This is a genomic window from Methylocella silvestris BL2, assembly GCF_000021745.1.
Taxonomy (GTDB): domain Bacteria; phylum Pseudomonadota; class Alphaproteobacteria; order Rhizobiales; family Beijerinckiaceae; genus Methylocapsa; species Methylocapsa silvestris.
This window is the reverse complement of the sequence record NC_011666.1, coordinates 4210883-4305430: the sequence shown is the minus strand read 5'-3', so window position 1 is coordinate 4305430 and position 94548 is coordinate 4210883. Positions and strand designations below refer to the sequence as shown.

Sequence of the window (94548 nt, the reverse complement as noted above, 5' to 3'; positions counted from 1 at the left end):
AAATACCACTATAAAGCATTCATCCAAATTTCCGCAAGACTATCCGGCGCCTAAACACGCACATACGTTAAACTAAACCGGAGATTGCAGAAGGGACCGCCTGGAAAGCCTTTTTGCTTCGCCATCCCGACAACCTAAAGACTTTAACATAGGCGAAGGCCGCCGCAAGGCGTCGCCCCCGAAAATTTCGACCCCGACCGGCCGCTTTGCCGCCGGGCTCGTTAGCTGCGTCGAAACAGTTCGACTAAACGCCTGATTCTGCGCGTCCCAGATGAGAGCGGCAAAGATGTCGCCGCCTTCGAAAAAAAGTCAAAAAACTGTCTTGAAAGTCGGGGAAAAATCGGCCGCGACGCGGCGTTTCGGCGAAAAGGGCGCCCTTTGGTTACAAGCCGTTGGAAAGCATGGAAAATAGATGTGCAGTACGTTTTTTCCCCATAATCCCGCCATCTCGCAAGCGCGTTCAAGCCAACGTGACCCCCAGACAAGAAAAGCCCGGCAATCGCCGGGCTTTTCATAAATAGAATTAGTAAGTTTTACAGCAGGATACTTAGCTTCCCAGCGAGCTTACTCGAGCGCTCAGCCGGGAGACTTTTCTGGAGGCAGTATTTTTATGCACAATGCCTTTTTGCGCTGCACGCATCACCAAGGGCTCGGCTGCGCGCAAGGCCTGCGTTGCGGCCTCCCGATCGCCGGAGGCGATCGCCTCCTCAACTTTACGGACGTAAGTCCGCATCTGGCTGCGCCGCGACTTGTTGACAGCGGTGCGACGCTCAATCTTACGGACGGCCTTTTTGGCCGACGGGGTATTCGCCATATCGAAATCTGTCCTGGACAAGGCCGTGGGCCGCGCCGCGTGAAGCGGACCGCATCCGACCGGGAGCCGTGCTTATAGTCATCAAGGCCGCCGCCGTCAACGATGTGTCGGCCTTCCCACGCAACTAAGATGCGGCGGGATTGCCGCCGGACCGCAAAACCGACGACGCGGCGACCAAGTCGGAGCCGGAACGACGCGATAAGCACTGAGCTGACGCGTTGATTATCCGCCACGCGATCAAAGCAGCCGCGCGGCGCGATCGAGGATCGCGTTCAGTCCCTTCGCCGCGACGTCGATCGTCTCGGCTGACGGATCCTCGCCGCTGATTTCCTCGAAAGCGGCAGCGAGCATATAGAGAATAAGAAGACGCCGCCTCGTGCCCTGATCGGCGATCGCCACGGCTCCGCCGCGCGTGGCGTTGAAATAGGCCTCGACGAAGATTTCAGAAAATTCCACAACCTGCTCGCTGAGCCGGGTCGCCGCCATGACGGGATCGGGCACAAGGGTCGCGATCGCCCGCTCGGCCGCAGCGGCCACTTGCGCAAAGGAGCGCAGCATGGTCGCGACATCGCGCAGCGGCGAATTTTTCTCGCGCGGATTCTTGGCCATCCGATCGGCGCCGCGAAACCCGACGATGATGACGTCATCCTTCACAACGAGCGCGCGGCGCAAGTCATAATCGCCGTGGATGCGGATCTTGATCGCCCCCTGCGGCTTCGCATCGAGCAGCGCGAACAGGCTTTCGCATTCCTCGCGCCGGTCGAGTAGCCGGTCGATCTCGGCGTTCGCCGCCTCCGCCTCGGCGGATTCCTCAAGGCGCTCGAAGCCGCGGGCGGCCGCCTCGCGCAGCAGAAGGACGCTATGGCGCACGTCGGCTTCGGCAAGCGGCTCGGACGCGATCGCCGGATCGTCGGTCGGCGTAGCCAGCGCCTGGTGCATTTGCGCGGTGCGCAGCCCAAGTCGCTGCATGTGAGGCGTATAGGTGGAAAAGCTGAGCGGCGCTGGAGGCTCGCCCTGATCGGTCGCGGCCGGCGCCATAGCGAGCGTTTCAAGGATGCGCTTCAACGCTTCGAGCGTCCAGGTCCAGGCGTCGCCCTGACAGCGCACGAACGTCTCGAATGTCGCGAGCGTCAAGCGCGCGCCGGCGGCGTCGCTGTAGTTAACCGCCCCGAGCAAGGCCGGCATGTTGGGAAAGCGGGCGACCTCGGTCAGAAAGCGCCTGACCTCGATGTCCGGCCGATCTCCGCTCTGGAGCCGGCGGAAGATTTTCAGGGTGATCTGCTTGTCGAGCACGAGCGTCGAATGGCTTGGCAAGGCGGCAAGCAGCTCGCACTCCAGAGCCTCGATCGCGAGGTCGGAACTGTCCGGCTCCGCCGGCAAGAAGATGACCTTGCCGCCTTTGGCGGCGCCGATCGCCGCGCCGCTCCGGAAGGCGTCGAGCATCGCAGCCCCGAAAGGCGCGCAGGCGTCGGCGTCATAGAGCAGGCCCATCTCCGCTCCGCGCCGCAATTTGGCGACCGCAGCGCTCGGCGGCGGCGTGAATTCACTCTCGCGCTCGGCGACGAAGGGCGCGAAATAGACGCCGGACGACGCATCCAACGCCTCGACTTCGAGCAGAGCCAGCACAAAGCGCCGCGTGTCGCCCGCCTCGCTGAGGAGCGCGAAATCCTTGACGGCGACGCGCGGCGGCGTCGATGTTGGCGCCTCGAACCAGCGCCGCGTCGCAAGATATTGCGGCGCGACATTTTGCTCGAAGGCGATCAACTCGCGGCCTGAAAAAATGGTCTCGAGCTTGCCCACCGCAACAAGCGTGAACAGCTCCGGCATGGAGTCGCGCAGCGGGCGCTCCTGCGGCAGAGGTTCGAGCCTGAACCAGAAGAAGCCGTAGGACGGCAGGGTGAGCACATAGGGCGCGGCGCCGATCGCCGGGAACTGACTCCCGGCGGTCATCTCGACCGGGGCCGATCCGCGAAATTCGCTGAGATCGAGTTCGACCGCCTGCGGCGCGCGCGAAACATTGACGACGCAGAGAATTGTTTCGGACGGGAGCTCGCGCAAATAGGCGAGCACCTTGCGATTGGCGGGATAGAGAAAGCGGAGCGCGCCGCGTCCGAACGCAAGCGTCGAGCGACGCACGGCGATCATTCGCCGCGTCCATGTCAAAAGACTCGACGGGCTGGCGAGCTGCGCTTCGACATTGACCGCGCTGAACCCGTAGATCGGGTCCTGAATCGCCGGCAGGAACAGCCTTGCCGGATCGGCGCGGCTGAAGCCGCCGCTGCGGTCGACCGACCATTGCATCGGCGTTCTGACGCCGTCGCGATCGCCAAGGTAGATATTGTCGCCCATGCCGATCTCGTCGCCGTAATAGACAACGGGCGCGCCAGGCATCGAGAACAACAGCGAATTCAACAATTCGATCTTGCGCCGGTCGTTCTCGAGCAGCGGCGCAAGGCGGCGCCGAATGCCGAGATTGATTCGCGCGCGCTGGTCGGCGGCATAGAAGGACCACAGATAATCGCGCTCCTTGTCGGTTACCATGGCGAGCGTCATCTCATCATGGTTGCGCAGGAAGATCGCCCATTGCGATCCCTCCGGCAGCTCCGGCGTCTGGCGCATAATGTCGGTGATCGGATGGCGGTCCTCCTGGGCCAGCGCCATGTAGATGCGCGGCATCAGCGGAAAATGAAACGCCATGTGGCATTCGTCGCCGTCGCCGAAATAGCCGGCCGCCTCCTCCGGCCAGACATTGGCCTCGGCCAGAAGCATGCGGTCGGGATAATCGGCGTCGACCGCAGCCCTGATCTTTTTGATGATCGCATGCGTCTCAGGCAGGTTTTCGCAAAGCGTTCCTTCGCGCTCGACCAGATAGGGAATGGCGTCGAGCCGCAGCCCGTCGACGCCCATGTCGAGCCAGAAACGCATGACGTCGAGCACCGCCTCGAGCACGCGCGGATTATCGTAATTGAGGTCCGGCTGATGCGCATAGAAGCGATGCCAGTAAAAGGCTTTGGCGGCCTCGTCATAGGTCCAGTTCGATTTCTCGATATCGAGAAAGATGATCGGCACGGCCTTGTAGGCTTTGTCATCGTCGGCCCAGACATAGAAATTTCGCGCGGCCGAGCCGGGCTTCGCAGCGCGGGCGCGTTGGAACCAGGGATGCTGATCGGAGGTGTGGTTGACGACGAGTTCGATGATGACCCGAAGGCCGCGGTCATGCGCTTCGCGAACGAACGTCTTGAAGTCGCGCAGCGACCCATAGGCTGGGTTGATGTCGCGATAATTGGAAATGTCGTAACCGTCGTCGCGCAGCGGCGAGGGGTAGAATGGCATCAGCCAGATCGCGGTCGCGCCAAGATCCTTCACATAGTCGAGTTTCTGCGTCACTCCCTTGAAATCGCCGATGCCGTCATTGTTGCAATCGAAGAAGGATTTGACGTGAAGCTGGTAAATGATGGCGTCGCGATACCAATGCACATCGCTGCGATCGATCATGAGAATACTCGTTCGAGACTGGGAAGCGGCGGCGGTCGAGCGCGCGCAACCGCGCGATCAAAATGGGACGACGAGATTAAATGATCATGGATATTTAAAAGATCATGTCGATCCGAAAAAATCTGCTGGTTCTCAGCATGACGCTCAACTCCTGGGCGATCCTTGCCCGCGAGCGCTTCAAGATTGCGCCCACGGCGCATAGTTTGAGCCTGAAGCGAAATGATTTTTCAAATCAAATCAAGATGATATCGCTCCGCGCCGTGGCTGCGCAGATAGAGCCTGTTTCGATAGCATGAACTCGAAACAGGCTCCTTTTCATTGTCTTAAAATAAATTTCGGGCGCAACCCGGCGGGCCAGATTTCTCTAGTGACGGACCGCCGACGGTGAAGGCTGGGCGCAAAGCCACGGCTCCGCGGCCGGGATCGCGCCGGAACGTATGATCGAGCCTGCCGGATGAAGCGAACTTTCGCCTTCCGCTTCAACCTCGCCGCTGATCGCCTGCAGGCATTTATTCGTCCAATGATCGATGCTATTGCCGCGCAGCGCAGACATCATGTCGCGCCAGCGGTCGATGCGCTCCTCGAGCGGCATCGCAACCGCGCGCGCGATAGCCGCCGCCGTCGCCTCAATATCATAGGGGTTGACGATCAGCGCGCTTTTGAGCTCTTGCGCGGCGCCAGCATATTGCGACAGCACGAGAACGCCGGGATCATTCGGATCCTGCGCCGCCACATATTCCTTGGCGACGAGATTCATGCCGTCGCGCAGCGGCGTCACCAATCCGACGCGGGCCAGCCGGTACAGACCCGCGAGCGCCGCCTGGCTCATGGGCTTGTTAATGTAGCGCAGCGGCGTCCAGTCGATATCGCCCAGCTTGCCATTGAGATGGCCAACCTCCTCGGCGACCTCCCTCTGGATGCGGGCATATTCCGGCACCTCCGAACGCGATTTCGGCGTGATCTGCAGCATGGTCACCCGCGCCTTCACGGCGTCCGGATTGTTCTCCAGGAACGCAGCGAAAGCTTCGAGCCGGTGCTTGATTCCCTTCGAATAGTCCAGCCGGTCGACGCCAATCACCATGGCGCGCCCTTCTAGGCTGACCCGCATCCGTTTCACGACGGCGTTGCGTTCAGCAAGACGCGCTTCAAGCGCGAAACTGTCCGGATCGATGCTGATCGGAAAGGCGTCGACGAGGAATTTTCGGCCATGAGCTTCGCAAACGCCGTCAGCCCCAACGCGTCCGGCAGCCGACTGGATGAGGCAATCGCGGAAATTATCCGCATCCGGAACGGTCTGGAAGCCGACGACGTCATAAGCGCTGAAGGATTCGAGAATGCGGTCGTAGCAGGGGAGCGCCGAGGCTGTGTCAGGCGAGGGCCAGGGAATATGATGGAAATAGCCGATGCGGTTCGCGGCCCCAAGCTCGCGCAAAAAACCGGCGAGCGGAATCATGTGGTAGTCATGAATCCAGATGATGTCATCCGGCCGCAGCAGCTTGACGAGGCGGCGCGCGAAAAACTCGTTGACGCGAAAATAACCGGCGGCGTCGCGCTCGGATATATTGGCAAGGTCGAGGCGGTAATGGCAGATCGGCCAGAGGGCGCGATTTGCGAAACCGTGATAATATTCCTCTATATCGCGGCGGGTAAGATCCGAGACCGCGAAAGTGATGGGGCCGAGGCTGCGCGTCTGCGGCTGCCTATCGGCGGCGTCCTGAGCGCTCTTTCCCGACCAGCCGAACCACACTCCGCCCCTGCTGCGCAAAGCCGCCTGCAAGGCGACGGCGAGACCACCTGCCGCGGGGGCGCCGGAGGCGTTCGGAACAGGCACACGGTTGGAGACAACGACCAGCCTGCCAATTGACCTCTCAGAGCTGTTGGCCACAGGTTTGTAAAGAAGGTCGAGGTTAACCATGGGCGGATACATCTCCTTAACTGGACCGATCTTCGCCTTGCCAACGCGTCATCGTCAGAATCGTTGCATGTTCTGGCGGAAAGCGTTCTTTTGACTTGGGTCAGTCTTGGAGCGCACAATGGCGAAGTTTAGGCTGGCCTTTGTTTAATCCGCGGCGCTGGCGCGACCATCTGCGGCAGACATGCGCGGCGACTAAACGGGAATCACGGACCCCTCTTCCGCCCGCATGTCGAAAGCGGCGGCGAACAGAGCGCGGGTATAGTCGCTCTTTGGATGCGCCAGCAGTTCGGCGGCGGGACCCGATTCGATCAGCTTGCCGCCGCGCATGACGATGATTTCGCTCGCCAGCGCGCGCACGACGCGCAGATCATGGCTGATGAACAAAAAGGCGAGGCCGCGGCGGCGCTGCAGATCGCGCAAAAGATCGACGATCTGCGCCTGAACCGACATGTCGAGCGCAGAGGTCGGCTCGTCGAGAACGATGAATTTCGGCTCAAGCACCATGGCGCGGGCGATGGCGATTCTCTGACGCTGGCCGCCTGAAAATTCATGCGGATAGCGGTCCATCGCCGCCGGATCGAGGCCGGTGTCGGCGAGCGCCCGGGCGACAATCTCTCGTTTTTGGCTGTAGCTGAGGCTCTTGTCCTGTACGCCGAGCCCTTCCGCGACGATATCGGCGACCGGCAGGCGCGGCGACAACGAGCCATAGGGATCCTGAAACACGATCTGCATGTCGCGCCGGATCGGCCGCAGCTCCTTGAAGCGCAACCCGTCAATGCGCTGGCCGAGGAAGACGATAGCGCCCTCCGAGCGGATCAGCCGCAGCAAGGCGAGGCCAAGCGTGGTCTTGCCCGAGCCCGATTCCCCAACGACGCCGACCGTCTCGCCTTCCCGCACGGTGACGCTGACCCCGTCGACCGCCTTAACGTAGCCGATGGTGCGGCGAAAAAAGCCGCGCTTGATCGGAAACCAGACTTTAATGTTGTCGGCGCTGACGATGGGCTGAGCCGCAGCGTTAAACGGCGGCGGCGCGCCTTTGGGCTCGGCGGCGAGCAGCGCGCAGGTATAGGGATGGCGCGGCGCGGAAAAAATCGTCGCGACCGGCCCCGTTTCGACGATGCGCCCCTTCTGCATGACGGCGACGTCGTCGGCGATTTTGCGCACGATATTCAGGTCATGGGTGATGAACAGCATCGCCATGCCATGGCGCGCCTGCAGCCGTTTCAAGAGGTCGAGGATCTGCGCCTGCACGGTCACGTCGAGCGCGGTCGTCGGCTCGTCGGCGATGAAGAGATCCGGGCGGTTGGCGAGCGCCATGGCGATCATGACGCGCTGGCGCTGGCCGCCCGACAGCTGATGCGGATAGGCGGCCAGCCGATCGGCGGGATCGGGGATGCCCACCTCGCCGAGAAGCTCGACGACCCGGGCGCGGATTTTTTCGGCGCCGCGGGCGCCGTGCAGCTCCAGAATTTCACCGATCTGCTTTTCGATGCTGTGCAGCGGATTAAGTGATGTCATCGGCTCCTGGAACACCATGGTGATCCGCGCGCCCCTGATGGCGCGAAGCCGCTCCTCGGACGCGGCCAGCAGGTCCTCGCCGTCGAACAGGGCGTTTCCCTGCGTTTCGGCGCCGGGCGCCAGCAGCCGCAGGATCGAGAGCGCAGTGACCGATTTGCCCGAGCCCGATTCGCCGACAAGCGCCAGCGTGCGGCCGCTCTCAAGCGCAAAAGAGACGCCGTCGACCGCGCGCGTCCGCGCCGCGCCGGCGCGGAAGGAGACGGAGAGATCGCGAATGTCGAGCAGGGGGGCGGCAGCCGGGATCATTTCCAATTTGTCTGTATGAGCTTGATCGTATCTGACGAGAGCACGAGCGGCGGCATGGCCGGGGTCGACTTTCCGAACGGCGTCAGGGTGTCGCCGCTCGGCGTCGAGCCGGGATTATCCTGTAGCGGATAGAAGAAAAGATCGGCGGCGGCAAAGCTTGTGTGATCGGTGTCATCCAGCCCGCAGGCATGAATGAGCTCGTGCGCCGCGAGCACAAGCTTGGCCGGATCTCCCATGATCCGTCGAAGACTGTTCGTCGGCGTGGCCGGAACGCAGATGAACGCCTTTGCGACCTTCATCGAGGACGCGTCGAAGCCCGACTTCACGACGCTGGTGTGACCCTGCAGCGCGGTACCTGCGAGCGTGTAGGAGAACTGGTGATCGAGACAAGTGAACTGGACGGCGCCGTTAATGGTCGAAAATTGCACGTCGGCTCCCCCGACGCCGCTTGGATCAGGCGCGCTGGAGCCGAGCGCGAAGGTGACGCCGAGAGAATTATTGGCGGAAAGCGTATTGAATTCGGCAATCGCCTTCGAAAAGACCTTGCCCCAAGGCCCGCTGGTCACGCTGGAGGTGGGGAAGATGGTTAAACGCTTGGTCGTCTTGACGTAATCGGGCCACGGCGTCGGCATAAGGCGATCCTTCCGGGTGCGAGATTTTCTCAGACCTCAAATCCGGGCTCGGAGCCGAAAACACAGGTATAGGAGCTCAACGCGACTTTTCGTCTTTGCTCAAGCTTTAGCATTTCATCGTCGAGCGCGGCGATCGTCATCTTGCCTACGATATCGTCGGCCTGACTCTGATAGGCGCGATTCACGATGTCGCGATCCTGCTTGAAGCTCAGCACGGCGGCGGCCGTAGAGGCGCCATACCGTTTGACGGTGAGTTCGCCGGCGTCGATCCGGGAGTCTGCGAGCTGCATGAGCGCGACCTGAATCCTTTGCACATAGTCTCCGGCGCAGCCGGGCGTCACATGCCAGCGGTCCTCAACAAGACAACCCTGAAGCCTCGCGTCGGCGCGGAATAATTGCGAGCGCAACGGCATCCTTTTAGTCTCCTTCGCCGCAAACTTTCGCATAAAGCCAAACGAACGGAAATCTCTTTAACGTTATTGCAGCGTCTTGCGCGGATCAAAAGCGTCGCGCACCGCCTCGCCGATGAAGACCAGCAGCGACAGCATCAAAGCGATGACGATGAAACCGGTCAATCCGAGCCAGGGGGCCTGAAGATTGGATTTGCCCTGCAACAGCAATTCGCCCAGCGAGGGCGAGCCGGGCGGCAGGCCGAAGCCGAGAAAATCCAGCGCCGTCAGCGTGGTGATCGAGCCGTTGAGGACGAAGGGCAAAAAGGTCAGCGTCGCGACCATGGCGTTCGGCAGCACATGCCGCCAGATGATCGCCGGATTGCTGAGGCCGAGCGCGCGCGCGGCGTTGACATATTCGAAATTGCGCGTGCGCAGACATTCCGCCCGCACAACATGGACCAGCGAGACCCAGGAAAACAAAAGCAATATGCCAAGCAGCACGAAAAAGCTCGGCGTAATGATCGAGGAGATGATGATCAAGAGATAGAGATGCGGCAGCGACGACCAGACCTCGATGAAGCGCTGAAATAAAAGATCGGTCCAGCCGCCATAATAGCCCTGCAGGGCTCCCGCGGCGACGCCGACGACCGACGAGACGATCGCAAGGGTGAGGCCGAACAACAGCGACAGGCGGAAACCATAGATCAGCCGCGCCAGCACGTCGCGTCCCTGATCGTCGGTGCCGAGCCAGTTCCATTCGATGACGCCGCAGCCGCCTCCGGGGTCCTGCTTATCGAAGCGTTCGGCGGCGGCGGCGCATTGCGCCTTGCTCAGCATCCACGTCGGCGGCGAGGGGGCCGGCGTCGGCAATTGCCGGTTGATGGTGCGGTAGGAAAAATGGACGGGCGGCCAGACCATGAAGCCATGCGCCTTGATCTCGTCGGCGATCACCGCGTCGCGATAGTCGGTCCGGGCGAGAAAGCCGCCGAATTTCTCTTCCGGATAGTCTTTGAAGACCGGAAACAACAGCTCGCCCTTGTAGACGACAAGGACCGGCCGGTCGTTGGCGATAAATTCGGCGAACAGCGAAAGGACGAACAGGACCATGAATATCCAGAACGACCAATAGCCGCGCCGATGCGCCTTGAACAACGCCAGCCGGCGCTGGTTGATGGGGCTGAGGCGCGCCCGCTGCAAAGGGGGCGCCCTTGTCGTCAAGGCCTCGATCGCGGGAGCGTCCAATCACACCTCCCGCGTCGAGAAATCAATCCGCGGATCGATCCAGGTATAGGTGAGATCCGACAGGAGATTAACCACGAGCCCGAGCAGCGACATGATGTAGAGATTGGCGAACACCACCGGATAATCGCGGTTGACGATGGATTCGAAGGACAGGAGCCCGAGCCCGTCCAGCGAGAAAATCGTCTCGATCAGCAGCGAGCCGCCGAGAAACGCGGCGAGAAAAGCGCCCGGAAAGCCGGCGACGACGATCATCATGGCGTTGCGGAAGACATGGCCATAAAGCACGCGCCGTTCGGAAAGACCCTTCATGCGGGCGGTGAGCACATATTGCTTGCGGATCTCGTCGAGGAAGGAGTTTTTGGTGAGAAAGGTCGAGGTCGCAAAGGCCCCGAGCGTCAGCGACGTCACCGGCAGAGCAATATGCCAGAGATAATCCTTCACCTTGCCGAACAGCGAGAGCTGGTCGAAGTTTTCCGAGGTGAGGCCCCGTAGCGGGAAGAGCTGCCAGAAGGAGCCGCCGCAAAAGAGGACGATCAGCAGAATGGCGAACAGAAAGCTCGGAATGGCGTAGCCGACGATCACCACCGCCGAGGTCCAGACGTCGAAGCGAGAGCCGTCGCAGACCGCCTTCCTGACGCCGAGCGGAATGGAGATCGCATAAGAGAGCAACGTCATCCACAGGCCGAGCGAGATCGAGACCGGCAGCTTTTCCTTGATCAGTTGCAGCACCGGCTCATCGCGGAAATAGGAGCGGCCGAAATCGAACAGAGCGTAATTCTTCAGCATCATGAAGAAACGCTCATAGGCCGGCTTGTCGAAGCCGAACTGCTTTTCGAGTTCGGCGATGAACTTCGGGTCGAGCCCCTGCGCGCCGCGATATTTGGATGAAAAATCGCCCGCATTGCCGGCGCCGATCTCGCCGCCCCCGCCGCCGAAATGGGCGGTGGCGCCGCTGTCAAGCCCCTGCAATTGCGCCAGAATGCGCTCGACCGGGCCGCCTGGCGCGAATTGCACGATGACGAACGAAATCGCCAGAATTCCGAAGATCGTCGGAATCATCAACAGAATGCGTCGAGCGATATAAGCGAACATTAAGCCCTGTCAGCGGCCGGCGAAATTAATGCGTTTGGCCTTCTCTTCATCATACCACCAGCTATTGAGCACGCCGATCTCGTAGCGCCCGCTGCGCTCGGGCCGGCTGAACAGATCCCAATAGGCGACGAGATGATTGGGCTTGTTCCACATCGGAACCCAGGGGTGCATGGCGCGCAGGATGCGGTCGATCGAGCGGCAGATGAAAGTCAGCTCCTCGCGCGTCTCGGCGACAAGCGCTTTTTCGATCAGCGCGTCGACTGCCTTGTTCTTGATGCCCGACACATTGCGCGAGCCGGCCATGTCGGCGGCTTCGGAACCGAAGGTCGCGCGCATGCCCTCCCCCGGCGTCAGGCCGAGCCCGAAGCGCGAGGTGACGATGTCATAATCGAAATCGTCGGTCCGGCGCTTGTATTGCGCCGCGTCGACGACGCGATAGCGCGCCTCGATTCCGAGCAGCTTGAGGTTCTTGATGAACGGCGCCGTATGCGGCTCGAGGGCGCCGTCGAAGTCGAGAAATTCAATCTCGAACGGCTTGCCGTCCGGCAGGATCAGGGCGGACCCCTGCCGTTTGCATCCGGCCGAAACGAAGAGATCATTGGCGCGGCGCAGGAGGGCGCGGTCCTGGCCCGAGCCGTCCGAGACGGGCGGGGTATAGACCTCGCCGAACACGTCTGGCGACAGTTCGCCGCGACAGGGTTCGAGCAAGGCCAGCTCCTCGGGGGAGGGCTTGCCCTGCGCCGCCATCGGCGAATTCTGGAAAAAGGAAACCGTGCGCGAATAGACCCCATACATGATGTTGCGGTTGGTCCATTCGAAGTCAAAGGCGAGGCCGATCGCCTCCCTGATCCGCGGATCCCTGAATTTGTCGCGGCGCATGTTGAGGAACCAGCCCTGCGTTCCCATCGGCGATTCGTCGGGAAGCGTCGCGCGCTGCACCCTGCCGTCCTTGACCGCGGCGAAATCATACCCCGTGGCCCAGACCGCCGAGGTGAATTCCTCGCGGAAGCTGAATACGCCCGCCTTGAAGGCCTCGAACGCGACCTTGCGATCGCCGAAATATTCGAAACGAACCCGGTCGAAATTGGACTGGCCGATATTGACCGGCAAATCCTTGCCCCAATAATCCGCGACGCGTTCGAAACTGATGAAATGGCCCTGATCGAACCGGCCGACCTTATAGCCGCCGGAGCCGAGCGGCGGCTCCAGCGTCGTCTGGTCAAAATCACGGGTCTTGTAATAAGCCGCGCTGAAAATCGGCTGGCCCGCGACGATCAAAGGCGCTTCGCGGCTGCGTTGGGACTTTAGCCGCACCATCACGATGTCGTCGGCCTCGTCCTCGGCGGCGTCGAGGTCCCGCAGCGCCTGACGAATAGAGGGATGACCCTTGGCCTTTAAGATGTTGAGGGAAAAGGCGACGTCCGCGGCGGTCAGCGGCGACCCATCGTGAAAACGGGCCTCCTTGCGCAACAGGAAGCGATAGACGCTGCGATCGGCCGAGACCCGCACCGCGCGAGCGACGAGGCCGTAAAGCGAATCCGGCTCGTCTGCATTGCCCGTCATCAACGAATCGAAGATGAGCCCCATGCCGGCGGCGCCGTCGCCCTTCAGGATATAAGCGTTCAGCGTATTGAAGGTCGTGAAATTCTGATTGCCAGAGGTTGAGCTCACCTGCAGCGAGATCTCGCCGCCCTTCGGAGCCTCTGGATTGACATAGGCGAAATGCGGAAAATCGGCAGGCAGCGCCAGATCGCCGAACACGGAGAGGCCGTGAACCTCGCGCTCTCCGGCGGCAAAGGCTTCGGCAGCAAAGGCCGGCGGCGTGAGAAACCGGGGCGCGATCAGGCCGCAGGCGGAATATTGCACGAAGGAACGGCGGGAGATGGCCAATGGATCGCGCAAGATTCGTCCTCGTCGGATGGAGGTTAATCGCGTGACGCCGGGTCTCGCGGGATCTCCGGCGCGGCCGCGCGCTCGCCCTCCCCGCGAAGCCATGCCGCGCGCCCAGTCACCACCCTATCTAGGTTTTGTGATGGCGCGCGCCAAGCGGCTTCACTTGCCAGGGGCTGGCAGCGGAACCGGACTATCCGACAAAGTGCGGAGATAAGCGATGATATCGGCCCGTTTTTGCGGATCGGGCTCTCCTGCGAAGCCCATTTTGGTGCCGCTGATGAAACCCTTGGGGCTGGCGATGAAATGATCGAGATCGTCGAAGGTCCAGGCGCCGCCCTTGGCCTTCATGGCGTCCGAATAGCCAAAGCCGGCGATCGAATCCTTGGGACGGCCGACCACGCCGAACAGCGGCGGCCCGACCTTCGCGGCCCCGCCCTTCTCAAAGCTGTGGCACGCCTGGCAGGCCTTGGTCAGCGACTCGCCCCTTTTGACGTCCGCCTTGGCGAGGCGTTCGGGTAAGGACGCGACCGCCTCGGCGGCCGGCGCGCCTCCGCTCTCGCCGCCTTCGGCCAGCGCCGGCAGATTGAAGCCGGGCGTCTTCAGGGCCGGATGCGAGAAGATCATTTGTCCGATGACGCCGAGGCCCATGGCCAGCAGAAGCGATCCCAGAATGGCGCCGGCGATCTTGTTGGTTTCGAAGGAAAACAAATGCGTCCTCCCGATTAAGGGGCAGTTGCCGATGATGCGGTCTGTCTCGTCAAAACCCTGCTCGCCGTAACCGAGCGGATCTAGCTGAGCTTGGGCGCTGCATAGCCTATCCGGATTAAGGCCGCCATCACAATAATGATTCCAGCCTGCGCGCAAATCCTTCTTTTTTCACCGGGCCCAGCGCTGCAAAAATTTCCCCCCGCAGCCGCCTCGCGCCCGACGCTTCCCTCGCAGGCAGTTGGCGTGCCATTAGATCGCCTTCCTGAGATTTTGAGATTTCCTCCGTCATGACCGTCCAGAAAATCGCCTATCAGGGCGAGCCCGGCGCCAATTCCGAGATCGCCTGCCGCACCGTCTATCCGGGCGCGACGCCGATTGCCTACGACACCTTCGAAGATGCGCTCAGCGCCATCGCCGAGGGCGAGGCCGAACTCGGCATGATTCCGATCGAGAATTCGATCGCCGGCCGCGTCGCCGATATTCACCATCTGCTGCCGCGCGCCAACCTTCATGTCATCGGCGAGCATTTCATGCCGATCGACTTTCAGCTGCTCGGCCTCAAGGGAGCCAAGCTTGGCGACGTCAAATCGGTCTACAGCCACGTTCACGCGCTGGGCCAATGCCGCAAGATCATTCGCGAATTGCGCCTTTTTCCGCATGTCGCCGCCGATACGGCAGGCTCGGCGCGCCAGGTCGCCGAATGGGCCGATCCCTCAAAGACCTCGATCGCCACCTCGCTCGCCGGCGAAATCTATGGCCTCGAGGTTCTGGCGCGGGACATCGGCGACGAGCCGAATAATACGACGCGCTTCGTGATCCTGTCGCGGACGCCCGCCTGGGCTGCGCCTTCCACCGCCGCGCCGACCGTCACGAGTTTTGTCTTCCGGGTCCGCAACGTGCCGGCCGCGCTTTACAAGGCGCTCGGCGGCTTCGCCACCAATGGCGTCAATATGACCAAGCTGGAAAGCTATATGGTCGGAGGGCATTTTACCGCGACGCAATTTCTGGCCGACGTCGACGGCCACCCCGAGGAGCCGGCGCTCGCCCGCGCGCTCGAGGAGCTGGCGTTTTTCTGCAAGGAGCTGAAGATTTTGGGGGTGTATCCGGCGCATCCGTTCCGGATCGAGAGCCGCGCCAATGGTTGGGACGGCTAGATCACGCTGGCGGCGCGAGAGCGAGGTTTTGCCTGCCAAAACTCTGCCCGGCGTGTTCGCGAGCCGCCCATTCGAGCGCGCCGCGCCCGGCCGCAGCGCCTGTCGCAAAGCAAGCCTGCATCAGATAGCCGCCGGTCGGCGCCTCCCAATCGAGCATCTCCCCCGCCACGAACGCGCCCGGCCGGCGGCGCAGCATGAAATTGCGATCGACCTCATCGAAGACGACCCCGCCCGCCGTTGAGATCGCCCGCGCGAGCGGCGCGACGCCGGTCAGCCGGATCGGAACCGCATTGACGAATCCGGCGAGCCGCGCGGGGCTCATCTCGCCGAGCGGCGCAAACGCCGCCCGGGCGCTCTCCTGCATGAGCCCGATGGCGGCCGGGGACAGCCGCAGCGATTTCCGCGCGAAGGTCGAAAAGGACTGTTTCGGATCCCGGCTGGCGATGCGGCTCTCGAGATCGGCCTCGGCCACATCCGGCCGCAGCGCGATGCGCAGGGCCGCCTCGCCGGAAGCGGCAATGGCGTCCCGCAGCGGCGCGGCAAGGGCGTAAAGGGCGCCGCCCTCGAGTCCTGCGCGGGTGATCGTCCCCTCGCCGCGCACGCGCTCACCCCCAAACGACGCGGCGATCCCCTTCAAGGGCTCGCCCGCGAACAGATCCTTGAAGTGGTCGGACCAGTTCGCCTGGAAGCCGCAATTGGCTGGCCGCAACGGAGCTGTGGCGATGGCTGCGCGCTGCAGCGCGCCGACCCAGCCGCCGTCGGAGCCGAGCCGCGGCCAGCTCGCTCCGCCGAGCGCAAGAATGGTCGCGTCGGCCTCGACCGCCGTTTCGCCGTCGGGACCGGCAAAAAGAAGCGCTCCCTTGGCGTCCCAGCCGCGCCACTCCTGACGCAGATGCATGGTGACGCCGAGCGAACCAAGCCGTTTCAGCCAGGCGCGCAGCAAAGGCGAGGCCTTGAAGGTCGCCGGGAAGACGCGCCCGCTCGTGCCGATAAAGGTCGCCTGCCCCATTCCCTCGCACCACGCGCGCAGCGCCTTGGGCGAAAAGACTTCAAGCGCCTCACGCAGCCGATCGCTCGCCGCGCCATAGCGTGAGAGAAGAATTTCGAAATCCTCACTATGGGTGAGATTGAGGCCGCCGCGCCCGGCCAGAAGAAATTTGCGGCCGGGCGCCGCCATGCGATCATAGATTGAAACGCGAACGCCCTTTGAGGCGACCGTTTCGGCGGCCATCAGCCCGGCTGGGCCAGCCCCGATGATAATCACATGCGGCCGCGCGGCGAGAGGCAAAGGCTTCTTCCCGTTTGGATCGCAGCAGGCGGCGAGGGCGCCCCGGCAACTGCGGCTCAGGTTTTTTCAGCTTGTTGTTTCGACGCTAGTTGTGGCCAAAAACCGGCCGCGTTCAAACTTTTTTTACCTTTAGATGGTTCCGAGCCTGGATCAATGGCCAAGCTGCAGCTCGGCGCGCGCCAGAAAAGCGGCGAGTGCTTCGTCGGAAATCGGCTTCTGAAGAAAGACGGCCTGGAGGTCCTGGGCGCGCATCCAGGCGTCGCCTTGCGAGGAGACGATGGCGATCGGCGTCGCGCGGCGGGTGCGCCGCATCAGGGCGGCAAGTTCGACGCCATCGGCGCCCGGCCGGCTGAAATCGATCAGAACGACGTCGATTCGCTGCATCGCCAAAGCGCCGAGCGCTTCGTCGGCGTTGCGCGCATTGATCAGTTCCGCGGCCGGACGCAGCCGTCGGACCGCCTCGGCAAGCATCGCGCGCCCCGGCGGCGCGTCGTCGGCGACAAGCAGCCTTTGGCGCGGCGGCCGCCGGTCGGATGATGGATCGCTCACAAAGCCTCTTTTTCGCCTGACTCAGTCTTGATCCAGCGCCGGCCGGCTGCGCTTTAACACGTCCTGAAGCGTCCGGCGCACGCCGTGAAGCTGGTCGATCAGATGCAAAATCACGCCGATCCCCTCGTCATTAACGCCGATATCGGTCTTGAGATCGCGGATCAGATGCGCCCGCGCGACATCGGCGTCGGAAAACTCTTCCGCGCCGGATTGGCGCCGGGGGATCACCCATTCCTCGGCGATGAAGACATCCAGCGTCGCCGCCTCGATGCGCGCGCGGATCATGAATTCTCGCCGATCGACCATTTCCGCCTCCAAAGCCTTCACGGTTTCATATCCGCGCGGGGATCATGCGCCTTGCCGGCCGCCCAGTTCTCCACAAAGGACGCCAGTTCAGGATCGCTTTTGTCAGGCAGCATGATCTTGAGAGTCACATATTCATCGCCCCTGCCCCCATTCGGCCGGGCGACGCCCTTGCCCTTCAGACGAAGTTTCGTTCCGGAATTGGCATTCTTCGGCAGCCGCATACTGACCGAGCCGCTCGGCGTCGGAACGGTGACCTCGGCGCCGAGCACGGCCTCGGACAGGCTCACCGGCAAGATCAGATGAATGTCGTCCCCTTCGCGGGTGAAGAATTTATGCGGCGCGACTTCAAGTTCGACCAAGGCGTCGCCGGGCTCGCCGCCGTTCGATCCGGCTTCGCCCTTGCCGCGCAGCCGTAGAGTCTGTCCGAGTTCGGCGCCGGCCGGAATCGTGACGTCCAGCGGCGCAGCGCCCGGAAGCCCGACGCGGGCCGAGCCGCCATTGACGGCGGTCAGAAAATCGACGCCAAGACGGTAATGCAGGTTGCGCCCCTTGGCCGGTCCGCGCCGGCGGGCGCCGCGAAGAATGCTCGCCAGCGTTTCATCGTCAAGAAAATCGGCATAGGCGGATTCATTGGCATAGGGGCTGGCGTCGGGATCGACGCCGGCATAGGAGCGGTAGAAATGCTGCGGCGGCCGCTCGGCGCCCGACGCGTCGATCTCGCCGGCGTCGTAGCGCCTGCGCTTTTCGGCATCGCTCAGAAGATCATAGGCGGAAGCCGCCTCCTTGAATTTCTCCTCGGCCGCGGCGTCGCCCGGGTTCAAATCGGGGTGATGCGCCTTGGCGAGCTTGCGATAGGCTTTCTGGATTTCCCCCGCCGGAGCGTCGCGCTGAACGCCTAGGACCTCATAAGGATCTCTGCTCACGCCCCAACCCCTCACCCATCGCCACGCGGCAAGCGCTCCTTACAATATCTCCACGAGGAATGCAGCCGCCTCGGTCAAGTTGGAGATAAAACAACGCCTTCAGCCGCTGCGCGCGGCGGCGCGGCGCGCTCCGGACGTCCGCGCCAATCCCGAAGCCGCAGCCCAGAGCTTGAAGATCGCCTTGAAACGTGCTTGAGCAAGGCTGCTTGTCAGGCTGCGCATCGCGCCGCTGGATAGAGTCATTTTTCGCAAGGGCCGCCAGCCTTTGCGATTTGAATAATGCGTTATAGCAAAGAGATGGAGCGTTTTCGCCATTCTATTCTATGAGTGGGGAAACCGCTCAAGCGGCGCGACGCGCCGAGGGACCGATCAGGGTTCCTCAGCGTCCTCTGTGGCTGAGCCTCGGGTCGGCCGCAGCTTCACCAATAATCCGCAAGGGATTTGGATCACCATGAAAAGCAAGCTTCTTATCGTCAGCGCCATCCTGTCGGCGCTGGCCGCGCCGGCCGGAGCCTTTGCCGACGAACTTACCAGCGGCGTCCAGAGCGGCGCGTCCGAAGGCGCCCGGTCCGGCGGTCCAGTTGGCGCGGTTCTCGGCGGCGTCGCCGGCGGCGTCATCGGCGGCGTCAGCGGCACGTGGCACGTCCTGACCGGCGCGCCGGGCCAGTCCTATAGCCTGCAGCAATATGTCCGCAGCAACGGCATCCAGTCGCACAGTTTTGCCGGACAGGTGCAGCCTGGCATGCGCGTTCCGAAGGGCATCGCCATGTATCGCGTGCCGGCGGAACTCGGCGACAGCCGCCTGCTGTTCACGGTCGTGAACAACGAGATCGTCCTCGTGCACCCGCGCAGCCGCCGCCTCCTTCAGATCGTCTCCCCGGCCTGAAGCTGAGCGAAGCCGGGTCCCGCGGGCCGCAGGACGACGCAGCTAAAAAAATACCTGCGCGCTGGCCGATATCCTCGGCGAGCGCGCAGGCAGACCCCTCTTTTTGAGGTGGCGGAGCGACTAGGAGCGTGCGGCGCGGCGCGTCTGCTTGGCCTCGCTCGCGTCAGTCCATCCGGCCGCCGGACCACGCGCGACCTCCTCGACGATCCGAAGGATTTCAAATCGCGTGTCGATCGCGCGGTATTCCTTGGCCATGGCCGAAGCGCGCAATTTATAGACGGGCTCGTCCAGCACGCGTCGAACCGCCTCGCGGATGGCGGCCGGAATTGGCTCGTTGGATTGAAGATCGACGCCCACTCCCGACCATGAAATTCGGGCGTTGACATCGGCTTTGTCTTCGCCGAGCCCGGCCGCGACGATCGGCACGCCAAAGCTTAAGGCCTGATTGACGCTCCCGTAGCCGCCGTTGGTGACGAAGGCGTCGATCTTCGGCAGGATCCATTCAAACGGCAGATAGCTCGCCAGCCGCGCATTGCCCGGAATCGGGCCGGGAATCGCGTCGACGCTGCGTCCCCCGGTGGTTACAACGACCAGCACATCCTTTTCGTCCGCGAGAGCCTCAAGCGTCGGGGCCACCAGATGACCGAAATCATGGTTGGAGACCGTGCCCTGAGTCACGAGGACGACTTTGCGCGAGCCATCGAGCTCGTGCGCCCACGCCGGCAGCGGCGCCTGGTTCGGAATGATCGGCAGCGCTCCGACAAAGCGAACGCTCGCCGGCAACTCGCGACGCGGAAATTCGAAACTTGAAACCGAGAGCTGTAGATAGCGATCGGGCAAGGTAACAACGGCCTCGACCATAGGCCGGGGCAGCGGCCCAACCCCGAGTTCAGCCAGAACCTTGTCCAGAGTCCGCCCCGCAGGGGCGTAGACGGCCTCGTCATGCTCCTTGGCCATAGCGGCGTATTCTTGCCGTTGCGCCTCGCTGCGCGCGGGATGCAAACCGACAAAATGTGGGGCGCCGTCATCGCGCCGACAATGCAGGAACATTGTGCCGCACAGTATGATGGGCGGACGCTCGGAACGAGGTCCGAGCAACATCGGCAGGACGCCGAAAAAGAGATTGTCTCCGATGATGACATCGGCGGGGAAATCCCACAGAACGTCCTTCAATCCTTCGTATTGGGCGGTCAGCGGCTCGATGAACGCGCGCTCGAGATTGAACAGCATCTGCTTCGGCCCAATGGGTATATTTTTGCGCTCGGGAAAGACCGCGTCCACATCCCGAAAATCAAGATCGGCGGGCGGCGGAAAAGCGCGGAAGCGAGCGCCCGACGCTTCGATCGGGTCTCGCATAGCGTTGGCCGACAGACCGACAACCTCGTGGCCGGCCTTGACCAGTATACTGCCGAGCGAAAACAACGGATTGATGTGACCTGTCGCAGGTGTTGAGGCAATAATAATTTTCATTTGTCGCGTCACTCCATATTGAGCGAAGGCGCATATCCGCCATTCAATCTCGCGCTCGATAACGCGGGGTCGATCTAGGCAGACGAACGCGGGCAGTCCCGAAGCTATTGGCGCCCAGTTACCGTTGGGCTACGGGCGGCATGCGCAATGGTTACAGTTGAAATGAGCGCATCCGCGCTGATTACTTCGCACGCAAGCCCATACGATTAAGATCTCAGTCAGTTTCGGCGTCCGAGCTATTGCCCCGCCTTCTTTATAGTCCGTCTAAATACACTGCCTTTCCGTCATGTGTGATCGGTTACACGCCCACGCGGTCAATCGATGCGATAGCAGACGCCCAGCGGAGACCATGTCCGGCGCGTCAGCCCCGCATGACCGCGATCAGGAGGGACGTCCGAAATCCAGCGCACGGGAACGAAGATATGAACCACGAAAGCAGCCGCGCAGCCCGCATCCTTGTCGTCGAGGACGAGGCGGCCGTGCAACAGATGATGGTCGACTATCTGGAGGAGAACGGCCTGAGCGCCGTCGCCTCCTCGGATCTGGAAGAAACGGCCAATCATTTTGAAACATCCGCGCCCGACCTGGTCATCCTCGATCTGCAGCTCGGCAAGCAGGATGGACTTGATCTGCTGCGTGAGATTCGCTCTCATTCGGACGTCCCGGTGATTATCGTGACCGGCCGTCGATGCGATGAAATCGATCGGGTGGTCGGGTTGGAGCTCGGCGCCGATGACTATCTCAACAAGCCGTTCAGCCTCAAGGAGTTGCTGGCGCGCATCCGCGCCATTATGCGGCGGCGCGATGTCGGCGCGCCGCCTCAACAGGATCAAGAGCGCCGCCATTATCACTTTGATGGCTGGCGCCTCGACCATCGCGCCCGGCGTCTAACGGACCCAAACGGCGTTCCGGTGGCGCTGACGAATAGCGAATATACGCTGCTGATTGCTTTTGTCGACGCGCCGCAGCGCGTGCTTTCGCGCGAACAATTGCTGCAGGCGACCCGCATGCACGAAGATATATTCGACCGCAGCATTGACGTGCAGGTGCTGCGGTTGCGGCGCAAATTGGAGGATGACGCAAGCGCGCCGCGGCTGATCCGGACGGAGCGCGGGGTGGGCTACATGTTTGCGGCCTCGGTCGCACGGCTTTGACTGCCGACTGGTCAGTTGTGGTCAGCGTCGGTCAAGTCTGCTCCCGTCTCAGGCGGAGAATTCATGCGATACATGAAGAGTCGCGAGCAAGGTTTCGTCAGCCGCGACCCATCCCTATCGAAACACGCCTCAGGACGCCGGCGCCCTCGCCGGGGCGGCCTGAGGCGCGGCCAGGCAATGTCTCAATGCAGCGGCGATCTCGGATGAAATGAACGGCAGGCGCACAACCTCGCTGATGCCGGCCCGGAGCAGCGCATCGACCCCAATCTCTTCGGCCGAGGCCGTCGCCAGGACGATCGGCAGATTGGGCGCCATGTCATGAAGCGCCGCCGCGAGTTTGAGGATCGGCCCTGCGCCCCTGGGGCAGTTTACCACTATCGCGTCAAACCGCTGTGGCCCCACGCTGTAGGCTGTCATCGCCTCACTCAGGCGGCTAAATCCGACCGGTTCATAGCCGAGCGCGGCCAGGATTTCTTCGCTTTTCAGCAAAGTCTCGCGATCCTCATCGAGGACCAGCAATGTTTGGCCTTGACCCACCGGAAGCCCCGGCTCGTTCGTCTCCAGGACGCCCTCGACCATACAGGGCAACCAGGCTTCGACGGACGTTCCGGCGCCTGGCTTCGTCAGGACATTCATGACGCCATCATGTTCGCGAACGATATCGCGCGCCGTGGCAAGACCCAAACCATTTCCCGCCGCGCGAGTGGTGAAAAACGGCTCAAAAATATGTCTGAGGACCGCCTCGTCTATGCCGCGCCCGGCGTCGCTGACTGCGATGCGGACATAGCGACCCGGCGCGAGACTCCCATGGCTCAGCGTGCGCGGCCTCGTAACGTCTTGGACGTCCGGCGCGACTTCGATTCGCCCGTTTCCATCCATCGCCTGGGCCGCGTTGCTGCAGAGATTGAGGATCACCTGCTGCAATTGCGCGCGATCTGCAGACACCACCGCGCCAGCGGGCGCCTCGTGGACAATCAATTCTATGCCTGGCGGCATTGAAGCGCGAAGAAGCGAGGCCGCCTCGCCGATCAGGTCTCCCAAACGGACAGGGACACGGCGGGCGTCGCGAGGCCGTCCAAAGACAAGGATCTGATCAATGAGGTCGCGGGCCAACTCCGCGGCGCGCCGGATCTCATGTAGGTCGCGGATGAGCCGGGCGTCCGCTTTCACTTTCGCTTCCGCCATTTCCGCATAGCCGAGAATGGCTCCAATAATATTATTGAAGTTATGCGCTATGCCGCTGGTCAGCGCGCCGACCGTCTCGAGGCGGCGCGCCCGCGCCAGACGCTGTTGCAGACGCGCCCTTTCCTGTTCGAGATGGTTCCGTCCGACGGCGTTGGCGATGGCGTCCAGCGCCATGCGCATCAAGCCAAAATCATCATGTGGAGAGATGATGTAAGGCGTTGGCGCGTCAAAGGCGAGGATCGCCGCGACGTCATCGCCGCGCATTCGCAGGACGCAGGCCCAACCGCGCACGCCGGCCGCGGCGAGGCGATCTTTATCCTCTCCGGGCTCCATATTTTCCACATTTGGAATTTGTATGATCTCTTGCTCTCTTTGCTTAAGCTGGCGCGCCAGCGCCAAACCCTGATCCGGCCAGTCTGGCGAACAGGACACCCCCTTCGCCCTCCATATAAACGCCTGCTGCGGCGCGCCAGCGAGCGCGACATAGCCGCGACTCGCGGTCATGTGTCCCGCCAATCTGCCCAGCGCCTGCTCTATCTGAGCCGCCATCTCCTCCGGCTGCGCGTTGATGAAATGCGTCGAGATGTCAGCGATCATATGTTCGAGCGCGGCGCGCCGCATTAATGCGAGCGCCCGCGCGCGGAGCCGCAACCCAAGCTGGACGAGAACGCCAAGCAGAAGCAGCGAGGTGGCGTAGAGAAGAAGCCGAAATGTGCGCGCCGCGTCTCTTGAAGCTTTCTGATGCGTCAGGATCACCGTGCGAAGGGCCGCCTCTTCCCGTTTGGTCGGGACAGCCAACAGCGCTTTCACATTTCCATCGGTTGTCGGGAGAAGCCTGAAAATCATGCGTCCGTGCGCCACGAGCGCTTGAATCGAGTCAGCTTTGTCGGACGGCGGCGCTTGCTTTGCGAGGGCGTCCAGCCGTGCTTCGACCTCGCGCGCGGTCTCGGTTGACGTATCTAGCGTGAAGTGCAGCATGGCGGCGGCAAGAGCGCTGACGCCCGGATCCAGCGGCCTGCCTTGATCCATTGCGCCCAGCGCAACGCTGAACACGCCGAAATAGGCGAGCGAGTTTCGCAGAAGAGCGTTGTCGCTCTTGAACTGTTCGACCATTTTCTCGTGTGGGCGAACCAACACCGCAAGTCGGTCGACCGGCGCAGCAAGCTCCTTCTCGAAGGCTGCGGCGCGAGTCAGCCGATCAAGCGAATCCTGGAGCGCGTTGACGTCGCGCACCAGCGGATCATAGTTGCGCAACATGCCCGTTCGTGTGGTGAGAACATCCCGATGCAGCGCATTTTCGACCATTGCAAAATGATCGAGCGCCGCGAGGGATCGGTCGAAGAGTTCCGCTTCGCTGTTGGTCGCGCGCCAGGCGAGCCAGGTCAGCAAAAGAAGCAAAAGCGGCACCGCCGCCACCTGCGGCGCAAGTTTCATGGCGCCGACGCCTTGACGGGGTGATCGTCGAAGGTCCCGGTTAAAGTTCCGAGAAAGGCGACGATCGCTGCGACCTGCTCATCTGTAAGCGTGCGATTCAGTTGAGCGGCGCCCATCTTCCGAACCGCGTCGCTGAGGGTCGGGGCGCTGCCGTCGTGGAAATAGGGCGGCGTTGTCGCTACATTGCGCAGGCTCGGCACGCGCAGAATCTCGGGTTTCGGCGACGCAAGCGGATGAAAGATGCCGTGCCTTTCGAACAAATTGGCGCCGATATTCACGCCTTGATGGCAGGAAATGCAGCCAAATTTCTTGAACAGATTATAGCCGGCCGCCTCCTGAGCGGAGAGCGCCGAAGCCTCCCCGCCGAGCCAGAGGTCGAAACGGCCGCCCGGCGTGACGAGAGATCGCTCATAGGTGGCGATCGCGTTCAGCACCGCCTGCCGGTCCGGATCGGAGCCATAGGCCTCCTTGAACCGTTGCGTCATCTCGGCGTCGGCGCTCAATCTGCTAATGACCTCGTCAATGCTCGTTCCCATGATCGCCGGATTTGCGAGCGAAGCCTCGGCCTGGTCTTCCAGGCTGCGAAAGCCGCCCTCCCAATTGAGCCGAAAGCTGAGGGCCGCATTGAAGACGGTATTGGTGTTGAGCGATAGCTCGGTTCCATTAAGCGCGGAGCTGCGACGATTGGCGTCCGCCCCGTTGGTCTGGACGTCATGGCAGGACGCGCAAGAACGCGTCGCATCGTGAGATAGACGCGCATCCTCGAAAAGTCGTTTGCCAAGGGCGAGCTTCTCCGGATCGGCGACGGGCGCCGGCGGAATAGGCGTGATCAGTTCGGGATCCGTCGGCAACGTCAAGGCAGAGCTTCTGGAGCCTGGCGCTTGCGCGAACGTGGCCGTGGTCAGGAGCAATAGAGCCAAGCACATCCAGACCCCCCAGCAATGCGTCGACGACCGCGCCGGCTCAGCGGGCCGAAAGGGGAGGCCCGACATTTTTGAGAAGAATGACATATGCCGGTTTCGCTCACGTCGATCGGGCGATGGGACTTGCATCGGCATGACGCCCTGAGCCTGTACAATGTTTGGCCGGTAGCGGCGAAGCGCAAGACGAACTGATCAGGTTCCCGTCGCCTCGGCCGCATCATGCGACAAAGACGTCTCCTCGGAAACCTTGCTTGGCAGCGCAGCGCGCGCCGCCTCTTCCGTATGATTGCGTTGCAGGCGGGCAATCTGCCCGCGCGCGTCGCGTGACACGAGCCTATCTGGAGAGTGGACCATCGAAGTCCGGCGCTCCCGACTCCTGCGGCGAGGCGTCATCGGAGCGCCGGCTCAGGGAACAAAAGGATTGCGGGTGCATGACGACTGCGTAAAGGGCAAAATCTTCGAGAAGCGCCCCGGCTATTTGGACAGTGATCGATGACATCGCCTCGGCAAGGGAAATCCACCATGGAGCGGACTCACGAACATCCTGGATTTGCTGACTGTGCGGCCGGCGCCAGTCCCGGCCGTCATGGGCGAGGCGCGCGCGACCAGCAATTTCCCCCGCTTCGTCTGGCCGCCGCCGCAATTGGGCGACGGGCGTGACAATGACGTTATCGGCGGACCAGTTAACGAGCAGCATTGGCTTCTCCCCATCGCTTGATGATGGGGGGAGCTTGCCGCCGTCGCATTACCGGAATGTCGCAACGTGGACGAATACAGCTACGGCTGTAATACCGGACCCAAAGCTTGCGCGAGCTGCGAATTCAGCGTCACAAGAACTTGTCAGATGCGCTCGACCGGAACCGACAATACATAGCCAACGCCGCGCTCGGTCTGGATCATCCGGGGAGCGCTCGGGTCGGTTTCGAGCTTGCGCCGCAGGCGCAAAACCTGGACGTCGATACTGCGGTCAAAAACGTCCTCGTGCACGCGCGTCGCCTGCAGAAGCTGTTCGCGGGCGAGCGGTCGCTGAGGCGCGTCGAGAAAGGCGCTCAGCAGCGTATATTCGCCCTTCGTCAGCGCCACCGGGCCCCCGTTTGGATCTGTCAGCGCCCGCGTGCGCCGGTCAAGCCGCCAGCCGGCAAACAGATAGCTCCCCCGCGCCTGATCGCGCTGCGAGGCGGCGCGACCGCTCTCGCGCCGACGCAACACGGCGCGTATGCGCGCCAGAAGCTCCCGCAACCCGAACGGCTTCGTGACATAGTCGTCGGCGCCGAGCTCGAGACCGACCACGCGGTCTATCTCGTCGCGTCGATGTCCCGTGGTGATGATCACGGGGACATCGGAACGCGACCGGATCTCACGGAGAAGATCCAGTCCGTCCTCTTGCCCAAGCCGCAAATCGAGTAAGACCAGACTAGGCTCCTCGATGGAAAATTGCCTGACCAAATCTTGCCGCCGCTGAATCCCCACAGCGCGCATATTATGCTCTTCGAGGTAGCCAAGGACCATGTGCTGCATGGCCAGGTCGTCATCAATAACCAGAATGCCGCCTGGCTGGTTTTGCTTGTCGCTGATATCCGGGTCGAAGGGGCTAAATGTGCGGATTTCGTCCCGGCTCATTGCGCGAGCTTGGTCATTCACCATAGCTGGGCGCCGACGACTATCAAGAAATTCAGCCTCATCGGACACGCTCCCAATAAAAGTTGAACAATAACAAATAAGTTATTCAATGCTTCCAAACACGCGCTCTAACAGGCGCTGAGCAAATATGGTTTTCTATACAAATCGCAGCGGCGTCATGCTTAATTCAACGCTAGAGCATGGCGGAAATTGCCATCGCAGTCGCACAGTTCGCGAAACATACTGGCGATCGACTACAGATGCAATATTATCGGAATGCGGCAGACTGCCGCCCACTCCGGGGGCGACGCGCTGAAGCCGACGCGCGGCTGCGCACAGCCGGGGTCGCGGACGCATCGGTCGCCAACCTGTGCGGCCGGGGCAGAAAACGGCGCGGATCGGGGGTTTGGTGCGCGCGGATGGTCTGACGCGTCGGCGCTTGCGGCGACGTCAGCAATCGGCCGCAGGCGGCTGCGTCGCCGACCGCATCTTCAAGAGACAGGCGTTGAACATGACGTGATGCGCCGCCAATTTGCGGCCAAGGGCTTGGCGCGCCCTCACCTATCTCTCGACAACGACGGCTTCTGGGAGCGCGATCGAAGCGGACGCCTCTTGAGCGCGACGCTCAATCCAAGTGGTCCGACGACCTTCCCCTAAATCTCGCTTTGCGATCGGCGCCGCCGCAATTCACGGCGATAGGGCGACGCGTTCGGCGGGACGGGCAATCAGCAGATAGCAGGCCAGTGCGAGAATTGAACAAGAAGCCATCACGGCGGTCATCGAAAGCGCCGAATGTCCATCAAAGCAAATTGCGACAACTCCGCTGGAGACAGCGCCTGCCAAGATCTGAATGGATCCGGCCGCCGCGCCGGCGGCGCCGGCAATCTGCGGCAACGGCTGCATCGCGCCGTTCATCGCGTTCGGCGTGACCAGCCCAAAGGCGAAGGCGGCGGCGATCATAAGCGAAATGACAAGAGGCAGCGGCATCCAGCCGGCCAGCGTCATGGCTAGAAGCCCAATAGCGCAGACCGCCAAAAGCGCCAGGCCAATCATCAGCGGATAAAAGGGCGATATTCCTCGCGCGAGGAGTCGGCCATCGAGGAAGGCGCCCCCCATGACGGCCGCTGCGCTCGCGCCGAAAATCAGCCCATACACGTCGGGCCTCAGCCCGACCACGTTGATAAAGAACAGCGAGGAGCCGCTGGCATAGGCGAATATCGCCGCAAAAGCGCTGGCGTTGACGAGAATGTACCCAAGACAGATGCGATGGGTCAGGACGCGAAAATAATTGCGGGCAATGACGGACGGCGTCAGGCGGCCCGCAGGGTCAATCCGGGCGCTCTCCCTGAAGCCAAGCGAAACGGCAAGCAGCACAATAAGGCCCACCACAAGAAGCGCCGTGTAGATAAGACGCCAGCCGCCGAGCGTGAGCAAAGCGGCGCCTGCCGTCGGCGCGACCATAGGAACGGTATTTATGGCGATAATGACATAGGAGGTCTTGGCGCGCGCGGCCTGAGCATCGAACAGGTCGCGGATGATCGCCAGCGTGATCGTCGTGCCCGCGGCGCCGGCGCCTTGGACAAGCCGCCACGTCAAAAGCGCCGACAGCGATTGCGCGACCGCGCAGCCGATGCTGGCGACGACAAAAAGTGCGCAACCGAATATGACAACTGGCTTGCGCCCAAGATAATCCGAGGCCGGTCCATAGACGAGCGGCGCCGCCGCGAGGCTCAACATGAAAGCGCTTATCGTCAACCCGACGTCTGACGCGGAGGCGTCGAGGTCGGCGCCGGTCGCCGCCAGAGCCGGCAGGCTCATGTCAAGGCCGAATGACGGGACCGCAGCGAGAAGGCCCAGCAGCAGGGTAAAGGTGGCGGAGCTCGGCTTGATACGCAAAGGATCACACTTCCGCGCGTGTTAATCGATTCATGCGAGCGCCGGGTCGTTCATTGCGACGACCCGGCCGATGTTGCATTAAGTGAGCCAGCTACAAGCAAGCCGAGATGAGAAGCTCCTCCATTCTCCGCAAGAACGACGGCAACGGCTTGTAGCTCGCATGCAGAAGGCTCAGCGATCCGTTCATCGTCGCAACGCCGATCTCCTGCTCGCCTTTGAAGCCCGCGAGAATAGACGGGCCCCACAACGCCCGGAACGTCAGATCTCCAAAGCGCGTTTCAATCGGCAACGCGCCAAGATTGCTGATGTTGATCTCAAAATTGAAGTCGGCCATGAGGTCGGCTACTCCACTTTTGTCAGGTTGATGGGAGAGGGCTTGTCCAATTTCTTCTATCATGCGGGACATCGCCTCGTGCGTTTGCAACAGAGCGATACTGCGCTTTGTAAGCCGCGCCGTTTCCCAAAAGGCGTGTGTCTGCGGCTCTAACGAAGTCATTCCGCCGCCAGAAAGCAGCGCCACCTCCTCGTCGGCTCCAATCATCGTCCTGGCGTCTATCGCTGAGCATACGTTGATCGTGCCTTCGCGTAGTTCGCTGGAAAGAAGCCTTGCCGCCTCGACTGCGGCGACGACGAGGGCTGCGTGGACTGTCGTCGCCTCCACGCGGCTGCGTCGCCGCAATTCGCCCGTCAGCGCCTGCGTCAATCTGAGGCTTTGAACCCGAGGAAACGATCCATCGGGCGCCCGGTAGACGTCCTGCCTGTCGGCGGGAGCTGGATCCGGCTCTTGATTAGGCGCTCTATCCCTCGTCGTCCACTCTAGAGGCGCGAGCAAGTCATCGAGCGGACCAATCGGCGGCAAGGGATCGAGAACTTCGCCAGACAGCGCGCGAAGCGCGTCCCTTATCGCAAATACCAAAGATTTTGTGTCTGCTATCGAATGATGCGAGGAAAGGATAACAGCCGAGCGGTGCGGTTGATGCAATATCACCGCCCGAACGAGCGGAGCCTGTTGGAGGTCGAAGCGGGTCGCAAGCTCCCACTCCATCTCGCGCTCCCAACGCATATCGCTGCTTGCAACGATCCGGAGCGGGATGCGCGCGCCGGCGACGCGGCGAAAGCAAGGACGACCGTCCTTGTCCAGTTCAATCTTGACCGAAAAATTGGGATGGCGCTGTTGCACCATATCGAAAGCCGCGCGCCACTCATCGACTGTTGTCGGCCCCTCGATCTCGGCGCAAACGGCGAAGTGGTACGGCATATGTTGATCCTTGAGCCAAAACATGTGCTCGATACTGCCAAGAGGCCGCATCAATCCTGTTGGGCGCGACGAATAGTTCATCGATTGAATCTCCGTTCTCGATAGGCGCATTGCGCGAATCCGGCTTCATCTAGCCAAGGTCAGTTTCGAAGCAGGCGCTTGCGCGCCGGGCGATGGTCCGCGCGCCGGAACGCGACAATCTCCTCCATCTCCCCGACGAGCCCGGCTGAATCGAGTTCGGCGGCGATCGCTGCGCCGAGCCGGTGCGCCGCGATTCGGAAATGGGGCTCGGTGAGCAGGCGATTTAGGGCGCGCGCGATCTCCGCTTCGGAGGCGGTCGGCGGCAAAGTCAGGCCGACGCCGCGCGCTTCCGCCCGCAATGCGTTGTCGTCCTGGTCGCGGCCCATCGGCATGATCAGCAGCGGCAGGCGGTGAAGCAGCGCCCGGCTCACCGTCCCGTGCCCGCCATGCGTCACCACCAGAGACACTTCCTTCATCACCGCATCGTGTGGAGCGCTATGGAGCAGCGTCACATTCTTCGGCGCGTGCAAGGCGCTGCCGACCAATGCGGGACCTGTCGTTACGACGGCGTCGATTTCGACCCTGCCCAGCGCGTTCACGACACGCTGAAGCGCGTCAGCCTGGTCCTGGAAGGTGGTGCTAAACGACACCAGGGCGCGAGGCCGATCTGATTGTGCCGGCCAGGGCGCCCTCCAGGGCTTCGACCAGCCGGGCGGGTCGAGCAACGGCCCTATGTATCGGACGTTATCGGGGAGGTCGTCAGCCGGGAAATCGAATGCTGAACTTATCGCCAGCAGGAACCGGTCGGGCCGGTCATATTGATCGAACACGTGGTTCAACGGAGCGAGGCCCTGCCCTTCGCGCGCTTCGTTCAGGAGATAAAGCCGCTCATTCAGAGCGTCCCCGAAGCGTCTGTTCGCGGCTTCGACGTCCGCGCGCTCTTCGAAGCTGCGCGGCGGCGTCAAGCCGCTGCCGACATGCGGAACGCCCGGCAAGGGCCTCACGCTGATATGTGGTGAAAGCACAGCGCAGGGGACGCCCGCGGCTTCCGCGGCGATTGCCGAGCCGAGCAGCATGTCGTGAGCAAGAAGGGCGTCGGTTGGCGCGGCGTTGAGTTCTTCCCGCGTGTCGGCCGCGCAAGCAGCGGCGGGGCCAAACAGGATATGTTCGCTAAAGCTGCCCAAATCCGTAGGGTCAAGCGCAACCAACAAGGGTTCGAAGTCCGAATAGTTCGGCGCCCGTCGCCACGCCGTGAAGCCAAACCCGGCCGCCTCAATCTCTTCGCGCAGGGCCGAATCGGCTAAAAGGCGGACCGTGTGACCGCTACGGCGCAATTGACGGCCGGCGGTCAGCATAGGGCCGAGATTGCCCGCGACGCCCCAACAGGCCAAAAGAAAATTATATGGCATTAATGTTCTCCTCTCGCAGTCTGGCGAGCTGCGCTCCGCGGACGCGAAATCGCGCGTTCAAGCGCCTCAAGCGGATCGGCGCGCCGCTCAAGCGCCGCCGTCATGGCCCAAGCGGGCCACGCTAACAGTTGCTGCAGATTCGGATCCCCAAAGGATCGCCTTGATAGCGGACAGAGTTGGGGCCAGGCTTTGAGGCTTTTGGGACCCACCGGTAACGAACGGCGGTCGCAGCCTCGAGCGTCAGGTAATCTTGATTTGACAGAGTATCGTCGGCTAGTTCGTTGGGCGGAGGCCTGATGTCCATTGCATTTATTTGCGGGCTGGGCGACGCCATCGCGACCATGGTCGCGGCGAATGGGGCCATTATGCTAATTCCGGCCATAGGATTCTCCTCGGTTGATCTCCTGATCAGAACGGCCGCATGCGGGACGGGGGTCCGCCGAAGCGTCCAGGATCATGAGCAACAATCGAGCGGGCGAGTTACGCCGCGATTGCACATTGACGGAGGAGTGTTGCGATCGTAACGAGCCTTTTCCGCGCACGGTCATGTGACTCGGAAAGCGCGGCCACGGCTGATCCGATGGATCGGAATTGCCGCTCTGAACGCCCTAAAGCAGGGATCATACGGCGAAGGCGAGCCGGTAACGAGGATTTGTTGTTTGTGAACTCATAACTAATGTGGCGGCATCGGAATATAGACCGGCGGCTCGCCCGAATATTTCATGCGCTTGCGGATCGCCTCGTCATCGGCGCCGTGCGGTTTGAGGTACACGAAATAGCGATCGGTGCGATCGACGATGTCATCCTCCGGTTCGCTGCGCTGGCTGATCAGGCTGCTGCTCTCGAAGCGAATGTGCATGTATCCCGGGAGCAGCTCCGTCCATTCCTTGAGATTGGGTTCGAAGATCGTTTCGTAAATCTGCCGGTCGGCCAGCTTCACGACGACCGGCGATACGCCATTGGGCGCCCGCGCCGGAACTTCTCGCCATGTCAGCCCCGACTGCTCGAACACGCGGAGCGGGCTGCGCATGACATAGATCGGATGCAGCGGATCGAGGTTCTGCATCGCCATGGTGAGCCGGTATGATTTCTGATCGGGCTCGTAGGCGACCTTGACGAGTTCGACGAAGACACCCGAATAGGCGGCGTGTTCGAGCGCAAGACCGGCAAGTCGCTTCTGCTCCAGCCAGTCGCGCTGGCGCCAGCTAATCGCTGCATCGATGCCGAATGCAAGAGCGACGAGGGCGATCGCCCCGATCACGACCTTGGGCCGCAGCAACCCGAGCCCGCGCCCCAGCCTCACGTTGACGTTCACACTTGAAGATGGAGGCTGGCGCCTGTCGGGCCCTTGTTGCTGCGCCAGAAGATCGCTTGCGCCGGCAACGTCCGCGACGGCCTGATCTTGGCCCTGCGCCAGCCTCTGTGAGCGGGCGCGCTCTTCGCGCAGATCGTCCCACAACCGAAGAATCAACGCGTCCTTTTCCGTATTGGACAAGGTTTCAAGGACTGGCTGGCGTTCCGCGCTTTTCACTTGACGAGACCGCCATTGGCGATGTGGAAGACACGGTCCGCCTGTTCCGCGAGACGGAGATTGTGGGTGACGATGATGACCGTCATCGCATGGTCGCGGTTGAGGGTGCGAAACTCGTCCATGATCTCCATCTCGGTCCGTTCGTCGAGGTCCGAGGTCGGCTCGTCCGCAAGCAGCAGCGACGGCGCATTGATGAGAGCCCGCGCAATCACGGCGCGGCGTTGTTGTCCGGCCGATATCTCCGCCGGATAGGCGTCGAGGCGCTCGGCCAATCCGAGCCTCGCGAGGAGCCGCGCCGCTCTCGTGTAGGCTGCGCCGGCGTCAAGACGACGGCCAAGGAGAGCCGGCAGCGCCACATTGTCGATGACGCGCAGGGCGGGCAAGAGACTTGCGAATTGGAAAACAAATCCGATCTTGCGATTCCTGAACTGCGCCAGAGCGTCGTCCGGGAGCGCCCAGATGTCGGCGCCCTCGACGCGCACCACGCCCTGGCTCGGGCGGCTTAACCCGCCGATCATGGCCATGAGCGACGATTTGCCCGAGCCGGAGCGCCCGACGATTGCGGCGAACTGGCCGCTCGGCACTTCGAGATCGATCCCCCGCACGGCTACGATATCCCCTCGTTCGGTCGCGTAGGTCTTTCCCACGTTGCTGCAGGACAGCATTCGTCAGCCTTCGGATCGAATGAGATCATAGGGCTGCTCGCGGCTGGTCCGCCACGCCGGGTAGAATGCGCCCGCCGCCCCGGTCGCGGAAGCCAGCAGAACGCAGGAGAACGCGATCAGCATGACAGCGCCCGTATTCAGCCAAACAAATGGGACTCCGACGCTCGCGAGATAGTAGACGAGCGAATGCTCGAAACCACGCAGCAGCAACAGGCCGAGCGCGCAGCCGATCAGCCCGCCCGCGGCCGTCGCGAGCGCCGCCTCTGTGAGCAGCATCCCGATGATCTGCCCGCTACGGGCGCCGATCGCCTTGAGCAATCCGAGTTCGCGGCGCCGCTCCGTGATGATCACCGAAAACAACACGCCGACCATCAATGCCGTGCTGAGGAACATGACGAGCATGAGTGCGAGCACGCCGTCGAGCAGGATGGTGAGACTTTGACGGATGGAGGTCAGCATCGATTCGCCGGCAATGACCTTGACATCGGGAAAGTTCGCCAGGATGGCGAACCGTACCTGCTGCGTTGTGGCGCCGGGCGCGAGTTCGACGAGGACCCCGGATAGCTTATGAGGCTCGAGCGGCGCCTTTTTCCCGCAGATGTTCACCATGATTTCCCGCAGGTCGTTCAGCGTCGAAAAAGCGATGAAAAGCCCGCGCTCGTGCGTCCCCACCGCGGATTTCCCGAGCTTTCCATAGACGATGAGCGGTTTGCCGAAGATCAGCACTTCGGAGCCGAGCGGCTCCTCGCGGCGCCCGCCGATGATGACGTCGCCTTCTCGCATGGGCCGATCAAGGCGACTGTCGAGCCATGGCTGGACGGTGATATCACGGGCGGGATCGAAAGCGATCAAATCGACCGGCTCGTCTCCGTGCCCGTAGCCGGAGGCGTCTGTTCGAAAAATCAATTGCGGGCCGATGCGCCGGACGCCTTTCAGCGCCGCCAGCCGGCCGAGCATGTTGTCTTCGAGCGTGAGATCGGTGGGCTCGGCCGTCAACAGCGCCGCCGTTAAGTTGGTGAGCGTTCCTTGCGGGACCACGAGCATGTCGGCCCCGAGGCGCGTGAAGCCGACGAGCATGCTGCTTTCAATGCTGCGCAACAGGACGGCGCCGGTGAAGACGGCGCCGCTGCAGATCGCGACGGCGGCCAGCAGCAGCACGGTGCGGGCCTTGCGCCGGCCGAGATTCTGCAGCGCAAGGCTTCCGAGCAGGAAGCGGATCCCCACTTGATCCGTCTTTGTCGCTGTTTCGTGGGATTTCATGAGGAGGTCCACGTCCGGCATCGCGTTACCTTGCGCCGGAATACCCGGGAACGGCAAGTGAGGCGGCCCGCCCGCACGCTCCATGGCCGCAGCCGCATCGGCGCCGCCCACGTGCGCCGGCGCGCTGCCTCGGCGCAACTCCGCCCTATCCGGGCGGCCGCGCCCAGGAATGACGCTCGAAAGTTGCAGATTTTCCGGGCCGGCATCATGCTCCGCCCAGTTGATTGGATCACATTTCGCGATTTTGGTTCGACTCAATCGAAAATCATCGTCATCTAAAGCGTGCAGGACCTCGTATGCTTCATGTGATCGAGCTTCGTCGGAATGATGACGCTGTCGTGATGGCCGCCGCTGCTGGGCAGGATGCCTATGAGATTGTCGGTTGCGACGTCGACGACGGCGATGCCGCTCGACAGCCGTTGAAATCCGCTGAAGGGAGCGAGAATATATTTCCCGTCGTAAGTAATTGAAAGCGTCTGCAAATCAGGACCGATTCCCTGTATTTCCTTCCTTATGGTCCAGGTGCTGGTATCCACGACCATAATGCCGCTTGCCGCCGGCGAAGGATGCAAGACCGAAAGGTAGAGTTTTGAGCCGTCCAGCGAGAAAACCATGTGGAACGGATTTGGATATTTCCCGCGCCACAGCGGATCTTCGATATGGGCAATCTTGCGCCATTTAGTCGGGTCGGGATCGCTGCTGTCGAATACGCCGCAGTTGTTTTCCCGCAGATTATTCATCATGCACAGGAATCTACCGTCGGGCGAAAACCCGATCTCGTGTCCGGGCGAAAAAATCTTGTCGAAGGCGACTTCCCAATGGTCGCCGTCGATCTTCTTCACCGGATATTGCGCCGGGGAATCCTTGTTGAATTGAACGAAGGCGACCGGCTCGAAATTGTTCTCCGCATCCAGGATGGTGACGCCGCCGCACAGTCGGATCGCGGTCGCGGCCCAGCGGCCGCTCGGATGCCAGATGGTTCCGTCGGCGCCCGTCAACCCGTGGGGATCATCGCCGGGAATGGTCCCTTCCTCGACGAATAATTCGCCCATGGGGACCATTTCCCACTCGATCTTCTGCCCCTTGGTGCCGAGGTAGTCATATTTGCCGGTCGCGTCGTCGGGATAGATCTTCGAGATTTTGAGAACGCCGCCCTTCTGCCAGCACTCCGACATGCTGGCCGTGTTGGATACCCAATCGAATTTCAGCGCGGCGATGACCCTGGACGAATTCCGATCAAAGCAGGCGGCGATGTCCTTCTGCCCATCGGTCACGAAATAGGATTGGGCGTCTTTGGGGTTGATGGTGACGTGAACGCCAAGGCCAAGCCCCGTCGTTTCCGACACGTTTTCCAACAGCTCCATCTGCGCGCCGTCATAGCGCACGCGATAGATATTGAAGCCGGGCGCCGGCGTCTCGATGCGGGTCGGAATGCCATAGATGAGCGAATTTCTCCCGCCCTGCGTGCTGTTTACAAACTCGAACGAGTGATAGGGGTCGGCGCTTGGAAACGCGCACAGGTGATGGGAAATCGGATTGAAGTCGCCATAGTTCCAGTACCAGATGGAGCCGAGCACGCGATTAGAGTTGAGATCGATCGCATAGGTGCCGCCGCCAAGCTTGGTCGGCAGCAACAAAATCCATTTGCCGAGGCCCCTGCCGCCGACATCGGCTTTGGAGTCGGCAAGCTCGCGAACGATGTGTTCTGTCTGCGGCCCGCTGGCGACGCTCGCGGCGTGGCCGGCGCCTGATTCCGTTGCGCTGCTGTTGATCCAGCCGTAACCGAGCGCAGCCGCTTCCCCGGCGACGGCCGCGCCGCTGACGACCTTGAGGATCGCGCGGCGATCAAGCTTCGATGAGGGCGGCGCAGGGGCTGTGACCTGCAGCGCATTGTGTTGTCTTTTTTCGTTCAAATAAACTTCAAAATCGGCGCGATCCTGCGCGGCGACCGCTTCTCTCGCTTTGAGATAATGTTCAATATCGGCGTCTGTAGCGAGCGGCCCTCGACTTTGCGGCGCTCCGATGTTCAAATCTGGATTGTCTGCACGATCGCCGGATGCGGTTTTCTTCGTCTGCTCGGACATTTCGAACTCCCGAAATTCACGGAAAACGGCCCAAGCTGAAACTGTGCAGAAGGAGGTTGCCAGACGCATTCCTGGAAGTCAATAATATCGCTGATCTTGTCAGTGCATCGATAGTGCGTGCTGTGTTCGGACCGGGACGAACGGACTGCAATCGCGATGTTTGTCTGCCGACGACCAGGAACTGGCGCCATGAGTGATCCCTTTATCTTCGCTCTCATCGCACTGGGATTGTCTATCGTCGCGTCGCTCGTCCGGATGATCGACTGGTTCATCCACAGCGATCCCAAAGTCATCGCTCGGACCACGCGCTGGGCCGCGACCGCAATCGCAGCCTTGTCCGTTCCTCTTCTCGTGATCCTCCTGTTCAAGGAACAATCGACCGCAGCGGTCGTGCTTGGCGCGGCGATGGTTCTCGTCCCTACGCTTCTCGGGTGGCGGATATTGGGTTGGACTGCGTTTCGGCCCCTGTCGACGGACGGCGGGACTTCATCCGCGGCGTCCTGCGGGAACGGATCAGGGGAAGGCGTTGTCAGCGATCCCGAACTTGTTCGGCGTTCAGCGGCGGTGCTGGAGGCTTATTTGCGGCATATCTCCGGGCCGGCGGCGGAAAGCGGCGCAAACCTGCCGGCGATTGCTGGCCGCGCAGATTGGCGCGCGCCACGCAGATCCGGCGGGCGCGCCGCGGGTCCCTTTCTCGATGCAATGTCTGAGCAGGAGGCGCTCGCCATTCTCGGGCTGGAGGCCGGCGCCACCGAACTCGGAATTTGTGACGCGCACCAACGGATAGCGCATCAGGTTCACCCGGATCAGGGCGGCTCGCATTATCTCTCGATCAAGGTGAACCAGGCCAAGGAGATCCTTCTCCAGGGCGCCGCCGAGACGTCTGCGAGGGCATCGCGTTAGGCGCGAGATGAAAAGGCTTCAGAAGACGCTTGAGGCCGCGGACGTTGAATTTATTCCAGAGAATGGCTTCGGCGCGGGCGGGAGGCTAAGGAAGGACATTCACAATTAGCGCGTGCTTTCAGCGTGCGCAGGCGCTCGTCGATCTGCCGCTTCATCCGCTCGCGCCGTTGATGATCGTGACCATCGCCAGCAATTGGATTCCGACTCTAAGAAGCGTGAACAGCGCCAAACCGATCAATGTCGCAAGCAGGCTTCGCCGCCAACTAAATTCATATCGCGGAGCAGAGCCTCTACTGGTCCAGCCACGCCGCTGTATCATCCGGAGACCTCGCCGTCGGAGACATCGCCGTCGCGGTCACGGTGGCGCTGCGGGCTGGCAATTCGAGTTTTACCTGTTGCTGCGCCTTTTCAAGCGTCGCTTCCCTTGTGTCGAGCCCCTGCACGGTCCATCCGCGGAAAGACTGCCCGATACGCAGCCGCACAAGCGAATGGTTGGTTTGGTCGAGAAACACCGCCATACCTACAAGAGGACCATGCACTACGCCAATTAAATCGAGTTTGGGCTTTTCGGGCTCCGACGCCGGCGCGACGGCTACAGGCGTTCTCTCTACAACGACCACTTGGGGCGCGGCGGGCGGCGGCGGGCGGCGAGTCGCAGAGAAAAGCGGACGCTCGCGCGTCGCACGCAAAGATTCCAATGATATCGCCGAAAGTGGATTTCCTCGGCCTGATACATCACCTGTAGCCTGCGCCCTGCCCGGAATGACCGTTGTGCTCTCCTGCAGGCCAATAGATTCGTCAGCGCGTGCGCTCTGGCTCGGCTGCCCAAAGGCTATTCCTGTTACGCAATACGCTTCCAGCGCCAAAAGTAGAGATGCAGATGCGCACGGTTTCATTTGTCCAACCTGTCAATTAGCCGACACGTCGACTTACATCCTGGGAGCGATGATCCTAGGGCGCGTTCGAACATAACACAAAGTCCCTCCACGCCGCCAATGCTGGAGATCGAATATAGCGGCGCGCCTAGCATTTTTGTTAGCTGCACTGCATCATTCTATTCCAGGACCCACGGGTCGGCCCAGCCTTACCGATCGGCTACGCTTCAGGCGACATAAGAGAAAATACCCATTTTATGATATCGGCCGGAATTTCGTGGAAGACTTTTCCTAGTTGCCCCGACAAGTTTCGAGGGCTATCACGAAACCGTGAGGAAAATTAGGAGCTATAGAAAAACACGCCTATACTCAGTGAGTTATGGATCTTAACTCGGCGCGCGTGTTTTCCTGAGCCAAACCTGAGCGGTTTCACAGCAAGGGGGGACACAAAATGAGAGTTCCATTATTTAAACTAAATCTCAACCCTGCGGAACGTGAGGCGCCGAATACGCTCAAAGCAATCAAACATTCGGTGTTGGCGGCTGTAGCCGTAATCGCTCTAGGGTTCACGGCTAATGCCGCTCAAGCACAAGATTACTCTGCGGTGAATGCGAATGGAACTTTGAAGTTGGGCGGATATGGCAATTTCTTTATTGCAGGAAATCTTGCCGCCTGCCCTGCGCCGCCGGCGCCATATGCCAATTCGGATATATGCTCCAGGACCGTCAACCCTGGGCTACGCATGATCAATCAGATGTACGTGCAGTTCATGCTGCCCATCAAAGAAGCCAAGAAAGCGCATTGGCCGATCGCCATCGTGCACGGTTGCTGCTTGAGCACAAAATCATGGCAAACCACGCCCGATGGACGGATGGGCTGGGACGAGTATTTCGTCCGTCAAAAGTTTGACACCTATATGGTTGATCAGGTTGGCCGTGCGCGTTCGGGCTTCGACGCAATATCTTACAATTCCTTGCGGTATGGTATTACCAACTGTATCCCATCCGCAAATCCTGCGGCGCAGTGCCCGGCAATTCCGAGCATTCTGATCGCCAGCGATCAATTCGCCTGGAATGTCTTCCGTTGGGGCACCACGACTTGTACGACGTCTCCATGCTCCTCCAACACCGTGCCCAATGCTGGCATACGGTTCCCGATGCAAACAGTGGGGGTTGGCCCAGGCTCGAACCTGCAATTCTACAATATGGTCATCCCTGATTTGAATGCGACGCTGTCGGGCGCTCCGAGTCCAACGGACCCTGCGGGCTTCTACAATACTCCCGCTCAAATGGCGGAGCTCGCCAGGCAATTAGGGGGCGCCACCTTGATGGGTCACTCCGAATCGTCTTCGTTCCCGATCCGGGCCGCTCTTCAACCGGCCGCGGGTTGCTACCCCTGGACGACGAAAGACGCCTGCAAGGTTAAGGCCATCATCCAGCTTGAGACGGGTTGCTTCGGAAACCTTACCGCAGAGGAAATCAAGACCCTGAAGCATATCCCGATCCTTATCGAGGAAGGCGATTTCTACCCGACGGCTCGCCCGGTCGCGCCGTGCCCGCAGATGATTCAGCAAATCACCGCGGCAGGCGGCGACATTAAATACGCTCATTTACCCGACCTGAAGCCGAATTCCCTCTATAGAGGTTCGCCCGGCGCCATTCACGGCAATGATCACATGGTGATGCTGGATACAAACAATCTGCAGATCGCTCAAATCTTCATCAATTGGCTCTCTTCACGCGGCCTGTAAGGGGATCAACAGGCGCGTGACAATGAAGTGGCGCGCATTGAGATCCAAAGCCTCCCCGCGACGATGGCGGGGAGGCTGTTGGTCAAGCTGACGGTTCCTAATCTTGAAAAACAATGATGGAGAAGATCGTGAAAGCGATCCTTGCTATAGCCCTCGTTGCGTCGCAGACGACCTATTACGAGGCCAAGGTGACCACCTTTGGCTGCACCTCGATTGAAGCCGTCTCTGAGCTGCAAAAGGTTCGCTCCGACGAGAAAGCGCTTCAAGCCGCCCTGATGGACAAGCAACTTTCTGGCGAATGCGTTGCGATCTTGAAAGGCACACAGGTCGAGGGTTCGAACGAGCCTGCCGACAGTTCCATACTGCGGGTGAACCAGAAGATCGAACCGCCGGGATACGAGGCTCCGCTGGAGGACTTCGAAGCAAAAGCGAGTGACTAGGATTGGGTTGGTCGGCAAGGCGGATTATTTTCGCGAGAGATCGACCGGCTGGTCGACTCGCTGGCCAAGGGTTTCGTGACGGTGGAGGCGATCAGGGATCGCCTGCTGGGCCTCGTGGCGCAAAAGAGAAAGCTGAAGATCGCGCTGGCGGGGATCGAGACGCCGCCAAATCTGGTCGCCCTGCATCCCGCCGCGCTGGCGCGCTATCTCGATCTGATCGAGCGCCTCTCGACGGAGCTGGCGGCAGGAAAGAGCATCCACGGGGACGGCTGCGCGGCCGCGTTCCGCGACCTGGTCGACAGCGTCATCGTACACCCAAGCCCGCCAAGAGCGCCGCTGGAGATCGAACTCTGCGGCTATCTCGCCAAGCTGACGGACGAGCCTCGCCTGGCCCCGTCGGGCAGATATATTGGGTTTGCGCTGGTAGCGGAGGAGGGACTCGAACCCCCGACACAAGGATTATGATTCCTCTGCTCTAGCCGGCTGAGCTACTCCGCCTCGCTTGAAGCGATGCCGGGTTGGATAGGCAGATGGGGAGAAGGTGTCAAGCGAGCAGTTTGGCTGCGAGTCCCGCGGGGACGGCAAAAACCGGACTCGTTTGCGCCAGGCAACGTCGGGAGAGGCCTGAGCACAATGACGAACCAGTCGCCCCGACAATCGGCGCAGCCGATGGTCGCTCAAGGCCGATGGAAATCAAATTGCACCCGCGATTTCTGGCTCAATACTTCGGGGAATTTTGCCGGATCACCATCTGACAGCAAAGATCGTCTAAAGCTGAGCAGCGGATTCCCGGCAGACGCGCTTGCTTGCCGAGTTTCGCGGTCGGATTCCTGAGATCCTCGACGCGCGCGGCTTCCCGCGGCCGGCGAGGCGCTGGGATCGCATCTGAGTCCCTCGAGATCGAGCTATGAGGGTCGGATATTATCCCAGCCTGCCCCGCGATTCACGCGCAACCGCTTACGCTCAGCTTCCTGGCTAATGGCCAGGCCGCGCAGCGCTTTGCAAAGCTGGGCCGTGGACGCCCGCGCATCTGCTGACCCAGATGAACCGGCGATCCTGGCCGCCTTAAACCCTATGATCTATCCCCGTCCTATGAAAGGCATGTTCGTTGCCATGACGGTCATGAACTGAACGTTGGCGCCGGGCGGCAAATCCGCCATGAACGCGACCGCCTCGGCCGCGCGCCTGACGTCCATCGTCGGCTCGGCTGCGACGTCGCCATTGGCCTGCAGGACGCCCGAGGATATGACGCTGGTCATATCCGTTGCGGCGTTGCCAATGCCGATCTGGCCGCAGGCGATATTCCAGGGCCTTCCGTCGAGCGAGATCGATTTCGTCAGCCCAGTGATCGCGTGTTTCGACGCCGTATAGGCGATCGAGCGCGGTCGTGGCGTATGGGCCGAGATCGAGCCATTGTTGATGATGCGGCCGCCGCAGGGATTTTGCGTCTTCATCGCGCGGAACGCCGCCTGCGCGCATAGAAACGAGCCCGTCAGATTGACGTCGATCATCACACGCCATTGCTCCAGCGTCAGTTCATCGACGCGGCCGGAGCCGGCGAAGGAGCCAGCGTTGTTGAATAAAACGTCGACGCGGGAAAACCGGCCGACCGCTGCGTCGAACAAGCGGCTCACCGCAGCCTCATCCGTCACATCGGTTGGGGCGACGACGACCGATTGCGGATCCAGGCAAAGATCCCGGGTCGCCGTCAGCGCTTCCTCGCGCCGGCCAGCGAGAATGACGATGTCGCCGCGGCGGGTGAATTCGAGCGAGGCCGCACGGCCGATCCCTGAGCCAGCGCCGGTGACGATCACGATCTTTCCGCTCATTTGAAAACTCCGCAAATTCGTCCGGCGAAGGTTGGCTCGTCAGATGAAGCATGTTTTGCCTCGGTTGTCTGGCCGCGCCGAGCGCGAAGCAATCTTCCCCCGCAAAGCGGGAAATGAGATCGAAATCCTGACTTCTCATGTTTTAAACATGAGAAGTTATGCTATAAAGATGAAGCTCAAATCGGAACAGGCGTTCGACCGTGATGACCGCCGCCCAAATGCGGGCCGCTCGCGCCTTGCTCGGCCTCGACCAGAGGCAGCTTGCAGAGATGTCCGGCCTGTCCTTGCCGACGATCCAGCGGATGGAGGCGAGCGAGGGAAATGTGCGCGGCGTCGTCGACACGCTGACTCGGGTCGTCGAGGCGCTCGATCGCGCCGGCGTCGAGCTGATCGGCGAGGGGGCTTTGAGTCCGGCGGGCGGCCGCGGCGTGCGCTTCAAAGAGGCCGCAAAAGAGAGCGCCAGGGAAAGCGCCCCCCGGCGCGACTAAAATTCTGATCGGCCTTGCCGGCCCGCCGGCGGACCGGAAATGGACCGTAGCATGACGACCGCCGCGATAGCCCCGAGTTTCGCCGCCCTTTTCACGCCAAAGCTCGTGACCGTTCTGCGCGAGCGCTACGGGCTCGCGGATTTTCGCGCCGACGTGATCGCCGGCCTCACTGTCGCGATCGTCGCCCTGCCCCTGTCGATGGCGATCGCGATCGCCTCGGGCGTCACGCCGGACCGCGGGCTTTATACGGCGATCGTCGGCGGATTCTTCGTGTCCTTGCTGGGCGGCAGCCGGTTTCAGATCGGAGGACCCGCGGGCGCCTTCATCGTGCTGGTGGCGACGACCGTCGCCATCCATGGCGTCGACGGCCTCATCATCGCAACCTTCCTCTCTGGGATCATTCTTCTTTCGATCGGTTTCCTGCGCCTCGGCGCCTTCATCAAATTCATTCCCTATCCCGTCACGGTCGGCTTTAGCGCCGGCATTGCGACGATCATCTTCGCGAGCCAGATCAAGGATTTGCTTGGTCTGACCCTCAGCGGTCCCGAGCCCGGCCCCTTGTTCGAAAAACTCGGCGCCCTTGGCGCGGCTTTGCCGAGTTTGAGTTTGCCCGCCTTTTGCGTCTCGGGCGCGACCATCGCCATCATCCTCCTCGTCCGCCGCTATCGGCCGCACTGGCCCGGCATGCTCATCGCCGTCGCCGTCGCTTCGCTCGCGGGCTTTGCGCTGGCCTTGCCGATCGACACCATCGGCTCGCATTTCGGCGGCATTCCGCGCGGCCTCCCCGCGCCGAGCCTGCCGGCTCTGTCGCTCGACAGGATCGTCACACTGCTGCCCGTCGCCTTTTCCTTCGCGCTGCTCGGCAGCATCGAGAGCCTGCTTTCCGCCGTCGTCGCCGACAGCATGTCCGGGCGCCGCCACCGTTCGAACTGTGAACTTGTCGCGCAGGGCGTCGCCAATATGGCCTCGGCGCTGTTCGGCGGCATTTGCGTCACCGGAACGATCGCGCGCACGGCGACAAATGTGCGCTCCGGCGCGCGCAGCCCGATCGCCGGAATGCTGCATGCGGCGTTCCTGCTGCTGTTCATGCTGGTCGCGGCCCCCCTGGCCTCCTATATCCCGCTCGCGGCGCTGGCCGGCGTATTGGCGATCGTCGCCTGGAATATGGCGGAACAACACGCCTTCACCACCCTGATCCGCGCCTCGCGCGGCGACGCGGTGGTGCTGCTCGCCACCTTTCTGTTGACGATCTTCCGCGATCTGACGACCGGCATTCTCGCCGGCTTCAGCCTGGCCTCGCTGGTGTTCATGCGCCGCATGTCGCAATCGCTTCAGGTCGAGGCGGTGGGAACCTTCGGCCCCGACGACGAGGGCGACGCCGGCGAAAACGGGGCGGGCTACGGCGCGCTGACGAGCGACCGCGACATTGTCGCCTTCAAAATTTCCGGGGCGTTTTTCTTCGGCGCGGCGGCTGGCGTCAGCGCCGTGCTCGACGAAATCGCCGAGCAGCCGAAAGCCTTCATCATCGATCTTTCGGCCGTCTCGGCGCTCGATTCGACGGCGGCGGCGGCGATCGGCGATTTCGCCGCCAAAGCGCATCGCCGCGGCGCTTTTGTCTATATTTCGGGCGCTTCCAAGGTGGTTCGGCGGGCCTTGCTGATGTCGACCGACGGCGTCCGGCGGGTGCGGTTCAAGGATGACATCCGCACCGCCGCAGCCGCCGCGCGCGCGGCGATCGGCGCCCCGCCCGCCCCCGTCTGACGGCAGCGGGACGCTTCTCCATCGTGATCAGCCGATCCGCGTCGTGATCGCCTTCGCCTCGAGGTAGTTCGACAGAACCGCCTGTCCCATCTCGCGGCCCCATCCCGACTGCTTGTAGCCGCCGAAGGGCAGCGCCGCGTCGAAGACATGGTAGCAGTTGATCCACACCGTGCCGGCGCGCAGCCGGTTGGCGATCTGATGCGCCCGCCCGGTATTGCCCGACCAGACGCCCGCGGCGAGGCCGTAGATCGTGTTGTTCGCTTCGGCGATCAGCGCGTCGTCGGGCTCATCGAACGGGGTGGCGACGAGCACAGGCCCGAAGATCTCCTCGCGCACCACCCGCATGCCCGGGTTTGTGTCGACGAGGACCGTCGGGGGCACGAAATAACCGGCGCCGCCAAGCCCTTCCCCGCCGCAGACGGCGCGGGCGCCTTCCTGACGGCCCGAGGCGAGCAAGCCCGTGACGCGGTCATATTGGACGCGCGACACCAGCGGGCCCATCTCCGTTTCCGCGTTGAGGCCGTGGCCCAATTTGATCTTTTCCGCCTGCGCCGCGATGCCCTCGACGACCTTGTCGAACAGATTGCGCTGCACGAACAGCCGCGAACCGGCGTTGCAGCACTGACCATGATTGAAGAAGATCGCGGCGGTCGCGCCGGCGATCGCCATCTCCGGATCGGCGTCGCCAAGGACGATGTTCGGCGATTTACCGCCAAGCTCCAGCGAGACTTTCTTGAGATCGCGCGAGGCGGCCTGAACGATCAGGCGGCCCACTTCCGTTGAGCCGGTGAAGGCGACCTTGTCGACTCCCGGATGGCCGGCCAGCGCCGCCCCCGCCGTTTCGCCAAAGCCCGGGACAATATTGACGACGCCGTCCGGAACGCCAGCCTCGATCAGAAGCTCGCCAAGTCGCAGCGCCGAAAGCGGCGTCTCCTCGGCGATCTTGAGCACGACCGCGCAGCCGGTGGTCAGGGCCGGGGCCAGCTTCCACGCCGCCATCAGAAGCGGGAAGTTCCATGGAATGATCTGGCCCACGACGCCGATCGGCTCGAGCCGCGTCATCGATACGAATTCCATGCCCGGGGCGGTCAGCGCCGAAATCGGGATATGCTTGCCCTCAAGCTTGGTCGCCCAGCCAGACATATAGTGGAACATGTCGGCTGACAAAGTAACGTCTGCGGCCTTCGCGACAGCTTTGGGCTTGCCATTGTCGAGCGATTCGATCGCGGCCAGTTCATCGGCATGGTCGAGGATGAGATCGCCGATGCGATGGATAATGCGGCCGCGTTCGGAGGGCGTCATGCGCGACCAGGGGCCGCTTTCAAACGCGCGGCGCGCAGCCGCCACCGCGAGGTCGACGTCAGCGGCGTCGCCCTCCGCGACCGAAGCGATCTTTTCCCCCGTCGCCGGATCGAATACGTCGAACGTCTTGCCAGAGACCGATTTGACCCATTTGCCGTCGATCAACATTGGCCGCGGACCGGATAGCCAATTGCGGATCTCATCCGGAATGACCGCCGCTGCGGCGGAAACATTGGCTCGTACATTCATTGAACGCTTCTCCCTGTTGAAGCTCATTCGTCCGGTACGGCCACTTTTTGCTGGCTCGCCCGGGGCCGGCCAAGGCCGGACGCCCAAACATATGGGCGGCGCGTCCTGCTTGTAAAAGCGCGCGCGCTGCTTTGTGATCCGGCGCGCTTGCGGGGTGCGCCGCGCGCCATCGACGTCTATAATGGCTCTATGACGATGACTTCGACTTCCCTTGCCTGTTCGTCTGGCCGCTACGGCGGGCGTCTGGCCTCGCTCGCCCTCGCGCTCTGCCTCGCCGCCGCGACGCTGGCGTCTGTCGCAGCGCCGGCCGCCGCGCAGGAAAATCCGTTCAGCTGGTTCACCAATCTGTTTCAGCCGGCGCCGCAGCCGGGCCAATTAAAGCGCCGGCCCGAAATCCACCGACCTGCGCGCGACTACGGCGCGCCTCGGGCGAAACGCGCCGCGCGCTCCGAGGAAAAGCGCTCGAGGCCGGTGGAAGCCGCCGAAAAGCACAAGGAGCCGACGGTCCCGCCGTCCTATTTCGTCGCCGTTCTCGGCGACAGCCTTGGGCAGATGCTCGGCCAGGGATTGACCGAGGCCTTCGCCGACCGCCCGGACGTCGCGATCCTGCACAAGGGCAAGGACAGCAGCGGCCTCGTCCGCGACGATTTTTACGATTGGACCAAGGCTGTCGAGGAGCTTCTCGCCAGCGATGAAAAAATCAATGTCGCGGTCATCATGATCGGCAGCAACGACCGCCAGTCCCTGCGCGATGCTCAGGGCGGCGTCCTCGAGCCGCGCACCCCGCAATGGAACGAGGCCTATGGGCATCGCATCGAGACCATCGCCGCAATGTTCCGCGACAAGAAAATCCCGCTGATCTGGGCCGGTCTTCCGGTCATGAAAAGCGAGCGGCTTTCGACCGACGCCTCCGCGTTCAACGACCTTTATCGCGAATATGCCGGCAAGGGCGGCGCGAAATATGTCGACCTTTGGGAGGCTTTCGCCACCGAGGGCGGCGCCTTCAGCCCGACCGGACCGGACGTCAATGGCGAGATCGTCAAGCTGCGCGCCGCCGACGGGGTACATTTCACCAAGGCCGGCGCGCGCAAACTGGCGCATTTCATCGAGCCCGACATCCGCCACAATCTCGACGAGACGATCCAGCAGCAGAGTCCGGAGAGCCCGGCGATTTCCGCGCCGGCGGAAGCAAATCTTCCCGCCGAGGAAACCCAGCCCGGCGCGAGCGAGGGCGAGCCGCCGCCACCCGCGCCAAAGCCGATCGCCGGCCCCGTGCTGCCCTTGACCGGCCCGGTGCGGGCGCCCGGCGGCGAACTCGCCTCGCGCACGCCGGTCGCAAAGGGGCTGCCGCGTCAGAGCCTGCGCCAGAGCGAGCCGCAGCCGGGCCGCGCCGACGATTTTAGCTGGCCAAGAAATTAGCGCGCGAATCAGGCTCGCGGCCCGCGCTCCGCATCGTGGCGGTGGCCGGGCGAAAATGCGGCCGGCATGCGAAATCTTTGCAGTTGATCTGGAACAAAACGCACAGCTTTAGCGTTATGACTTCAGCTATGCGGCGCTTCGTGCATTTGACCGAGGGGGTTTCAGAATGATTTCGATGAAAGGGCTTATTTTCGCTGTCTCCGCCGCGGCTTTGGTCGCCTCCACTGGGGCCCAGGCCTTTGACGGCGGATCGTCCGGCGTCGTACGCGGGGCCGCTCCGGCAAGTCCGCCGACTCAGACAGCAAGCCTTTCAACGGAACTCAATCGCGCCGCCCAGCCGACCCACACGCTGGTGCCCGACCCGACCGAGGAAAAGCCCGGCACCATCACCGTCGACACCAAGAACCGCTATCTTTATCTCTCGCTCGAAGGCGGCCAGGCGATGCGCTACGACGTCGGCGTCGGCCGCGAGGGCTTTGAGTGGCAGGGCCGCGCCTATGTCGGGCGCCGCGCGCAATGGCCGACCTGGACGCCGCCGGCGGCCATGCTGAAGCGCCGCCCCGACCTGCCGAAGACGATGATCGGCGGGGTCGAAAATCCGCTCGGCGCCCGCGCCATGTATCTCTACAACAAGAGCGGCGACACCATGTTCCGCATCCACGGCACCAATGAGCCGGATACGATCGGTCAGGCCGTGTCGTCTGGCTGCATCCGGCTGCTCAACGAGGACATCGTCGACCTCTATGAGCGGGTCAAGGTGGGCGCGGTCGTCAACGTGCTCTGAGCACGGCGAAGCCTTATTTGCGCGCAGCGGCCTCAGGGCCGCTGTTTGCTTTTTAGAAGCTTCCCCGGCTGAAGGCGCGCTCAGCTCAGGGGCGCCGAGAGGCTTGCCGCGAAAGGGTCCGTTCCCTTCAGCGAGCCAGGGATGAAGGCGTCGAACGCCGCCCAGAATTGCGCGCGGATGGCGTCCCGCTCGATCAGAATTTCATGGCGGGCGCGGCGCAGCGTGATGCAGCGGCCGGCCTTCAGCCTGCTCGCGAAAGCCTCGATCGAGGGCGTATCGACGACTGCGTCGGCGCCCGCGGCCACGATTAGCGTCGGCGTCAGGATGCGGCGCGGATATTCGCCGTCCTCGAAGCGCCTCATCTGACGAAAGGCGGCGCTAGCCCAGCCGATCGTCGGACCGCCGATGGCGAGCTCCGGGCTGGCGGCGATATAGGCCGCCATCCGCGCATAGCGAACGGGATCCGAGGTCAGCACATTTCCCCCGAAGGGCCGCGTCAGATAGGGCGTCGCTCCTCCGGCGCCCGGCGCGAAAGCGCGGGCAAGACCTGTCAGGCAAAGACCGCGGGTGAGGCCGCGGACGGGCCGCGCATAACGTAGCCTCGGCAGATCGATCATCGGCGCGGTGAGCGCGAGACGCTCGAAAAACGACCGGCCGGCATGAGCCTGTTCCAGCAAAATCGCGCCCGCCATGGAATGGCCGAGCGCGAAAAACGGCAGCCGGCCGTAGGGCTCCAATATTTCGCTGCGCAAGGCGTCGAGATCGCGCTGATAGGCGTCGAACTTGCCGATGTGGCCTTTGAGCGGATTGCCGGCCTGGCGCGACGAGCCGCCCTGCCCCCGCCAGTCCATCATGACGACGTCGAAATTGCGCGCCAACAGCTCCCCTGCGACCTCATAATATTTTTCGATAAATTCAGCCCGGCCGGGGAGCACGACGACCGTGCCCGCGCAGACGTCGCCGCAGCTCCAGCGCGCGACGCGCAGGGCGGCCCTGTCCGCGGTCCGGATCCGCGTCACGATCGCGCCCGGCGGACAGAGGCCCGCGTCGGCGCCGCGCTCAGCTGCGTCCGCGGCGCTTTTGTCCTTGCCGGCGTCGCCGACGCTTCGATCCGTCATGGCGTCCCTCGTCGAGATGGATAGAGAAGCGCAAATTTTGCCGCGCGCGCGTTCGCGTCCCTCTTGCGGCCCGATAGCCGCTGCCTACATCATTTTTGCGCGGGCCGCTTGAGGACGCGCGAGCCGGGTTCGGCGGCGAAAATCACTTCGCCAGGCAATCAGGCTCCAGACAACGTGTCGCTTCATTTCAGGAGGATATGCAATGCGTCAATTCGATCTCTCTCCGCTTTATCGGTCAACTGTCGGATTTGATCGGCTGTTCAACATGCTCGATCAGGCCGCGGGTTATGAATCCGCGCCGAGCTACCCACCCTACGACATCGAGCGGACGGGCGAGGACTCCTACCGGATCTCGATCGCGGTCGCCGGCTTCGGCGAAAAGGACCTTTCCGTCGAAACGCGTGAAAACACGCTGAGCGTGCGCGGCTCGCGCGCGGCGCAGACGGGCGAAGGCGCCCCCGCGACCGAAGTCCTCTACCGCGGCATCGCTTCCCGGTCCTTCGAGCGCCGCTTCCAGCTGGCCGAACATGTTCACGTGACAAAAGCCGGCCTTGAGAACGGGCTGCTTCACGTCGATCTCGTGCGGGAGATTCCGGAAGCGCGCAAGCCGCGCCAGATCCCCATCGGGGTCGAGGGCGCGAGCGCTCAGCCGCAGGTGGTTTCGCCGCAAAAAGCCGCCTAATTTTTCACCGGACGTGAATTCGTCCGCCCGAAGGCGCCTCATTCGAGGCGCCTTTTTCGCGCCCGCAAAGGATCAGCCGCGCGCGAGGGCGATAAAGGCGTCGACTTCCGCCGCTTGCGTCGCAAAAGATGTGAGCAGCCGCACGAAAACCTCGCCGTCGCGGCGCATTTCGCCGAAATCGCGATCCGACCAATCGTAATAGCGCACTCCCGCCGCCCGCAGCGCGGCGTCGGCCCGCGCGGGCAGGATTGCGAAAACCTCATTGGCCTGCCTTGGCCAGGGCATGCGAACGCCGGAGGCTTCGGCGAGGCCCGCCGCGAGCCGCGCCGCATGGGCGTTGGCGACGCGCGCATTGTCGAGCCAATGGCCGTTTTCGAGATAGGCCGCCATCTGCGCGCCGAGAAAGCGGCCCTTGCTCAAGAGATGCCCGCCGCGCTTGCGCTGGAACGGCAAGCTCGCCGCCTTGGCCGGATCGAAGACGATAATCGCCTCGCAGGCCAGGGCGCCGTTCTTGGTCGCTCCGAAAGACAGAATGTCGATCCCGGCCTTCCAGCTCATTTCAGCCGGCGAACAGTTGAGTTCGACAAGGGCGTTGGCAAAGCGCGCGCCGTCCATATGGACGCCGAGGCCGGCGTCATGGGCGATGCGGCAGAGCTCAGTGAGTTCCGCAAGGTCATAGACCGCGCCGGCTTCCGTCGCCTGCGACAGCGACAGCGCCGCCGGCTGAACCTGCTTCACGGCGCCGCGCGGAAAGGCGGCCAGCGACTCGCGCAAGGCGGATGGCGCAATCCGGCCGGCCTCGCCGGCGACGCCGACGAGCTTGGCCCCCGCGGTGAACATCTCGGGCGCGCCGCATTCATCCTCGAAGATGTGGGCGCGCGCATGGCAGAAGACGGCGCCCCAGGGCGGGCAAAGGGCGCCAAGCGCGAGCGCATTGGCCGCCGTGCCAGTCGCAACGAGAAAGACCGCGAGCTCCTTTTCGAAGATCTCGCTCAGGAGGGCGGAGGCCCTCGCGGTGAAGGGATCGACGCCATAGGCCGCAGACGATCCGGCGTTCGCCTTGAGAATCGCCTGCATTATTTTTTCGCTGACGCCGGAGGTATTGTCGCTCGTAAAGTCCATCATTCCTTCGTCCAATCGCGGGCGCCGCCGCCCCGCCGCGCAAGGCTCAAGCGTAAGCTTGCCATGGCGCACAACTTGCAATGCTTCTAAACAGTCCGGGCCAGAAGGCGCCGGCGGCTCGACGAGGATAAAGGCCTCTAAACCGCGTCTCAGCCAAGGCTTATCGTTGAGAATGCCTCTTGTTAAGGCAAAACAAATGACATATTTTCAACCGCGGATAGGACAGTGATGCTGACGTGTTCTCGGCGAGCTGCGCCGCGCCGCTTGCTGTCGGCCCTCGCGCCCGAAAGGGCGCGGATGCGGGCGTCGCGCCCTTCCTTGCAAGGACGCCTCGCCTTGCAAGGATGTCTTGCCGTAGAAGATTTTCTTGAAGGCGCTCGGTTTCGAGCCAAAATGGACTAACGTCACGACCGCGCGACAGACGCAGGCGCCCGCGCGACGACGATCGAGACGGGCGGGAGGAAACGAGCATAAAGCGCTGCGTTGGCAAGCCGCTCTTCGTCGCCCGGCCGCTTCACGCCGACGCCGCGCACAAAATTCCGTAAAGAGGGTTTAGATGATGACCGATCCGACGCAGCCAGCGGCTCCCCGCGAACCCCTCTCCCGCGCCGTCCGCGATCCCGGCCTGCCCAAGGCGCAGGGACTCTATTCGCCCGACCGGGAGCATGACGCCTGCGGCGTCGGCTTCGTCGCCAATATGCATAACAAGAAGTCGCATGAGATCGTCGAGATGGGTCTTCAGATCCTGCTCAATATCGATCATCGCGGCGCCGTCGGAGCCGATCCCAAGGCGGGCGACGGCTGCGGCATGCTGGTTCAGATCCCGCATGATTTCTTCGCCGCCAAGGCGCGCGAGCTCGGTTTCGAACTGCCGGAGCCGGGCGAATACGCCGTCGGCGCGCTGTTCCTGCCGCGCGATCCCGAGGGCCGCAAAATCGTCGAGGACATCGTCGAGAAGGTCGTCGCCGACGAGGGCCAGATTTTTCTCGGCTGGCGCGACACGCCGGTCGATCCGTCGAACCTTGGCGAGACGGTGAAGCCGACCGAACCGTTCAGCCGCCAGATCTTTATCAAGCGCGGCGCCAACGCCGCCGATCAGACCGAGTTCGAGCGGCGGCTGTTCCTTTTGCGCAAGGTCATTTCGAACACCGTGCATGACCTCGGCGACCCTCGCGTCGAAGGTTTTTATCCGGTTTCGCTCTCCTCCCGGACGGTGGTGTACAAAGCGCTGCTGCTCGCCGGCGCGCTCGGCCCTTATTACAAGGACCTGACCGACCCGAATTTCGTGTCGGCGCTCGCCCTTGTGCATCAGCGCTTCTCGACCAACACCTTCCCGACCTGGTCGCTGACCCACCCGTTCCGCATGGTCGCCCATAATGGCGAGATCAACACGCTGCGCGGCAACGTCAACTGGATGGCGGCGCGGCAGGCCTCGGTCGCCTCGGATCTGTTCGGCGCCGATATTTCGAAGCTCTGGCCGATCTCCTATGAGGGCCAGTCGGACACCGCCTGTTTCGACAATGCGCTCGAATTTCTGGTGCAGGGCGGCTATTCGCTCGCCCATGCGATGATGATGCTCATTCCGGAGGCCTGGACCGGCAATCCGCTGATGAATGAGGCGCGGCGCACCTTCTATGAATATCACGCCGCCATGATGGAGCCGTGGGACGGGCCGGCGGCCATGGCCTTTACCGACGGCCGCCAGATCGGCGCGACGCTCGATCGCAACGGCCTGCGTCCGGCGCGCTATATCGTCACCGACGACGGCCTTGTCGTGCTCGCTTCCGAGGTCGGCGTGCTGCCGATTCCGGACGAGCGCATCATCGCCAAATGGCGCCTGCAGCCCGGCAAGATGCTGCTGGTCGATCTCGAACAGGGCCGCATCGTCTCCGACGACGAGATGAAGACCGCGCTCGCCACCTCGCACCCCTATGCGGAGTGGCTGAAGAACACGCAGATCTTCCTTGAGGACCTGCCGCATGTCGAGCCGCGCTCGACCCGCACCGACGTGTCGCTGCTCGACCGGCAGCAGGCGTTCGGCTACACGCAGGAAGATCTCGCGATCCTGATGGAGCCGATGGCCGTGACCGGCCAGGAAGCGATCGGGTCGATGGGAACCGACACGCCGATCTCGGCGCTGTCCTCGGCCTCGAAGCCGCTCTACACCTATTTCAAGCAGAATTTCGCGCAGGTGACCAACCCGCCAATCGACCCGATCCGCGAAGAGCTGGTCATGAGCCTCGTGTCCTTCATCGGTCCGCGGCCGAATATCCTCGACCACGACGGCAGCTCCAAGCTGAAGCGGCTCGAGGTTCGGCAGCCGATCCTGACCAACAGCGATCTCGAAAAGATCCGCTCGATCGGCCATTTCGAGGAAGCCTTCGACACCAAGACGCTCGACATCACCTATAAGGCGGACGCCGGCGCCGAGGGCATGGGCGAGGCGATCGCGCGCCTGTGCGACCGCGCCGACCAGGCGGTGAAGGGCGGCTTCAACATCATCATCCTTTCGGACCGCCTCGCCGGCCCGGACCGCATCCCGATTCCGGCGCTGCTCGCCACCGCCGCCGTGCATCATCATCTGATCCGCAAGGGGCTGCGCACCTCGGTCGGCCTCGTCGTCGAGACGGGCGAGGCGCGCGAGGTGCATCATTTCGCGCTGCTCGCCGGCTATGGGGCCGAAGCGATCAACCCCTATCTCGCCTTCGAATCCCTGGCCGCGATGGCCGACGAGTTCCCCGAAGAAGTCGACGGCTATGAGGCGTGCAAGCGCTTCATCAAATCGGTCGACAAGGGCCTCCTCAAGGTCATGTCGAAGATGGGCATTTCGACCTATCAATCCTATTGCGGCGCGCAGATTTTCGACGCCGTCGGCCTCGCCGACGATTTCGTCGCCAAATATTTCACCGGGACCGCAACTCACATCGGCGGCGTCGGGCTCAAAGAGATCGCGCAGGAAACCGAGCGCCGCCACAGGGACGCCTTCGGCGATTCGCCGGTCTACCGCAACGCGCTCGGCGTCGGCGGCGATTACGCCTTTCGCATCCGCGGCGAGGCGCATTCCTGGACGCCGCAATCGGTGACCCTGTTGCAGCACGCCGTGCGCGGCAACAATTCGGACGCCTACAAGGCCTATGCCGCGCTGCTCAACGAGGAAACCGCCAATCCGCTGACGATCCGGTCGCTGTTCCGCATCAAGACGGCCGAAGAGGACGGCCGCGCGCCGGTTCCGATCGAGGAAGTTGAATCGGCGGCGACGATCGTCCGGCGCTTCTCGACCGGCGCCATGTCCTATGGCTCGATTTCGCGCGAGGCGCATACGACGCTGGCGATCGCCATGAACCGGATCGGCGGCAAGTCGAACACAGGCGAAGGCGGCGAGGAATCGGATCGCTACAAGCCGCTCCCGAACGGCGATTCGATGCGCTCGGCGATCAAGCAGGTCGCCTCGGGACGGTTCGGCGTCACCGCCGAATATCTCATGAACGCCGATATGATCCAGATCAAGATGGCGCAGGGCGCGAAGCCCGGCGAGGGCGGCCAGCTGCCGGGCCACAAGGTCGACGCGGTGATCGCCAAGGTGCGTCATTCGACGCAAGGCGTCGGTCTGATTTCGCCGCCGCCGCACCATGACATCTATTCGATCGAGGATCTGGCGCAGCTCATCACCGATCTGAAGAACGTCAATCCGGCGGCGATGATCTCCGTAAAACTCGTCTCCGAGATCGGCGTCGGCACGGTGGCGGCGGGCGTCTCCAAGGCGCGCGCGGATCACGTCACCATTTCGGGCTATGAGGGTGGCACCGGCGCTTCGCCGCTGACCTCCATCAAACATGCCGGCAGCCCATGGGAAATCGGGCTCGCCGAGACGCAACAGACGCTTGTCCTCAATCGCCTGCGCACGCGCATCGCCGTGCAGGTCGACGGCGGGTTGCGCACCGGGCGCGACGTCATCGTCGGGGCGCTGCTCGGCGCCGACGAATTCGGCTTCGCCACCGCGCCGCTCATCGCGGCGGGCTGCATCATGATGCGCAAATGCCATCTGAACACCTGCCCCGTCGGCGTCGCGACGCAGGATCCGGTGCTGCGCAAGCGCTTCGTCGGCCTGCCGGAACATGTCATCAACTTCTTCTTCTTCATCGCGGAGGAAGTGCGCGGTCTGATGGCGCAGATGGGCTATCGCACTGTCGACGAAATGGTCGGGCAGATGCAGATGCTCGACAAGCAAAAGGCGATCACACATTGGAAGGCGCAAGGGCTCGACTTCACCAAACTGTTCCATAAGCCCGAGCCGGGGCCCGGCGAGACGATCCACCGCTCGACAACGCAGAACCACGGGCTCGACAAGGTGCTCGACCGCAAGCTGATTGCGCAGGCGACGCCCGCGCTCGAAGAGCGGACCAAGGTGACGATCGAAACGCCGATCCACAACACCGATCGCGCGACCGGGAGCATGTTGTCCGGCGAGATCGCCAAACGCTACGGGCATGCCGGCCTGCCGGCGGATACGATCAGCATTTTCGCCAAGGGCACCGCCGGGCAGAGTTTTGGCGCCTGGCTCGCGGCCGGCGTCAGGCTGCAGCTCGACGGGCAGGCCAATGACTATGTCGGCAAGGGCCTGTCCGGCGGCAAGATCATCATCCGGCCTCCGGCCACATCGCGCGTCCTCGCGGATGAGGCGATCATCGTCGGCAACACTGCGCTCTATGGCGCCATCGCCGGCGAGTGTTATTTCTCCGGCGTCGCCGGAGAGCGTTTCGCGGTGCGCAATTCCGGCGCGGTCGCGGTGGTCGAGGGCGTCGGCGATCACGGCTGCGAATATATGACGGGCGGCGTTGTCGTCGTCATCGGCTCGACGGGGCGCAACTTTGCCGCCGGCATGTCCGGCGGCATCGCCTATGTGCTCGATGAAGCGGGAAATTTCGCGCAGCGCTGCAACATGGCGATGGTAGAGTTGCAGCCGCTCGAGGAAGAAGAACAGGCGATGCAGGACAGCTATCATCAGGGCGGCGATCTCGACTCGCATGGGCTCGTCGATGTGATGGGCGACATGACGCGCTTCGACGCCGAGCGCCTGCATCAGCTGATCTCAAATCATGCCGAATACACAGGCTCGGCGCGAGCGAAGCTGATCCTTGGGAATTGGGACGAATACCGGCACAAATTCCGCAAGGTGATGCCGGTCGAATATCGCCGCGCCATCGAGGAGATGAAGCTGGATCAGGGCCGCACATTGATGGCGGCAGTCGGAATGTAGGGGGGGCCGGCCGCGCGCTGGCGAGCCGGCGGCCCGGCTTGACAGAGGCGCGGATCCTGCTTGTTGATCGGCGCGCATTCGAGCCTTGCGGCAGAACGCGCGCCAAAACGTGACCAAGGCGAGTTGCGGACGGAAACGCCGTCGAAGGGGCTTTTATGGGCAAGGTGACAGGGTTCTTGGAGATTGACCGGCGGGACCGGCGCTATGCGCCCGCGTCCGACCGGATTCGCCATTATAAGGAGTTCGTCATTCCGTTGTCGGAAGAGGCGACCAAGGATCAAGCGGCCCGCTGCATGAATTGCGGCATTCCCTATTGCCACACCGGATGCCCCGTCAACAATCAGATCCCCGACTGGAACGACCTTGTCTTTCATTCGGACTGGGAGGAGGCCTCGCGCAACCTCCATTCGACAAATAATTTCCCCGAATTCACCGGCAGGGTCTGTCCCGCACCTTGCGAGGGATCCTGCACGCTAAACCTCAACGACCAGCCTGTGACGATCAAGACAATCGAATGCGCGATCGTCGATCGAGCCTGGGCCAATGGCTGGCTGCCGCCTGAAATAGCGACGAAGAAGACTGGCAAGAAGATCGCCGTCGTCGGTTCCGGCCCCGCGGGTCTCGCCTGCGCGCAGCAGCTCGCCCGCGTCGGCCATGAGGTGCATGTCTTCGAGAAGAACGGCAAGCCCGGCGGGTTGTTGCGCTATGGCATCCCCGACTTCAAGATGGAGAAGCATATCATCGACCGCCGCGTCGATCAGATGCAGGCCGAGGGCGTCGAGTTCCACGTCAACGTCAATGTCGGGATCGACATCGAGGCGGCGACGCTCGTCAATGATTATGACGCCGTGGTGCTCGCTGGCGGCGCCGAGAAGCCGCGCGATCTGCCGGTCCCCGGCCGCGACCTGTCCGGCGTCCATTTCGCGATGGAGTTTCTGCCGCAGCAGAACCGCCGCGTCAGCCGGGAGCCTGTCCAGAGCAACGAGCCGATTCTTGCCGCAGCGAAACATGTCATCGTCATCGGCGGCGGCGACACCGGCTCTGACTGCATCGGCACGTCGATCCGTCAGGGCGCGCTGTCCGTCACCCAACTCGAGATCATGCCGATCCCGCCGGAAAAGGAGAACAAGCTCTTGACCTGGCCGAACTGGCCGCTGAAATTGCGGACCTCCTCATCTCAGGAAGAAGGGGCGAAACGCGAATTCTCGGTTCTCACCAAAGCGATCCATGGCGAGGACGGCGTCGTCAAGAAGATCGTCTGCGTCCATGTCGATGAAAAACTGAAGGAAATTCCCGGAAGCGAATTCGACATCCGGGCCGACCTCGTCCTGCTGGCCATGGGCTTTGTCTCCCCTGTTCAGGAAGGGATGCTGGCTTCGCTCGGCGTCGCCTTCGATCCGCGCGGCAATGTCGCGGCCGATCAGACGAGCTATAAAACCTCGCTCGACAAGGTGTTCGCCTGCGGCGACATGCGTCGCGGCCAGTCGTTGGTGGTGTGGGCCATTCGCGAGGGCCGCCAGGCGGCGCAATCGGTCGATACGTTCCTGATGGGCGCGAGCGTGCTGCCGAGGTGAGTTAATCAACACGCGAGTCTAACAACGGGCATGCGACGCGGCTCCGGCGGCGCCGCTTCCTCTGGATCAAATCTGCATGAGCGCCGATGCCGACGCGATCGTCGGGCTTTATGAACGGCACGCGGACGCATGGGTAGGCGCGCGCCTGCGTGAAGGCCGGCGCCTATATGAACGTGGGTGGCTCGAAAGCTTTTGCAGCCTGGTCGCGGTTGGCAGATCCGTGCTCGACATGGGCTGCGGCGCCGGCGCCCCAATTGCGAACTATCTGGTCGAACGCGGCTACAGGGTCATGGGCGTTGATTCCTCGCCAGCCATGATCGCAATGTTTCAGGCGCGTCTCCCCGGGCAGGAGGCGATGGTCGCGGATATGCGACGCCTGTCTCTTGAGCGCGACTTTCACGGGCTGCTTGCCTGGGACAGCTTCTTCCATCTAAGCCCCGACAATCAGACGCGCATGTTTCCAATATTTCGCGCTCACGCGGCCCCGCGCGCCGCCTTGATGTTCACAAGCGGACCCGCTCGGGGCGAAATCATCGGGCGACTTGAAGGAGAGCCGCTTTATCATGCGAGCCTTGACCCCGCAGAATACAGGCATTTGCTCGACAGCCAGGGGTTTGATGTCGTCGCGAATGTCGCGGAGGACCAAAGCTGTGGCGGCCGCACAGTCTGGCTCGCGCAGCTACGTTAATCGGTAGACCTTCTCCCGCAGAGAGCGGCGCCTATCGCCGGGCTACAACACCACCACCCGCACGCCGACGCCGACCAGCTCATAAAGATCCATAACGTCGGCGTTCGTCATCCGGATGCAGCCGGACGACACCGCCTGCCCGATGGTGTTCGGCTCATTGGCGCCGTGGATGCGAAACAAGGTGTCCTTGTTGCCCTGATAGAGATAGAGCGCGCGCGCGCCGAGCGGATTTTCAAGGCCGCCGTCCATCGAATCCGGCAGGTCCGGCCGGCGCGCCAGCATTTCCCTGAAGGTTGGCGTTAACACAGCTGGCAAAGGTCTTGCTGAATCGTTCTATGACGCCGGGGCGCTTCGGCGAACGTGGTCAAATACTCTAAAATAACTTCAGTCTGCTCGCCATATACTTTGACCCATACAAAGAGAGATGAAGGTCATCCCTGTAAATAGGATACGCTCCATCCATTACGATGCAGGTCTCTTCGGAGCAAATCGATGAATAGGGATCCAAGACAGCGACGTCCGCATTATTTGACAGCGCCAAATCGAAAACAGATTCATATTCCGAAAGATATGATTTGACCATCTTCGCTGACACAGCGCATTTCTTCTCCTTTTTGTGAATGGCAAGAGGCCGTGTCGCTACGCATGTCGCCGGATCAATATTAATTTCAGGCGTTTGCTTCATTACTATTAGTTTTTTCCCGGACTTACCTATAAACTCAATCGTCAATTTCATTTTTTCAAAAAACACCTGGTCATTTGTTTTTCCTTCAGCATCCTTGGCCTTTATTTCCCACGGCCTCTCGTTATGCTGATGAAATCGGGCTCCGTTGATGTAGAGATGCCAATTGGCCGCAAGAATAATGGTGCGAACGCTTGGGATCGCCGCGACCTCTCTGATCGCATTGCTACTCATTGAGTTGCACCAGTCCCGCTGCCCGGCAAACCCACTCGTTATATCGAGCAGCGGCGGGCACCCGGGAGCGCCCAACATCACCAGATTGTCGCCAGTCCTCTTGTATTCTTCTGATAGACCCTGAAAGTAGCTATTTGCAAAGCTATCGCCAATAAGCGCAATCGTCGGGGCGGCGTCATTCGTCAATTTGCAATAAGAGTATTTATGCTCAAAACGTTTCTGACAAATAGCGTCTGAATTATCTTCATCACGCCACTTCATAAAGCTCAAAGCTGCTTCGAATTCCTGGACGCCGCTTCTGAATGGAAGGCCATTTCTTTCCAAGGTTGTGTAGCCAACGTATCCAGCAACGAGCATCGAAACCGCAAGAAAAATCACCTTCACTCTATTTTTCTTGCCAAAGCGCAACGGGCGCTCGATCACGCTGTAAGTGATCCAAGCCAGGATCAGCGAAATCAGCACCGCAGCGATCCGGATCGACCGGCTGGGCGTTTCGGATTCAATTACCCTGGCAAAGGACAATAGCGGCCAGTGCCATAAATAGAGCGGGAAACTGATTAAACCAATCCAGACAAGCACCCGATTAGATAGAATAACGCGATTCAGCCATGCGGATTTTCCGGCGGAAATAACCATCACCGCGCCGATTACTGGCAGGAGCGCCCATGTTCCCGGGAAATTGCTTGCCTTATTTATAAATATAACACCCGCCGCTATTAATACAGCGCCCAACACGGATTGAACATCGCGTAAATCCACACTGCGATTAGTGACCGCCTTTGAATAAACTAATTTCTCGAACGGGAGTCCCGGCCATACCTTATGTCTTAAATGATTGGCGTGCTGTGTCATGTAGGCAAGCAATGACCCGGCAAGCAATTCCCAGAATCGGGTTTGTGGAGAGTAAAAATCGGCCACTCCGTCGCTTCGATATTTTGTAAGGTTCAGCAAAAATGAAATCAGCGCCACGCCGGCCGTGATCGCCAGCAAGTTAAATCGTCTTTTCCATGCCGCCCACAGCAGCAGCGGCCAGAATATGTAAAACTGCTCTTCAATCCCCAGGCTCCACAAATGGAGCAACGGCTTTGTCTCAGCTGCGGCGTCAAAATATCCGCTCTCATTCCACAGAACCAGATTCGATACAAACCCGGCGCCAGCCGCAATATGCTTTCCAAGCTGTTGGTACTCACCCGCAGTGAGCGCAAACCAGCCGAATGCATAACAGGCTATCAGCACCGCCAAGAGAGCTGGAAAAATACGACGAATACGGCGGCTGTAGAATTCAGAAAAGCGGAACTCATCTCGTTCAAGACTGCTGAAAATGATGGTGGCGATTAAGAATCCGGAGATGACAAAAAATATATCAACACCGACAAAGCCGCCCCCAATTTCGCTTGGGAAGGCATGAAACGCAACCACGGAGAGAACGGCGACGGCGCGCAGTCCATCAATATCGGGGCGATACCTCGGGTGAATAAGGTGGCCAGACGCAGGCGGAATGTTTTGCTCTTGATCTCTTTGCAGCGTCACACGGAACCCAATGCTCTTGCGGAAAAGGATAGCCCATTCTCAATCCGAATTTTGCACGCGGCGACCGCGCGAGAAAAGTAGCCAAAAAACCAAACAGGATGGCTCGCTCGCGTCCTGATCGTCCCTTTCAAAGTTTTGGCGCAAGCACGCGCCCGACTGCGAGCCGATTAAAGTAGTATGGGGAGCGCTGAGCTCGACTGCACGGGCGCAGGGAACGGAGGCCGCGGCGAGCGCTTAAGATCAAATTGACGCGGCGCTTTCGCGACGAGACTTCATCGCATCTGTCGCCAGGCTACAACACCACCACACGCACGCCGACGCCGACCCGCTCATACAGATCCATGACGTCGGCGTTCATCATCCGGATGCAGCCGGACGACACCGCCTGCCCGATGGTGTTCGGCTCATTGGTGCCGTGGATGCGAAACAAGGTGTCCTTGTTGCCCTGATAGAGATAGAGCGCGCGCGCGCCGAGCGGATTTTCAAGGCCGCCATCCATCGAATCCGGCAGGTCCGGCCGGCGCGCCAGCATTTCCTTCGGCGGAATCCAGCGCGGCCATTCGGCCTTGCGCCCGATCCGCGCGGTCCCCTTCCATTCAAAACCCTGGCGGCCGACGCCGATGCCATATTGGATCGCCCGGCCGCCCGGCTGCACCAGATACAGATGACGCGAATGGGTGTCGATGACGATCGTGCCCGGCGGCTCATTGGTGGGATTTGGCACCACCATCGCAGTTCGCTGATTGTGGTTGACCGCGAGTTCCGAGCTCCTCGGGTCGCCGCCATGGGGCTCATAAGCTTCGCCGCCCGACTCGGGGTCGGGATAATAGCCGCCATAATAGGGATCGCCGCCGCGGGCGACGGGTCGTGAGCCATAGGGCCGCGCCCCCGGCGGCAAAGGATAGTCGGGATAGGCCGGAAGAGGGGCCGGCGGATAGAACGGATAGGCCTCATAGCCGCTATAGCTGCGCCATTGCGCGCGCGCAGGCTCCGGCGCCAGCGCGCCCGATGCGGCGATCAGGAGGAGTGCGGCGAAAGTTGCGAAGCTGCGCCTTGCTGCATGCATGGTGGAACCCGGATTGCCCTTGCGGCGACGACAATGGCACGCGCATGAGACGAAGAAAACGCAAAAACGCAGGAGGATTCCGCTCGCCAAAACTCTGCCCGATCAAACTATCGCGAAGCTTGTCCCACGGCACCTGCTGCTACGCGTGAGACAAAAAAGGAGCATGACCCGAGGCCATGCTCCTTCCTGATTGCTTGCTTCGTCGCAGGCGCAGCTATTCCTGCGGCGCGGCCTCGGCCGGGGGCAGCAGCGGCACGGGCGTCTCGGCCGCGCTCGCGCTCTTTTGCGCCAGGATCAGCTCGTCGCGCATCAAGGCGACTCGCTTCAGCTTCGCCATGGCCGCGCCAGTGCCGGCCGGGATCAGCCGTCCGACGATCACATTTTCCTTAAGCCCTTCGAGCGTATCGGCCTTGCCGTTGACGGCGGCTTCGGTCAGGACGCGCGTCGTCTCCTGGAAGGAGGCGGCGGAGATGAAGGACCGCGTCTGCAGCGACGCCTTGGTGATGCCAAGCAGAACCGGCGTCGAGGTGGCCGGCTTGCCGCCCTCCTCCAGCGCCTTGGTGTTGGCGGCGTCGAGTTCGACCTGATCGACCTGCTCGTTGGCGAGGAAGTCGGTGTCGCCCGGATCGACGATATCCACCTTCTGCAGCATCTGCCGGACGATCACCTCGATATGCTTATCGTTGATGGCGACGCCCTGCAGGCGATAGACCTCCTGGATCTCATTGACGAGATAGGCGGCGAGCTCTTCGACGCCCTTGATGGCCAGGATGTCGTGCGGCGCAGGATTGCCGTCGACGATATAATCGCCCTTTTCGACCACATCGCCGTCCTGAAGATGGATGTGTTTGCCTTTCGGGATCAGATATTCGATCGGCTCGGCGTCTTCCTCATTCGGGATGATCGCGATGCGGGTCTTGTTCTTATAGTCGCGCCCGAACTGGACCGTCCCCGACGCCTCGGCGATAATCGCGTGATCCTTCGGGCGCCGCGCCTCGAACAATTCGGCGACGCGCGGCAGACCGCCGGTGATGTCGCGCGTCTTCGCCGAGTCCATCGAGATGCGGGCGATGATGTCGCCCGCGCGCACCGTGCCGCCCGGATCGACGCCGATGATCGATTCGACTGGCAGCGGATAACGCGCGTCGCCGCCGCGCTGCAGCTTGCCGATCTTCCCGTCGGAGCCCTTGATCACAATCGCCGGCTTCAGGGTCGCCGAGCGCTGGTTCAAGCGCCAGTCGATGACCATGCGCTTGGCGATGCCCGTCGCTTCGTCGATCGTCTCGGTCATCGAAGCGCCCTCGACGAGATCCTCGAAGCCGATGACGCCGTCGATCTCGGTGAGGATCGGCCGCGTATAGGGATCCCATTCGGCGATGCGCTGGCCGCGCCGAATCTGATCGCCCTCATCGACCTTCATGCGCGCCCCATATTGCACGCGATGAACCGCCCGCTCGGCGCCGTCCGGCCCCTCGATGACCACGGCGACGTTACGCGCCATGACCATGAGATCGCCGTCGGTGTTGCGGGACAGATGCCGGTTGCGGATGCGGATCACGCCATCGAAATTGGATTCGACGAAGGATTGATCCGCGATCTGCGCCGCGCCGCCGATGTGGAAGGTGCGCATGGTGAGCTGGGTGCCCGGCTCGCCGATCGACTGCGCCGCGATGACGCCAACGGCCTCGCCCATGTTGACCGGCGTGCCGCGCGCGAGGTCGCGGCCATAGCAGGTGCCGCAGACGCCGTTCTTGGCCTCACAGGTCAGCACCGAGCGGATCTTCACCTCCTGAATGCCGGCGGCGTTGATGCGGTCGATGTGCCATTCCTGGATCATCTCGCCGGCGGAGACGATGATCTCGCCGTCGAGATCTTTCAGGTCCTCGGCCGTCGTGCGGCCGAGAATGCGGATCGCGAGCGATGCCACAACCTGGCCCGCGTCAAGAATGGCGCGCATGCGGATGCCGCCCTTCGAGCCGCAATTGACCATGGTGATGATCGAATCCTGCGCGACGTCAACGAGACGACGCGTCAGATAGCCCGAGTTCGCGGTTTTCAAGGCCGTGTCGGCAAGACCTTTACGAGCGCCATGCGTCGAGTTGAAGTACTCGAGCACGGTGAGGCCTTCCTTGAAGTTCGAGATGATCGGGCTCTCGATGATCTCGCCCGAAGGCTTGGCCATCAGGCCGCGCATGGCGGCGAGCTGCTTCATCTGCGTCGGCGAACCGCGCGCTCCGGAATGCGACATCATGTAGATCGAGTTGATCGGCTTGTCGCGGCCAGCGTCGTCCTTATGAACGGCGGAAATGCGCGCCATCATTTCTTCGGCGAGCTTGTCCGAGCATTTCGCCCAGGCGTCGACGACCTTGTTGTATTTTTCGCCCTGTGTGATCAGGCCGTCATTGTACTGCTGCTCATATTCCTTCGCGAGCGCGCTGGTGTCGGCGATGATCTTCGGCTTCGTCTCCGGCACCACCATGTCGTCCTTGCCGAACGAAATGCCGGCCTTGAACGCCTCGCGGAATCCGAGCGCCATGATGCGGTCGCAGAAAATGACCGTCTCCTTCTGACCGCAGTTGCGGTAGACGACGTCGATCATGTTCGAGATTTCCTTCTTCGTCATGAGCTTGTTCACGACGTCGAACGGAATCTTGGGGTGCTTCGGCATCAGCTGGCCAAGGATCAGGCGGCCGGGCGTCGTCTCGAAGATTTTCGCCTGGCGCTTGCCCTCGCTGTCATAGGTCCAGGCCCTGCCCTTGATCTTGGTGTGCAGGGTGACCGCCTTGGCGTGAATGGCGTGCTCGACTTCGCCGATATTCGAGAAGGCCATGCCCTGCCCGGGCTCGCCGTCGCGCATCAGCGAGACATAATAGAGGCCAAGCACAATATCCTGGCTCGGCACGATGATCGGCAGACCATTGGCCGGATGCAGGATGTTGTTGGTCGACATCATGAGGACGCGCGCCTCAAGCTGCGCCTCCAGCGACAGCGGCACATGGACAGCCATCTGATCGCCGTCGAAATCCGCGTTGAAGGCGGCGCAGACGAGCGGATGCAGCTGGATCGCCTTGCCCTCGATCAGCTTCGGCTCGAAGGCCTGGATGCCGAGGCGGTGCAAGGTCGGGGCGCGGTTCAGCATCACCGGATGCTCGCGGATCACCTCGTCGAGGATGTCCCAAACTTCGGGCTTTTCCTTCTCGACCAGCTTCTTCGCCTGCTTGACGGTGGCGGACAGGCCCTTGGCGTCGAGACGCGAATAGATGAACGGCTTGAACAGTTCGAGCGCCATCTTCTTCGGCAGGCCGCATTGATGCAGCTTCAGATCCGGACCGACGACGATGACCGAGCGGCCCGAATAATCGACGCGCTTGCCGAGCAGATTCTGGCGGAAGCGGCCCTGCTTGCCTTTCAGCATGTCGGCAAGCGACTTCAGCGGGCGCTTGTTGGCGCCGGTGATGACGCGCCCGCGCCGGCCGTTGTCGAACAGCGCGTCGACCGCCTCCTGCAACATGCGCTTCTCATTGCGCACGATGATGTCCGGCGCGCGCAATTCGATGAGGCGCTTCAACCGGTTGTTGCGGTTGATGACGCGGCGGTAGAGATCGTTGAGATCGGAGGTCGCGAAGCGGCCGCCGTCCAGCGGAACCAGCGGGCGCAGGTCCGGCGGAATGACGGGCACTTCGGTCAGGATCATCCACTCCGGCTTGTTGCCGGAATGCATGAAGGCTTCGATGATCTTCAGGCGCTTCGCCAGCTTCTTCGGCTTCAGCTCCGTCGTCGATTGCGCGATCTCGATCTTGAGCCGCTCGGCGATCGCCGGCAGATCCATATTGCGCAAGATCTCGCGGATCGCCTCGGCGCCGATCATCGCCGTGAAGGAATCCTGACCATATTCATCCTGCGCGCGGAGATGATCCTCCTCGTTCAGGAGCTGGCGGTCCTTCAGCGGCGTCAGGCCGGGGTCGAGCACGATGTAGGATTCGAAATAGAGAATGCGCTCGAGATCCTTCAGCGTCATGTCGAGCAAAAGCCCGATGCGCGAGGGAAGCGATTTCAGAAACCAGATATGCGCCACGGGAGCGGCCAGGGAAATATGGCCCATGCGTTCGCGCCGGACGCGCGACAGCGTGACCTCGACTCCGCATTTCTCGCAGATGACGCCCTTATATTTCATCCGCTTGTACTTGCCGCACAGGCACTCATAGTCCTTGATCGGACCAAAAATGCGCGCGCAGAACAGACCGTCGCGCTCCGGCTTGAAGGTGCGGTAGTTGATCGTCTCGGGCTTCTTGATCTCGCCGAACGACCAGGACAGAATCTTCTCCGGACTGGCGATCGATATCTGAATCTGGTCGAACGCCTGCGGCTGCACGACCGGATTGAAGAGATTCATGACCTCTTGATTCATTGCCATCTCCTGATGCTTGGGACGGCGCGCGACAGAGGCGCGCTCCCGTGCCGGAAACCAAAATTGCGGGGCGCGGCGCGCCGCCCGAAAAGGCGCGCGCCGCAAGGTGTTCCGGCGCGAATTATTCGGCTGCCTCGGCCTGCGGCGGCAGCGCGACCTTGTTCGACATGGTCAGCTCGACATTGAGGCAGAGCGAGCGCATCTCCTTGACGAGCACGTTGAAGCTCTCGGGGATGCCCGACTCGAAGGCGTCGTCGCCGCGCACGATCGATTCATAGACCTTGGTGCGGCCTGCGACGTCGTCCGACTTCACGGTCAGCATTTCCTGCAGCGTGTAGGCGGCGCCATAGGCTTCGAGCGCCCACACCTCCATTTCGCCGAATCGCTGGCCGCCGAACTGCGCCTTGCCGCCAAGCGGCTGCTGGGTGACGAGGCTATAGGGACCGATCGAACGCGCATGGATCTTGTCGTCGACGAGATGGTGCAGCTTCAACATGTAGATGTAGCCGACCGTCACCTTACGATCGAAGGCCTCGCCGGTGCGCCCGTCATAAACGGTCGACTGGCCAGACGGATCGAGACCCGCCTGTTCGAGCATCACGACGATGTCCGCCTCATGCGCGCCGTCGAACACCGGCGTTGCGATCGGCACGCCGCGGCGCAGATTCTCGCCGATCTCGACGACGACATTGTCGTCGAGCGCGTCGATTTCCGCCTTCGCGTCATAGATCTGGCCAAGCTTTTCACGCAGCGGACCGGAGTCCTGGTTGCGCATATAAGCGTTGACCGTTTCCGCCACCTGCCGGCCAAGTCCGGCGCAAGCCCAGCCAAGATGCGTCTCGAGAATCTGCCCGACATTCATGCGGCTCGGCACGCCGAGCGGATTGAGCACGATATCGACCGGAGTCCCGTCGGCGAGGAAGGGCATATCCTCCTGCGGCACGATCTTCGAGACGACGCCCTTGTTGCCGTGCCGTCCGGCCATTTTGTCGCCCGGCTGGATCTTGCGCTTCACGGCGACGAAGACCTTGACCATCTTCATGACGCCCGGCGACAGCTCGTCGCCGCGCTGCAGCTTTTCGACCTTGTCTAGGAAGCGGCTTTCGAGCCCTTTCTTCGACTCATCGTATTGCTTGCGCATGGCCTCCAGCTCGGCCATCGTCTGGTCGTTCTCGATCGCGAAAATCCACCATTGCGAACGCGGATATTCCTCGATGATCTCCCGCGTCAGCACCGTGTCTTTCTTGAAGCCCTTCGGACCGGCGATGGCTTTCTTGCCGGCGAGCACGTCGAGCAAGCGCGCATAGACGTTGCGGTCGAGGATCGCGAGCTCGTCGTCGCGGTCCTTGGCGAGCCGCTCGATCTCTTCGCGCTCGATCGCCTGGGCGCGCTCGTCCTTTTCGACGCCGTGCCGGTTGAACACGCGCACCTCGACGATGGTGCCGGTCACGCCCGGCGGCACGCGCAGCGACGTGTCGCGCACATCCGAGGCCTTTTCGCCGAAGATCGCGCGCAGCAGCTTTTCTTCCGGCGTCATCGGGCTCTCGCCCTTCGGCGTGATCTTGCCGACGAGAATATCGCCCGCCTGCACTTCGGCGCCGATGTAGACGATGCCGGCCTCGTCGAGATTCTTCAGCGCCTCTTCCGAGACGTTCGGAATGTCGCGCGTAATCTCTTCCGGGCCGAGCTTGGTGTCGCGCGCCATCACCTCGAATTCGTCGATGTGAATCGAGGTGAAGACGTCGTCCTTGACGATCCGCTCATTGAGCAGGATCGAATCTTCGAAATTGTAGCCATTCCACGGCATGAAGGCGACGAGGACGTTGCGGCCGAGCGCGAGATCGCCGAGATCGGTCGAGGGACCATCAGCGATGATGTCGCCCTTGCGCACGAAATCGCCGACGCGGACCAGAGGCTTCTGGTTGACGCAGGTCGACTGGTTCGAGCGCTGGAACTTCATCAGCCGGTAGATATCGACGCCGGGCTTGCTCGCATCGGATTCCTCCGTTGCGCGCACGACGATACGGGTGGCGTCGATCTGGTCGATATAGCCGGTGCGGCGCGCGGCGATGGCGGCGCCGGAATCGCGCGCGACCACAGCCTCCATGCCGGTGCCGACGAGCGGCGCATCGGCGCGCACGAGCGGAACGGCCTGACGCTGCATGTTCGAGCCCATCAACGCGCGGTTGGCGTCGTCGTTCTCAAGGAACGGAATCAACGCCGCCGCGACCGAGACGAGCTGCTTTGGCGACACATCCATGAAATCGACGCGCTCGCGCGGCACCATGACGACATCGCCCGCATGGCGGCAGACGACGAGGTCTTCCGTCAGACGGCTATCGGCGTCGAGCGGCGCATTGGCCTGCGCGACATAATATTTGCTCTCTTCCATGGCCGACAGATAGACGACCTCATCGCTGACGTGGTTTTCCTTGACGCGGCGATAGGGCGCTTCGATGAAGCCGTATTTGTTGACGCGCGCGAAAGTGGCGAGCGAATTGATGAGGCCGATGTTCGGGCCTTCCGGCGTCTCGATCGGGCAGATGCGGCCGTAATGCGTCGGATGCACGTCGCGCACCTCGAAGCCGGCGCGTTCGCGCGTGAGGCCGCCCGGCCCAAGCGCGGAGAGGCGGCGCTTATGCGTGATCTCGGACAGCGGGTTGGTCTGATCCATGAACTGCGACAACTGCGAGGAGCCGAAGAATTCACGCACCGAGGCCGCCGCCGGCTTGGCGTTGATCAGGTCCTGCGGCATCACCGTGTCGATATCGACGGAGGACATGCGCTCCTTGATGGCGCGCTCCATCCTAAGCAGGCCGAGACGGTACTGGTTTTCCATCAGCTCGCCGACCGAGCGCACGCGCCGGTTGCCGAGATGGTCGATGTCGTCGATCTCGCCGCGTCCGTCGCGCAAATCGACGAGCGCCCGCATCACCGCGATGATGTCTTCCTTGCGCAAGGTGCGCACGGTGTCCGCCGCGTCGAGATCCATGCGCATGTTCATCTTGACGCGTCCGACCGCGGAAAGATCATAGCGCTCGGAATCGAAGAACAGCGAATGGAACATCGCCTCCGCCGAGTCGAGCGTCGGCGGCTCGCCGGGACGCATGACGCGATAGATGTCGAACAAAGCTTCTTCGCGCGCCTTGTTCTTGTCGACGTGCAGCGTGTTGCGGATGTAGGGGCCGATGTTGATGTGGTCGATGTCGAGGAGCGGCAGCTCGTCGAAGCCGGCCTCGATCAAAAGCGGCAGCGTCTTGACGGTGATCTCTTCGCCAGCCTCGGCGAAGATTTCGCCGGTCGCGGAATCATAAAGATCGGTCGCGATATACTGGCCGTGAAGGTCCTCGTCCTGCATGCGCAGGAACTTCAATCCGCGCTCGGCGAGCTGGCGCGCGGTGCGCACCGTCAGCTTCTTGCCGGCCTCGAGCACGACCTCGCCCGTCTCCGCGTCGAGCAGGTCGACGACGGCCTTGAGGCCCTTCAGCCGCTCGGCGTCGAACGGCTGGCGCCATCCTTCCTTGTCGCGCGTGACCAGAATGGTCTTGTAGAAGGTCGAGAGAATCTCTTCGCCGTCCATGCCGAGCGCATAGAGCACCGACGTCGCCGGAATCTTACGCCGGCGGTCGATACGCGCATAGACGATGTCCTTGGCGTCGAATTCGATGTCGAGCCAGGAGCCGCGGTAGGGGATGATGCGCGCCGCGAACAGCAGCTTGCCCGACGAATGGCTCTTGCCCTTGTCGTGGTCGAAGAACACGCCCGGCGAACGGTGCATCTGCGAGACGATGACGCGCTCGGTGCCGTTGACGATGAAGGTGCCGTTCATCGTCATGAGCGGCATGTCGCCCATATAGACGTCCTGCTCCTTGATGTCCTTGACGGACCGCGCAGCGGTGTCGGGATCGACGTCGAACACGATGAGGCGCAACGTGACCTTCAACGGCGCGGCAAAGGTCATGCCTCGCTGGCGGCACTCGTCGACGTCATATTTCGGCGGCTCGAACTCATATTTCACGAATTCGAGCAGAGCGGTGTTCGAGAAATCCGAAATCGGAAACACCGACTTGAAGACGGACTGCAGGCCTTCATCGGGACGGCCGCCCTGCGGCTCGTCGACGAGGAGGAACTGATCATAGGACGCTTTTTGAACTTCAATCAGATTGGGCATTTCCGCGACTTCGCGGATGTGGCCAAAAAATTTGCGGATACGCTTACGGCCGTTGAATGTCTGCGCTGAAAATTGAGCCATGTCGCTCTCGCACCTTTCAAAACGGCGATCTCCCCAACGGGAGGCCGCCTCATCCGCCCCCAGTTCGGACACTGGGAGCGGGACCGTTCGATCCCCGCGGCGCGGCTTCAGATCACGATGATTTTGGATTGATTCAATCCAAAATCATCGTGATCGACTCCAAGTCTTTGGAGCATGACGTCCGCCCGAAAAGCCGGCAACTTTTCGGCATCATGCTCTAGCGCCGCGCTTAACCGTAAGGCTCGAACACGACCTTCCGGCAACAGTTCGACGGCCCCCCGTCTCCGGGGCGCCGCCGTTATTCAGATAGCGATCGCGAATGCGATCGATCTCACTTGAGCTCGACTTTCGCGCCGGCCTTTTCGAGAGCGGCCTTGATTTTCTCGGCCTCTTCCTTGGTGACGCCTTCCTTGACGGGCTTCGGCGCGGCCTCGACAAGATCCTTGGCTTCCTTGAGGCCGAGGCCGGTCACGGCGCGAACTTCCTTGATCACTTCGATCTTCTTGTCGCCGAAGGCGGCGAGCACGACCGTGAATTCGGTCTGCTCTTCAGCCGGAGCCGCGGCGGCGGCGCCAGCCGCGGGACCGGCGGCGACCGCGACGGCGGCGGCGGCCGAGACGCCCCACTTCTCTTCAAGCAACTTGGCGAGTTCCGCCGCCTCGAGCACGGTCAGGGTCGAGAGGTCCTCGACGATTTTTTCCAGATTAGCCATGTCAGTTCCTTCGATTGGTCAATTGATGATGTTTGTCTGTCAAGAAAGGGCCGTCAGGCGGCGTCTTTTTCGGCGTAAGCCGAAATGACCCGCGCGAGCTTGCCGGCCGGCGCATTGACGAGCTGGGCCAGCTTGGTCGCCGGGGCCTGAATGAGGCCGACGAGCTTGGCGCGCAGTTCATCGAGGGACGGCATGGTCGCAAGCGACTTCACGGCGTCCGCGTTCAATGCGGTCTTGCCCATCGCCCCGCCGAGGATCACGAGCTTGTCGTTGTCCTTGGCGAAAGCCACGGCAGCCTTGGCCGCCGCCACCGGATCCGCCGAATAGGCGATCAGGGTCGGGCCACGCATGAGGTCGGCGATCGAAGCGACCTCCGAACCCTCCAAAGCGATCTTGACGAGACGGTTCTTTGCGACCTGTACGGCGGCTCCGGCTGCGCGCATTTGCTTGCGCAAATTCTGCATCTGAGCCACTGTCAGCCCGGAATAATGCGCAACGACGACAACCGAAGTCGATTTAAAGACTTCGGAAAGCGACTCGACGCATTCCTTCTTTTCCGCTCTGTCCACAGTGCTTTCTCCTGGAGCGGACCAGATCGGCCTCTTGTTCGAGAGGCCGGGCCCGCGGGCTACATCTGCCGCGGCGGTTTGCGGGCGAACCCGCGCCGCAACGGCGCTGTGCCTGTCCCCGGAACGAACGAGCCGCTCCGGACAGAGGGAGTAGACCAAAATCGAAGGACAGGGGGCCGGCGGGCCGGCCTCACATCCGAAACTTTGTCATCAACCCCGTCTATGCTGGCCTCCTTCCCGTCCGGAGAACCGGCGCGGGGATGAGAAATTAAGCCTCGCCCGAGGGCTTGGCGCCTGCAGTCTTGGACAGGACATGGCCGGAAAGGACAGACGTCGCCGTCTATCCTCCAGCCTTATCCACCGGACAACGAACCCTATTTGCCAACAAGCTGAACCCGTAAGTCAAATAGACGGCTCGCAATCGCGGAAGCTTTATGGGTGCGGGGCGCCATCATGGATCAGCCCCGAACACCCTATTTAGACCAACCAATCGGCGCTGCCAAGGGCCCGCGCAAATTTTTGGCCGATGTCAAGCAATAAATCGCGAATAACGCCTTAGGCGGTGAGCGTGGCGGGGTCGACCTTGACCCCCGGACCCATCGTCGACGAGATCGCGACCCGCTGAATATAGGTGCCCTTGGCGCCCTGCGGCTTGGCCTTGGCCACGGCGTCGACGAAAGCGGCGATGTTTTCAGCGAGCTTGTCGTCATCGAAGGACGCCTTGCCGACGCTGCCCTGGATGATGCCGGCCTTCTCGACGCGGAACTCGACCGCGCCGCCCTTCGAGGCCTTGACCGCAGCGGCGACGTCCATGGTGACGGTTCCAACCTTCGGGTTCGGCATCAGGCCGCGCGGGCCGAGCACCTTGCCGAGACGGCCGACGAGCGGCATCATATCGGGCGTTGCGATGCAGCGGTCGAAGGCGATCGTGCCGCCCTGCACGGTGGCGACAAGATCCTCCGCGCCGACGATGTCGGCTCCCGCCGCCGTCGCCTCGTCGGCCTTCGCGCCGCGGGCGAAGACGGCGACGCGCAGCGTGCGTCCGGTGCCGTTCGGCAGATTGACGACGCCGCGCACCATCTGGTCCGCATGCTTCGGATCGACGCCGAGATTCATCGCGATTTCAACGGTTTCGTCGAATTTCGCGCTGGCCCGCTCCTTGATCAACGCGATTGCGTCGCGGATGGGGTACAGCTTCACCCGGTCGATGCCTTCGCGCGCCTTGCTGATGCGCTTTCCAATGTGAGCCATGTTCTTACCCCGTAATCTCAAGGCCCATAGACCGGGCGGAGCCTTCGATCATCGTCATTGCAGCGTCGACCGACGCGCAATTCAGATCGGGCATTTTCTTCTCGGCGATCTCGCGGATCTGCGCCTTGGAGATCTTGCCGGCGAAGCCGCGGCCCGCCGTCTTCGATCCCGACGCGATGCCGGACGCCTTCTTCAGAAAATACGAGACCGGCGGCAGCTTCATCTCGAAGGTGAAGGAGCGATCGCCATAGGCCGTGATGACGACCGGGATCGGCGTCCCCTTCTCCATCTGCGCGGTGCGCGCATTGAAGGCCTTGCAGAACTCCATGATGTTCAAGCCGCGCTGACCGAGCGCGGGACCGATCGGGGGCGACGGATTGGCCGCCCCGGCCGGCACCTGAAGCTTCACGAAACCCGTGATCTTCTTCGCCATGTTAAACTCCCATACAAGCCGGCCGAGGTCTTAAAACGACCTCGCGCGGCGGTTGCGGTCGTGGTCCGACTTAAAGGACTTCGGCGTGGCGCGCCGGGCCCTGTCTCCCACGTCTGTGTCGCGGCGAATGTTGCGCCGCGTCTCCGGGCGGCTAAGCCCGAATTCTTGAAACCTGTCAGACCTTCTCGACCTGAGCGTATTCCAGCTCGACCGGAGTGGCGCGTCCAAAGATCGACACCGCGACCTTGACCCGCGAGCGGCTCTCGTCGACTTCCTCGACAGTCCCGTTGAAGGAGGCGAAGGGACCGTCGGCGACCCGCACGGTCTCGCCGATCTCGAAGGAGATCGACGCTTTCGGCCGCTCGACGCCGTCGGCGACCTGCCCCTTGATGCGGTCCGCCTCAGCATCAGAGATCGGCATCGGCTTCTTGTCGGCGCCGAGAAAGCCGGTCACCTTCGGCGTATTCTTGATGAGATGGTAGATATCGTCCGAAAGGTCGCATTTTACAAGCACATAGCCCGGAAAGAACTTGCGCTCGGAATTGATCTTGCGGCCGCGGCGCACCTCGACGACCTGCTCGGTCGGCACGAGGATTTCCTCGAACTTGGCCGAGAGGCCGCGTTGCGCCGCCTGCTCCTTGATCGATTCCGCGACCTTCTTCTCGAAGTTCGAATAGGCGTGGACGATGTACCAGCGCATGCTCATTGGGAAAGCTTCCGAGCTCCGTTGTGTCGCGATCAACGTCCAAGACCCATCAGCAAGGTCACGGCGAATCGCAACGTCTGATCGACCGCCACGAAGAAAAGGCTTGCGAACAGGACCATAAGAATAACAAGGCCGGTCGTGATCATGGTCTCGCGCCGCGTCGGCCAAGTCACCTTGCCGGCCTCGGTGCGAACCTCCTGAATGAACTGGAAGGGATTTACCATTTTGACTTCGAGACCTCTGCGCGAAACATCCAAACAGCCCAGCGGTTTGGATTGAATCGCTTGCCAACCAAGGCGATAGGGAGACGGAGCCGACCGTTTAGACGAACCCGGGCCAGCGCGGCGCCGCCTGCCGCACAAAAAAATCAGGGCGCGGAGCCTCAAGGGCCACGCGCCGCGTCGGTGGACTATAGTCATCGCGGCGCAGAACGCAAATGCAATTTTACGGGCTATTTGCGATGCGCCGGCGTCGCGCGCGGCAGGCGTGAAAGTCCGGCGCTCAGGCGGCGCGGCGGCGAATGGCGTCGAGCGCCCGCCGGAGGGGCGCCGTCGCATCTTTCAGGCGCTCCATTCCGCGGTACAGCGACGAATAGGAATCCCTCGGCCCGGACATTTTGCGCAACATCAGCGCCTTGAGCCGGTCGGCCGGCTGCGAAAGGTCCGGCGGCGGCGGATGCACGCCCATCTGCCGAAGAATCCGGTTGGCCTGATGCGCGTGCGCCAGCTCATCGCTCGCCCGCGTATTCAGGAACATCGACGCGCTGACCGAAAGATTGCGATCGTTCTTGACCCAATGCGGCGCCAGCAAGGGGTGATGGACGGCAAGACCGGGCTCAAGCCGATAGCAGGCTTCGCGGTTTGAGATTTCTGCGCGATACCGCGCGGCGGCGCCGTCGCCGGCCGCGACCGCCTCGATGACGTCTTGCGGCAAGACGACCGGATCGTCCTGACTGTAGAGATAGACGTCCTTGCAGCCTTGGATCTGGAAAAGAACGTTTTGTTCAAGATCGTTATGGTACGGCGTGACGGCTTCGGGCGCAGATATGATGACCGTCAGTCCTGAGAACGTTATGTCCGGCGCCGCGACGCCGGCAATCGCCGCGATTTCGGATCTCTCGCGAGCTAGAAGCGCACGAAAGTCGGGGTCGATCTGATCGGCCAGGCAAAGCATGATCGACATCGAACCGCGCCCCGCCCTGAAATCGGCGAACAGGGCAGCCAGCGCATCCGTAAAATCCTCCCGTGCCAACTCCACCTGGATTTTGGAGCGCCACGAGGACATCCGCTCAGTGCCCGACAGATCCGGCCTGTCACGCCAAATCCTGAGACAGCAGTCGCAGGAAAGCCGGTCGAGCGTCGCCGCATGGATGTCTTGCGCAAGTTGATGGAGACGGTCCAACTGAAACAGTGGATGTCCAGCGAGCGTGTGACTGAGAAAAAAGGGCTTGCGGCCGAAGTTGGCCTCGTCCCCCGGCGTCCATCCGGAGATTACGGGCGGCGTGGCGATTGTATTCAGGACCGCGCCGTGAGGGATGTCGGATGACGAATGTAGATTCATGTCAGTAGCCAGACAATAAAGCTTAGCCTGTGACATCATATGAATAAAATTGATCCGTGTTCAATATCGACGCAAATCATCACGTAATTTTTACTCTGTAATATAATTTCTCAGTAGATTATCGTCATGACTTACATCGCTTTTCTAAGATTTCACTGCAGCTTTGCTTTCTATCCGTCTCTACGCGGCTTTGCGGGCGGCGATGCGAGCGTCATTTGTCCAACGCCAGGTACGACCCGAGGCGATGATTTCGCGGCGGGCTTCCCTTGTTTTTTGATCCCGGTTATGGATTGCCGCTTCGGACGTTTTGCGCCGCCCTTTTGAGTCTTTCATGAAAACCGTCCATTGCCTGAACGGGCCAAACCTCAATCTGCTCGGATCGAGGGAGCCGGAGATTTACGGCGCGCAGACGCTCGCGGCGATCGAGTCACGCCTTGCCGCGACCTGCGCCGAGCGCGGCGTCACGCTTCGCTTCCGCCAGAGCAATCATGAGGGCGACCTGATCTCCTGGGTGCAGGACGCGGGGCTCGCCGGCGAGCCGATCATCCTCAACGCCGGCGCCTTGACGCATACCTCGATCGGCCTTCATGACGCGATCAAGGGCGCGAAGGCCAAGGTCGTCGAGGTCCATCTCTCCAATGTCCACGCCCGCGAGGAGTTTCGCCGTCACTCCTATATCGCCCCCGTCGCCGAGGGCGTGATTTCGGGCTTCGGCGTCTTGTCCTACACGCTCGCCCTCGACGCCTTGATCGCTCTCACAACCGTCAGCGAAAGATGAAGAAAATGAAATATACAGGGCCGAAGCCCGCGGCGCCTGCGCAAGACGTCGGCGTTGACACCGAACTCGTCGAGGCGCTCGCCAAGATCGCGACGCGGCTTGGCCTTTCCGAAATCGAGATCGCCCATGGCGATATGAAGATCAGGATCGCCCGCCAGTTCGCTACTGCGCATGTTCCGGCCGCGGCGCCCGCTCCAGCGGCTGAGCCCGTCGCAGCAGAGATCGAGATCGCCGGCGTCGTCAAATCGCCGATGGTCGGGACCGCCTACCGGCGCGCCTCGCCGGAATCGGCGCCTTTCGTCGAGATCGGCTCCGTCGTGAAGGCGGGCGACAAGCTTCTTCTCGTCGAAGCGATGAAGACGTTCAACGAGATCGTCGCCCCGCGCGCCGGCTCGGTCACCCGCATCCTCGTTGAGGACGGCTCGCCCGTCGAATACGGCCAGCCGCTCTTCGTCATCGAATGAGCGCCGCGCGCCGGGTGGACTGAAATGTTCGAAAAAATCCTCATCGCCAATCGCGGCGAGATCGCGTTGCGGATTCTGCGCGCGGCCAAGGAGCTTGGCATTGCGACGGTCGCGGTCCATTCGACCGCCGATTCCGAAGCAATGCATGTCAAGCTCGCCGACGAATCCGTCTGCGTCGGGCCGCCGCCCGCTCGCGAATCCTATCTCAACATTCCGGCTCTCCTCGCCGCCTGCGAGATCACCGGGGCCGAGGCGCTGCATCCCGGCTATGGATTTTTGTCGGAAAACGCCCGCTTCGCGGAAATCCTCGCCGAGCATCACATCGTATTCGTCGGGCCAAAGCCGGAGCATATCCGCCTGATGGGCGACAAGATCGAGGCGAAGCGCACGGCGCTGCGGCTCGGCATCCCATGTGTGCCAGGCTCGGCCGGCGCCATCACGGATGAGGCCGAGGCGAAGGCGGCGGCAAGAGAACTCGGCTATCCTGTACTCGTCAAGGCGGCGGCGGGCGGCGGCGGCCGCGGCATGAAGGTTTCATTCAGCGAGGAGGACATCGCCTCGACGCTGGAGACGGCGCGCATGGAGGCGAAGTCCGCCTTTGGCGATGATTCCGTGTACCTTGAAAAATATCTCGAAAAACCCCGCCACATCGAAGTGCAGATTCTCGGCGACGGACGCGGCGGCGCGATCCATCTTGGCGAGCGCGACTGCTCGCTGCAGCGCCGGCACCAGAAAGTCTGGGAGGAAGGCCCGTCCCCCGCGCTCAATGAGTCGCAGCGCAAGGAAATCGGCGAGATCTGCGCGGCGGCCATGCGCGAACTGCAGTATGCCGGCGCCGGCACGATCGAATTCCTCTATGAGGACGGCAAATTCTATTTCATCGAGATGAACACCCGCATCCAGGTCGAGCATCCGGTGACCGAGATGATCACCGGCGTCGATCTCGTCAATGAGCAGATCAAGATCGCCGCCGGATCGGCGCTGACCTTGACGCAGGAAGACGTTTCCTTCAACGGACACGCCATCGAATGCCGCATCAACGCCGAACATCCGGCCACCTTCCGCCCCTCGCCGGGGATGATCAATTATTACCATCCGCCGGGCGGCCTCGGCGTCCGCGTCGATAGCGCCGTCTACGCCGGCTATACGATCCCGCCGACCTATGATTCACTTGTCGGCAAGCTGATCGTGCATGGCCGCAATCGCAATGAAGCGCTGATGCGCCTGCGCCGCTCGCTCGATGAGTTCATTATCGACGGCATCGACACGACCATCCCGCTGTTCCAGACGCTGGTGCGCAACGCCGACATCCAGAACGGGCTTTACGATATCCATTGGCTCGAAAAATTTCTGGCCGACGGCGGCATGGACGGCACGGAGTAAAGCTCGTCGGCTTTCAGATCTTCGACACGAGATCGGCGCCGTGGCGCTCCAGCCGGCCTTGAAGCTCCAGCTCGAACAGGATCGCCCGCACCTCCCGCGCCGGCGCTTCCGAGGCGCGAACGAGTTCGTCGACCGAAACCGGCGAGGGCCCTAAAAGCGCAATGACGCGGGCGAAGGCGGCTTCTCGGGAGGGCGCAGGCGCGTCTTCGCGCGGCGGCTCATCAGCCGGCGGCGGCAAAGCGGCGCGGCGCGAGGAAGCCGGCGCGGGCCGCGACGAGATTTGCTCCGCCGCGCCATTTGCCGCGCCGCCCTGCGCCGCGAAAATATCCGGCAGATCGAGCTCGTCCCAGAACGACTCGTAGGATTGCGGCTGCGCCTCGGCGAAGCTGAAATCGGCAGGAGGCGAAAGATCCTGCCGGGCCAGCGCGTCGAGCACGTCCTCGGGCCCGGTGCAGAGGGTCGCGCCGTCGCGCAACAACTGGTTCGGCCCTTCCGCGCGCGGATCGAGCGGCGATCCCGGCACGGCGAACACCTCCCGCCCCTGCTCCGCGGCAAAGCCCGCAGTGATCAGCGAGCCCGAGCGGCGCGCGGCCTCGACCACGACGACGCCGCGCGAAAGCCCCGAGACGATGCGGTTGCGGCGGGGAAAATCGCGCCCGCGCGCCTCCCATCCGAACGGCATTTCGCTCACCGCAGCGCCAGTCTCGATGAGGCGCTCCACCAGTTCGGCATGCGCCGCCGGATAAATATTGCCGAGTCCGCCGGCAAGGACGGCGATCGTTCCCGTCGCCAGCGCGGCCTGGTGCGCCCGCGCGTCGACCCCGCGCGCGAGCCCGGAGACGATGACATACCCCGCTCGCGCGATTCCCCGCGACAGCTGTTCGGTGAAGGCGAGGCCGGCGGCGGAGGCGTTGCGCGCGCCGACGATTGCAATTTTCGAACGTTTCAGGCAGGCGCGATCGCCGCGCATTGTAAGCAGCGGCGGGGCCGAGTGGATCTGCCGCAGCAGCGCCGGATAGTCGGGCTCGGGCAGACAGATCAGCGTCGCCCCGGCGCGCTCGATCGCCTCCAGCTCGGCCTCAATCTCATGAACGGGCGCCAGGGCGATCGGCCGCCCCGCCTTGCCGCTGGCGACGACGCCCGGCAGGGCCTCAAGCGCCGCCTGCGCCGACCCGTATCGGGCCAGCAACGCCACGAAAGTGCGGGGGCCAATCGTTTCGCTGCGATAAAGCCGCAGAAAGGCGAAGCGCTCCTGCGGGGTCAAAGCAGCCGCCGACGTCATGTCTTGCCGATCTTCGTTTCGGTCCCGGCCTTCAGCCGCGCGATATTCTCCCTGTGCTTCCAAAAGATCAGCGCGCTCATGCCGGCGAAGAGCATGGCTGCGCCGGTCTGGTGGAGCCCGACGAGAACGGCAGGCGTCAGCGCCGCGGCCACGAGGGCGGAGAGCGAAGAATAGCGCGAAACGAAAGCTGTGCTCAGCCAGGCCGCGATGAAGGCGAGGCCGGCCGGCCAGGCGACGGCGAGCAGACAGCCAAGATAGGTCGCAACGCCCTTGCCGCCTTTAAAGCCGAGCCAGACCGGATAGATATGGCCAAGAAAGGCGCCGAGCGCCGCGGCGAGCACAGGGGCCGGCGGCCACGCCGCAAGCGGCGGCAGGCGCCGCGTCGCGATAAAGGACACGATCAGCACTGCGGCCGCCCCCTTGGCGAGATCAAGGAGAAGGGTCGCGGCCGCGAGATCCTTTCGCCCGGTCCGCAGAACATTGGTCGCGCCGATATTGCCGGAGCCGACCGCGCGCAGATTGCCGACGCCGCTGAGGCTCGTCAGGATCAGGCCAAACGGAATCGAGCCGCAGAGATAGCCGAACAAGAGAGCGAGAACGGAGAGGATCACAGGCGCATCCGCAGCAGGGCCAGCCAGCCTAGCTTGCGCGCCATGGAGTGGCAACCGGCGCGCCGCCTTCGATGCGGCGGCGCGCTGCAACAGGACGTCTCAGTGAACCAATTCGCCATGCAGCGAGATGTCGAGTCCTTCAAGTTCGACATCGGGGGTCACGCGAAGTCCGATCGTCTTGTCAATCAAGAACAAAAGGATCAGCGAGACGATTGCGTCATAGGCGATCACGATGACGACGCCGACGAGTTGGTTCACGACCTGATGAGGATTGCCTTCGAGGAGGCCCGGCGTGCCGCCATATTCCTGGATCGCAAAAACGCCCGTCAAAATCGCCCCTGTCGCGCCGCCGACGCCATGGACGCCAAAACAATCGAGCGCGTCGTCATAGCCAAGCGCCGTCTTCAGCCAAGTCACGCTGGCATAGCACAGGACGCCGGCGATGGCGCCGATCGCCATCGATCCGGCCGGCCCAACGAAGCCCGACGCCGGGGTGATGGCGACAAGTCCGGCGACCGCGCCGGAACAGATGCCGACGACGGTCGGCTTGCCGCGATGGCCCCATTCCACGAACATCCAGGCGAGCGCGGCGACGGCGGTGGCGATTTGCGTCACGGTCATCGCCATGCCGGCCTGAATCCCCGCGGTGACGGCCGAACCGGCGTTGAAGCCGAACCAGCCGACCCACAGCAGGGAGGCGCCGATAAAGGTCAAAACGACATTATGCGCGGGGCCTGTGTCGCGCCGCCGGCCGAGCATCAAGGCGCACATCAGCCCGGCGACGCCGGAGTTCACGTGAACGACCGTGCCGCCGGCGAAGTCGAGAACCTTGGCGATCGCCGCGTCATTCGTGCTGTTCAAAATTCCATCGGGTCCCCAGACCCAATGCGCGATCGGCGCATAGACCAAAATCGCCCACAGGCCGATGAACCACAGCATCGCCGAAAACTTCATGCGCTCGGCGAAGGCGCCGGCGATCAGCGCCGGGGTGATGATCGCAAAGGTCATCTGGAAGCAGATGTAGACGGTTTCGGGGATCGTCGGCGCGAGCGGGTTGGGATTGCCGACCCCCTTGGCCACGTCGCTCAAAATGCCCTGCAGGAAGGCGCGGTCGAAGCCCCCGATGTAGGGCGATCCCGCCCGAAACGACATGCTGTAGGTGACCGCCGCGAAGAGGAATGTGATAAGGCAGGTGATGGCGAAGCTCGTCATGACCGTGTCGGCGACGTTCTTCTTGCGCACCATCCCGCCATAAAACAGGCCGAGGCCCGGAACGGTCATCATCAGAACCAGCGCGACGGAGGTCAGCATCCAGGCGGTGTCGCCGGAATTCGGCGTGCACGCCAACAGGGTCTTGGCGTCGCAGGCGGGCGGCGCGGCGGCCGCCGCCGCATCCTGCGCCAACGCAGGATTGATCAGCAACGGCGCCGCGAGCGCGGCGACGAACAGAGCGCAGGCGGGCCGGCGGAGCCGTCCCCATGTCGACATGAAGCGCGTCATGATCCGCTCCTTTCCACGGACGCCCCGCTCAGGGACGAACAGCTTAAAGCGCAGCCTCGCCAACCTCGCCGGTTCGGATCCGCACGGCTCGGGCGACGTCGATGACAAAGATCTTGCCGTCGCCGATCTGTCCGGTGAATGCAGACTTCAAGATCGCCTCGACGATTGCGTCGACGCGGTCGGGCAGGGTCACGACTTCGATTTTCACCTTCGGCACGAAGCTCGCGACATATTCGGCGCCGCGATAAATTTCGGTATGGCCCTTCTGATGCCCGAATCCCCGGACCTCGGTCACGGTGATGCCGTCGACGCCGGCCTCGGTAAGCGCGTCTCGCACGTCGTCGAGCTTGTAGGGCTGGATAATGGCGACCACGACATTCATGGGATGACCTCCCAAAAGCCGACAGGCGACCGGACTGCGCCGTCAAGGACGCATGAAAATTTCGTAACAAAATTCGTGCCAAATTGGCGCGCAATTAATCATAGCCGCCGTACGGACGGCCGCCGCCATCCAAACTATAGCCGCTTGATAAGTCTTCACTTTTTGGTGACCGCTTGCGGTCGCGCGCAGCTAGGCCATTGCAGCAGTGATAAGGCGCCCAAATTTTGATCTATCGGCTAATTTAAGCGGCAACAGACGCCATGCCAATCTTCCCGCCGCCACGCTTTGCCTGCCGCGGTTTTGCTTGAGGCAGTGTGAGCGTATAGCGGCAACAAACCCTCGCCGAGCCCGCCTCACGTCGACGCGAGATATTCCACTCCGGCGCCTGATACGAGGGAAGCGGCGCGAACGCTCCATGCGATCCGGGCAGGCAATTCCAATTTGTGCGGAAGATGCAGCAAAGCTAAAAAAATCGATTTAGAGATAAATTTGGTCAAGGCCGCGCATATTCTGCTTTCTAATTCTTATTAAAAGCGTACGCTAAGCTTTGGTGTTTTTCGATTTTAATCGATCCAAACCACGACGCTATTGATTATTCATTATTCGAACGCGACGCCGAAACCCAGCATCCGCCTTTTGTCATCTTGCTCCAGGCTGCTGAAAATCGATGCCGCCGTACGGAGGTTGTTTCCTTGCTAGTCTTCCCTTGAAACAAAGCTCTCCCAGGCCCGACCTTCGAATTCTGTCAGCCAGCGCTGAACTCGAAAAGCTTGGGCTGTGGCTCGTCACTGCGGTGGCGGGATGCATTCTCCTCCTGTGGTTTGTTCCATCCGCCGCCGCGCTGGCGCCGTCCGGATGGTCGAAAATGACCGCGAATGCTGCGGCGGGGATGCTAGCCGCCGCGGGAAGCCTTGCTCTGTCGGGGCCGCGGAGATCCTCCCTTATGCTCCGCCTCAGCGCTATTGCCGCCTGGGCGGTGCTCGCGCTCGGCTGTCTCACCCTGCTGGAATACGCCTACGGTCCGATCGGAATAGATCACTGGCTCCCGAGGAGCTCGGTCGGGAGCAACGACGGGCGCCCGTCGCCCCAGACGGCGCTCGGCTTTGCGCTCGTCGGCCTGTGCCTGGCGCTCGGTTCGCATCCCGGCCGCAAGCTGGGAACATTATCCGACCTTGGCGCGATTTCCTTGATTGCTCTCGTCCTCGTGCTGGTCAGCGGTTATGTTTACCAGATGGTCGAACTGGTCGGCCTCTCCAAGGCGAACCTGAGTTCGCCGCAAACAGTCTTCTGTTTCTTCCTGTTGTCGTGTGTCATCGCGGCCCGACGCGCGAGCGCCGGCGGATGGCTCTCGTTTTGGTTCGACGGCGGGATCGGAAGCCGCGTCGCACGCCTTGTCTTTCCCTTGGTCGTCTTGACGCCTTTTGTCGCGTTTGCCGCGGTCGGATATCTGGACAGCGCCGACATCTTTCCGGCGGCGTACACGCGCGCCGTCGAAACCCCTATTATCGTGCTGGCGGCGCTCGCCATGATTGCGTGGATGGGCCGGCTGACCAACAAACTCGAACGCGAACTGCGTTATCAGTCGTTGAAAGACCAGTTGACCAATGTCCTGAACCGTCGAGGTTTTTTTACCGTCGCCGACTACGCGATGAAGAACGCAATTCGACTAAAAACCGGACTGACGCTGTTCTATTTTGATCTCGATGGCCTGAAGAAGGTCAATGACAGCTTAGGTCACAAGGCTGGGTCCGAATTGATCACGCGCTTTGCCGATGTCCTCGTCGCCACTTTCAGGAAGACGGATGTGATCGGCCGCATCGGCGGAGACGAGTTCGTCGTGCTGGCGTCCGATAGTTCCGGGACCGCCGAGGCGATGCTTGCGCGCATGGCGGCAATCGTCGCCGCGCGCGCAATGTCTGACCCCCTCCTGGAGATTTCCTACAGCAGCGGATACGCCGAAACCTCGTCCCCCGCCACGGTGGCGATCGATGATCTGATCCATCAGGCCGACAAGATGATGTATGAACGAAAGCAGTTGAAAAAGGCCGCAGGCTCGACAACCGGCGCCCTCGCCAAGACGAATCGCCTGCTCCCGTCGCCTAGCGCCACCGGTTGACGGTCATCTGAACGCGCCGCGGCTGCGCCGGTCGCCCTCGCGCGCCGGCCCGCGTTTAGCCCGGCCGCCTAATCGCCCGAGGAGATCGGCGCGCCGCCCGGTCCGGGCGCGCCAAAGGTCAAAAGATCGCCGATCTGCTTTAGGCGAGCAGCTGCCCGCAGATTTCCGGCGCCGGCGCGCTTGAGGGCTCGGATTGATCGCCACAGCGGCGCGAGGCGTAATTCTGCAGGCTCATCGACAGCTGCAGCGAATAATCCGAAGACTGCAGCTGGGAATCGCTGAACACGACGCCGGAGGGCACATTGCCATAATACATCATGCGGAAGCTCTGATCGGTCGCCGGCCGCTTGCCGGCGTCAAGCTTCAAAACCGCCCCATTGGCCGAAAACTCTGGCAGGATTGGCACGGTCGGAAACCCCGCGGTTTGATGGCATCCCATGCAGGACGCCTTGGCGTTGTCGACCGGGCCGGCGAGACGTCCGCCAAAGCCGAGATGGTTGAAGTTCAGCGGCGCGCGGGTGAGATTTTCGGCCGCCTCCTCGTTGATCCATTGCTCCGTCAGCTTGCTGCGATCGCACGGCCCATCCGGCCCGGCGCAGGTCTGCGCAAAAGTGACCTTGGGATTATTTCCCCACTGGAGGCCGAACGGAACCATGCGCTCCCACGGCGTCGCGCCTTTTGCGTTTCCGTCATAGCCGAAAGTGCCGAGAAGCCACCCTGTCAGGCTTCGTTCGTCGCGCACCGAAACATCGATCTGGATCAGGCGGATCGGCCCAAGCGCGCGCTCGAATCGGGAGGCCGGCCCCTTGTTGCGCCAGCTCGGATCGTCATTGACGAAGACATGGGCCTGCCATTCCAGCGCGTTCTTGGCGATCGGCAGTTGATCTTCGGTGACCGTCGAGAACAGCAGCTTGATGATGAAGGCGCCGTCCGGAAAATCGTTGAGGCCCGCCGGATCTGGGTTTAGCGCTCCGGGCTTCGGATTATCAGGATCGCAATAGACTTGCCCGACGCCAAAGGCGGCGCGGTCGTTTAGATAGGCGCCCGACCAGGTGTCGACGAAATCATGCTGAAGCGTGCTCAGCGTATTGCCGGACGAATCGAATTCATGGGTGAAGCCATGGACAAATTCGCGGCCGTCGGTGCCCGGCCAATCCGAGGCGACCTCGGTATTCCAGTCCATCCACGGCATGCCGTACCACTTGCGGATTTTATTGTCCTCGACGTAGAAATCGACGTCGACATTGCCTTCCAGCCCATAGGCGAGGAGCGCCCGCAGATAGGCTTCGGGGTCGACCGGGCCGCCGTCCTTGAACGGGATTTTCGCCCACGGAAAATCTTCGCGCGGCGGAATCTGATTTGGATAGTCCTGGCTGAGCCTGAACACGCGGCCTTTGTAGCTCGCCGCCGGATCGCCGCCCGTCCCCTGTAAATGATAGTCTTTGAACTTGCCGCGCACGCAATCCTTTTGCGCGAGCTGGTTGCGCGCCGAGTCTTCCGTTGCGCCGGCCGCTCCAGCGACAACAGCGCCGGCAAGGAGAAGACCTAAAATGGCGCATGCGCGCGCGCCGACCCGGCGTGTCAAAACTCGATTCGGCATGCTGATTTCCCCCGGCGCCTTTCGATCATCGGCGCGAGGCGGCAAGGTACAGCAATAGGCCTTCGCTTGCGCGGAACGCGCCCCATTGATGAAGAATAAATATTATTATCACATTTCATTGATATACAGCGGCGGCGTTGCGTGGACCGCAAACGCGCCCCATCATGATGCGGCGGAACGCCGCATTTTCCCTCGCTTTCGGAGGAGCAAGCCTTGCCTTCAGTCTTTGTCGTTGCGACCCAGGATCTTCCAAGAGCGCAAGTCGGCGGCGTCGACGACCCCAAAGTCCGCTGGGCAGGCGCATTCGCCGCCTATGGCGGCCACGGAACGACGCAATCCTCCACCATCGTTTATGAAATCGAGGCGGGCGACCGGCTCGGCTGGCACACCGACGCCACCGAGGAGACGCAATATATTCTCGCCGGCTCCGGAGAGCTGCAGATGGAGGACGGGAGCGTGCATCAGGTGGGGCCGGGGAGCGTTTTCGTGCTGCCGACCCCTGTGCGGCACGATCTTGTCAACACGGGCGCCGAGACTTTGCGCGCGGTCGCGTTCTTCGCGGCGCCGATGTTCACCCAGACTTTCGACAACGCAATGTTGCCGCCTAACATCCACGTGCTCGGCACTCCGAACCGCGAAGGGTAACCCCTACCCCACGAACAGGATCCGGTCGTCTGCTCGCGGCCGGATCAGCTCTGGCCGGTGGGCAAATCGCCCACACTGGGCGACGCCCATTCCTTGTGGCGGCTGGCCATCGTTCCGCGCGCCGGAGCCATCGGCATGAAATTGGCGAAGCCGATCGGTTTCGTCATATCGAGGTAGATCGCCTCCATGCCGCCGCGCATATGATAGGTCTCATGCCAGAATTCGGTCCCGCCGGAGTCCGCCATGATTTGGCTCCACCAGAGGCGATGCGGCTCGGATTTCGCCCAGGCCTCGAGCGCGTCGATGTCGCGCCAGTACCACCGCATGCCGACATGCAACGGATAAAGTCCATAAATGATGGCGTTGTCCGCATGGAGCAGCCCATCCGGCCGGGCCCCGCTGGCGGCCTCTATCTTTCGTCCAAAGCCGGCAAGCCTCCTGAAGGCGCGCAGCGTGCGCGCCCGCATTCCAAGCATCATGACGACAAGATTGGGACAGCCGGAAAAATCGGGAGCTTCGCGCTTCAGCATTGGTCGCCTCCGCTTCTAATCTGAAGGAGTCCTCACTCCTCCTCGAACACAATCCGCCCCTCGACCAGCGTCAGCTTCACGCGGCCTTCCATGGTCGCCTCGTCGAAGGGCGTGTTCTTGGAGCGCGAGCGCAGTTTTGAGGGATCGACCACATAGGCGGCCTCCGCATCGAAGCGGATGACGTCGGCCGGGGCGCCAACCCGCAGCCGGCCCTGCGGCAGGCCCAAAATTTCGGCGGGACGCAGCGTCATGGCGCCGATCAGCCGTTGCAGCGAGACTTCGCCGGAGGCGACAAGCCGCAACCCCGCCGCCAGCATGGTCTCGAGCCCGATCGCGCCATTCTCGGCTTCGGCGAAAGGCAGGCGCTTGGTCTCGACGTCCTGCGGATTGTGGTCGGACACGATGACGTCGATCAGGCCGGACGACAGCGCCTCCACGAGCGCGCGCCGCTCGTCCTCGCGCCGCAGCGGCGGCGCAAGCTTTAGAAAGGTGCGGTAATCGCCGATATCGCTTTCGTTCAGCGTCAGATGATTGATCGAGGTTCCAGCGGTGACCGGCAGTCCGGCCGCCTTGGCGCGTTCGATAATGTCGAGCGACAGCGTCGTCGTCACCAGCGCGGCGTGATAGCGCGCGCCGGTGAGGTTGACGAGGCGGATGTCGCGGTCGAGCGCGATCGCCTCCGCCTCGCGCGGGATGCCAGAGAGGCCGAGCCTTGTGGCGAATTCGCCCTCATTCATGACGCCCTCGGCGGCGAGGTCGCGATCCTCGGCATAATGAATGATAAGCGCGTCGAAATCGCGCGCATAGGAGAGCACGCGGCGCAGCACGCGGGAGTTTGCGATGGAATGGGCGCCGTCCGAAAAAGCGAGCGCGCCCGCCTGCTGCAACAGCCCGATCTCGGCGATCTCCTCGCCGCGCAGCCCTTGCGTCATCGCCGCGCAGGGAATGAGCCGCACGCGGCCGGTGTCGCGGGCGCGGCGCAGCAGAAAATCGACGACGGCGGGCTCATCGACCGGCGGATTGGTGTCGGGCCGCGCCAGAATCGTTGTGACGCCGCCCGCTGCCGCCGCGGCCGTCGCGGTGGCGATCGTTTCACGATGCTCGCCGCCCGGCTCGCCGACAAAGGCGCGCATGTCGATGAGGCCCGGCGCGATGAAATCGCCGCCGCAGTCGATCACGCGCGAATGAACGGGCAGGTTTTTCGGCGCGACTTCGGGGCCGAGATCGAGAATTTTCCCGTCGAGGATGAGAATTCCGCCGCGCACGCAATCATAGGTCTGCCCATCGACAAGACGGCCGTTGACCAGCGCCAGCGGCTGATGCGCGACCGACGGAGAGACGGGAATATTCATCTTCACTTGGGCGTCTTTCGCAAGGTCCTGGGCGCCTTTCGCGAGATCGCGGGTTGCACGGGTCACTCGTTAGGCAGATGGGCGGCGAGCGCGCCGAGCACCGCGATGCGCACGGCGACGCCCATCTCGACCTGCTCGCGAATGCGGCTCTGGCCGCCGTCGGCGACGGCCGAATCGATTTCGACGCCGCGATTCATCGGGCCGGGATGCAGCACCAAGGCGTCCGGCCGCGCATAGCCGAGCTTTTCCTCGTCGAGGCCGAAGAAACGGAAGAACTCTTTCGGCGAGGGAATGAAGCCGCCCTGCATGCGCTCGCGCTGTAGGCGCAGCATCATGACGATGTCGGCGTCCTGCAGCCCCTGCTTCATGTCGGTGAACACTTCGACGCCCATGCGCGCGATCCCGGCCGGCAGCAGCGTCGAGGGGCCGATCACGCGCACGCGGGCGCCGAGCGCCGTCAGCAGCAGGATGTTCGAGCGGGCGACGCGCGAATGCAGAATGTCGCCGCAGATCGCGACAATGAGACCGGCGATGCGGCCGCGGTTGCGCCGGATCGTCAGCGCGTCGAGCAGCGCCTGCGTCGGATGCTCATGCGCCCCGTCGCCGGCGTTGACCACGGAGCAATCGACCTTGCGCGCCAGAAGATGCACCGCGCCGGCCTGCGCGTGGCGCACAACGATAATGTCGGGCCGCATGGCGTTGAGGGTCATCGCCGTGTCGAGCAGGGTCTCGCCCTTTTTGACGCTGGACGAGGCGACCGACATATTCATGACGTCGGCCCCGAGCCGCTTGCCGGCGAGCTCAAAAGAGGACTGCGTCCGGGTCGAAGCTTCGAAAAACAGATTGATGAGAGTGCGGCCGCGCAGCGTCGAGAGCTTCTTCTCGACCTGGCGCGACACTTCGATCGCGTGCTCCGAAAGATCGAGCAGCACATCGATATCCTGCGGCGAAAGCCCCTCGATGCCGAGCAGATGCCGGTGCGGGAAGGTCAACTCTCGATCATGGTACGACATGAGCCGATCTCTTACAGGATGATAGGCCTGCCGTCATAGCCTTGGCGCGAAAGGCGGCCTTGCCTGCGCACAGATTTTCCGGGCCGCCCCGGCGGATAAAGGGCTGCGCCAGGCCCGCCGCTGCTCCCGTCCCGAGGGGCCCGATTTGACTAAGGGAGCGCCCTCCCCCATGTTCTGCCTCAAAATTTGCGCGGCGCCGCAATAGAAGGGGAGCGCCGACTCCCGGCAAGGGCCCGCCGCTTAAGGCCGTTTTAAACCCGCCAGCGGCTCCCGCCTCCAGCGGAGATCAAGGATTGTCATCAATGTATGTCGTCATCGTCGAATCGCCGGCGAAGGCTAAGAGCATTAATAAATACCTCGGCAAGGGCTATGAGGTTTACCCGTCCTATGGCCATGTCCGCGATTTGCCGGCCAAGGACGGATCGGTCGATCCCGACGCCGATTTCGCCATGCTGTGGGACGTCGACGTCAAATCCGCCAAGCGGCTGAACGAGATCGCAAGGGCCGTCAAGGACGCCGACAAGATCATTCTGGCGACCGACCCCGATCGCGAAGGCGAGGCGATCTCCTGGCATGTCCTCGAGGTTTTAAAGGCGAAGAAAGTCCTCAAGGACAAGCCGGTCGAGCGCGTCGTCTTCAACGCCATCACCAAATCCGCCGTGCTGGAGGCGATGCAGCATCCGCGTCAGATCGACGTGGCGCTGGTCGACGCCTATCTGGCGCGCCGCGCCCTGGATTATCTGGTCGGCTTCAATCTCTCACCGGTGCTGTGGCGCAAGCTTCCCGGCGCCCGCTCGGCGGGGCGGGTGCAGTCCGTCGCGCTGCGGCTTGTTTGCGACCGTGAGCTTGAGATCGAGGCTTTCGTCGCACGAGAGTATTGGTCGATCGTCGCCCATCTCAGGACGCAGGCGGACGCCCCGTTCACGGCGCGGCTCGTTGGCGCCGACGGCAAGAAGATTACGCGCCTCGACGTCGGGACCGGGGCTGAGGCCGCCGCCTTCAAGACCGATCTCGAAAACGCGACGTTCCGCGTCGCCGAGATCGAGGCCAAGCCCGCCAAGCGCCACCCGTCCGCGCCTTTCACGACCTCGACGCTGCAGCAGGAGGCCTCGCGAAAGCTCGGCTTCGCGCCGGCCCGCACCATGCAACTCGCGCAGCGGCTCTATGAGGGCGCCGACATCGACGGCGAGACGGTCGGACTCATTACTTATATGCGAACGGACGGCGTCGATCTCGCCCCCGAGGCGATCACCAGCGCAAGGTCGGTGATCGCCCGCCAGTTCGGCGACGCCTATGTGCCGAAGGCGCCGCGCAAATATACGGTGAAGGCCAAGAATGCGCAGGAAGCGCATGAGGCGATCCGTCCGACCGACCTCGCCCGCCTGCCGCGCGCCGTCGCCCGCGCGCTGGAGCCGGATCAGGCCAAGCTCTATGAGCTGATCTGGACCCGCACCATCGCCAGCCAGATGGAATCGGCCGAGCTTGAGCGCACCACCGTGGACATTGAGGCGCTGGCCGGAGCGCGCAAGCTTGATCTGCGCGCAACCGGTCAGGTCGTGCGCTTCGACGGCTTTCTCAAACTTTATCAGGAAGGGCGCGACGACGAAGACGATGACGAAAGCGCCCGCCTGCCGGATATGGCCAAGGACGAGCGCCTGAAGCGCGAACGCATCGAGGCGGACCAGCATTTTACCGAGCCGCCGCCGCGCTTCACCGAGGCGACGCTGGTCAAACGCATGGAAGAGCTCGGCATCGGCCGCCCCTCGACCTACGCCTCGACGCTCGCCGTGCTGCGCGAACGCGATTACGTGCGGATCGAGAAGAAGCGCCTGCATCCGGAGGACAAGGGACGTCTCGTCACGGCCTTCCTCGAGGCGTTCTTCGCCCGTTATGTCGGCTATGACTTTACCGCCGACCTTGAGGAAAAGCTCGACCGGGTCTCGAACCATGAGATCGACTGGAAGCAGGTGCTGCGCGATTTCTGGCTGGATTTTTCGGGCGCCCTCGCCGGCACCAAGGATCTGCGCACGACGGAGGTGCTCGACCGCCTGAACGAGATTTTGGGGCCGCATATTTTTCCGCCGAAGGAAGACGGCTCCGATCCGCGCGGCTGCCCGTCCTGCGGCGAAGGCAAGCTGTCGCTAAAGCTCGGCAAATTCGGCGCCTTCATCGGCTGCTCCAACTATCCCGAATGCAAATTCACGCGGACCCTCGCTGCGCCCGACGGCGCCGAGGCGAATGGAGGCGAGCGTCCGGGCGTCAAATCGCTTGGCGTCGATCCCGACAGCGGCGAAGAGATCACCCTGCGCGACGGCCGCTTCGGCGTCTATGTGCAGCAGGGCGAAGGCGAGAAGCCGAAACGCTCCTCCTTGCCGCCGACGATCGCGCCCGCCGATCTGACGCTCGAACAGGCGATCGCACTCTTGTCGCTGCCGCGCGAAGTCGCCCGCCACCCCGAATCGAAAGAGCCGATCGTCGCCGGCATCGGCCGTTACGGGCCCTATGTCCAGCACGGCAAGACCTACGCCAATGTCGCCAAGGACGAGGACATCATCTCGATCGGCGCCAATCGCGCGATCGACCTCATCGTCGCCAAGGAAAGCGGCCTCACCGGACGCCGGTTTGGCGCCTCCGAGAGCGCTCCGGCCCGCGTTTTGGGCGAACATCCCGCCGGCGGCGCGGTCAGCGTCAAGGCCGGGCGCTATGGGCCTTATGTTACGCATGGCAAGATCAACGCGACCTTGCCGAAGGAGGCCGACCCCACCACATTGACGCTTGAGGGCGCCGTGGCGCTGCTCGCCGCCAAAGCGTCGGGCGGCGGGGCGCCGATGCAGGGCCGTCTTCTCGGCGATCATCCGTCCGGCGGCCCCATCACCGTGCGCGCCGGCCGTTTCGGCGCCTATGTCAATCACGGCAAGACCAACGCCACTTTGAAGCGCGACGCCTCCGCCGAAACCATCACCCTCGAAGAAGCGATCCGGCTGATCGAGGACAAGGAAGCGGCGGGCGGCGGGCCAAGAAAAGCGGCCGCGCCGAAGAAGGCGGCCAAATCTTCGGCCGCCGCCAAGAAGGCGGCGCCGAATGCAAAAAACAAAACCGCGCCGGCCAATGACGAAGATCCGCCATTCGAGCCGTCGCCCAACCGAAAACCCGCCGCCAAGGCGGCCGCGGCGGCGCACAAAAAACCCGCCGCCAAGGCCGCGGCGGCAAAACTGAAACAGGCAAAACAAGCGTGAACAAAATAGCCGGGACAAGAAAGTCCGGCCAAAGCAGCGCCCCTCGGGCGCAGCATCAAGACGGCGCCGCCGAGGCGCAACAGGAGTCGGGCGGGGCGACGCCCACCCGCGAAGAGATCATCGCCTTCATCGCCAGAGAGCGCGAGGCGCAATCCGGCGAAGGCGCGACGGGACGGCGCCCGGCCAAGATCAGCAAGCGCGAAATCGCCCGCGCCTTCGATATCAAGGGCGCCGACCGCATCGCCCTCAAGCAGATGCTGAAGGAGCTGGAGCAGGACGGCGCCATCGAGCGCCGCCGCAAGGGACTGCATCGCGCCGGACTCCTGCCGGTAACCGTGCTCGCCGATTTCTACACCCGCGATCGCGACGGCGATTTTCTGGCGGCCCCGGTCAACTGGGACGAGGCCTCCGGCCGCGCCCCGAAGATTATCGTGCCCGTGTTGCATCGCAAACGGCCCGGCGTTCCGCAGCCGGGCATCGGCGATCGCGCGCTGCTGCGCGTCGAGCCGATCCCGGACGCCAAGCCGAACGAGCCCTCTTACACTGGCCGCGTCGTCAAGCTGCTAGAACGGGCGAAAACGCAGATCCTTGGCATTTTCCGGCAAAATCCCGGCGGCGGCGGACGCGTCGCGCCGATCGACAAGAGAAACGCCAGCCGCGGCGAACTCGACGTCCTGCCGGGACAGGAGGGCGAGGCGCGCGACGGCGATCTCGTCGCGGTCGAGATGCTGCGCACCGGCCGGCTTGGACTGACCTCGGCGCGGGTGCGCGAGCGCATCGGCGCGTTCGAAAGCGAAAGGGCGGTCAGCCTCATCGCCATCCATTCGCATAAAATCCCGAATGTCTTCAGCCCCTCTGCGCTCACGGAGGCCGAACAAGCCGGCGCCGCGGATATGAGCGGGCGCGCGGACTGGCGCAAAATCCCCTTCGTCACCATCGATCCGGCCGACGCCAAAGACCATGACGACGCGGTCGAGGCCGAGCCCGAT

Annotated in this window: 75 protein-coding genes, 1 tRNA gene and 1 pseudogene (1 of these 77 running past the window's edge); 22 read left to right on the top strand and 55 right to left on the bottom strand. The window is 62.4% G+C overall.

Going from position 1 to position 94548, the window contains the following annotated elements:
* Positions 1–547: 547 nt before the first annotated feature.
* A complete protein-coding gene (rpsT, locus tag MSIL_RS19915; RefSeq protein ID WP_012592871.1) occupies positions 548–814 on the bottom strand; it encodes a 30S ribosomal protein S20 in 267 nt (88 codons plus the stop codon).
* 237 nt (positions 815–1051) lie between these two features.
* Positions 1052–4309 (bottom strand): maltose alpha-D-glucosyltransferase, encoded by a 3258-nt coding sequence (gene treS / locus MSIL_RS19910; protein ID WP_012592870.1) that lies wholly within the window; start codon positions 4307–4309, stop codon positions 1052–1054.
* Between the two features lie 137 nt (positions 4310–4446).
* On the opposite strand from treS, the gene MSIL_RS21805 reads away from it, so the two are divergent.
* A complete protein-coding gene (locus MSIL_RS21805) occupies positions 4447–4605 on the top strand; it encodes a hypothetical protein (protein ID WP_187148683.1) in 159 nt (52 codons plus the stop codon).
* A 68-nt stretch (positions 4606–4673) separates the two neighbouring features.
* On the opposite strand, the gene MSIL_RS19900 is transcribed toward MSIL_RS21805, so the two are convergent.
* The 9 genes from MSIL_RS19900 to MSIL_RS21800 all read right to left on the bottom strand — a co-directional run bounded on the left by MSIL_RS19900 (position 4674) and on the right by MSIL_RS21800 (position 14296).
* Positions 4674–6224 carry an alpha,alpha-trehalose-phosphate synthase (UDP-forming) gene (locus tag MSIL_RS19900; protein ID WP_012592869.1) on the bottom strand — a complete coding sequence of 517 codons (1551 nt, stop codon included), beginning with the start codon at positions 6222–6224 and terminating at the stop codon, positions 4674–4676.
* Between the two features lie 192 nt (positions 6225–6416).
* Positions 6417–8048, bottom strand: a complete 1632-nt coding sequence (locus MSIL_RS19895) for an ABC transporter ATP-binding protein (RefSeq protein WP_012592868.1) — start codon at positions 8046–8048, stop codon at positions 6417–6419.
* Positions 8045–8680: a hypothetical protein gene (locus tag MSIL_RS19890; protein WP_012592867.1), complete on the bottom strand. Its 636-nt coding sequence runs from the start codon at positions 8678–8680 to the stop codon at positions 8045–8047. The genes MSIL_RS19895 and MSIL_RS19890 overlap by 4 nt, the downstream gene beginning before the upstream one ends.
* Positions 8681–8709: 29 nt before the next feature.
* Positions 8710–9093: a peptidoglycan-binding domain-containing protein gene (locus MSIL_RS19885; RefSeq protein ID WP_012592866.1), complete on the bottom strand. Its 384-nt coding sequence runs from the start codon at positions 9091–9093 to the stop codon at positions 8710–8712.
* Between the two features lie 63 nt (positions 9094–9156).
* Entirely contained in the window at positions 9157–10314 is a 1158-nt protein-coding gene (locus MSIL_RS19880) for an ABC transporter permease (protein ID WP_012592865.1), read from the bottom strand.
* Positions 10315–11406: a microcin C ABC transporter permease YejB gene (locus MSIL_RS19875; RefSeq protein WP_012592864.1), complete on the bottom strand. Its 1092-nt coding sequence runs from the start codon at positions 11404–11406 to the stop codon at positions 10315–10317.
* A 9-nt stretch (positions 11407–11415) separates the two neighbouring features.
* Positions 11416–13308, bottom strand: coding sequence for an extracellular solute-binding protein (locus MSIL_RS19870; RefSeq protein ID WP_012592863.1), 1893 nt, complete (start codon positions 13306–13308; stop codon positions 11416–11418).
* A gap of 150 nt (positions 13309–13458) precedes the next feature.
* Positions 13459–14007, bottom strand: coding sequence for a c-type cytochrome (locus MSIL_RS19865; RefSeq protein ID WP_012592862.1), 549 nt, complete (start codon positions 14005–14007; stop codon positions 13459–13461).
* Positions 14008–14134: 127 nt separating this feature from the next.
* Positions 14135–14296, bottom strand: coding sequence for a hypothetical protein (locus MSIL_RS21800; protein ID WP_187148682.1), 162 nt, complete (start codon positions 14294–14296; stop codon positions 14135–14137).
* Here MSIL_RS21800 and MSIL_RS19860 point away from each other — a divergent pair.
* Complete coding sequence (locus MSIL_RS19860; protein WP_012592861.1) at positions 14295–15161, top strand: prephenate dehydratase; 867 nt, start codon at positions 14295–14297, stop codon at positions 15159–15161. The two genes, MSIL_RS21800 and MSIL_RS19860, sit on opposite strands and share 2 nt — an antisense overlap.
* 1 nt (position 15162) lies before the next feature.
* On the opposite strand, the gene MSIL_RS19855 is transcribed toward MSIL_RS19860, so the two are convergent.
* The 4 genes from MSIL_RS19855 to MSIL_RS19840 all read right to left on the bottom strand — a co-directional run bounded on the left by MSIL_RS19855 (position 15163) and on the right by MSIL_RS19840 (position 18227).
* Positions 15163–16449: a BaiN/RdsA family NAD(P)/FAD-dependent oxidoreductase gene (locus MSIL_RS19855; RefSeq protein WP_012592860.1), complete on the bottom strand. Its 1287-nt coding sequence runs from the start codon at positions 16447–16449 to the stop codon at positions 15163–15165.
* Between the two features lie 150 nt (positions 16450–16599).
* The gene (locus tag MSIL_RS19850; protein WP_012592859.1) at positions 16600–16998 is read right to left on the bottom strand and encodes a response regulator transcription factor; all 399 of its coding nucleotides are present in this window, start codon (positions 16996–16998) and stop codon (positions 16600–16602) included.
* A gap of 21 nt (positions 16999–17019) precedes the next feature.
* A complete protein-coding gene (locus tag MSIL_RS19845) occupies positions 17020–17304 on the bottom strand; it encodes a chaperone modulator CbpM (protein WP_012592858.1) in 285 nt (94 codons plus the stop codon).
* Between the two features lie 17 nt (positions 17305–17321).
* Positions 17322–18227, bottom strand: coding sequence for a DnaJ C-terminal domain-containing protein (locus MSIL_RS19840; protein ID WP_012592857.1), 906 nt, complete (start codon positions 18225–18227; stop codon positions 17322–17324).
* 451 nt (positions 18228–18678) lie between these two features.
* Here MSIL_RS19840 and MSIL_RS19830 point away from each other — a divergent pair, with 451 nt between their 5' ends.
* Positions 18679–19113: a DUF1236 domain-containing protein gene (locus tag MSIL_RS19830; protein ID WP_012592856.1), complete on the top strand. Its 435-nt coding sequence runs from the start codon at positions 18679–18681 to the stop codon at positions 19111–19113.
* Positions 19114–19233: 120 nt separating this feature from the next.
* On the opposite strand, the gene MSIL_RS19825 is transcribed toward MSIL_RS19830, so the two are convergent.
* Entirely contained in the window at positions 19234–20583 is a 1350-nt protein-coding gene (locus tag MSIL_RS19825; RefSeq protein ID WP_012592855.1) for a glycosyltransferase, read from the bottom strand.
* Positions 20584–21005: 422 nt separating this feature from the next.
* Between MSIL_RS19825 and MSIL_RS19820 the strand changes: the two genes are divergently transcribed.
* On the top strand, positions 21006–21737 hold the full coding sequence (locus tag MSIL_RS19820; protein ID WP_012592854.1) for a response regulator: 732 nt from the start codon (positions 21006–21008) through the stop codon (positions 21735–21737).
* 129 nt (positions 21738–21866) lie between these two features.
* Here the strand turns inward: MSIL_RS19820 and MSIL_RS19815 are convergent, their stop codons facing one another.
* The 11 genes from MSIL_RS19815 to MSIL_RS19760 form a co-directional block, all read right to left on the bottom strand.
* A complete protein-coding gene (locus MSIL_RS19815; protein ID WP_012592853.1) occupies positions 21867–24356 on the bottom strand; it encodes a two-component system VirA-like sensor kinase in 2490 nt (829 codons plus the stop codon).
* Positions 24353–25213, bottom strand: coding sequence for a cytochrome-c peroxidase (locus MSIL_RS19810; RefSeq protein WP_041368210.1), 861 nt, complete (start codon positions 25211–25213; stop codon positions 24353–24355). The genes MSIL_RS19815 and MSIL_RS19810 overlap by 4 nt, the downstream gene beginning before the upstream one ends.
* A 258-nt stretch (positions 25214–25471) precedes the next feature.
* The gene (locus MSIL_RS21795; RefSeq protein WP_187148681.1) at positions 25472–25609 is read right to left on the bottom strand and encodes a hypothetical protein; all 138 of its coding nucleotides are present in this window, start codon (positions 25607–25609) and stop codon (positions 25472–25474) included.
* 510 nt (positions 25610–26119) lie between these two features.
* Positions 26120–26899, bottom strand: a complete 780-nt coding sequence (locus tag MSIL_RS19805; RefSeq protein WP_012592849.1) for a response regulator — start codon at positions 26897–26899, stop codon at positions 26120–26122.
* 687 nt (positions 26900–27586) lie between these two features.
* The gene (locus tag MSIL_RS19800; protein ID WP_012592848.1) at positions 27587–28795 is read right to left on the bottom strand and encodes a multidrug effflux MFS transporter; all 1209 of its coding nucleotides are present in this window, start codon (positions 28793–28795) and stop codon (positions 27587–27589) included.
* Positions 28796–28886: 91 nt separating this feature from the next.
* The gene (locus tag MSIL_RS19795; RefSeq protein WP_012592847.1) at positions 28887–30134 is read right to left on the bottom strand and encodes a condensation domain-containing protein; all 1248 of its coding nucleotides are present in this window, start codon (positions 30132–30134) and stop codon (positions 28887–28889) included.
* A gap of 59 nt (positions 30135–30193) precedes the next feature.
* Positions 30194–31483, bottom strand: a complete 1290-nt coding sequence (locus MSIL_RS19790) for a glycosyltransferase (protein ID WP_012592846.1) — start codon at positions 31481–31483, stop codon at positions 30194–30196.
* Between the two features lie 673 nt (positions 31484–32156).
* Positions 32157–33014 carry a hypothetical protein gene (locus MSIL_RS19780; protein ID WP_012592844.1) on the bottom strand — a complete coding sequence of 286 codons (858 nt, stop codon included), beginning with the start codon at positions 33012–33014 and terminating at the stop codon, positions 32157–32159.
* Positions 33011–33679: an ABC transporter ATP-binding protein gene (locus MSIL_RS19775; protein ID WP_012592843.1), complete on the bottom strand. Its 669-nt coding sequence runs from the start codon at positions 33677–33679 to the stop codon at positions 33011–33013. Before MSIL_RS19775 ends, MSIL_RS19780 begins: the two co-directional genes overlap by 4 nt.
* Before the next feature lie 3 nt (positions 33680–33682).
* Complete coding sequence (locus MSIL_RS19770) at positions 33683–35050, bottom strand: ABC transporter permease (RefSeq protein ID WP_244406184.1); 1368 nt, start codon at positions 35048–35050, stop codon at positions 33683–33685.
* Positions 35051–35214: 164 nt separating this feature from the next.
* Positions 35215–37023, bottom strand: coding sequence for a YncE family protein (locus MSIL_RS19760; protein ID WP_012592841.1), 1809 nt, complete (start codon positions 37021–37023; stop codon positions 35215–35217).
* A gap of 189 nt (positions 37024–37212) precedes the next feature.
* Here MSIL_RS19760 and MSIL_RS20430 point away from each other — a divergent pair, with 189 nt between their 5' ends.
* Positions 37213–37926 (top strand): J domain-containing protein, encoded by a 714-nt coding sequence (locus tag MSIL_RS20430; RefSeq protein ID WP_012592840.1) that lies wholly within the window; start codon positions 37213–37215, stop codon positions 37924–37926.
* Between the two features lie 290 nt (positions 37927–38216).
* On the opposite strand, the gene MSIL_RS20425 is transcribed toward MSIL_RS20430, so the two are convergent.
* On the bottom strand, positions 38217–38465 hold the full coding sequence (locus MSIL_RS20425) for a hypothetical protein (protein ID WP_148213154.1): 249 nt from the start codon (positions 38463–38465) through the stop codon (positions 38217–38219).
* A gap of 787 nt (positions 38466–39252) precedes the next feature.
* Between MSIL_RS20425 and MSIL_RS19740 the strand changes: the two genes are divergently transcribed.
* Both MSIL_RS19740 and MSIL_RS19735 read left to right on the top strand, forming a co-directional pair.
* Entirely contained in the window at positions 39253–40551 is a 1299-nt protein-coding gene (locus tag MSIL_RS19740; protein ID WP_148213153.1) for an alpha/beta hydrolase family protein, read from the top strand.
* 113 nt (positions 40552–40664) lie between these two features.
* Positions 40665–40991 carry a hypothetical protein gene (locus MSIL_RS19735; protein ID WP_041368204.1) on the top strand — a complete coding sequence of 109 codons (327 nt, stop codon included), beginning with the start codon at positions 40665–40667 and terminating at the stop codon, positions 40989–40991.
* Between the two features lie 24 nt (positions 40992–41015).
* Here MSIL_RS19735 and MSIL_RS19730 read toward each other — a convergent pair whose 3' ends face one another.
* The 3 genes from MSIL_RS19730 to MSIL_RS19720 all read right to left on the bottom strand — a co-directional run bounded on the left by MSIL_RS19730 (position 41016) and on the right by MSIL_RS19720 (position 42820).
* The gene (locus MSIL_RS19730; RefSeq protein ID WP_041368203.1) at positions 41016–41306 is read right to left on the bottom strand and encodes a hypothetical protein; all 291 of its coding nucleotides are present in this window, start codon (positions 41304–41306) and stop codon (positions 41016–41018) included.
* Positions 41307–41412: 106 nt separating this feature from the next.
* Positions 41413–41489, bottom strand: a tRNA-Met gene (locus MSIL_RS19725).
* 581 nt (positions 41490–42070) lie between these two features.
* On the bottom strand, positions 42071–42820 hold the full coding sequence (locus MSIL_RS19720) for an SDR family oxidoreductase (protein ID WP_012592834.1): 750 nt from the start codon (positions 42818–42820) through the stop codon (positions 42071–42073).
* A 200-nt stretch (positions 42821–43020) separates the two neighbouring features.
* Here MSIL_RS19720 and MSIL_RS19715 point away from each other — a divergent pair, with 200 nt between their 5' ends.
* Complete coding sequence (locus MSIL_RS19715; protein WP_049768228.1) at positions 43021–43308, top strand: helix-turn-helix domain-containing protein; 288 nt, start codon at positions 43021–43023, stop codon at positions 43306–43308.
* A 51-nt stretch (positions 43309–43359) separates the two neighbouring features.
* Positions 43360–45069: a SulP family inorganic anion transporter gene (locus MSIL_RS19710; protein ID WP_041368201.1), complete on the top strand. Its 1710-nt coding sequence runs from the start codon at positions 43360–43362 to the stop codon at positions 45067–45069.
* Positions 45070–45096: 27 nt separating this feature from the next.
* Here the strand turns inward: MSIL_RS19710 and MSIL_RS19705 are convergent, their stop codons facing one another.
* A complete protein-coding gene (locus MSIL_RS19705; protein WP_012592831.1) occupies positions 45097–46620 on the bottom strand; it encodes an aldehyde dehydrogenase family protein in 1524 nt (507 codons plus the stop codon).
* 195 nt (positions 46621–46815) lie between these two features.
* Here MSIL_RS19705 and MSIL_RS19700 point away from each other — a divergent pair, with 195 nt between their 5' ends.
* A complete protein-coding gene (locus MSIL_RS19700) occupies positions 46816–48039 on the top strand; it encodes an SGNH/GDSL hydrolase family protein (RefSeq protein ID WP_187148680.1) in 1224 nt (407 codons plus the stop codon).
* 166 nt (positions 48040–48205) lie between these two features.
* Positions 48206–48823, top strand: a complete 618-nt coding sequence (locus tag MSIL_RS19695) for a L,D-transpeptidase (RefSeq protein ID WP_012592829.1) — start codon at positions 48206–48208, stop codon at positions 48821–48823.
* A gap of 80 nt (positions 48824–48903) precedes the next feature.
* On the opposite strand, the gene MSIL_RS19690 is transcribed toward MSIL_RS19695, so the two are convergent.
* Positions 48904–49941, bottom strand: a complete 1038-nt coding sequence (locus tag MSIL_RS19690; protein ID WP_012592828.1) for an alpha/beta fold hydrolase — start codon at positions 49939–49941, stop codon at positions 48904–48906.
* A 202-nt stretch (positions 49942–50143) separates the two neighbouring features.
* On the opposite strand from MSIL_RS19690, the gene MSIL_RS19685 reads away from it, so the two are divergent.
* Positions 50144–50623 carry an Hsp20 family protein gene (locus MSIL_RS19685; RefSeq protein ID WP_012592827.1) on the top strand — a complete coding sequence of 160 codons (480 nt, stop codon included), beginning with the start codon at positions 50144–50146 and terminating at the stop codon, positions 50621–50623.
* A gap of 72 nt (positions 50624–50695) precedes the next feature.
* On the opposite strand, the gene MSIL_RS19680 is transcribed toward MSIL_RS19685, so the two are convergent.
* Positions 50696–51745, bottom strand: coding sequence for a threonine aldolase family protein (locus tag MSIL_RS19680; RefSeq protein WP_041369597.1), 1050 nt, complete (start codon positions 51743–51745; stop codon positions 50696–50698).
* A 559-nt stretch (positions 51746–52304) separates the two neighbouring features.
* On the opposite strand from MSIL_RS19680, the gene gltB reads away from it, so the two are divergent.
* The 3 genes from gltB to MSIL_RS19665 all read left to right on the top strand — a co-directional run bounded on the left by gltB (position 52305) and on the right by MSIL_RS19665 (position 59264).
* Complete coding sequence (gltB, locus tag MSIL_RS19675) at positions 52305–57002, top strand: glutamate synthase large subunit (protein ID WP_041369594.1); 4698 nt, start codon at positions 52305–52307, stop codon at positions 57000–57002.
* Positions 57003–57157: 155 nt separating this feature from the next.
* A complete protein-coding gene (locus MSIL_RS19670) occupies positions 57158–58576 on the top strand; it encodes a glutamate synthase subunit beta (protein WP_012592824.1) in 1419 nt (472 codons plus the stop codon).
* A gap of 76 nt (positions 58577–58652) precedes the next feature.
* Positions 58653–59264, top strand: a complete 612-nt coding sequence (locus tag MSIL_RS19665) for a class I SAM-dependent methyltransferase (RefSeq protein WP_012592823.1) — start codon at positions 58653–58655, stop codon at positions 59262–59264.
* Positions 59265–59306: 42 nt separating this feature from the next.
* Here the strand turns inward: MSIL_RS19665 and MSIL_RS19660 are convergent.
* The 13 genes and pseudogenes from MSIL_RS19660 to MSIL_RS21790 form a co-directional block, all read right to left on the bottom strand.
* A pseudogene (locus MSIL_RS19660) lies at positions 59307–59552 on the bottom strand (L,D-transpeptidase); the annotation flags it as partial.
* A gap of 85 nt (positions 59553–59637) precedes the next feature.
* Complete coding sequence (locus MSIL_RS19655; RefSeq protein ID WP_012592821.1) at positions 59638–61710, bottom strand: acyltransferase family protein; 2073 nt, start codon at positions 61708–61710, stop codon at positions 59638–59640.
* Between the two features lie 292 nt (positions 61711–62002).
* Entirely contained in the window at positions 62003–62776 is a 774-nt protein-coding gene (locus MSIL_RS19650; RefSeq protein ID WP_012592820.1) for a L,D-transpeptidase, read from the bottom strand.
* 214 nt (positions 62777–62990) lie between these two features.
* Positions 62991–67184: a DNA-directed RNA polymerase subunit beta' gene (gene rpoC / locus MSIL_RS19645; RefSeq protein ID WP_012592819.1), complete on the bottom strand. Its 4194-nt coding sequence runs from the start codon at positions 67182–67184 to the stop codon at positions 62991–62993.
* Positions 67185–67305: 121 nt separating this feature from the next.
* Positions 67306–71436: a DNA-directed RNA polymerase subunit beta gene (rpoB, locus tag MSIL_RS19640; RefSeq protein ID WP_012592818.1), complete on the bottom strand. Its 4131-nt coding sequence runs from the start codon at positions 71434–71436 to the stop codon at positions 67306–67308.
* Positions 71437–71767: 331 nt separating this feature from the next.
* Positions 71768–72148 carry a 50S ribosomal protein L7/L12 gene (rplL, locus tag MSIL_RS19635; RefSeq protein ID WP_012592817.1) on the bottom strand — a complete coding sequence of 127 codons (381 nt, stop codon included), beginning with the start codon at positions 72146–72148 and terminating at the stop codon, positions 71768–71770.
* A 53-nt stretch (positions 72149–72201) separates the two neighbouring features.
* A complete protein-coding gene (rplJ, locus tag MSIL_RS19630; RefSeq protein ID WP_012592816.1) occupies positions 72202–72717 on the bottom strand; it encodes a 50S ribosomal protein L10 in 516 nt (171 codons plus the stop codon).
* Between the two features lie 555 nt (positions 72718–73272).
* The gene (gene rplA, locus MSIL_RS19625; RefSeq protein WP_012592815.1) at positions 73273–73968 is read right to left on the bottom strand and encodes a 50S ribosomal protein L1; all 696 of its coding nucleotides are present in this window, start codon (positions 73966–73968) and stop codon (positions 73273–73275) included.
* A 4-nt stretch (positions 73969–73972) separates the two neighbouring features.
* A complete protein-coding gene (gene rplK, locus MSIL_RS19620) occupies positions 73973–74401 on the bottom strand; it encodes a 50S ribosomal protein L11 (RefSeq protein WP_012592814.1) in 429 nt (142 codons plus the stop codon).
* A gap of 175 nt (positions 74402–74576) precedes the next feature.
* Positions 74577–75107: a transcription termination/antitermination protein NusG gene (nusG, locus tag MSIL_RS19615; RefSeq protein WP_012592813.1), complete on the bottom strand. Its 531-nt coding sequence runs from the start codon at positions 75105–75107 to the stop codon at positions 74577–74579.
* 32 nt (positions 75108–75139) lie between these two features.
* Complete coding sequence (secE, locus tag MSIL_RS19610; protein WP_012592812.1) at positions 75140–75331, bottom strand: preprotein translocase subunit SecE; 192 nt, start codon at positions 75329–75331, stop codon at positions 75140–75142.
* Between the two features lie 277 nt (positions 75332–75608).
* Positions 75609–76667, bottom strand: coding sequence for a hypothetical protein (locus tag MSIL_RS19605; protein WP_012592811.1), 1059 nt, complete (start codon positions 76665–76667; stop codon positions 75609–75611).
* A 180-nt stretch (positions 76668–76847) separates the two neighbouring features.
* Positions 76848–77000 carry a hypothetical protein gene (locus tag MSIL_RS21790; RefSeq protein ID WP_187148679.1) on the bottom strand — a complete coding sequence of 51 codons (153 nt, stop codon included), beginning with the start codon at positions 76998–77000 and terminating at the stop codon, positions 76848–76850.
* Here MSIL_RS21790 and aroQ point away from each other — a divergent pair.
* From aroQ to accC, 3 genes are read left to right on the top strand one after another with little or no spacing between them, the layout of a single operon-like run.
* Positions 76999–77445, top strand: coding sequence for a type II 3-dehydroquinate dehydratase (aroQ, locus tag MSIL_RS19600; RefSeq protein ID WP_012592810.1), 447 nt, complete (start codon positions 76999–77001; stop codon positions 77443–77445). The genes MSIL_RS21790 and aroQ overlap by 2 nt on opposite strands.
* 5 nt (positions 77446–77450) lie before the next feature.
* Complete coding sequence (locus MSIL_RS19595; protein ID WP_012592809.1) at positions 77451–77909, top strand: acetyl-CoA carboxylase biotin carboxyl carrier protein; 459 nt, start codon at positions 77451–77453, stop codon at positions 77907–77909.
* 24 nt (positions 77910–77933) lie between these two features.
* Positions 77934–79292, top strand: coding sequence for an acetyl-CoA carboxylase biotin carboxylase subunit (accC, locus tag MSIL_RS19590; protein WP_012592808.1), 1359 nt, complete (start codon positions 77934–77936; stop codon positions 79290–79292).
* Positions 79293–79305: 13 nt separating this feature from the next.
* Here the strand turns inward: accC and dprA are convergent, their stop codons facing one another.
* The 4 genes from dprA to MSIL_RS19570 all read right to left on the bottom strand — a co-directional run bounded on the left by dprA (position 79306) and on the right by MSIL_RS19570 (position 83067).
* Positions 79306–80574, bottom strand: coding sequence for a DNA-processing protein DprA (dprA, locus tag MSIL_RS19585; RefSeq protein ID WP_012592807.1), 1269 nt, complete (start codon positions 80572–80574; stop codon positions 79306–79308).
* Positions 80571–81185, bottom strand: coding sequence for a glycerol-3-phosphate 1-O-acyltransferase PlsY (gene plsY, locus MSIL_RS19580; RefSeq protein WP_012592806.1), 615 nt, complete (start codon positions 81183–81185; stop codon positions 80571–80573). Before plsY ends, dprA begins: the two co-directional genes overlap by 4 nt.
* A gap of 99 nt (positions 81186–81284) precedes the next feature.
* On the bottom strand, positions 81285–82673 hold the full coding sequence (locus MSIL_RS19575) for an ammonium transporter (protein ID WP_041369588.1): 1389 nt from the start codon (positions 82671–82673) through the stop codon (positions 81285–81287).
* 55 nt (positions 82674–82728) lie between these two features.
* Positions 82729–83067 (bottom strand): P-II family nitrogen regulator, encoded by a 339-nt coding sequence (locus MSIL_RS19570; RefSeq protein ID WP_012592804.1) that lies wholly within the window; start codon positions 83065–83067, stop codon positions 82729–82731.
* Between the two features lie 943 nt (positions 83068–84010).
* Between MSIL_RS19570 and MSIL_RS20420 the strand changes: the two genes are divergently transcribed.
* Positions 84011–85183: a GGDEF domain-containing protein gene (locus MSIL_RS20420; RefSeq protein WP_049768225.1), complete on the top strand. Its 1173-nt coding sequence runs from the start codon at positions 84011–84013 to the stop codon at positions 85181–85183.
* A gap of 139 nt (positions 85184–85322) precedes the next feature.
* Here MSIL_RS20420 and MSIL_RS19560 read toward each other — a convergent pair whose 3' ends face one another.
* The gene (locus tag MSIL_RS19560) at positions 85323–86783 is read right to left on the bottom strand and encodes a hypothetical protein (RefSeq protein ID WP_012592802.1); all 1461 of its coding nucleotides are present in this window, start codon (positions 86781–86783) and stop codon (positions 85323–85325) included.
* Positions 86784–86996: 213 nt separating this feature from the next.
* Here MSIL_RS19560 and MSIL_RS19555 point away from each other — a divergent pair, with 213 nt between their 5' ends.
* A complete protein-coding gene (locus MSIL_RS19555; protein WP_012592801.1) occupies positions 86997–87428 on the top strand; it encodes a cupin domain-containing protein in 432 nt (143 codons plus the stop codon).
* 44 nt (positions 87429–87472) lie between these two features.
* Here MSIL_RS19555 and MSIL_RS19550 read toward each other — a convergent pair whose 3' ends face one another.
* The 3 genes from MSIL_RS19550 to MSIL_RS19540 form a co-directional block, all read right to left on the bottom strand.
* On the bottom strand, positions 87473–87958 hold the full coding sequence (locus MSIL_RS19550; protein WP_012592800.1) for a monooxygenase family protein: 486 nt from the start codon (positions 87956–87958) through the stop codon (positions 87473–87475).
* Positions 87959–87990: 32 nt separating this feature from the next.
* Positions 87991–89310: a dihydroorotase gene (gene pyrC / locus MSIL_RS19545; protein ID WP_012592799.1), complete on the bottom strand. Its 1320-nt coding sequence runs from the start codon at positions 89308–89310 to the stop codon at positions 87991–87993.
* A 62-nt stretch (positions 89311–89372) separates the two neighbouring features.
* Entirely contained in the window at positions 89373–90323 is a 951-nt protein-coding gene (locus MSIL_RS19540; RefSeq protein ID WP_012592798.1) for an aspartate carbamoyltransferase catalytic subunit, read from the bottom strand.
* A 302-nt stretch (positions 90324–90625) separates the two neighbouring features.
* Here MSIL_RS19540 and topA point away from each other — a divergent pair, with 302 nt between their 5' ends.
* Together topA and rnr are read left to right on the top strand one after the other, a co-directional pair.
* Positions 90626–93559, top strand: a complete 2934-nt coding sequence (gene topA, locus MSIL_RS19535; protein ID WP_012592797.1) for a type I DNA topoisomerase — start codon at positions 90626–90628, stop codon at positions 93557–93559.
* Positions 93556–94548, top strand: partial view of a ribonuclease R gene (gene rnr / locus MSIL_RS19530; RefSeq protein WP_012592796.1) — the start only. The gene runs 1371 nt beyond the window's last position; 993 of the gene's 2364 nt are visible here — the first part of the coding sequence; its start codon is at positions 93556–93558; its stop codon lies beyond the right edge, outside the window. Before topA ends, rnr begins: the two co-directional genes overlap by 4 nt.

Coding starts and splice junctions, on each gene's coding strand:
- MSIL_RS19665 (WP_012592823.1), top strand. CDS start 58,653: ATGAGCGCCGATGCCGACGCGATCGTCGGGCTTTATGAACGGCACGCG.
- MSIL_RS19825 (WP_012592855.1), bottom strand. CDS start 20,583: ATGAAAATTATTATTGCCTCAACACCTGCGACAGGTCACATCAATCCG.
- rplL (WP_012592817.1), bottom strand. CDS start 72,148: ATGGCTAATCTGGAAAAAATCGTCGAGGACCTCTCGACCCTGACCGTG.
- MSIL_RS19710 (WP_041368201.1), top strand. CDS start 43,360: ATGACGACCGCCGCGATAGCCCCGAGTTTCGCCGCCCTTTTCACGCCA.
- rplK (WP_012592814.1), bottom strand. CDS start 74,401: ATGGCGAAGAAGATCACGGGTTTCGTGAAGCTTCAGGTGCCGGCCGGG.
- rpoB (WP_012592818.1), bottom strand. CDS start 71,436: ATGGCTCAATTTTCAGCGCAGACATTCAACGGCCGTAAGCGTATCCGC.
- MSIL_RS19560 (WP_012592802.1), bottom strand. CDS start 86,783: ATGCCGAATCGAGTTTTGACACGCCGGGTCGGCGCGCGCGCATGCGCC.
- MSIL_RS19680 (WP_041369597.1), bottom strand. CDS start 51,745: ATGGACTTTACGAGCGACAATACCTCCGGCGTCAGCGAAAAAATAATG.
- topA (WP_012592797.1), top strand. CDS start 90,626: ATGTATGTCGTCATCGTCGAATCGCCGGCGAAGGCTAAGAGCATTAAT.
- MSIL_RS19795 (WP_012592847.1), bottom strand. CDS start 30,134: ATGAACTATTCGTCGCGCCCAACAGGATTGATGCGGCCTCTTGGCAGT.
- rplA (WP_012592815.1), bottom strand. CDS start 73,968: ATGGCTCACATTGGAAAGCGCATCAGCAAGGCGCGCGAAGGCATCGAC.
- MSIL_RS19830 (WP_012592856.1), top strand. CDS start 18,679: ATGAAAAGCAAGCTTCTTATCGTCAGCGCCATCCTGTCGGCGCTGGCC.
- MSIL_RS19900 (WP_012592869.1), bottom strand. CDS start 6,224: ATGGTTAACCTCGACCTTCTTTACAAACCTGTGGCCAACAGCTCTGAG.
- rpoC (WP_012592819.1), bottom strand. CDS start 67,184: ATGAATCAAGAGGTCATGAATCTCTTCAATCCGGTCGTGCAGCCGCAG.
- MSIL_RS19595 (WP_012592809.1), top strand. CDS start 77,451: ATGAAATATACAGGGCCGAAGCCCGCGGCGCCTGCGCAAGACGTCGGC.
- treS (WP_012592870.1), bottom strand. CDS start 4,309: ATGATCGATCGCAGCGATGTGCATTGGTATCGCGACGCCATCATTTAC.
- accC (WP_012592808.1), top strand. CDS start 77,934: ATGTTCGAAAAAATCCTCATCGCCAATCGCGGCGAGATCGCGTTGCGG.
- nusG (WP_012592813.1), bottom strand. CDS start 75,107: ATGAGCATGCGCTGGTACATCGTCCACGCCTATTCGAACTTCGAGAAG.
- pyrC (WP_012592799.1), bottom strand. CDS start 89,310: ATGAATATTCCCGTCTCTCCGTCGGTCGCGCATCAGCCGCTGGCGCTG.
- MSIL_RS19720 (WP_012592834.1), bottom strand. CDS start 42,820: ATGAGCGGAAAGATCGTGATCGTCACCGGCGCTGGCTCAGGGATCGGC.
- MSIL_RS19540 (WP_012592798.1), bottom strand. CDS start 90,323: ATGTCGTACCATGATCGAGAGTTGACCTTCCCGCACCGGCATCTGCTC.
- MSIL_RS19695 (WP_012592829.1), top strand. CDS start 48,206: ATGATTTCGATGAAAGGGCTTATTTTCGCTGTCTCCGCCGCGGCTTTG.
- MSIL_RS19890 (WP_012592867.1), bottom strand. CDS start 8,680: ATGCCGACGCCGTGGCCCGATTACGTCAAGACGACCAAGCGTTTAACC.
- gltB (WP_041369594.1), top strand. CDS start 52,305: ATGACCGATCCGACGCAGCCAGCGGCTCCCCGCGAACCCCTCTCCCGC.
- MSIL_RS19685 (WP_012592827.1), top strand. CDS start 50,144: ATGCGTCAATTCGATCTCTCTCCGCTTTATCGGTCAACTGTCGGATTT.
- MSIL_RS19575 (WP_041369588.1), bottom strand. CDS start 82,673: ATGTCGACATGGGGACGGCTCCGCCGGCCCGCCTGCGCTCTGTTCGTC.
- MSIL_RS19820 (WP_012592854.1), top strand. CDS start 21,006: ATGAACCACGAAAGCAGCCGCGCAGCCCGCATCCTTGTCGTCGAGGAC.
- MSIL_RS19735 (WP_041368204.1), top strand. CDS start 40,665: ATGATGGAGAAGATCGTGAAAGCGATCCTTGCTATAGCCCTCGTTGCG.
- MSIL_RS19895 (WP_012592868.1), bottom strand. CDS start 8,048: ATGATCCCGGCTGCCGCCCCCCTGCTCGACATTCGCGATCTCTCCGTC.
- MSIL_RS19885 (WP_012592866.1), bottom strand. CDS start 9,093: ATGCCGTTGCGCTCGCAATTATTCCGCGCCGACGCGAGGCTTCAGGGT.
- MSIL_RS19875 (WP_012592864.1), bottom strand. CDS start 11,406: ATGTTCGCTTATATCGCTCGACGCATTCTGTTGATGATTCCGACGATC.
- MSIL_RS19860 (WP_012592861.1), top strand. CDS start 14,295: ATGACCGTCCAGAAAATCGCCTATCAGGGCGAGCCCGGCGCCAATTCC.
- dprA (WP_012592807.1), bottom strand. CDS start 80,574: ATGACGTCGGCGGCTGCTTTGACCCCGCAGGAGCGCTTCGCCTTTCTG.
- MSIL_RS19690 (WP_012592828.1), bottom strand. CDS start 49,941: ATGACGGATCGAAGCGTCGGCGACGCCGGCAAGGACAAAAGCGCCGCG.
- MSIL_RS19550 (WP_012592800.1), bottom strand. CDS start 87,958: ATGCTGAAGCGCGAAGCTCCCGATTTTTCCGGCTGTCCCAATCTTGTC.
- MSIL_RS19845 (WP_012592858.1), bottom strand. CDS start 17,304: ATGGTCGATCGGCGAGAATTCATGATCCGCGCGCGCATCGAGGCGGCG.
- MSIL_RS19775 (WP_012592843.1), bottom strand. CDS start 33,679: ATGCTGTCCTGCAGCAACGTGGGAAAGACCTACGCGACCGAACGAGGG.
- MSIL_RS21805 (WP_187148683.1), top strand. CDS start 4,447: ATGACGCTCAACTCCTGGGCGATCCTTGCCCGCGAGCGCTTCAAGATT.
- MSIL_RS19790 (WP_012592846.1), bottom strand. CDS start 31,483: ATGCCATATAATTTTCTTTTGGCCTGTTGGGGCGTCGCGGGCAATCTC.
- MSIL_RS20420 (WP_049768225.1), top strand. CDS start 84,011: ATGCTCCGCCTCAGCGCTATTGCCGCCTGGGCGGTGCTCGCGCTCGGC.
- MSIL_RS19815 (WP_012592853.1), bottom strand. CDS start 24,356: ATGAAACTTGCGCCGCAGGTGGCGGCGGTGCCGCTTTTGCTTCTTTTG.
- MSIL_RS19805 (WP_012592849.1), bottom strand. CDS start 26,899: ATGAGCCGGGACGAAATCCGCACATTTAGCCCCTTCGACCCGGATATC.
- MSIL_RS19705 (WP_012592831.1), bottom strand. CDS start 46,620: ATGAATGTACGAGCCAATGTTTCCGCCGCAGCGGCGGTCATTCCGGAT.
- MSIL_RS21790 (WP_187148679.1), bottom strand. CDS start 77,000: ATGAAAGACTCAAAAGGGCGGCGCAAAACGTCCGAAGCGGCAATCCAT.
- MSIL_RS19760 (WP_012592841.1), bottom strand. CDS start 37,023: ATGTCCGAGCAGACGAAGAAAACCGCATCCGGCGATCGTGCAGACAAT.
- aroQ (WP_012592810.1), top strand. CDS start 76,999: ATGAAAACCGTCCATTGCCTGAACGGGCCAAACCTCAATCTGCTCGGA.
- MSIL_RS19650 (WP_012592820.1), bottom strand. CDS start 62,776: ATGCATGCAGCAAGGCGCAGCTTCGCAACTTTCGCCGCACTCCTCCTG.
- MSIL_RS21800 (WP_187148682.1), bottom strand. CDS start 14,296: ATGACGGAGGAAATCTCAAAATCTCAGGAAGGCGATCTAATGGCACGC.
- secE (WP_012592812.1), bottom strand. CDS start 75,331: ATGGTAAATCCCTTCCAGTTCATTCAGGAGGTTCGCACCGAGGCCGGC.
- MSIL_RS19570 (WP_012592804.1), bottom strand. CDS start 83,067: ATGAATGTCGTGGTCGCCATTATCCAGCCCTACAAGCTCGACGACGTG.
- MSIL_RS19740 (WP_148213153.1), top strand. CDS start 39,253: ATGAGAGTTCCATTATTTAAACTAAATCTCAACCCTGCGGAACGTGAG.
- MSIL_RS20430 (WP_012592840.1), top strand. CDS start 37,213: ATGAGTGATCCCTTTATCTTCGCTCTCATCGCACTGGGATTGTCTATC.
- rpsT (WP_012592871.1), bottom strand. CDS start 814: ATGGCGAATACCCCGTCGGCCAAAAAGGCCGTCCGTAAGATTGAGCGT.
- MSIL_RS19605 (WP_012592811.1), bottom strand. CDS start 76,667: ATGAATCTACATTCGTCATCCGACATCCCTCACGGCGCGGTCCTGAAT.
- MSIL_RS19700 (WP_187148680.1), top strand. CDS start 46,816: ATGACTTCGACTTCCCTTGCCTGTTCGTCTGGCCGCTACGGCGGGCGT.
- MSIL_RS19670 (WP_012592824.1), top strand. CDS start 57,158: ATGGGCAAGGTGACAGGGTTCTTGGAGATTGACCGGCGGGACCGGCGC.